The organism is Thiomicrorhabdus sediminis (assembly GCF_005885815.1).
In the GTDB taxonomy this organism is placed as follows: domain Bacteria; phylum Pseudomonadota; class Gammaproteobacteria; order Thiomicrospirales; family Thiomicrospiraceae; genus Thiomicrorhabdus; species Thiomicrorhabdus sediminis.
Map to the genome: position 1 here is coordinate 1,095,760 of NZ_CP040602.1, position 115,343 is coordinate 1,211,102.

Annotated in this window: 113 protein-coding genes and 4 tRNA genes (2 of these 117 only partly in view); 79 read left to right on the top strand and 38 right to left on the bottom strand. The window is 44.8% G+C overall.

The window, feature by feature from the left end:
- Together FE785_RS04965 and FE785_RS04970 are read right to left on the bottom strand one after the other, a co-directional pair.
- Positions 1 to 442, bottom strand: the 5' portion of a protein-coding gene (locus FE785_RS04965; RefSeq protein WP_138564705.1) for a cache domain-containing protein. Its footprint begins 1,574 nt before the window's first position; the window shows 442 of its 2,016 coding nt (coding positions 1–442); its start codon is at positions 440 to 442; its stop codon lies off the left edge, out of view.
- A 299-nt stretch (positions 443 to 741) separates the two neighbouring features.
- Positions 742 to 957: a uracil-DNA glycosylase gene (locus FE785_RS04970; protein WP_138564706.1), complete on the bottom strand. Its 216-nt coding sequence runs from the start codon at positions 955 to 957 to the stop codon at positions 742 to 744.
- A gap of 250 nt (positions 958 to 1,207) precedes the next feature.
- On the opposite strand from FE785_RS04970, the gene FE785_RS04975 reads away from it, so the two are divergent.
- On the top strand, positions 1,208 to 1,726 hold the full coding sequence (locus FE785_RS04975) for a flavodoxin (RefSeq protein ID WP_138564707.1): 519 nt from the start codon (positions 1,208 to 1,210) through the stop codon (positions 1,724 to 1,726).
- A 75-nt stretch (positions 1,727 to 1,801) separates the two neighbouring features.
- On the opposite strand, the gene FE785_RS04980 is transcribed toward FE785_RS04975, so the two are convergent.
- Positions 1,802 to 2,458 (bottom strand): histidinol-phosphatase, encoded by a 657-nt coding sequence (locus tag FE785_RS04980; RefSeq protein WP_138564708.1) that lies wholly within the window; start codon positions 2,456 to 2,458, stop codon positions 1,802 to 1,804.
- A gap of 345 nt (positions 2,459 to 2,803) precedes the next feature.
- Between FE785_RS04980 and FE785_RS04985 the strand changes: the two genes are divergently transcribed.
- From FE785_RS04985 to lpdA, 4 genes are all read left to right on the top strand, one after another.
- Entirely contained in the window at positions 2,804 to 3,295 is a 492-nt protein-coding gene (locus FE785_RS04985) for an RNA pyrophosphohydrolase (RefSeq protein WP_138564709.1), read from the top strand.
- A 456-nt stretch (positions 3,296 to 3,751) separates the two neighbouring features.
- Entirely contained in the window at positions 3,752 to 6,415 is a 2,664-nt protein-coding gene (gene aceE, locus FE785_RS04990; protein WP_138564710.1) for a pyruvate dehydrogenase (acetyl-transferring), homodimeric type, read from the top strand.
- A gap of 137 nt (positions 6,416 to 6,552) precedes the next feature.
- Positions 6,553 to 7,887 (top strand): dihydrolipoyllysine-residue acetyltransferase, encoded by a 1,335-nt coding sequence (gene aceF / locus FE785_RS04995; protein WP_138564711.1) that lies wholly within the window; start codon positions 6,553 to 6,555, stop codon positions 7,885 to 7,887.
- Between the two features lie 9 nt (positions 7,888 to 7,896).
- The gene (gene lpdA / locus FE785_RS05000; RefSeq protein ID WP_138564712.1) at positions 7,897 to 9,678 is read left to right on the top strand and encodes a dihydrolipoyl dehydrogenase; all 1,782 of its coding nucleotides are present in this window, start codon (positions 7,897 to 7,899) and stop codon (positions 9,676 to 9,678) included.
- Between the two features lie 133 nt (positions 9,679 to 9,811).
- Here lpdA and FE785_RS05005 read toward each other — a convergent pair whose 3' ends face one another.
- The gene (locus FE785_RS05005; protein WP_138564713.1) at positions 9,812 to 11,884 is read right to left on the bottom strand and encodes a P-loop NTPase family protein; all 2,073 of its coding nucleotides are present in this window, start codon (positions 11,882 to 11,884) and stop codon (positions 9,812 to 9,814) included.
- A gap of 346 nt (positions 11,885 to 12,230) precedes the next feature.
- Here FE785_RS05005 and FE785_RS05010 point away from each other — a divergent pair, with 346 nt between their 5' ends.
- Complete coding sequence (locus tag FE785_RS05010) at positions 12,231 to 12,671, top strand: PACE efflux transporter (protein ID WP_202978329.1); 441 nt, start codon at positions 12,231 to 12,233, stop codon at positions 12,669 to 12,671.
- Between the two features lie 42 nt (positions 12,672 to 12,713).
- Complete coding sequence (locus FE785_RS05015; protein ID WP_138564714.1) at positions 12,714 to 12,923, top strand: DUF3820 family protein; 210 nt, start codon at positions 12,714 to 12,716, stop codon at positions 12,921 to 12,923.
- Between the two features lie 344 nt (positions 12,924 to 13,267).
- Here the strand turns inward: FE785_RS05015 and FE785_RS05020 are convergent, their stop codons facing one another.
- Positions 13,268 to 13,828, bottom strand: coding sequence for a DUF2058 domain-containing protein (locus tag FE785_RS05020; protein WP_138564715.1), 561 nt, complete (start codon positions 13,826 to 13,828; stop codon positions 13,268 to 13,270).
- A gap of 155 nt (positions 13,829 to 13,983) precedes the next feature.
- Between FE785_RS05020 and FE785_RS05025 the strand changes: the two genes are divergently transcribed.
- Positions 13,984 to 14,400: a hypothetical protein gene (locus FE785_RS05025; RefSeq protein ID WP_138564716.1), complete on the top strand. Its 417-nt coding sequence runs from the start codon at positions 13,984 to 13,986 to the stop codon at positions 14,398 to 14,400.
- A 45-nt stretch (positions 14,401 to 14,445) separates the two neighbouring features.
- Entirely contained in the window at positions 14,446 to 15,162 is a 717-nt protein-coding gene (locus FE785_RS05030) for a methyltransferase family protein (RefSeq protein ID WP_138564717.1), read from the top strand.
- Between the two features lie 126 nt (positions 15,163 to 15,288).
- Here FE785_RS05030 and FE785_RS05035 read toward each other — a convergent pair whose 3' ends face one another.
- Positions 15,289 to 15,726: a host attachment protein gene (locus FE785_RS05035; protein ID WP_168188915.1), complete on the bottom strand. Its 438-nt coding sequence runs from the start codon at positions 15,724 to 15,726 to the stop codon at positions 15,289 to 15,291.
- Between the two features lie 397 nt (positions 15,727 to 16,123).
- Here FE785_RS05035 and FE785_RS05040 point away from each other — a divergent pair, with 397 nt between their 5' ends.
- The 4 genes from FE785_RS05040 (at position 16,124) to FE785_RS05055 (ending at position 18,256) form a co-directional block, all read left to right on the top strand.
- On the top strand, positions 16,124 to 16,333 hold the full coding sequence (locus tag FE785_RS05040; RefSeq protein WP_138564719.1) for a cold-shock protein: 210 nt from the start codon (positions 16,124 to 16,126) through the stop codon (positions 16,331 to 16,333).
- A 218-nt stretch (positions 16,334 to 16,551) separates the two neighbouring features.
- On the top strand, positions 16,552 to 17,274 hold the full coding sequence (locus FE785_RS05045) for an MBL fold metallo-hydrolase (RefSeq protein WP_138564720.1): 723 nt from the start codon (positions 16,552 to 16,554) through the stop codon (positions 17,272 to 17,274).
- 59 nt (positions 17,275 to 17,333) lie between these two features.
- Entirely contained in the window at positions 17,334 to 18,014 is a 681-nt protein-coding gene (locus FE785_RS05050) for a hypothetical protein (RefSeq protein WP_138564721.1), read from the top strand.
- Between the two features lie 50 nt (positions 18,015 to 18,064).
- Positions 18,065 to 18,256 (top strand): CPXCG motif-containing cysteine-rich protein, encoded by a 192-nt coding sequence (locus FE785_RS05055; RefSeq protein WP_138564722.1) that lies wholly within the window; start codon positions 18,065 to 18,067, stop codon positions 18,254 to 18,256.
- A gap of 71 nt (positions 18,257 to 18,327) precedes the next feature.
- Here the strand turns inward: FE785_RS05055 and FE785_RS05060 are convergent, their stop codons facing one another.
- The gene (locus tag FE785_RS05060) at positions 18,328 to 19,896 is read right to left on the bottom strand and encodes a BCCT family transporter (protein ID WP_202978330.1); all 1,569 of its coding nucleotides are present in this window, start codon (positions 19,894 to 19,896) and stop codon (positions 18,328 to 18,330) included.
- Positions 19,897 to 20,225: 329 nt separating this feature from the next.
- Between FE785_RS05060 and FE785_RS05065 the strand changes: the two genes are divergently transcribed.
- From FE785_RS05065 to FE785_RS05080, 4 genes are all read left to right on the top strand, one after another.
- Complete coding sequence (locus FE785_RS05065; protein ID WP_138564724.1) at positions 20,226 to 21,848, top strand: sensor domain-containing diguanylate cyclase; 1,623 nt, start codon at positions 20,226 to 20,228, stop codon at positions 21,846 to 21,848.
- 182 nt (positions 21,849 to 22,030) lie between these two features.
- Positions 22,031 to 22,690: a rhodanese-like domain-containing protein gene (locus FE785_RS05070; protein WP_138564725.1), complete on the top strand. Its 660-nt coding sequence runs from the start codon at positions 22,031 to 22,033 to the stop codon at positions 22,688 to 22,690.
- 36 nt (positions 22,691 to 22,726) lie between these two features.
- Positions 22,727 to 23,989, top strand: coding sequence for a TlpA family protein disulfide reductase (locus tag FE785_RS05075; protein WP_138564726.1), 1,263 nt, complete (start codon positions 22,727 to 22,729; stop codon positions 23,987 to 23,989).
- Between the two features lie 214 nt (positions 23,990 to 24,203).
- Positions 24,204 to 26,381 (top strand): methyl-accepting chemotaxis protein, encoded by a 2,178-nt coding sequence (locus tag FE785_RS05080; RefSeq protein ID WP_138564727.1) that lies wholly within the window; start codon positions 24,204 to 24,206, stop codon positions 26,379 to 26,381.
- A gap of 116 nt (positions 26,382 to 26,497) precedes the next feature.
- Here the strand turns inward: FE785_RS05080 and FE785_RS05085 are convergent, their stop codons facing one another.
- Positions 26,498 to 27,910: a DEAD/DEAH box helicase gene (locus tag FE785_RS05085; protein ID WP_138564728.1), complete on the bottom strand. Its 1,413-nt coding sequence runs from the start codon at positions 27,908 to 27,910 to the stop codon at positions 26,498 to 26,500.
- Between the two features lie 303 nt (positions 27,911 to 28,213).
- Positions 28,214 to 29,281 carry a GGDEF domain-containing protein gene (locus tag FE785_RS05095; RefSeq protein WP_138564729.1) on the bottom strand — a complete coding sequence of 356 codons (1,068 nt, stop codon included), beginning with the start codon at positions 29,279 to 29,281 and terminating at the stop codon, positions 28,214 to 28,216.
- Positions 29,282 to 29,571: 290 nt separating this feature from the next.
- On the opposite strand from FE785_RS05095, the gene FE785_RS05100 reads away from it, so the two are divergent.
- The 4 genes from FE785_RS05100 to FE785_RS05115 all read left to right on the top strand — a co-directional run bounded on the left by FE785_RS05100 (position 29,572) and on the right by FE785_RS05115 (position 31,364).
- A complete protein-coding gene (locus FE785_RS05100) occupies positions 29,572 to 30,027 on the top strand; it encodes a GNAT family N-acetyltransferase (RefSeq protein ID WP_138564730.1) in 456 nt (151 codons plus the stop codon).
- 31 nt (positions 30,028 to 30,058) lie between these two features.
- Positions 30,059 to 30,382, top strand: coding sequence for a hypothetical protein (locus FE785_RS05105; RefSeq protein ID WP_138564731.1), 324 nt, complete (start codon positions 30,059 to 30,061; stop codon positions 30,380 to 30,382).
- Between the two features lie 5 nt (positions 30,383 to 30,387).
- Complete coding sequence (locus tag FE785_RS05110; protein WP_138564732.1) at positions 30,388 to 30,846, top strand: YaiI/YqxD family protein; 459 nt, start codon at positions 30,388 to 30,390, stop codon at positions 30,844 to 30,846.
- A gap of 182 nt (positions 30,847 to 31,028) precedes the next feature.
- Complete coding sequence (locus tag FE785_RS05115; RefSeq protein WP_138564733.1) at positions 31,029 to 31,364, top strand: hypothetical protein; 336 nt, start codon at positions 31,029 to 31,031, stop codon at positions 31,362 to 31,364.
- Positions 31,365 to 31,441: 77 nt separating this feature from the next.
- Here FE785_RS05115 and FE785_RS05120 read toward each other — a convergent pair whose 3' ends face one another.
- Together FE785_RS05120 and FE785_RS05125 are read right to left on the bottom strand one after the other, a co-directional pair.
- Positions 31,442 to 32,074: a DUF938 domain-containing protein gene (locus tag FE785_RS05120; RefSeq protein ID WP_138564734.1), complete on the bottom strand. Its 633-nt coding sequence runs from the start codon at positions 32,072 to 32,074 to the stop codon at positions 31,442 to 31,444.
- A gap of 2 nt (positions 32,075 to 32,076) precedes the next feature.
- Positions 32,077 to 32,502, bottom strand: coding sequence for a hypothetical protein (locus tag FE785_RS05125; RefSeq protein ID WP_138564735.1), 426 nt, complete (start codon positions 32,500 to 32,502; stop codon positions 32,077 to 32,079).
- Positions 32,503 to 32,989: 487 nt separating this feature from the next.
- On the opposite strand from FE785_RS05125, the gene FE785_RS05130 reads away from it, so the two are divergent.
- The 4 genes from FE785_RS05130 (at position 32,990) to FE785_RS05145 (ending at position 36,840) form a co-directional block, all read left to right on the top strand.
- Positions 32,990 to 33,793: a DODA-type extradiol aromatic ring-opening family dioxygenase gene (locus FE785_RS05130; protein WP_138564736.1), complete on the top strand. Its 804-nt coding sequence runs from the start codon at positions 32,990 to 32,992 to the stop codon at positions 33,791 to 33,793.
- Positions 33,794 to 33,924: 131 nt separating this feature from the next.
- On the top strand, positions 33,925 to 34,626 hold the full coding sequence (locus FE785_RS05135) for a dUTP diphosphatase (protein WP_138564737.1): 702 nt from the start codon (positions 33,925 to 33,927) through the stop codon (positions 34,624 to 34,626).
- Positions 34,627 to 34,762: 136 nt separating this feature from the next.
- A complete protein-coding gene (locus FE785_RS05140) occupies positions 34,763 to 35,938 on the top strand; it encodes a PQQ-dependent sugar dehydrogenase (protein ID WP_138564738.1) in 1,176 nt (391 codons plus the stop codon).
- A gap of 278 nt (positions 35,939 to 36,216) precedes the next feature.
- Entirely contained in the window at positions 36,217 to 36,840 is a 624-nt protein-coding gene (locus tag FE785_RS05145; RefSeq protein WP_138564739.1) for a LysE family translocator, read from the top strand.
- On the opposite strand, the gene FE785_RS05150 is transcribed toward FE785_RS05145, so the two are convergent.
- Positions 36,837 to 37,094: a hypothetical protein gene (locus tag FE785_RS05150; protein WP_138564740.1), complete on the bottom strand. Its 258-nt coding sequence runs from the start codon at positions 37,092 to 37,094 to the stop codon at positions 36,837 to 36,839. The two genes, FE785_RS05145 and FE785_RS05150, sit on opposite strands and share 4 nt — an antisense overlap.
- A gap of 52 nt (positions 37,095 to 37,146) precedes the next feature.
- Here FE785_RS05150 and FE785_RS05155 point away from each other — a divergent pair, with 52 nt between their 5' ends.
- Positions 37,147 to 39,243 carry a sensor domain-containing diguanylate cyclase gene (locus FE785_RS05155; protein ID WP_138564741.1) on the top strand — a complete coding sequence of 699 codons (2,097 nt, stop codon included), beginning with the start codon at positions 37,147 to 37,149 and terminating at the stop codon, positions 39,241 to 39,243.
- 17 nt (positions 39,244 to 39,260) lie between these two features.
- Here the strand turns inward: FE785_RS05155 and tsaA are convergent, their stop codons facing one another.
- On the bottom strand, positions 39,261 to 40,064 hold the full coding sequence (tsaA, locus tag FE785_RS05160) for a tRNA (N6-threonylcarbamoyladenosine(37)-N6)-methyltransferase TrmO (protein ID WP_238696382.1): 804 nt from the start codon (positions 40,062 to 40,064) through the stop codon (positions 39,261 to 39,263).
- Positions 40,018 to 40,503 (bottom strand): protein-tyrosine phosphatase family protein, encoded by a 486-nt coding sequence (locus FE785_RS05165; protein WP_138564743.1) that lies wholly within the window; start codon positions 40,501 to 40,503, stop codon positions 40,018 to 40,020. Before FE785_RS05165 ends, tsaA begins: the two co-directional genes overlap by 47 nt.
- Before the next feature lie 369 nt (positions 40,504 to 40,872).
- Here FE785_RS05165 and FE785_RS05170 point away from each other — a divergent pair, with 369 nt between their 5' ends.
- The 3 genes from FE785_RS05170 to FE785_RS05180 all read left to right on the top strand — a co-directional run bounded on the left by FE785_RS05170 (position 40,873) and on the right by FE785_RS05180 (position 43,472).
- Positions 40,873 to 41,802 (top strand): NAD(P)-dependent alcohol dehydrogenase, encoded by a 930-nt coding sequence (locus FE785_RS05170; RefSeq protein ID WP_138564744.1) that lies wholly within the window; start codon positions 40,873 to 40,875, stop codon positions 41,800 to 41,802.
- Positions 41,803 to 42,033: 231 nt separating this feature from the next.
- Entirely contained in the window at positions 42,034 to 42,900 is an 867-nt protein-coding gene (locus tag FE785_RS05175; protein ID WP_138564745.1) for a hypothetical protein, read from the top strand.
- Between the two features lie 74 nt (positions 42,901 to 42,974).
- A complete protein-coding gene (locus FE785_RS05180) occupies positions 42,975 to 43,472 on the top strand; it encodes a GlcG/HbpS family heme-binding protein (protein WP_138564746.1) in 498 nt (165 codons plus the stop codon).
- A gap of 100 nt (positions 43,473 to 43,572) precedes the next feature.
- On the opposite strand, the gene FE785_RS05185 is transcribed toward FE785_RS05180, so the two are convergent.
- The 3 genes from FE785_RS05185 to FE785_RS05195 all read right to left on the bottom strand — a co-directional run bounded on the left by FE785_RS05185 (position 43,573) and on the right by FE785_RS05195 (position 46,113).
- The gene (locus FE785_RS05185) at positions 43,573 to 44,760 is read right to left on the bottom strand and encodes a GNAT family N-acetyltransferase (protein WP_138564747.1); all 1,188 of its coding nucleotides are present in this window, start codon (positions 44,758 to 44,760) and stop codon (positions 43,573 to 43,575) included.
- Positions 44,761 to 44,851: 91 nt separating this feature from the next.
- Positions 44,852 to 45,691: a pirin family protein gene (locus FE785_RS05190; RefSeq protein WP_138564748.1), complete on the bottom strand. Its 840-nt coding sequence runs from the start codon at positions 45,689 to 45,691 to the stop codon at positions 44,852 to 44,854.
- A 20-nt stretch (positions 45,692 to 45,711) separates the two neighbouring features.
- Positions 45,712 to 46,113, bottom strand: a complete 402-nt coding sequence (locus FE785_RS05195) for a DoxX family protein (protein WP_202978331.1) — start codon at positions 46,111 to 46,113, stop codon at positions 45,712 to 45,714.
- Between the two features lie 166 nt (positions 46,114 to 46,279).
- On the opposite strand from FE785_RS05195, the gene FE785_RS05200 reads away from it, so the two are divergent.
- The gene (locus FE785_RS05200) at positions 46,280 to 47,188 is read left to right on the top strand and encodes a LysR family transcriptional regulator (protein WP_138564749.1); all 909 of its coding nucleotides are present in this window, start codon (positions 46,280 to 46,282) and stop codon (positions 47,186 to 47,188) included.
- Positions 47,189 to 47,316: 128 nt separating this feature from the next.
- Here the strand turns inward: FE785_RS05200 and FE785_RS05205 are convergent, their stop codons facing one another.
- Positions 47,317 to 47,769, bottom strand: coding sequence for a hypothetical protein (locus tag FE785_RS05205; protein WP_238696384.1), 453 nt, complete (start codon positions 47,767 to 47,769; stop codon positions 47,317 to 47,319).
- Positions 47,770 to 48,683: 914 nt separating this feature from the next.
- Here FE785_RS05205 and FE785_RS05210 point away from each other — a divergent pair.
- Together FE785_RS05210 and FE785_RS05215 are read left to right on the top strand one after the other, a co-directional pair.
- Positions 48,684 to 49,373, top strand: coding sequence for a TIGR01621 family pseudouridine synthase (locus tag FE785_RS05210; RefSeq protein ID WP_138564750.1), 690 nt, complete (start codon positions 48,684 to 48,686; stop codon positions 49,371 to 49,373).
- Between the two features lie 26 nt (positions 49,374 to 49,399).
- Positions 49,400 to 49,852, top strand: coding sequence for a YcgN family cysteine cluster protein (locus tag FE785_RS05215; protein ID WP_138564751.1), 453 nt, complete (start codon positions 49,400 to 49,402; stop codon positions 49,850 to 49,852).
- Between the two features lie 81 nt (positions 49,853 to 49,933).
- Here FE785_RS05215 and FE785_RS05220 read toward each other — a convergent pair whose 3' ends face one another.
- Both FE785_RS05220 and FE785_RS05225 read right to left on the bottom strand, forming a co-directional pair.
- A complete protein-coding gene (locus FE785_RS05220) occupies positions 49,934 to 50,413 on the bottom strand; it encodes an FKBP-type peptidyl-prolyl cis-trans isomerase (RefSeq protein ID WP_138564752.1) in 480 nt (159 codons plus the stop codon).
- Between the two features lie 92 nt (positions 50,414 to 50,505).
- Positions 50,506 to 50,988, bottom strand: coding sequence for an FKBP-type peptidyl-prolyl cis-trans isomerase (locus tag FE785_RS05225; RefSeq protein ID WP_138564753.1), 483 nt, complete (start codon positions 50,986 to 50,988; stop codon positions 50,506 to 50,508).
- Between the two features lie 86 nt (positions 50,989 to 51,074).
- On the opposite strand from FE785_RS05225, the gene FE785_RS05230 reads away from it, so the two are divergent.
- Positions 51,075 to 51,497 (top strand): CopD family protein, encoded by a 423-nt coding sequence (locus FE785_RS05230; protein WP_138564754.1) that lies wholly within the window; start codon positions 51,075 to 51,077, stop codon positions 51,495 to 51,497.
- Positions 51,498 to 51,613: 116 nt separating this feature from the next.
- Positions 51,614 to 52,468, top strand: a complete 855-nt coding sequence (locus tag FE785_RS05235) for a hypothetical protein (protein WP_138564755.1) — start codon at positions 51,614 to 51,616, stop codon at positions 52,466 to 52,468.
- A 71-nt stretch (positions 52,469 to 52,539) separates the two neighbouring features.
- Here the strand turns inward: FE785_RS05235 and FE785_RS05240 are convergent, their stop codons facing one another.
- A complete protein-coding gene (locus FE785_RS05240) occupies positions 52,540 to 53,586 on the bottom strand; it encodes an ABC transporter ATP-binding protein (RefSeq protein ID WP_138564756.1) in 1,047 nt (348 codons plus the stop codon).
- On the bottom strand, positions 53,579 to 55,252 hold the full coding sequence (locus FE785_RS05245; RefSeq protein WP_238696391.1) for an ABC transporter permease: 1,674 nt from the start codon (positions 55,250 to 55,252) through the stop codon (positions 53,579 to 53,581). Before FE785_RS05245 ends, FE785_RS05240 begins: the two co-directional genes overlap by 8 nt.
- 305 nt (positions 55,253 to 55,557) lie before the next feature.
- Here FE785_RS05245 and FE785_RS05250 point away from each other — a divergent pair, with 305 nt between their 5' ends.
- From FE785_RS05250 to FE785_RS05260, 3 genes are all read left to right on the top strand, one after another.
- Positions 55,558 to 55,797, top strand: a complete 240-nt coding sequence (locus FE785_RS05250; RefSeq protein ID WP_138564757.1) for a hypothetical protein — start codon at positions 55,558 to 55,560, stop codon at positions 55,795 to 55,797.
- A 94-nt stretch (positions 55,798 to 55,891) separates the two neighbouring features.
- Positions 55,892 to 57,265 (top strand): 30S ribosomal protein S12 methylthiotransferase RimO, encoded by a 1,374-nt coding sequence (rimO, locus tag FE785_RS05255; RefSeq protein ID WP_138564758.1) that lies wholly within the window; start codon positions 55,892 to 55,894, stop codon positions 57,263 to 57,265.
- Positions 57,266 to 57,463: 198 nt separating this feature from the next.
- Positions 57,464 to 58,783 carry an NAD(P)/FAD-dependent oxidoreductase gene (locus FE785_RS05260; RefSeq protein WP_138564759.1) on the top strand — a complete coding sequence of 440 codons (1,320 nt, stop codon included), beginning with the start codon at positions 57,464 to 57,466 and terminating at the stop codon, positions 58,781 to 58,783.
- A gap of 59 nt (positions 58,784 to 58,842) precedes the next feature.
- On the opposite strand, the gene FE785_RS05265 is transcribed toward FE785_RS05260, so the two are convergent.
- Entirely contained in the window at positions 58,843 to 59,253 is a 411-nt protein-coding gene (locus FE785_RS05265; protein WP_138564760.1) for a rhodanese-like domain-containing protein, read from the bottom strand.
- A gap of 45 nt (positions 59,254 to 59,298) precedes the next feature.
- Complete coding sequence (gene ppsA / locus FE785_RS05270) at positions 59,299 to 61,716, bottom strand: phosphoenolpyruvate synthase (protein ID WP_138564761.1); 2,418 nt, start codon at positions 61,714 to 61,716, stop codon at positions 59,299 to 59,301.
- A gap of 225 nt (positions 61,717 to 61,941) precedes the next feature.
- On the opposite strand from ppsA, the gene FE785_RS05275 reads away from it, so the two are divergent.
- From FE785_RS05275 to FE785_RS05295, 5 genes are all read left to right on the top strand, one after another.
- Positions 61,942 to 62,451, top strand: coding sequence for a DNA-deoxyinosine glycosylase (locus FE785_RS05275; protein WP_138564762.1), 510 nt, complete (start codon positions 61,942 to 61,944; stop codon positions 62,449 to 62,451).
- 81 nt (positions 62,452 to 62,532) lie between these two features.
- The gene (trhP, locus tag FE785_RS05280; RefSeq protein WP_138564763.1) at positions 62,533 to 64,089 is read left to right on the top strand and encodes a prephenate-dependent tRNA uridine(34) hydroxylase TrhP; all 1,557 of its coding nucleotides are present in this window, start codon (positions 62,533 to 62,535) and stop codon (positions 64,087 to 64,089) included.
- 6 nt (positions 64,090 to 64,095) lie between these two features.
- Entirely contained in the window at positions 64,096 to 64,353 is a 258-nt protein-coding gene (locus tag FE785_RS05285; protein ID WP_138564764.1) for a YfhL family 4Fe-4S dicluster ferredoxin, read from the top strand.
- 189 nt (positions 64,354 to 64,542) lie between these two features.
- Positions 64,543 to 65,217, top strand: coding sequence for a glutathione S-transferase family protein (locus FE785_RS05290; protein ID WP_138564765.1), 675 nt, complete (start codon positions 64,543 to 64,545; stop codon positions 65,215 to 65,217).
- A gap of 20 nt (positions 65,218 to 65,237) precedes the next feature.
- The gene (locus FE785_RS05295; RefSeq protein ID WP_138564766.1) at positions 65,238 to 66,122 is read left to right on the top strand and encodes a hypothetical protein; all 885 of its coding nucleotides are present in this window, start codon (positions 65,238 to 65,240) and stop codon (positions 66,120 to 66,122) included.
- Between the two features lie 87 nt (positions 66,123 to 66,209).
- Here the strand turns inward: FE785_RS05295 and FE785_RS05300 are convergent, their stop codons facing one another.
- A complete protein-coding gene (locus FE785_RS05300; protein ID WP_138564767.1) occupies positions 66,210 to 66,413 on the bottom strand; it encodes a YgaP family membrane protein in 204 nt (67 codons plus the stop codon).
- Between the two features lie 322 nt (positions 66,414 to 66,735).
- On the opposite strand from FE785_RS05300, the gene tig reads away from it, so the two are divergent.
- The 9 genes from tig to FE785_RS05345 all read left to right on the top strand — a co-directional run bounded on the left by tig (position 66,736) and on the right by FE785_RS05345 (position 73,615).
- The gene (gene tig, locus FE785_RS05305; RefSeq protein ID WP_138564768.1) at positions 66,736 to 68,055 is read left to right on the top strand and encodes a trigger factor; all 1,320 of its coding nucleotides are present in this window, start codon (positions 66,736 to 66,738) and stop codon (positions 68,053 to 68,055) included.
- A 210-nt stretch (positions 68,056 to 68,265) separates the two neighbouring features.
- On the top strand, positions 68,266 to 68,865 hold the full coding sequence (gene clpP / locus FE785_RS05310) for an ATP-dependent Clp endopeptidase proteolytic subunit ClpP (RefSeq protein ID WP_138564769.1): 600 nt from the start codon (positions 68,266 to 68,268) through the stop codon (positions 68,863 to 68,865).
- Positions 68,866 to 68,875: 10 nt separating this feature from the next.
- Complete coding sequence (clpX, locus tag FE785_RS05315; RefSeq protein ID WP_138564770.1) at positions 68,876 to 70,135, top strand: ATP-dependent Clp protease ATP-binding subunit ClpX; 1,260 nt, start codon at positions 68,876 to 68,878, stop codon at positions 70,133 to 70,135.
- Between the two features lie 109 nt (positions 70,136 to 70,244).
- Complete coding sequence (gene lon / locus FE785_RS05320) at positions 70,245 to 72,659, top strand: endopeptidase La (RefSeq protein ID WP_138564771.1); 2,415 nt, start codon at positions 70,245 to 70,247, stop codon at positions 72,657 to 72,659.
- A 109-nt stretch (positions 72,660 to 72,768) separates the two neighbouring features.
- Entirely contained in the window at positions 72,769 to 73,041 is a 273-nt protein-coding gene (locus tag FE785_RS05325) for an HU family DNA-binding protein (RefSeq protein WP_138564772.1), read from the top strand.
- Between the two features lie 146 nt (positions 73,042 to 73,187).
- Positions 73,188 to 73,263: transfer RNA gene (locus FE785_RS05330), tRNA-Val, on the top strand.
- 1 nt (position 73,264) lies between these two features.
- A tRNA-Asp gene (locus FE785_RS05335) sits at positions 73,265 to 73,341 on the top strand.
- Positions 73,342 to 73,454: 113 nt separating this feature from the next.
- A tRNA-Val gene (locus FE785_RS05340) sits at positions 73,455 to 73,530 on the top strand.
- An 8-nt stretch (positions 73,531 to 73,538) separates the two neighbouring features.
- Positions 73,539 to 73,615 (top strand) — tRNA-Asp (locus FE785_RS05345).
- 434 nt (positions 73,616 to 74,049) lie between these two features.
- Here FE785_RS05345 and FE785_RS05350 read toward each other — a convergent pair.
- Positions 74,050 to 74,829 (bottom strand): enoyl-ACP reductase FabI, encoded by a 780-nt coding sequence (locus FE785_RS05350; protein ID WP_138564773.1) that lies wholly within the window; start codon positions 74,827 to 74,829, stop codon positions 74,050 to 74,052.
- 285 nt (positions 74,830 to 75,114) lie between these two features.
- Between FE785_RS05350 and FE785_RS05355 the strand changes: the two genes are divergently transcribed.
- From FE785_RS05355 to FE785_RS05375, 5 genes are read left to right on the top strand one after another with little or no spacing between them, the layout of a single operon-like run.
- Positions 75,115 to 77,382: an ABC transporter substrate-binding protein gene (locus FE785_RS05355; protein WP_338065104.1), complete on the top strand. Its 2,268-nt coding sequence runs from the start codon at positions 75,115 to 75,117 to the stop codon at positions 77,380 to 77,382.
- Positions 77,382 to 78,359, top strand: a complete 978-nt coding sequence (locus FE785_RS05360; RefSeq protein WP_138564774.1) for an ABC transporter permease — start codon at positions 77,382 to 77,384, stop codon at positions 78,357 to 78,359. The genes FE785_RS05355 and FE785_RS05360 overlap by 1 nt, the downstream gene beginning before the upstream one ends.
- Complete coding sequence (locus FE785_RS05365; RefSeq protein ID WP_202978332.1) at positions 78,356 to 79,741, top strand: ABC transporter permease; 1,386 nt, start codon at positions 78,356 to 78,358, stop codon at positions 79,739 to 79,741. Before FE785_RS05360 ends, FE785_RS05365 begins: the two co-directional genes overlap by 4 nt.
- A gap of 2 nt (positions 79,742 to 79,743) precedes the next feature.
- Positions 79,744 to 81,414: an ABC transporter ATP-binding protein gene (locus tag FE785_RS05370; RefSeq protein WP_138564776.1), complete on the top strand. Its 1,671-nt coding sequence runs from the start codon at positions 79,744 to 79,746 to the stop codon at positions 81,412 to 81,414.
- 17 nt (positions 81,415 to 81,431) lie between these two features.
- Entirely contained in the window at positions 81,432 to 81,647 is a 216-nt protein-coding gene (locus FE785_RS05375) for a hypothetical protein (RefSeq protein ID WP_138564777.1), read from the top strand.
- On the opposite strand, the gene FE785_RS05380 is transcribed toward FE785_RS05375, so the two are convergent.
- From FE785_RS05380 to ubiG, 3 genes are all read right to left on the bottom strand, one after another.
- Positions 81,644 to 82,360: an SDR family NAD(P)-dependent oxidoreductase gene (locus FE785_RS05380; protein ID WP_138564778.1), complete on the bottom strand. Its 717-nt coding sequence runs from the start codon at positions 82,358 to 82,360 to the stop codon at positions 81,644 to 81,646. The two genes, FE785_RS05375 and FE785_RS05380, sit on opposite strands and share 4 nt — an antisense overlap.
- Before the next feature lie 69 nt (positions 82,361 to 82,429).
- Positions 82,430 to 83,098 (bottom strand): HAD family hydrolase, encoded by a 669-nt coding sequence (locus tag FE785_RS05385; protein ID WP_138564779.1) that lies wholly within the window; start codon positions 83,096 to 83,098, stop codon positions 82,430 to 82,432.
- An 83-nt stretch (positions 83,099 to 83,181) separates the two neighbouring features.
- Positions 83,182 to 83,922 carry a bifunctional 2-polyprenyl-6-hydroxyphenol methylase/3-demethylubiquinol 3-O-methyltransferase UbiG gene (gene ubiG / locus FE785_RS05390; RefSeq protein ID WP_202978333.1) on the bottom strand — a complete coding sequence of 247 codons (741 nt, stop codon included), beginning with the start codon at positions 83,920 to 83,922 and terminating at the stop codon, positions 83,182 to 83,184.
- A 374-nt stretch (positions 83,923 to 84,296) separates the two neighbouring features.
- Between ubiG and gyrA the strand changes: the two genes are divergently transcribed.
- The 21 genes from gyrA to FE785_RS05495 all read left to right on the top strand — a co-directional run bounded on the left by gyrA (position 84,297) and on the right by FE785_RS05495 (position 104,942).
- Positions 84,297 to 86,942, top strand: a complete 2,646-nt coding sequence (gene gyrA / locus FE785_RS05395) for a DNA gyrase subunit A (protein WP_138564780.1) — start codon at positions 84,297 to 84,299, stop codon at positions 86,940 to 86,942.
- An 86-nt stretch (positions 86,943 to 87,028) separates the two neighbouring features.
- Complete coding sequence (serC, locus tag FE785_RS05400; RefSeq protein WP_138564781.1) at positions 87,029 to 88,123, top strand: 3-phosphoserine/phosphohydroxythreonine transaminase; 1,095 nt, start codon at positions 87,029 to 87,031, stop codon at positions 88,121 to 88,123.
- 49 nt (positions 88,124 to 88,172) lie between these two features.
- Positions 88,173 to 89,264, top strand: coding sequence for a prephenate dehydratase (gene pheA, locus FE785_RS05405; protein ID WP_138564782.1), 1,092 nt, complete (start codon positions 88,173 to 88,175; stop codon positions 89,262 to 89,264).
- Between the two features lie 44 nt (positions 89,265 to 89,308).
- Positions 89,309 to 90,430, top strand: coding sequence for a histidinol-phosphate transaminase (gene hisC, locus FE785_RS05410; protein WP_138564783.1), 1,122 nt, complete (start codon positions 89,309 to 89,311; stop codon positions 90,428 to 90,430).
- Positions 90,431 to 90,487: 57 nt separating this feature from the next.
- Positions 90,488 to 91,354, top strand: coding sequence for a prephenate dehydrogenase (locus tag FE785_RS05415; RefSeq protein WP_138564784.1), 867 nt, complete (start codon positions 90,488 to 90,490; stop codon positions 91,352 to 91,354).
- Between the two features lie 123 nt (positions 91,355 to 91,477).
- Positions 91,478 to 92,815, top strand: a complete 1,338-nt coding sequence (aroA, locus tag FE785_RS05420; protein WP_138564785.1) for a 3-phosphoshikimate 1-carboxyvinyltransferase — start codon at positions 91,478 to 91,480, stop codon at positions 92,813 to 92,815.
- A gap of 33 nt (positions 92,816 to 92,848) precedes the next feature.
- Complete coding sequence (gene cmk / locus FE785_RS05425) at positions 92,849 to 93,517, top strand: (d)CMP kinase (RefSeq protein ID WP_138564786.1); 669 nt, start codon at positions 92,849 to 92,851, stop codon at positions 93,515 to 93,517.
- Between the two features lie 213 nt (positions 93,518 to 93,730).
- Complete coding sequence (gene rpsA / locus FE785_RS05430) at positions 93,731 to 95,392, top strand: 30S ribosomal protein S1 (protein ID WP_138564787.1); 1,662 nt, start codon at positions 93,731 to 93,733, stop codon at positions 95,390 to 95,392.
- Between the two features lie 124 nt (positions 95,393 to 95,516).
- Positions 95,517 to 95,822, top strand: a complete 306-nt coding sequence (locus FE785_RS05435; RefSeq protein ID WP_138564788.1) for an integration host factor subunit beta — start codon at positions 95,517 to 95,519, stop codon at positions 95,820 to 95,822.
- Positions 95,823 to 95,929: 107 nt separating this feature from the next.
- On the top strand, positions 95,930 to 96,298 hold the full coding sequence (locus FE785_RS05440; protein ID WP_138564789.1) for a LapA family protein: 369 nt from the start codon (positions 95,930 to 95,932) through the stop codon (positions 96,296 to 96,298).
- A gap of 21 nt (positions 96,299 to 96,319) precedes the next feature.
- The gene (gene pyrF / locus FE785_RS05445) at positions 96,320 to 97,036 is read left to right on the top strand and encodes an orotidine-5'-phosphate decarboxylase (protein WP_138564790.1); all 717 of its coding nucleotides are present in this window, start codon (positions 96,320 to 96,322) and stop codon (positions 97,034 to 97,036) included.
- A 192-nt stretch (positions 97,037 to 97,228) separates the two neighbouring features.
- Positions 97,229 to 97,585: a 30S ribosomal protein S6 gene (gene rpsF / locus FE785_RS05450; protein WP_138564791.1), complete on the top strand. Its 357-nt coding sequence runs from the start codon at positions 97,229 to 97,231 to the stop codon at positions 97,583 to 97,585.
- Between the two features lie 3 nt (positions 97,586 to 97,588).
- Positions 97,589 to 97,816: a 30S ribosomal protein S18 gene (gene rpsR, locus FE785_RS05455; protein WP_029407535.1), complete on the top strand. Its 228-nt coding sequence runs from the start codon at positions 97,589 to 97,591 to the stop codon at positions 97,814 to 97,816.
- A 51-nt stretch (positions 97,817 to 97,867) separates the two neighbouring features.
- Positions 97,868 to 98,740, top strand: coding sequence for a DUF2232 domain-containing protein (locus FE785_RS05460; protein WP_238696211.1), 873 nt, complete (start codon positions 97,868 to 97,870; stop codon positions 98,738 to 98,740).
- An 11-nt stretch (positions 98,741 to 98,751) separates the two neighbouring features.
- Positions 98,752 to 99,204 carry a 50S ribosomal protein L9 gene (rplI, locus tag FE785_RS05465; protein ID WP_138564793.1) on the top strand — a complete coding sequence of 151 codons (453 nt, stop codon included), beginning with the start codon at positions 98,752 to 98,754 and terminating at the stop codon, positions 99,202 to 99,204.
- A 255-nt stretch (positions 99,205 to 99,459) separates the two neighbouring features.
- Positions 99,460 to 100,905, top strand: coding sequence for a replicative DNA helicase (gene dnaB / locus FE785_RS05470; RefSeq protein ID WP_138564794.1), 1,446 nt, complete (start codon positions 99,460 to 99,462; stop codon positions 100,903 to 100,905).
- Positions 100,906 to 100,918: 13 nt separating this feature from the next.
- On the top strand, positions 100,919 to 102,004 hold the full coding sequence (gene alr, locus FE785_RS05475; protein ID WP_138564795.1) for an alanine racemase: 1,086 nt from the start codon (positions 100,919 to 100,921) through the stop codon (positions 102,002 to 102,004).
- Positions 102,005 to 102,027: 23 nt separating this feature from the next.
- On the top strand, positions 102,028 to 102,639 hold the full coding sequence (locus FE785_RS05480; RefSeq protein WP_138564796.1) for an NUDIX domain-containing protein: 612 nt from the start codon (positions 102,028 to 102,030) through the stop codon (positions 102,637 to 102,639).
- A gap of 207 nt (positions 102,640 to 102,846) precedes the next feature.
- Positions 102,847 to 103,161 (top strand): hypothetical protein, encoded by a 315-nt coding sequence (locus tag FE785_RS05485; protein ID WP_238696212.1) that lies wholly within the window; start codon positions 102,847 to 102,849, stop codon positions 103,159 to 103,161.
- A gap of 25 nt (positions 103,162 to 103,186) precedes the next feature.
- Positions 103,187 to 104,554, top strand: coding sequence for an MATE family efflux transporter (locus FE785_RS05490; protein WP_138564798.1), 1,368 nt, complete (start codon positions 103,187 to 103,189; stop codon positions 104,552 to 104,554).
- On the top strand, positions 104,547 to 104,942 hold the full coding sequence (locus FE785_RS05495; RefSeq protein ID WP_138564799.1) for a YchJ family protein: 396 nt from the start codon (positions 104,547 to 104,549) through the stop codon (positions 104,940 to 104,942). The genes FE785_RS05490 and FE785_RS05495 overlap by 8 nt, the downstream gene beginning before the upstream one ends.
- A 46-nt stretch (positions 104,943 to 104,988) precedes the next feature.
- On the opposite strand, the gene FE785_RS10815 is transcribed toward FE785_RS05495, so the two are convergent.
- Positions 104,989 to 105,165, bottom strand: a complete 177-nt coding sequence (locus FE785_RS10815; protein ID WP_168188916.1) for a hypothetical protein — start codon at positions 105,163 to 105,165, stop codon at positions 104,989 to 104,991.
- A gap of 93 nt (positions 105,166 to 105,258) precedes the next feature.
- Here FE785_RS10815 and FE785_RS05500 point away from each other — a divergent pair, with 93 nt between their 5' ends.
- Complete coding sequence (locus FE785_RS05500) at positions 105,259 to 106,491, top strand: SPOR domain-containing protein (protein WP_138564800.1); 1,233 nt, start codon at positions 105,259 to 105,261, stop codon at positions 106,489 to 106,491.
- Between the two features lie 108 nt (positions 106,492 to 106,599).
- Here FE785_RS05500 and FE785_RS05505 read toward each other — a convergent pair whose 3' ends face one another.
- The 4 genes from FE785_RS05505 to FE785_RS05520 form a co-directional block, all read right to left on the bottom strand.
- Positions 106,600 to 108,012: an ATP-binding protein gene (locus FE785_RS05505; protein ID WP_238696213.1), complete on the bottom strand. Its 1,413-nt coding sequence runs from the start codon at positions 108,010 to 108,012 to the stop codon at positions 106,600 to 106,602.
- A 195-nt stretch (positions 108,013 to 108,207) separates the two neighbouring features.
- Positions 108,208 to 108,918 (bottom strand): response regulator transcription factor, encoded by a 711-nt coding sequence (locus FE785_RS05510; RefSeq protein ID WP_138564801.1) that lies wholly within the window; start codon positions 108,916 to 108,918, stop codon positions 108,208 to 108,210.
- 46 nt (positions 108,919 to 108,964) lie between these two features.
- Entirely contained in the window at positions 108,965 to 109,894 is a 930-nt protein-coding gene (locus tag FE785_RS05515) for a cupin domain-containing protein (protein ID WP_238696214.1), read from the bottom strand.
- A 195-nt stretch (positions 109,895 to 110,089) separates the two neighbouring features.
- Positions 110,090 to 111,589: an RNA polymerase factor sigma-54 gene (locus FE785_RS05520; protein ID WP_138564803.1), complete on the bottom strand. Its 1,500-nt coding sequence runs from the start codon at positions 111,587 to 111,589 to the stop codon at positions 110,090 to 110,092.
- 269 nt (positions 111,590 to 111,858) lie between these two features.
- Between FE785_RS05520 and FE785_RS05525 the strand changes: the two genes are divergently transcribed.
- Entirely contained in the window at positions 111,859 to 112,290 is a 432-nt protein-coding gene (locus FE785_RS05525) for a hypothetical protein (protein WP_138564804.1), read from the top strand.
- 570 nt (positions 112,291 to 112,860) lie between these two features.
- On the opposite strand, the gene arsC is transcribed toward FE785_RS05525, so the two are convergent.
- The 4 genes in view from arsC to dusA are tightly spaced (at most 26 nt apart) and all read right to left on the bottom strand, a layout consistent with a single transcriptional unit that may run on beyond the window.
- Entirely contained in the window at positions 112,861 to 113,220 is a 360-nt protein-coding gene (gene arsC, locus FE785_RS05530; protein WP_138564805.1) for an arsenate reductase (glutaredoxin), read from the bottom strand.
- Positions 113,221 to 113,246: 26 nt separating this feature from the next.
- Positions 113,247 to 113,459 (bottom strand): exodeoxyribonuclease VII small subunit, encoded by a 213-nt coding sequence (gene xseB / locus FE785_RS05535; protein ID WP_138564806.1) that lies wholly within the window; start codon positions 113,457 to 113,459, stop codon positions 113,247 to 113,249.
- Positions 113,460 to 113,484: 25 nt separating this feature from the next.
- Complete coding sequence (gene xseA / locus FE785_RS05540; protein ID WP_138564807.1) at positions 113,485 to 115,053, bottom strand: exodeoxyribonuclease VII large subunit; 1,569 nt, start codon at positions 115,051 to 115,053, stop codon at positions 113,485 to 113,487.
- A protein-coding gene (gene dusA / locus FE785_RS05545; RefSeq protein WP_275115334.1) for a tRNA dihydrouridine(20/20a) synthase DusA crosses the window boundary here: on the bottom strand, positions 115,050 to 115,343 show its end. Its footprint extends 789 nt past the window's final position; only the last 294 of its 1,083 coding nucleotides appear in the window; the start codon falls outside the window, past its right edge — the gene reads right to left on this strand; it ends in the stop codon at positions 115,050 to 115,052. Before dusA ends, xseA begins: the two co-directional genes overlap by 4 nt.

Below are 115,343 nucleotides of genomic sequence, written 5' to 3' on the forward strand. Positions count from 1 at the left end.
TGTATACGGTGTATTTTTTGACGTACTCGACAATGCGATTATGGATAAATCGCTGTTCATCCTCGGAATTTTCTTCCTTGGCCATAAAATCGACCAAGTCGTCATCGGTGGCCAAAAAGCCAACATCGGCGGTACGCTCAAATAGGTTGCGGATAACGATATCGATGGTGGTCTGCGCCTTTAAGCTGATTTCACTGTTGGCTTGGTTTAGGTAGCGGCCAATCAGTTCATCAATCATGACTTCACGCAACCCTTGAAACTCTTTTTGGGTTTCGACAATCGAGACCAGCAGTTGCGGGTCGATGTTTTCATTATTGATTTTACCCACCATGCCTACCGTACTCCACCATAGGTCTTGATGATCCAGTTCATCAAGATAGGCTTTAACTTCGGGAAGGTAATCGATGAATTCTTTGTAATCGTTTTGCGCTGTGTGGCTCATATGTGATAACTATTATTTTTTACGTCGTTGTAATTTTCTAAATAAGTTTCGTTGTTTTCAATGAAACGCGGAATGTCCGAAAATTCTTAGCGAGTAACGTGCCAAAAAGTAACTGGTCACGCTAGGACTTAAAAATCATTTGAATTCAGTGGCTTGTGGTTGACTGTTGGTTTTTATCTTATTGGTAAAGATAAGGTGCGCCCTAATATAGTGCGTTAGCATGTGTTTTATGAAGCAAATATTTTAGCCTGGATTAAATCGGGTAAAAACAGGAAAAAACCTGTGTGATCACCGTCTAATCAGGCAATCCAGCCGTCCTTTTTAGGATTTTTGCGCGGCGTAGGGTGTTTCGGCTTGAACATTAAGCACTCTTCACCGGAGCTTTCAAATACCACTTCACTTGGCAAACGGCGGGTTTTGAAGCCAAAGGCTTTGCATCCACGTGGCGCGTTGGCATCCCAGGTGACATAAAAATTCTTGCATTGAAAGCAATCAATCGGTTTCTTGTCTTTCATCAATTTATCTTTTATTCGCGGTTTTTGAGTTTATGGGCTTTATGCTATGATTATCGACAGTTACTAATATTGTGCCACAGACTCGATTTTTAGGCGAAAAAGCTGCGCTTTGAAGTGCCAATTTAGTAAATCTTATTTTGATTGGTGGTTTGTTGGCAATACTGAAAAAACCATCAAGGATATTTGAATGGGTTTTATTGAATGGCGCTGCGAGAATCGAGTGATAAAAAGAAAAACTAAAGGGTGAGAGATGAGCAAGGTAGGTCTGTTTTACGGTACGGATACCGGAAATACTGAACGTGTCGCCGATTTGATCAAGGATAAGATGGGAGCGGATATTGTCGAAGTGCATGATATCGCTACCGCCAAAGCAGATGAGTTTGCCCAGTATCAGAATATTATTCTGGGTCAACCGACTTGGTATTACGGTGAGTTACAAAGCAGTTGGGATGACTTCTGGGAGGATTTTAAAGGTATCGATTTCAGCGGTAAGACCGTCGCCTGTTTTGGTTTGGGTGATCAGGCCGATTATTCCGAGTATTTTTTGGATGCGATGGGCTTTATGCACGATATCGCGGTAGAAAACGGGGCGACTCCTGCCGGTTATACGTCGACGGCTGGTTATGAATTTGATGAATCGAAAGCGGTTACCGAAGACGGCGAGTTTTTTGTCGGTCTTGGTATTGATGAGGATCAGCAGCCTGAAATGACCGACTCGCGAATTGACGAGTGGGTGGCACAGGTTAAAGAAGAGATGGGAATCGCCTAGCGTATTTTTGGTCTTTTAAATCTGAACAGTAAAAAAACCGCTTTTAAGCGGTTTTTTTATGTCTGCCGTCAATGTCTATTGGCGCATATCCATTAAAGGCCAGTCGCGTTGCTTGGCAATTTCCAGCAGTTTGTCGTCGCCATTGACAATCACTGGGTGGCTGACCAGTTCGAGCAGGGGCAGATCGTTATGCGAATCGGAGTAGAAATAACTGCCCTCCAATGTCTCATCGTTTTCTGCCAGCCAGCTGTTCAAGCGGGTCACCTTGCCATGTTGGAAAGTCGGTGTGCCGGCAACCTCTCCGGTATAACGGCCGTCTTTAATTTCGCCTTCGGTGCCGAGCAATTCGGTAATGCCGTAGCGCTCGCCGATAGGGCGTGTAATGAAGGTGTTGGTGGCGGTGATGATCATGACGCGGTCACCATTGTTTTTGTGATGGTCAACCATGGCTTGGGCTTTGGGCAGAATGATCGGCTCAATATATTCCTGCATGAATTGCTTGTGCCATTCATGCAGCGTTTCCATGCTCTGTTGGCTCAAAGGTTTTAAAGCAAAGCGCTGGTAAGCGAAGATATCTAGGTTGCCGCTTTTGTAGTCTTCATAGAATTTGGCGTTTTGTTCACGGAAATGGTCGGCATCGACATAGCCTTTATCGACTAAAAATTCACCCCACAGGTAATCGCTGTCGTTGGCGATCAGGGTGTTGTCCAAATCAAAAATTGCCAGGGCCATAATTGTCTTCTCTTTATATTGCTTTGCTGTATTACTTTTTATATAGATGTTTATTTATCTATGTTTTTATCAACGTTTTTATTTAAGGTTTTGCCGCAAATGCTAAGGGATTTAAGCGCTTGATACAAGTTGCTTGACGGAAAACGATTGGATCAATGTTTTTCATAGGTTTTGTTACGTATTGATGTTGAATCCGGATAAAAAGCAATGAAAGCGCAGAGGCTTTTGGTTTAGCTTTTAGGGGGATTGATAATTAATTGCCGTCATGGCGCTATTTTACATTGAAAAAAACTGATTTTTTCGGCACTATTACCGCATATATAAAGATTTTATTTTAAGGTTCACATGATTGATGAAAACGGATATCGGCCTAATGTCGGTATTATTATTGTTAATAAAGAGGGTAAGCTGTTTTGGGGAAAACGAATACAACAAGATGCTTGGCAATTTCCACAAGGAGGTATTCGTGAAAATGAAACTCCGCAGCAAGCCGTCTTTAGGGAGCTAAAGGAAGAGGTGGGTCTGGAACCGTCCGATGTGCGAGTTTTAGGCAGAACCGATGACTGGATTAGCTACGATTTACCCAAACACCTGATTCGCCATTACAGTCAACCTGTCTGTGTCGGTCAAAAGCAGATCTGGTTTATGTTGGGATTTGAAGGTGATGTCAAAAATATCAACCTGACCCAGCACGAATCACCTGAATTTGAGGATTGGGATTGGGTCGACTATTGGCGCCCGGTTCAAGAGGTGGTCAGTTTTAAACAGGCGGTCTATCATCAGGCGTTGACTGAACTGCTGCCTACCTTGGAAACTTTTTGGCTAAACAGAAAGTAAATTATAAAGACCCGTTAAGTTTGTCGCTGACGGGTTTTTTTATGCGCGAAACGAAATAGCTGAATTTGCCATTTAATTGCTTTGATGGCGGAGCAGGTGACAGTTTTTAGCAAAAAATGTGATTTATCGATAAAAAAACCGATTTATATTGTTTAATTATCATGCGTTTAGTGAATTATATGGCGGTCAGAGGGCGTTTTAGTGATGTTTGAAGCCTGTATTTTTACTTTAAAAATGTTATGATTCACAGAATTTATTTGCGTATTTTGCCAGTTAAAACAATCAATCGACAACCTCTCGTTCGGGGCGTTGAAGAAGCAAAATACGATCTTGGGAAACTAAGTAGCTGGAACCCAAGATAATGTTGGCAGTTCAAGTGATGAACGATTTGAACTGATCCTTTCAGGCCCACCCAGCACCTGAGGAAACCTTCCAACCCATGAGGAAAATTTTAGTATGAGCGAGAATTTTGTCGATCAAGATCCACAAGAAACCCAAGAGTGGATCGATGCTCTAGAAGCCGTTGTATCATTTGAAGGCACGGATAAGGCACAGCACATTATTGCCAGCCTTATCGAAAAAGCCCGTGTTCACGGCATAGATATCCCGTATTCAGCCAACACCCCTTATATCAATACCATCGCTGAAGAAAATCAGGCTAATTATCCAGGTGATCTGACTTTAGAGAAAAAGCTTCGCGCGATTTTGCGTTGGAATGCGATGGCAATCGTATCTGGTGCCAATAAAAACACCAGTGTGGGTGGGCATATCGCCTCATACGCATCGAGTTGTACTCTATATGAAGTAGGGATGAACCACTTCTTTAAGGGGCCTAAGCATCCACAGGGTGCCGATATGGTCTTTTTCCAGGGGCACACTTCACCGGGTATGTACTCGCGCTCTTTCTTGGAAGGTCGTCTAAACGAAGAACAATTGCGTAATTATCGTCAAGAAGTAGACGGTAACGGTCTATCGTCTTACCCGCACCCTTGGTTGATGTCCGATTACTGGCAGTTCCCGACGGTATCGATGGGTCTTGGACCGCTAATGGCGATCTACCAAGCGCGTTTTATGAAATATATGCAAGCGCGTGGTTTGGCCGAAACAACCGGACGTAAGGTCTGGGCATTCCTGGGTGACGGTGAGATGGATGAGCCGGAATCACGTGGTGCGATTCAGCTGGCTAAACGTGAGAAGCTGGACAACCTGGTATTCGTTATCAACTGTAACCTACAGCGCCTAGATGGACCGGTACGTGGTAACGACAGCATTATCCAAGAGCTGGAAGGTGTCTTCCGTGGTGCCGGCTGGAACGTACTGAAAGTGCTTTGGGGGTCTGGTTGGGATCGTCTATTGCAAAAAGACAAAACCGGTAAGCTGGTTGAGCGTATGGGCGAAGTGCCTGACGGTGAATACCAGGCTTATAAAGCCAAAGACGGTGCCTTTGTGCGTCAGCACTTCTTCGGTAAATACCCGGAAACCGCCGAGTTGGTTGCCGATATGACCGATGACGAGATTTTCCGTCTGACCCGTGGCGGTCACTCACCACGTAAGATCTACAACGCCTATAAGCGGGCTACCGAAACCGTTGGTCAACCATCGGTAATCCTTGCCAAGACCGTCAAGGGTTACGGTATGGGTGCTTACGGTGAAGCGGCGAACACCGCTCACCAGCAGAAGAAATTGGATAACGAAGGTTATAAGTATTTCCGTGACCGTTTCGCGATTCCAATCTCCGATGAAGAGATTGATAAAGGCCCGGTTCCTTTCTATCAGCCATCGGAAGATTCAGATGTGATGCAGTATATGCGTGCGCGTCGTGAAGAGTTGGGTGGAGCCTTGCCGTCACGTCAGGACAATGCCGAAGCTTTACCTGTGCCATCATTGGATACTTTCAAAATGCTGACGGAAGGTACTGGTGAGCGTGAAATGTCGACTACGATGGCATTTGTGCGTCTGATCTCAATCCTATTGCGCGATAAGACTTTGGGGCCACGTGTTGTGCCGATCATTCCTGATGAAGCACGTACTTTCGGTATGGAAGGTCTGTTCCGTCAGGTCGGTATCTACGATCCGGCCGGTCAGCTATATCAGCCGATGGATTCGGACCAGTTGATGTGGTACAAGGAATCGGCCAACGGTCAGGTATTTGAAGAAGGTATCAACGAAGCTGGTGCTATGGCGAACTGGGTGGCTGCGGCGACCGCTTATGCCAACTACGGCGTGAGCATGATCCCATTCTATATCTACTACTCAATGTTCGGTTTCCAGCGTATCGGTGACTTGGCATGGGCAGCCGGTGACTCGCGTGCACGCGGTTTCCTGATCGGGGGTACCGCAGGGCGTACCACGCTTGAAGGTGAAGGTCTGCAGCACCAGGACGGTCATAACCTGATTCAGTTTGACCATGTACCGAACTGTATGACATACGACCCAACATTCGCGTTTGAGATGGCGGTGATTATCCGTGACGGTATCAAGCGCATGTTTGCTGAGAAAGAAGACGTGTTCTATTACATCACCGCGATGAACGAGAACTACTCGCATCCTGCTATGCCGGAAGGTGCCGAAGACGGTATCCTGAAAGGGCTTTATAAGTTCAAGGATTCTTCTGCCAAGCATAAGAACAAGGTGCAGTTGATGGGGTCAGGGACAATCTTCCGTGAAGTTATCGCCGCGGCGGAAATGCTTGAATCCGAATGGGATGTGGCAGCCGATATCTGGGGTGTACCAAGTTTCAACTTGCTACGTCGTGACGGTATGGAAGTCACTCGCTGGAATACGTTGCATCCTAAAGAGACTGCGAAAAAACCATATGTTACCGAAACATTGGAAGGTTCAGAAGGACCGTTTATTGTCGCAACCGACTATATCCGTGACTACCCTGAGCGTATCCGTCAATATGTTCCAGGCGAATACTATGTGTTAGGTACCGACGGTTTCGGTCGTTCCGATACTCGTGAGCAACTACGTAAGTTCTTCGAGGTTAACCGTTATTACGTGGTGGTTTCTGCGCTTAAATCGCTTGCCGACGCCGGCACAATCAAGGCCGATGTAGTGGCTAAAGCCATTGAAAAATATGGTATCGATAGCGATAAGCCTTTCCCGACTCACGCTTAATCATGTCAGCCGTAGCAAGCCCGCTACGGCTTTTTTATTGACAATACGGTTAGTGAGCTAATGCCATAACCGTATGGTTCGACAGGTTTTTTTGAGTGTTTATAAGTAGCTTAAACACGAATAAAGGAATTTTAAACATGGCGACACAACAAATTACGATCCCAGATATCGGTGATTTTGACGCAGTAGAAGTAATTGAAATCCTGGTTGCAGCAGGCGACGAGGTAGCGGTAGACGATTCACTGGTAACGCTTGAATCCGACAAGGCCACGATGGAGATCCCATCACCTGTGGCAGGAAAAATCACAAACGTAGCGATTTCGATTGGTGACAGCGTTTCCGAAGGCACCTATATTATGGATGTCGAAGTTTCCGGCGATGCAGCAGCTCCGGCAGAAGAAAAGCCGGCAGCGCCACAAGAACCGGCTCCGGCACCACAGGCACCAGCTCCAGCACAAGCACCGGATTCGGCACAAGAGCCAGCGCCACAGCCGTCTGCGGCTTCACCTGCGGCCATTGCAGCAGCGTCAAAACCGGTCAATGCACAAGAGATGGGCGCGTCTTCACACGCTTCGCCATCGGTACGTGCATTTGCACGTAAGCTAGGTGTTGACCTGACAACCGTTGCCGGTACTGGGCCAAAAGGTCGTATCCAGCAGACTGACGTGGAAGCGGCGATAAAAGCGGTTATGTCCGGTCAAAAAGCGGCTCCGGGCGGCGCAGTTTCTGGTGGAATGGGAATTCCTCCGGTGCCAGAAGTTGATTTCAGCAAGTTTGGTGAAACCACAACCGAAGAGTTAGGCCGAATCAAGAAAATTTCCGGTAAGTTCCTACACGCCAGTTGGTTGAACGTACCGCACGTCACGCAGTTCGATGAGTGTGACATCACCGAGATGGATCAGTTCCGTAAGGATCAGAAAGCTGCCGCCGAGAAGCAGGGCATTAAGCTGACGCCACTGGTGTTTGTGATGAAAGCGGTGGTCAAGGCACTGCAGGACTTCCCAAGTTTCAATGCATCGCTATCGCCTGATGGCCAATCAATCATTAAAAAGCATTACTACAATATCGGTATCGCGGTCGATACGCCAAACGGTTTGGTGGTGCCAGTGGTGAAGGATGTCGATAAAAAAGGCATCTATGAACTATCGCAAGACTTGATGGAAATCTCTGCCAAAGCGCGTGACGGTAAGCTAGGGCCTGCCGATATGGCCGGTGGCACTTTCACCATCTCCAGCCTTGGCGGTATCGGTGGAACTCAGTTCACGCCAATCGTCAATGCGCCGGAAGTGGCGATTATGGGGCTTTCTAAAGCGAAGATGCAGCCGGTTTGGAACGGTAGCGAATTTGCACCACGTCTGGTGATGCCGTTCAGCGTGTCTTACGACCATCGTGCGATTGACGGTGCCGAAGGTGTGCGCTTTACCACAACGGTAGGTAACTACCTGTCTGATCTACGCCAACTGATTCTTTAAGGAAAGACCATGACCAAGATTGTAGATATTGTTATTCCTGATATCGGTGACTTTGCCGAAGTTGATGTGATTGAAGTGCTGGTTAGTGCCGGTGATGAAGTGGCGCAGGACGATTCTCTGGTCACCTTGGAATCGGATAAGGCGACGATGGAAATTCCGGCGCCGTTTGCCGGGAAAATTGTTTCTCTGACCGCGGCGGTAGGTGATAAGGCCTCTGAAGGTTCGATTATCGGAACCATGGAAATCGCCAATACCGAAACCGTGGCGGCGAATGTTGAAGACAGCGTGGCGCACGAAGCTCCTAAGCCTGAAGCAACTCCAGCTCAGCAGGCCGAAGCTCCACAAGCGGTCTCAGCGGCGGATTTACCGCCTGCCGATATGACATGCGAAGTGTTGGTGCTAGGTTCGGGCCCTGGTGGTTATACTGCCGCCTTCCGTGCCGCCGATCTAGGTAAAAAAGTGGTGATGATCGAGCGTTATGAAAACATCGGTGGTGTTTGTCTAAACGTTGGTTGTATTCCGTCTAAAGCGCTATTGCATATGTCGGTCGTACTGAACGAAACCCGCGAAATGGGTGCGCACGGTATCACTTTCGCCGAGCCTGAAATCGACACCAATAAAATGCGAGCTTACAAAGACTCGGTTATCGGTAAGCTAACCGGTGGTTTGGCGGGTCTTGCCAAGGCGCGTAAGGTTGAAGTCGTTCAAGGTTACGGTAAGTTCAGCTCGGCCAATACCGTCACGGTTGATATGGCTGATGGTTCAACCAAGACCATCGCCTTTGAAAAAGCGATTATCGCTGCCGGTTCACGCGTGGTGAAACTGCCGTTTATCCCGCATGACGATCCGCGTGTTATGGATTCAACCGATGCATTGGAACTTGAAGAAGTACCAAAACGTATGCTGGTTATCGGTGGTGGGATTATCGGTCTGGAAATGGCGCAGGTTTATGACTCACTGGGTGCGAGCATCACCGTGGTCGAACTGGGCGATACCATTATTCCGGGTGCCGATAAGGACATTTCCAAGCCGCTATTGAAGAAAATCAAAAAGCAGTACGAAAACGTGTTCCTAAAATCAAAAGTCACCAATGTCGAAGCCAAAGACGAAGGTCTGGTGGTGACATTCGAAGGTAAGGATTGCCCGGAAACCGATACGTTTGATCGTATCTTGGTTGCGGTAGGGCGTACACCAAACGGTAAACTGATCGATGCCGAGAAAGCCGGTGTTGCGGTCAACGATTGGGGCTTTATCGAAGTCGATGAACGCCAGAAAACCAATGTTGATCACATCTATGCGATCGGTGATATCGTTGGTCAGCCAATGCTGGCGCACAAAGCGGTTCACGAAGGCAAGGTCGCTGCCGAAGTGATCTCTGGCATGAACAGTGCCTTTACGCCAATGGGGATTCCATCAGTTGCTTATACCGATCCGGAAGTGGCTTGGGCTGGTAAGACTGAAACTGAACTTAAGGCCGAAGGCGTTGAGTATGAAAAAGGTGCTTTCCCATGGGCGGCATCGGGTCGTAGCTTGAGTCTGGGGCGTGACGAAGGTCTGACCAAAGCGTTGTTCTGCGCCAAGACACATCGTTTGTTGGGTTGTGGTATTGTCGGGCCTAACGCCGGTGAACTGGTTGCCGAAGCGATGCTAGCGATTGAGATGGGGGCTGATATGCAAGATATCGGGCTGACCATCCATCCACATCCGACATTGAGTGAGACGATCTGCTTTGCGGCGGAGATGGCGGAGGGGACAATCACCGACCTAATGCCACCAAAAAAACGTAAATAGGGTCTAAAACGCCCAACTTCTTTGTTGGTGAAATGGTCACTTACTATTCGTAAGCTCACATTTCACCGCCGCGAATTTGAGCGTTTTATCTCCCTATTGGTATGAATAAGAAACCCGCATAAAGCGGGTTTTTTTATTGGTTTAAGTAGGCTAAACCATTACTTGTTAATTTAAAACGTGGCTGATTGCCATCTAATCTTTCTATATATTTATAGTTATTGATTTTGCTTTTTCTTCCTATGCTGTGATTTATGGATTGGTAAGCTCTATCTAGCTCGTCTCCAAGCTCCGAAGCAGTTAAAGAATTTTTATATTTCAATACATTTAATATTTCGTACTCTTTCATTGGTATTTGAATTTTACTTTCAATTGATCGTTTAAGATCGATATCAATAATTGATCTCAGCTCAACATTGCCTTGGCAAGTTGTACATGGAATTTTATGGTCAATGAAAATCTCTTTTTTTGAAAGATCATAGGTTTGACCACATGCAGAACACACTAGCTCTTTAGAGCTTTTCATCCAGTTTACAACGACAGGGTTGAAATCAAATACTCTTTCAATTCTAAATTTTCGATCACTTTTTTCATCAAAAATTAAATTGTTATCAATGCATAATCCATAGTTTAGAGAGAAAACACTAACGGTTTCGGTGTCTTTATTTTTCTGTTGGGAAAATTTTGTAATGAAAAAGTTAAACTCTAAGGTTTTTAAGATTTCTTCTAAATCTTCATGTACATATAAGTAATTAGATGGAGCTGTATTTGTAGTGTATTGTTCAAAGATTTTTGCATTCGAAGTACCAATGTGTTTCTTATTTTCTACTGCTTTTTGGATGAACTGTTTTAAGAGATCAAGTAGGTGAAATTTTTCAAAGGATTCATCATAGCTCTTATATTCAATATATTCGCTTTTAGTTAGAACAAACTCAATGTCATTCTTGTAATGCTGTCTTGCTGATTCTTGAAGTATTTTCTTTGTGATTTTTTTCTCTAAACTATTCGTCTTTTGTAGAGCAATTTCTAAAACTTTTCCAATGATTCTTGGTACATTGGAGCTTATTTGAAAAATAAGTTTGTAGTAATCATCTATTGAACTACCTTGTTTAAGATCAAAAAAAACGCCTAAATCGGTATCATTAAAATAGTAATTAAATCTTCTTTCTAAAAGCCTTTTTGTATATTTGATTGCTGACTCTTCGACTTTATCTGCACTTCCAATAGAATATAGATCGTAGTAATCGAGGCAATAAGTCGTTACTTTTTGTCTATCGATTGAAGGTAAATAATCTCTTCCAGGATAAAGAGATATTTTAAATTTGAAAAATTCATCGGATAGGTTATTTAGGGGCCCAACAATAAAATCTGTGAACACTTCCATTGATTCTTTATCTATTTCAGACATATCATCAAGACAAATAAAAACATGGTTAATCGGTATTCTTCGTAATAACTCTTTTAAATTATTCATGAAACCAATAATGTCAAAAAAACGTCCTAGAGCCCTAGTGAAGTCTTCTGTTTTATATTCTTCTGCGGATGTAATGTGTGACAGTTTACCTCCTATAGAAGGTTGATCTGATAAGTTTATATTTAGCTCTGATTCAGCGGTCTTATTGCTTTTTGATGAAGAGTGTTGGGAAGACTTAGTTTGAGCGGTGATGTCTTTAAATAGTGGTTGCTTTATATTTTGGAAAAGTTCGTTAAGTTCAGTTTCAAATTGTGTTTTCGTTATGCCTTTATTAGAAAAGAAATTTAAAAAACGGTTTTGAAAAACACTTGCTTTGATCTCTTTTTTTAGCTCATCTATTATTTTTTCGATAAAGAAGACATACAAACTTAATTTATCGAGGTTTTCTTTTGAAAGTTTAAGTTCTGTATTATTTATGTTTGTGTATGAAGATTTTTTTGTTTGTTCGAATAAAGCCTTCACGTCTATGTAGAGTGAAAGCTTGTCATTAGTCTTTCTAATTTCGTGTTGAAATCTATTAATAATTGTAGACTTACCTGTTCCTTTTCTACCTAGCAGTAAAGTAGTATTATTTTTTAACATTGATTTTAAGATTAATTCATTCTCTAATGGATCAACGTAAAGATTCTCAATGAGACTATCACCATTCTCGTTTTTTATTTCAGCTCTGCGATATTTGCTTAATGAATCAGATAAGGATAGGAATGTATCCGCAATATTTGTTGAACAGGTCATTTTGTATCCATAAATTTAGTAATAAGTTTAATTATATAAAAGTTTTTACTTATTTTTAGTTTAAGTGAATAATTGAGGGCAGTGTAAAAAAGGTCAGCTTGTGAAAAAGAATCAATGGGGTCAGACTCGATTGATTTTCTATTCAAACCCGCTAAATGCGGGTTTTGTTTTAAAAAAGCCCACCAATGTTCTTGGTTGGCATTGTTATAAACATCGTGTAACATTATTGGCGCAAGCGGAAACCGTCGCTTTGCGGTAGGCTATTCTGATCCTACGTCTTCTTTATCATCCGGGGCGGGCCGGCTCTTTATTCTATTTGAGAGCTTGAGTTGCTCTGTGGAGTTTTGTGTTGATTACCTTAACCCGAATTAAGCGTCGTCTGCTTTACGTTATTGTTTTTGAAATTACCGCGATTATCCTTTCAACCTTTGTGTTGATGCTGTTGAGTAACAGTGATGTTGACGAATCCTTACCTGTTGCGATTCTAATGTCGACAGCGGCGGTGGTTTGGAATTATCTTTTTAATACCGCGTTTGAATTTTGGGAGACGCGTCAGCAAATTAACAAGCGAACCTTGGCGGTGCGAAGCCTTCATGCGCTTGGTTTTGAAGGCGGATTGATTTTGATTTGTGTTCCGTTGTATATGGTTTGGTATGGTGTTGACCTATGGACGGCTTTTGCCATGGAAGCGGCATTGTTGTTGTTTTTCTTGGTTTACACGTTTGTTTTTACGTTTTTGTTTGACCAGGTATTTATTCTGCAACACCAAATGCCAGCCAAGGCCTGAGCCGTGAGGCGCTTTATTTTTCCAAGGAATGTAGTTTAATTTATGAATCCAGAAAACTTAAAAAAGCTTGTTGAAGTCACTATGCCTTATGGCAAATACAAGGGGCGTTTGCTTGCAGATTTGCCCGGTAATTACCTTAATTGGTTTGCAGCTAAGGGGTTTCCAGAGGGTAATTTAGGGCAGTTATTGGCTTTGATGCATGAGTTGGATCACAATGGTTTAAAAAGCCTGCTTGATCCGTTACGAAAATAACAGGGAAAATAACTGGGGAAATAATCGGTGTCAGACTCGATTGATTTGATGCTTTGCTATTTGAGCCCGCTTTATGCGGGTTTTTATTTTGTTGCTAAGGTACTTTTAAGTTTTTGTAGGGTGTTTTTTTGCTCTGATTTCACCAATTCAATGGCTTGAACCAAGCTGACTATCTGGCGGTCGCGGTCGTGCATTTCCGGTCATTCGCCGTAGACTTTATTGACTTCCAAGATATAGACCTTAACGCGCATTTTGCCACCCCATTTTTTATGGTTGTATTCATCGAATAGGGTACGGCTGATAATGCCTTTTACTCCGGCTTCTTCGTGGGCTTCTTAGGCGGTTTACCAAACCAGATCATCTGGAATTTCGAATTTGGCGTAGTAGGCTTTGTCTTCTTCGGATAGGTGGCTGTCGTGATTGTTGTTGTTTCTGATAATCACGGTGGCATCGCGCTGTTCGATTTTTTCCAACACTTCATTTGGCACAACCGTATAACCGTTATTAAAACGCACAATATGCAGCTGTTCATTGGCGAGGCCTTTTTGGGTTTTGCTGTTGATGTTTAATGTTTTCACCGCGCTGTCATCGGCAAAGTTGTAAGCGATATCACCTTGGTAATTTTTCAACTGATTGGCTTCGATAATCTGTTTCAGTTCGGCCTTTTTGGCGTTTTCGGCTTGCTGTTGCTGGCGTTGTTGATTGAGTTCGCGGTCGCGTTGCGCTTTTTCTTCGGCGGCTTTGGCGGCAAGTTGGGCGGCTTCGCTTTGCTGGATTTGACCTTTTTTGGCTTTATTGGCCTTACTTTTTTTGTTTTGCTGCTGTTTTTCGCGTTGCACTTGTTTGGCTTTTTTATCGGTTACCAAACCGGATTTTTTTAATTGATCAAACAAAGAACCTGCCATTGTTGTTGCCCTGTAGTTTATTGATGGGTGGATTTTATCGGCAGGTATTTTACGCGTAAAAAAGGGATGTTTCATTTATAAAAGTGATACGCTAAAACTCGCGTTGAAAAAAGCGGTTTTTTTATTTATTTTCCATTGAAAAAAAAGAGAGTTGAATGGCTTCCGATAAGCAAAACAAAGTTTCTACTGATAATAAGGATTTAAAGGCATTTAAAGCTCTGTTAGGAGCCGGTGGATCTGACGAAGAAATGAGTGGTGAAGAGGTTGAAAGTTTATGGGGTGAGCTCAGAGAAAAGAAAGAGCAACGGCTACGCAAAGAGAAAAGACAAGAATTCTGGATAACCAGTTTTTTTTGGGTCATCCTCGCATTGGCTCTCTACGGTTTATATTTGTTGGGTGCATTCTACAGTGGTTTGTTATTAATCGTTGGAAGTGTTCTGGGCTTTGTTTGGATTTATTATGATGGCAAACAATCCGCTGGTGGTAATTGGGCTACTTGGATATTGATACCGTTTGTGGCTATTCTTTTTTTAATAGGTATGGGGCTTTTGGTTTCTAGTTATATACGCTAGTCGTAAATAGGTGGTAAAACATCCGGTGGGTAGAGGGAGAATAGTATGGCAGTAAAACCGATTGATAAGACCTCTCAATCCGCATCCATCAGACAATGGAGCAGGTTGGCGCTGGTGTATCTGCTTATTCCGTTGATTTTATTTATATGCGCTGGCGATATCGATTGGTGGCAGGCATGGATTTATACTTTATTGATTGTTGTGGTTGGTATGGGCGGCCGCATATTGGCGAATCGTCGGCATCCCGGATTGACCGCTGAACGGCAAGATCTTGAAATTATCCAAAGTGCCAAATCTTGGGATAAAGTGCTAGCCCCTTTAATGGCGCTGAGTATCAGTTACCCGATGATGATTGTGGCGGGGCTGGATCATCGATTTCATTGGTCAGCGGAATTTTCGCTTGAGCTGAATGCGGTTGGATTTACGCTGATTGCATTCGGTTATGTTTTTTCCGCATGGTCATTGTTGGTTAATCGTTTTTTCTACAGTGTAGTGAGCGTTCGAACGGAACGAGGTCATAAGCTGTGTGATTCGGGTCCGTATCGGTTGGTGCGTCATCCGGGGTATGCCGGAAATATTGTGGCTGTATTCGGTATTGTAATGGCTCTGGATTCGCTGTGGGCATTGATACCTGCAATAGTCGCTTTGTTCATCACGGTGATTAGAACAGGGCTAGAGGACCGAACTTTACAGCAAGAACTGCCAGGTTATCGGGAGTATAGCCAGCGAGTGCGTTATCGGTTGATGCCAGGGATTTATTGATAGTTTGAATCAAAAAGACATATCTTGAACTGATTTTAATCGGCGTTTTTGCAAACAAGATGCGTTTGGCGTATTAATTTTTTTGTAAAACCCGCTTAAAGCGGGTTTTTATTTTTTAAATCCAGCTTATAGTGCAAAGGCTTGCATAACCGTATCGACGTTTTGTTTGGTGAGGTCTTTGGTTAGAAAGGCTTTGATTTTTTCTGTGGTGCTGGTTTTGAGTTTCTTTTCCACCTGAGCGTGAATCGGGCTCGAAAGCGAGAGGTAGAGTTTTTCTTTGTTCTGTTCGGCGAATTGGTTGATGAATTCCGCGAGGCCGTCTACCACTCGGTTGGTGCGTTCCAGATCGCTTTTGGTTTCGTAGGAGCTGCTGCCTCCGGCGGTGGAGTTGTTGTAGTCGCCTGATTTGTCGCTGTAGATTTCACTGAGCTTGCCGTGTCCTTCAATGCTTTCAATAGATTGGTAGGCCTGTAGAGAGACGGTTTTTTGTTCTGTTTGTTGGATGGTGAATACTTTGATTTTGCCAAGGTCAGCAAGTAGGACATAACCGATGATTTTGCTCATAATCGTTCCTCCTTTTTGAGTTTGCCTAAATAACATAACAAAAAGACAGACATAAATATATGTTTTTTATAGTGATTGCCATGCAATCTTGTTTTGTCTCAATTTTGTTAAAGCAATGCCGAGCTGCGTTGTTTGGCTTTTGTTTTGAGAAAACGCTGGGTAACTACGCGTTTGATTTGTATGATTAAATTCGTTGTTATTGAAAATAATCCTAGACAAAGTAAAGCGTTCGTTGTATTGTTTGTGTAGCTAGAAATTAGGCCTAATATTTACAATCTACATTTCGCTGTTTTACTCGTAATACCTCGTCCTGCAGTTTTAAGTTCCAAGTCTCCATTTTTAAGCGTTACCGCCTTTGAATAGGCAATCATATTTTTTAAATTACAGGATTATTATTATGTCTAATACAGTTACAGGAACCGTTAAGTGGTTCAACGAAACAAAAGGTTTTGGTTTTATTGCACAAGAGTCTGGTCCAGACGTCTTCGCTCACTTCAGCGCTATCCAGGGCGACGGTTTCAAAACTCTAGCAGAAGGTCAGCAGGTAGAATTTAGCGTGACTCAAGGGCCAAAAGGGCCACAAGCTGAGAACATTGTAGCGGTTTAATCGATACAATCAGTCAGTTGATCATCGGTAAGAATCCGATTGATCTAAAAAACCCGCTTCAGGCGGGTTTTTTTGTACCTGTAATAAAGCATTTGGGCTTTATCGGCTGTTAAATATGGATTTAATCAGTTTATGTTCTGATTAATATTTCCATAGCTTTGTAGTCGCTTATTTGCAGTAGAATGGAGCCACTTTATATTTGCGGTAACGGGCTTTAGATGGCATCACAATTCGAATTGTTGGTTTTAGGTAGTGGGGCGGGAGCTTCAGCGGTTTATGATAATTTAACCAGCAGTAGTTTTATGCTTTGCCATAAGGGTGAGCCTTTTTGCCTGGTCGACTTGGGGTTGGGTGTGGGCCAAGCCGTTCTGCAATATTTCGGCTGTTTTCCCAAGCAAGTCATTATTAGCCATAATCATTCAGATCATGCCGGCGACCTTCCTGTGGTATTGCGTGTAGAGCTGGCGCAGGAAAACAAAATGCGGGTCATCTGTCACGCAAATGTCGCACAAAGATTGAAAAGCTCTCGTATCGCCGAGCATCTAGAGCAGTTGAGCGCAGATGAATTGGCAAGCTGGCAAGCTCTGGACGATAATCAAAGCGTGGCGATCGGTCATGGTTTGTCTATTGAGTTTTTTCCCGGTGTCCATTCGGAAACCAGTTACGGTTTTGTCCTGACCGATGATGTCGGCACAAAGCGGTTGTCCTATAGCGCAGACTCAACCCTATGCCTTTCTTTATATGAAACCTTGTCACAGGCCGAAGTTTTCATTATGGATGCACGTGCGCAAGAAAACCGTTGGCATGCCAGTTTTGCAGAAGTGAAGCCGTGGTTGACCGATAAGCGTTATATTTTAGGTCATGGTTTAACCCCTGAAGAAGCGCAGAGGCAATATCCCGATTTGCCTTTATTGCTTGCGGGGCAACGCATTCAGTTTTGAATACCGTTAAGTTAGTCATTTTAGAACACGAAATATCAAGGTAAAGAGTTGTAAAAATTATGAATATCGCGGCACTGGTTAAGCAAGTGATTAGATGGGTGTATGGGTTGTCACCTTATTTTTGGGTGGACAGATACTACAAACATCAGGAGTTCGCCTTTGCGGCAGAATCAACCGATTGGCAGGTTATTCGTGATAAAAGACTTTTTTTATCCGAGTTTTATATCGTCGGCTGGTTGGTATTGTCGATGTTATTGGTGCTGGTTTTTTCGATAGCGGATGTTACCCGCGCGCTATCGGCAACCTTTATTGCCGGTTTCAGTTTGGCGGATGTTTTGGTGATGCTTTTTCTATTGCGCATTTTAGGGGTGCTTAATAAAGAGCTAGGCGTGATTCTATTCGGTATTTGTAAGATTACCGAAGGCTCAATGGTCTCGGCTACCGGCAGGGTGATTGTCTTGGCTTTGACCAATTTTTTAACGGTGATGTTTTTATATGCAGCAATTTATCAGCTTAAAGGGGCTTTTGTTAAGTTACCGGATTTCTTCAGTGGCATGTCTTCATTAGCCGGGTTGATTCAATCAATCCATTTGCAGTTTACGATGAATACCGCCTTTGATCCAGCCGATGCCTTTACCTGGCTGGTGGGTACTTCCCAGGCCATTTTTTGTTTTGTATTTGGTACGATTGTCATCTCTCTTTTTGTCTCCTTATTGAATGTGAAGCCGTTAAAGGCGTGATCCATTAGCCGACGATTGATGATAGGAAAATACTTAGCGGGTGATTTGTCATGCAAGCCATTACGACCTTAACAGTGCGGTGTCCTTATTGCGGTGAAATCATCGAGGCGGTGATTGATTGTTCGGTGGCCCAGCAAGAGTATATCGAGGATTGTGAAGTCTGTTGTCGACCGATCGTTTTCAAGGTATCGATCAATGAATCCGGTGAGCCTGATGTGGCGGTATTTTCGGAAAACGATTAGCTTTAAAATATTAGAGCAATAAAAAAACCCGCACTAGCGGGTTTTTTATTGATTGGGTCAGTTCTTCATGCTTAAAGGTTATTTTTGACCTCATGGCGCAAGCCGATATAAAGGCTGACACACATTGCCAGTAGCACTATGGTGAAGGGCAGTCCAGTGGTAATGGCTCCAGCTTGCAGGGCGCTTAATGCCTCCTTACCGCCAATAAACAATAAGGCCCCGGCAATGATACCTTCCAAAACCGCCCAAAACACGCGTTGTGTATAAGGCGTTTTGGTTTGTCCTCCGGCAGTAATGCTGTCGATCACCAATGAACCGGAATCGGATGAGGTGATAAAAAACACCAGCACCAGAACAATGGCGACAAATGAGGTGATTTGCGCTAACGGCAATTCATGCAACATTTGGAACATCGCCAATTCAACCTTATCCAAGCCATCTGCCAAAGGTCCGACACCGGCTTGAACCTGCTCCAAGACCGAGCCGCCGAAAACCGACATCCAGATAATCGATACCACGGTTGGGACTAACATTACTGCGATCAGAAACTCACGAATAGTGCGGCCTTTGGAGATACGGGCGATAAAAATCCCGACAAATGGTGACCATGAAATCCACCATGCCCAGTAGAACACGGTCCAGCCGGTGTAGAATTTATCGTCTTCGCGACCAATCCAGTTACTTAGTGACAGAATCTCTGTGGCATAACTGGTCGTGGTGCTGTAAATCGTGCCCAGGATGGCCAGTGTTGGCCCGACAATCAGTACAAACAGAAGCAGCAGTGCCGCCATCGACATATTGATATTGCTCAAAACTCGAACGCCGCCATTGACTCCGCGCATTACAGAAAAGATAGCGATAGCGGTGACCCCGATAATAATGGCGATTTGTACATTGGTGGTGGCGGGAATATCAAACAGATATTCGATACCGCCGGCGGCTTGTTGAGCACCAAAGCCTAGCGAGGTCGCCAGACCGAAAATGGTCGCGAGTACAGCAAGAATATCGATAAAGTCGCCGATCGGTCCCCAGACACGCTCCCCTAAAAGAGGGTAGAAGGTCGAGCGCACGGTAAAGGGTAAATCGTGGTTATAGGCAAAAAAGCCGAGCGCCAAACCGACTATGCCATACATTGCCCAAGGGTGGAGCCCCCAGTGAAACATGGTCGCCCCCATTGCCATATCGGCCGCTTGCGGGGTATTGGGATCGACATTTAATGGCGTTCCCCACCAATCGGTGTAATAGGCCAAGGGTTCGGCAACACTCCAAAACATCAAGCCGATTCCCATGCCGGCGGCAAACAGCATGGAAAACCATGATAGGCGTGAGTATTGTGGTTTTGCTTGCTTGCCACCCAAGCGAATTCTTCCCATTGGGCTAAGAATAATAAACAGGCTGAATAATACAAAAATATTGCCGCCGATCATAAAGAGCCAGTCGAAGTTTTCAATGGACCAGGTTTTGGCGGCGTTGAGTGTGTTATTGGCGGCTTCGGGAACCATCAAGGTGGCGACAACAAAGGTAAGAATCAGTGCTGAAGAAGCGAGGAAAACAGGGTTGTGAATATCAAGGCCAAGTACTTGGACATTGTCTTGGCCGACCTCATAGTCGGTGTCAATTAATGGCTGTTCATCTTGCATGGGTACTCCATATTGTTGAAAACTTGCTTTCATTCTAACAAGTGGAGCTGAAAACTTCAGGAATCCAGGGATTACTCTGTTTATAGCGTAATAAGTTATTTATTATTTGGTTCGCGTTACAATTCAACAGATTCAATAACATAAGCTAACCAGTGTCATAAGCGATTGAGAGTAAAAGGGGGTTGGCGATATGCGGTTGACTGGCCATGTTGCGGCAGGGGTTAACTATAATATAAATAGTAATTGATGCTGATTTTTGCTTAAATTGAACAGGGTTGTTAGGGTTGGATTGATGGTTTTTGTGGTTTAAGTCGTAATAAAGGATTTAGGTGTCTACGTTTTTTTCGTTTGCCCGTTTTAAGACATTGTTGTCGTTGAGCCTGCTGCTGTGGTTGGCATGGTCGACCCATGCCTATGCACAAGTCTCTACAGAGGCGCCAACAATCGACTGGCAGCTTTACAGTATCGATGACAATCAACGCTTTAATGAAGATTACCCTGAAGGCGTTCAATACTTGCCCAAGGCCGATAATATCTCTTTGGTGGGTGGGCACTATCTGTATGCCGGTGACTTCAGTGTCGATAAAGCCGGATACTATGTCATCGACTTTAAAAACACCTCTGCCATCGATTGGTTTGTACTCTATCTTTATGACTCGCAAAACACCTTGATCGCGAAAGCCGAAGGCGGCATAGGTAACGATGCCGACAATCCTTTTTTTATGCGACATGGGCGCAAGTTCGATTTGCCGGCAGGGCAGTATCAGTTGATAGCGGAAGTCAATTCTCCATACTATATCGCCCAACCTGAACCATATATCAATCGTCTCGATGCTTATCAAAAGCAGATTCGCCTGGGCGATGCGATTGTCTTGATCGGCATCGGTATTTTTCTGGCAATGGGCATTTATTATGGCGCTTTGTCTTTTGTCAGCTCACGCAAGACCGAAATTTTTTATGCGTTGTTTATCTTTTCCAATCTGTTATTTAATTCTGGCGCGCATTTGCTTTTGTCCCAGGTTTTCGGCTGGCACAATTTCTACCTGGTGTCGTTTCCCATCCTGATATCCAACCTCATTTATATTCTGTTTGTGATGCGCCTGCTGGAAATCCATCAAGCGAAAAACAAGCGCCTTTATCATTTAGGCAATGGCGCACTGGCCTTATTGGCGCTGTTTGCACTTTACGGCATGCTTAACCCGAACTGGATTAACGAGATGGCGCGTTTCGGTGTTTGGGTGTTTTTATTGTATGGCTTGATTGCCGGGATAGGCCGTTCCATGCAGGGCAGTGTCGTGGCACGTTTATATCTGGTGGCTTTGAGCGCATTTATTGGTCTGGCGAGCATGGCCACCATTCCGACCACTTTGAGTTCGAATAGCATTAATGTCGAACACTATGGTTTAGCCGCCATTGCGGTGGAAATCGTCTTGTTGGCGCTGGTGTTGACCTATCAGGTCGGCGAGTTATATCGCGAGCGCATGAATATATTATTACGTTTGGATCGTAGTAAAAAGATGGCGCATACCGATGCGGCCACACAAATCCCCAACCGTTATGCATTGGAAATCGCTTTGGCGTCATTTGATCAGCACTCGTCGTTGATCTATATCGATATGGATAATCTCAAATATTACAATGACCGTTACGGCCACGCCAAGGGCGATGAAATGCTTGCCATGTTTGCCAAGCTGATGCTTAAAGGCTTGGGCAATAACGGCTGTATTTATCGTGTCGGTGGTGATGAATTCGCCGTGACTTGTCCGGATGGTAATGTAACCCGGGTGGAATTGTTGATCACGAGGGTGATCGAACAGATGCAGGAGGGCGGTTTTAAGGATGCTGGCGCCAGTTATGGGGTCGCCTATATGCATGAGGTCGCCAATACCTCGGATCTAAAGCATCTTGCAGATTTGCGGATGTATGAACGCAAACAGCAGCGCCAGAACTGAAATATCGACTCCTATCGAAAAATTAAATTTTAGCGATTTCTTTTCCCTGTTTATCGTTATAAGATGGTAGCTAACGCTTGCAAAGCGTTTATCAATCAAATACTTGTTAATCACTTGTTAATGGGTTTCGAAGGACCACTTTTGCTTTTTAACAAATTTGTTGTATGCAAAGGAGTTAATGTATGTGCAGTAAATCCAACAAACTTTACCTAGTCATCCTTTCTCTGTTGTTCTCTATTCCTGCTTTTGCTTCAGAAGAACTCGAGGTTAAAATCACCGATAAACTTGCCCAGCTTGAGGTGATCCATAATGGTAAGCCTGTGGTGATTCAGCGTAATCAAGATCAGGGCAATATGATTGACGAGGACTTCGCCTTGACTTCACGCGCCTGTCCGCCATTTTGCTTACAGCCGATGAATTTGCTACCGGGGGTCAAGACCATCGGTGAGTTGGAGCTGCTCGAATTGCTCGAGAAAAAAGCCAAAGGTGATAAATCGATTCTTGTTATCGATTCACGCACTCCAGACTGGGTCGCCAAAGGTACCATACCGAGTGCGATTAATATTCCTTGGACAAAACTGTTTCCTCAGGCGGAGTCCTATGAGCCGTTTGAAGTCGAGGGGATTTTATCACTGCAGTTCGGTGCGACACTGGCGGATAACATCTGGGATTTTTCCAATGCCAAAACACTGGTCATGTTCTGTAACGGTCCATGGTGCGGCCAATCGCCAACCAATATCAAAGCGTTGGTGAATTTGGGTTATCCGGCACATAAAATCTTCTGGTATCGAGGCGGTATGCAGGCATGGCAGGCCGCCGGCTTGACCACTGTGGCTCCGTAAAATAATAAAATAACTGTTGTAGAAGGACATGAACAGGTGAAAAGCTGGATTGGCTTATGTTGGGCTTTCTTGTTTTCGCTGCAGGCAAATGCGGCGGAAAGTCTTGTTTTGCCAATTGAAAGCGGCGAAGAAGTCGCGGTAAATATCTATCCACCGACCTTTTCCGATTCTGAAAAACCTTTACTGATTTGGTTCACCGAGGGGTATGCGCATCGCAAAACCTTTAAAGAGCAACTTACCCGTTTTAATGATGTCGGTTATGAAATCTGGCAGGTCGATCTGTTGGAGTCCTATTTTCTTGAACGTACTCCGGTCAATATCCGAGGCTTGAGTGGTGCCGGGGTCGCTGCGGTTTTGGTATATGCCAATCAAACGGATCGCCCCTTTGTGGTCATCAGTTCGGGGCGCATGAATCTTGCGATGTTCCGCGGGGTGCGTCTATGGCAGCTGGAACATCAGCCGGATAGAGGTATCGGCAAACTTCAACAGGTGCTGAGTTTCTTTCCCAATATCTATGATGTGGCGAAAAAAGCCGGTGATACTCCAGAGTTGTTTCCTATCGTATCGGCCAGCAGTTTACCGATCACCATTATCCAGCCGACAGAAGGTGCCTTTAAATGGAAATTAGCGGAAACCATTACGGCATTGGAAAAACATCACAGTCAAGTCGCTCTGGTGGCGGTTGCCAATGCACGAGATTGGTATTTCGTCAAAAACGACGGTACCGAGCTGGAACGAAAGGCAGCCAATGATATAGCCGATTTACTCGCCATCTGGCTCAAGGCCGGAAAAGTTAGCGAGGATAGGGTCTTTGTACCGGTTGAGAAATTGGCCAGCAAGCAGGCCACTGTCCGAGCCAAAGGCTTGGTTGAAGTGAGAGCAAGGCCATCGCTGGATTTCGCATTGAAAGATATCAATGGCAAGGCGGTGCAGTTCAAAGACAAGCAGGGCAAGGTGATCTTGCTCAATTTCTGGGCGAGTTGGTGCGGCCCCTGTGTCAAAGAGATTCCATCAATGAACCGTTTGGCGCAATCATTTTCGGAAGATAAGTTTGAAATCGTTTCGCTCAATTTCAGAGAAACACCGCAAACCATTAAAGACTTTATGCAACAGGTGCAGGTCGATTTTCCGGTATTGATGGATTTGGATGGCAAGGTATCGGATGCTTATCAAATCTTTGCTTTCCCGAGTTCCTTTTTGCTCGATGCCAAAGGTAATATCCGCTATTCGGTGAATACCGCAATAGAGTGGGATGAAGCCGAGGTGAAGGCGGTCATTGAAGCGTTGATTGAAGATTAAGGCAGGTTTGATTGAGCTTTTAAGAACAAATCAGCGCAACCATTAGCAGAATGAATAGCTTTTAAAAGCCTATAAAAGCCGAGTTAGGCTTTTTGTTGTGACCTTATCGCAGGCGTTTTAAGTCTAAGGACTTAGTTGGTAATAGAAAAACTTTATTTTTTATGCTTGCTTGTCTGGCATATACTTAATCAATGAGTAATTTCGGGTGTACTTTATGTCAAACAATAATAAATTCAACAGTATTCGTTTTAAAAGTTCCATTCCTACCGTCGCGCTGGCAATCACAATGGTGATTGTTTTGATTGTCGCTTATTCGATGCTCAAGATGCAGGAGCAGGCCATCAAACTTCAGGCCGAGAAGTTTTTGCAAGCGGTTTCCTTAACCCTGAATGCGGATAGGGACCTGTATCAAGCCAAGGTAGCCGAACTTAATCTATTGTCCGGCTATGGTTCGGCTGAAAAAAACGAAGCTTCACGTATTGAAAACGCCCAACAGGTTTTTGACCGTTACGCCAAATACGCCGAAAACATGAAAGATTATCCCGATGTGTTGGCGCAAAGCACAAGTTTCAGGGCGGATTTCGATGCCTGGAAAAGTCAGTCCGATAAAGTGGTGGCGGCAATGGCTAACGCCACGCAGAATGACATTATGGCGCTGAGAAAAGATGGTGATAAGAAATTCTCCGCACTGCGTGATAATTTGGATAAAGCCGGAGAGGCGGCGCTGGCAAAATCCGAACAAGTCCAGCAACAACTGAATGCGCAAATTTTATTATTTAAGCAAGTTGCCGTTGTCGTCTTGGGATTGATTCTGATTATTGCGCTAGCGATCGGTTATATCATTCCTCGTAATATTTCCAGACAGTTGCAAAAAACCATTAACACGGCAAATGCGATTGCTAACGGTGACTTATCAAATAAAATTGAAGTCAATTCTAACGATGAAACCGGTCAATTACTGCATTCTATGCAGCGTATGCAAGACAATATCCAGTCGCTATTGCAGGACAGCAACAAGATGTCAGCCAAGCATAATGACGGCGATATTGACGTGCGCATCGATGAAGCTAACTTCCAAGGTGATTTTGCCAAGATGGCCCATGCCATTAACAGTATGGTGGCCGAACATGTCAATATGAACCGAAAGGCGATGGCGGTTTTCAAAGCATTCGGCAGCGGTGATTTCGGTGCTGATATGGAAAAACTGCCCGGCAAAAAAGCCTTTATCAATGACAGTATTGAAACCGTGCGTGACAATTTACAAGCGATTACCGCCGATACCAGTATGCTGGTTGCAGCGGTTGCTAATGGTGAATTGGATAAAACGGCCGATGCGAGCAAGTTTCAAGGTGACTGGAAAGTGATGATTGAAGGCATCAATCAGATTCTGTCCGGTATCGTGCAGCCATTGAATGAGGCCATCAGCGTATTAAAAGAAGTTGAGCAGGGTAATCTTACCCGGACGGTAGAGGGAGATTATCAGGGTGATTTACGCGACTTTAAACAGGCGGTAAACAATACCGTGATTAAGCTGTCATCGGTAATCAGTGAGACCATGGAGGTTTCGCAAACCGTTTCTCAGGGGGCTTATGAAGTGGCGCAAGGTTCGATGGATTTAAGCAAACGTGTTCAGGAGCAGGCTTCAGCATTGGAACAGACCTCGGCAACGATGGAACAGATGTCGGCCAGTGTAAGAAATAATGCCGAGCATGCCAAAGAAGCTTCTCAAGTGGTGCGTGCCGTGCAAGAGAAATCGAATACCGGTTCAACGGTTATGGATCAGACGATTATTGCGATGAACGCGATTCAGGAATCGAGCCATAAGATTTCAGATATTGTCACCTTGATTGACGGCATTGCTTTTCAGACCAACTTGTTAGCGCTCAATGCGGCGGTGGAAGCGGCTCGTGCCGGGGAGCATGGTCGCGGTTTTGCGGTGGTCGCCGGTGAGGTGCGTTCTTTATCTCAAAAATCCGCCGATGCGGCCAAAGAGATTAACAACCTGATTAGCGAAAGTGTTACCCGTATCGATCAGGGAACCAAGTTGGCTTCTGAGTCGAGCGAAGTGTTGAGTGGTATTAAGGATGCGATTGATGAAGTGGTCGAGGTGGTGGAACAGATTGCCCAAGCCTCTTCACAGCAGATGAATGGTATCGGCCAAGTTCATAAGGCGATTAGCCAAATGGATGGCGTGACCCAGCAAAATGCCGCTCAGGTTGAACAGACCGCTGCGGCGGCCGACAGCATGAGCCAGCAAGCGGAAACTCTGGACAGAAATATGGCGTTTTTCCAAATCAATCGCACTTCAGTCGGATCGATGAAACCGGCTGCTTTAATGATTGGAACCAATGCCGTCAGCGATCATAGTGATGAGGATGAAAAAGAGTATTAAATTTTATCGGATTGGTTTTTACGGTAAAACGATTTTTACATTAACCCATTAATTAAATAAAACCCGCTTTAAGCGGGTTTTTTTGTTTGAGCTCTGCCGAGACGGCTGTTATGGGATTATTTACCCTGATCGATATTTGGCTTTTTTCGATTGACAGGCTGGCGTTGGTTTGACGAATTGTTCGGTTTAGTAGCGTTTTTATTTGTCGGTTTGTTGCTACGCGGCTTGCCGGGTTTGACATCAGAGGTTTGAAGGTTACGACTGTTGTTTGCCGGTCTTTTCTTTTTGGGTGACGTTTTCTGCTCATTGGTCGCAGCAGAATCTTGCCACGGTTTTTTCTTTTTTGGCTTTTTCGGTTTTTTCTTTTTTATACCCAGTTTGGATTCGCCCAATGGGTTTTTCGGTTCAAACCCGGCAACGATTTCTCTAGGCAATATCTGGTTAATCAGGTTTTCAATACCGACCAGCTCTTTATGCTCTTCGGCGCAGACAAGCGAGATGGCTTCACCTTTTTCACCGGCGCGACCGGTTCTACCGATACGGTGCACATAATCTTCCGATACATGGGGTAAATCAAAGTTGACCACATGAGGTAACAGGTCGATATCGATGCCGCGCGCGGCGATATCGGTCGCCACCAATACCTGCAGTTGATTGTCTTTGAATTCGTTCAAGGCTCTGATACGGGCATTCTGGCTTTTGTTGCCGTGAATCGCCGCGGCTTTGATTTTGTGTTTGCCCAGTTGTGTAGCGAGACGGTTAGCGCCGTGCTTGGTGCGCGCAAAGACCAAAACCTGATACCAGGCATGGTCTTGAATCAGCTTGATCAATAAGGCTGTTTTCTGTGCCTTATCGACAGGATAGATTTTCTGCTTAACGGTTTCCGCAGTTGAGTTTTCCGGGGTCACGGAAATCTCTACCGGTTGATGCACCAGTGCTTTTGCCAAGGCGCGGATATCATCGGAAAAGGTCGCTGAAAAAAGCAGGTTCTGGCGTTTTTTCGGTAATAGCGCGATTATTTTTTTGATGTCGCGTATAAAGCCCATATCAAGCATTCGGTCAGCTTCATCAAGCACCAGAATTTCCAATTCATCGAAACCGATGGCGTTTTGCTGGTAAAGGTCCAATAAGCGCCCCGGTGTTGCCACAAGGATATCAACACCTTTATGCAAGCGCTGCATTTGCGGATTGATTTTAACGCCTCCATAGACCACGGTTGAGCTAAGAAGCAGTTCTTTGCCGTAGGTTTCGACACTTTCGCTGACTTGCAATGCCAGTTCTCGGGTCGGCGTCAAAATCAAGGCTCTTGCCTGGTTGGATTTGGCTTTACGACCTTGGCTTAACTTTTCCAATAACGGCAGGGTGAACGCGGCGGTTTTTCCGGTTCCGGTCTGTGCCGCCGCCATGACATCCTTACCTTGCAGGACCGCAGGAATCGCCTGCTGCTGAATGGGTGTCGGGGTTGTGTAACCTGCGTTGTCAATCGCTTTGGTAATATGGGCGTTTAAGCCAAGGTCGTTAAATTTCATTGAATCTCGATTATAAATATGGAAGAGCATACTGCCAGGGTGATTTCGGCATAGTGATAAATCAGCCGGTTGGTCTGTGAGTGTATTGGCAATAAAGTTGTGCTGATTATACGTTGATTTAAACCTAAAAGCGCGCATTATCTGTTAAAGCCGTGATGGCTTGGCCGAACTGCTGATGGTGAGCTATTTATGGGGTTTATGAATCGCTTGTAGCCAAGCCCAAATCGGAGTGGCTTGGCTATCAGTTAACCGGTGAGGCATTACAAGAATTTGCCAATCAATAGCGGTTTAGCCGTTGAAGGCTCAGTTAATGATAATGGTATTTTTACCTTGTGCCTTGGCTTGATAGAGCGCCTTGTCAACGCGGTTGATAATGGCGTGAATTGATGGTTGGTTACACATTGAGGTAATACCGAAGCTGGCGGTCACCGGCATGCCGATACCGAAATCGGTATTTTCCAAAGCGGTTCTCACTTTTTCGACCAGATTGGCGGCTTCTTCCGGGTTGCAACTGTCGCAGATAATAATGAATTCCTCGCCACCCCAGCGGCCGATAAAATCGACCTTTCGTAAGGTATTCTTGAGGGTTTGCGCGACCTTAATTAAAACCTGATCACCGGTATGATGACCAAAGGTGTCATTAATCATTTTAAAATTATCAACATCAAGCAGTACCAATGACAGATGACGTTGGTAACGTTTGGCCTTTTCGATATGCAAGGCAAGCTGTTCATCGATATGACGACGGTTATGCAGTTGGGTCAAGGGGTCGGTAATCGACATCTTATGCAGTATCTCGTTTTGCGCTTGCCAGGCTTTTTCATACTGCTCGGTAATCGACTGCATATAGCTGATGAAGATAGTTCCGACCGCAAGAGAAAGCATATGGTAGAAAAGGAATTCTTTGCGATAGGGCAGGCTTTGCGGGTCAAGAAAAATCAAACCGGCGGTTTCGGTGAGAAACATCAAGCCAATCCAGAACATGCCAGGCTTCATACCCAGCAGAAAAACCGAGAAAAGAGGCAGTAAAAAATACCAGACAAAGCCCGAATTGGCGATGCCTCCTTCGAACAATGCCGGAAACAGAATGATATAGATGACAAACAAAGAGGTATGAGCGACCAATTTAAAATGTTGTATACCGCGGCGTAATAGCCAAATGGCGATGCTGCCGACTATCACCACGATGGCACTGCTGATCGGATAGATCGTCTGACCATCGTCCAGGTTCGGTTTGATTAACAATGCATTGATAATCACACTCAAATAGAGAATGAAATTGATGATGCGAATGCGTCTGTAGTTCGGGTCATTGGTATCCAGTGCCAGGCCGGATGTCATGATATTGGTGTAAAGGCTGGAAATCGTCATTAAATGCCTATCGCAAAATCCGGTTTGCAGAAACTGGATCTAATCAAATCCGATCCAGAATAAAGGTAACCGGGTAAAAATCGGGTTAATGGATTTATGATATCTAAAAAAACCACTCGGCGTTAGCGCAAATTGATGATTTTTACGCCTTTGTTTGTTCTGTGATAAACAATTGTTGAGGTTTTTTTAGATGGTCGATGTCGGCTTTGTGTAGAATGACGCGCAAAATCAGCTGTTAATCATGCACTAACCTCATAGCGCTAAAGTAATAAAATAGTGGTCAGACTGCTATGGAAATAAGACAGGGTAATCTCGATGACCAAGCGGTCATCAAGTTAATTGACGAACATATTGCGGAAATGTATGCGGTCACCGATCCGCAAAGTGTCCACTCACTGGATGCGAATCAACTCAAAGCGCCTGGCGTCACTTTCTTTAGCGGTTGGCTTGATAATGAGTTAATGGGGTTTGCGGCGATCAAGCAGTTGGACGCGACCCATGCCGAGTTGAAATCGATGCGAACTGTGTCCAAGGCGCGTAAGCTAGGCATAGGTTCGCAAATGTTGGAGCACTTGTTGGCTTTTGCCAAACAGCAGGGATTTAACCGTATCAGTATTGAAACCGGAGTGGAGGAGCATTTTCTGGCTGCCCGCAAGCTTTATGAAAAGTACGGTTTCGAGTATTGTGCGCCTTTTGCGAACTATGCAGCGGACCCTAATTGTAAATTTATGACACTTGCTATTTAAGCGATTGATTCGCTAATTTTTGGAGACTATTGTGATTCAGACCTTTGACGACCTACATCAATTGATTCAATCTCAAATTGAAAAATATAAAGCCGAAGATGCCGAGGCTTCGATTAAGTTTGAAATCGCCGACAACGGTTCTTGCACCATGTACAACAATAGCAACGGCAGCAAATTCAAGTTTATGCTTGCCAAGTTCGGTGATGAATATAAAGTCGGGTTTGCTATGTTTGATGGTCAGCAGCCCAGTCCGATTTGGATTGATGATGTATTGAGCGGCAATTTCGATGAAAATTTTGCCTACACTTTGATTAAAGATCACTTGATGGCGCCACCAGAGCCGAGCTATTGGTAATCGATATGGCGCAAACCATCTGGGTCGATGCTGACGCCTGTCCGGTCGTGATTAAAGAGATTCTCTTTAAGGCGGCGCAACGCACCAAGGTACCGTTGATTTTGGTTGCCAATCATTTTATGCGCGTGCCGGCTTTGGCAAATATTCAGTTTCGCCAAGTCGAGTCGGGGTTCGATATTGCCGATAACTGGATCGTCCAGCATTGTCAGCCCGATGATCTGGTGATTACCGCCGATATTCCTCTCGCTTCTGAGGTGATCGATAAGAAGGCCTTGGCTTTGAATCCTAGAGGTGAGCTGTACACCACCAGCAATATCAAACAACGTTTGAATATGCGCGATTTTATGGAAACCATGCGTTCCAGTGGCATTCAAACCGGTGGGCCGGATGCGTTTTCGCAAAAAGACCGCCAAGCCTTTGCTAATCAGCTAGATCGTTGGTTGGTGAAAGCCGTGGTGAAATAAATAACCCGGCATTAGCGGGTTGGAAACGGCATCCTTGGGCGTTTCAGGCGAGCGGTTTTTAGTTCCGCTTTATCCAGAATGACAGATTGAGTCTTATCAAACTTCGTGATAGAAAATTTATCTAGGTGCGCCATCGATTTTGGTATGATTCGCATGTTTGACGGTTTTTAGGAGAAATAGCCATGAATGAAGCTGAAGTAGAAAAGGTCGAGATTCCTTTAAGTAAAGAGCAGCTTGATAGCCGTATCGCACAGTTGATGGACTGTTTCGATGTGAATTTGAATCGTTTACAGCAAAAAGATTTTAATGTCGAGATGTGTGAAGAAGAAGGACGTCTGCTTGATCTGTTGGCTGACTATCTCGAAGAAGCCTTGGAGTGCGGTGCGACGATGGAAACGTTGCAGAGCCGTGCACAGCTATTGGCAAAAGCCGCTTTTGACTGCGGCTACAACAAAGAAGACGTTCAAGAGCTGCTGACCTTGCGGCCAAATCCATTTATCTCGGTGCAGCGTAACTAAAGATGCTTTAGAGCTGGTAAAGCCGGTTTTGGAGAATCGCCAAACATCCTATCCAGATAAATGGATAGGGTGTTTTTTTATGTCCGGTTTTTAACCTGTTGATTAGGTTTGCTGTCTTTTTGCCAGACAAGGATACGGTTGTTTTGCGGCATCGTGATATCCTCTAGCATTGATAAACCCGAATTTTCGGCGAGTTGCTGACACCATTCAAAATCCTTAATGCCGCTGAGCGGGTTTCGTTGTTTGAGCCAGTGATCGAAATTAGCGTTGCTGTCACTGGTATAGCGGCCATGGTAATTAAACGGTCCGTAAATCATCAGCAATGCCTTGTCTGTTAATACCTGAGATACCCTGGCAAAAAAATCGGCTACATTGGCTTCACTCATAATATGAAAACTGTTCGCACTGAAAAGGGCGTCATAGTGCGTTTTTGGCCATTGGTTTTGTGAGACATCAAGCGCAATCGGGTCAAGCACGTTGCTAAGGCCACTGTCTTCAATCCATTGTCTGATGCCAGGGTGACAAGCCGGTAATTCCGAGGTTTGCCAAATAAGCTGCGGCAATTGTTGGGCAAAAAACACCGCATGTTGTCCGGTACCGCTGGCGATCTCCAACACCTGTTGTCGTGTCAGCAGATAAGGGCGGATGGCTTCTAAAATGACCTGTTTGTTTTCTTCACTGGAGCTGGCGAACGGTTTGTTGCGGTGCATGGTTAGGCCTTTTGTTCTTGTTTATCGATAATTGGCGGCAGCGGTTTTTTATCGGCCTCGATAAATTGCTGTTTGGCTTGTGCCGAAAAAAGCCGTTCTTCACTATAAAACTGTTTAAGCAGTCCGAGTAAATCGGTCACTAATTCACTATCTTCATCAGTCACTGCAGGCGTTTCATTATTTTCTATTTGTGCCGCCAATAAATACAGGGTCGCGGTACTGATGGTGGCATGGAATTTATCGCTGGCACCTAAGCTGGCGGCATAGGCCTGAATGCCATGCAGTGTTTTTTCGACAGCGCTTGAAAACGGGTATTGCTGTAAATAAAGGCGAGCAATTCTGACGTGTCCTTGATGATCGAAATAGGCTGGGTTCAAGGTTTGATTTTCAAATTGCTTGATAAATTGATCATCGCTTAATGGCTTCATGGCAGGTTCAATTGTGCTGTTGGATTTACTGGGAAAAATAATTGCGCTAAATAACTGTGCCAAACTGTACCAAGGCGGTTATTTGATACTGATTTTTATTTAAAATAGCGCCTTCTGTTTTTCGCGGCCAATACAAAAATTGTTTTTGGCAAGTGTCTTAATATTCTACGAAATTTATCACTAAGTTAATAAAGGATTGATTGAAACGATGGCGTTTGCGTTTTTTTGCTGGTTTTGCCTTGCATCTTTAGTTGGCTTTATTTTTAGAGCAGCCTGCCGCCTTTATTAAGTGCATCTTGCAGCAACGTTGCTTCAACCGCGCCATGGTATTTTTATTGGTGTTGTCGATTATTGCGGTTGTCAGCGAATATTTCTAAGTCAAAATATCTGGTTTGCACAACTCTGTGTTGCCGATAATGAGGTAAATATTATCGCAACCGGCTGTCATAATATGTCTATAGAGGTTTAATCTATTTGGAGGTGGCTGATGTCAAATAAACAGATCTGTTTTATCTCGCATGGCGGTGGACCTTTGCCTTTATTGCAGCCTAAAAACAATCAACAGATGATTGATACCTTGCTGCAAATACGCAAACTCTTAACAAGACCTAAAGCGATACTGGTTATCAGTGCCCACTGGGAAGCAAGTAGGCCGACCATTACCGCAGGCAAAAACCCGCAGTTAATTTATGATTATTCCGGTTTTCCTGATGCGGCTTATCATATTGAGTATCCTTGCCGAGGGGAACCACAGCTGGCTCAAGCGCTCTATAAGGCTTTAAACCGTGCCGGTTTAAACCCGGTTTTGGATGAGGCTCGCGGTTTTGACCATGGCTTATATGTGCCCTTGAAAATACTCTATCCAGATGCCGATATTCCCTGTGTTCAGCTTTCTTTGCTGGATAGCCTCAATGCACAAAAGCATATCGCTTTGGGTGAGGTGTTGGCTGGGCTCGACTTTGAAAATCTGTTGATTATCGGTTCAGGCTTCAGTTTTCATAATATGCGTGCGTTTTTTAGTGATGAAGGCGACAAGGAACGCCAATACAATATCGATTTTGAAAATTGGCTAGTGCAAACCCTTAGTGACATGGCAATTACTGAAGATGAGCGTCGTTTGCGATTGACGGACTGGTTGAAGGTATCGCCGGCTGCACGCTATAACCATCCGCGAGAAGAACATCTATTGCCGTTGCATGTCTGCTATGGCGCGGCACAATCTGCTTGTGACAAGTTTTATCGTTTGCAGATTTTGACCAAACAAACCAGTATGTATGTCTGGTATCAATAGGTTCGAATTTGCCGGTTACTAATAACCGCTTTCGTTATAATGTAAAAATCAATTTTATTGAATCTATCCAATATAACGACTGATGAAACTCCTCAGTCGTTATAACAAGTCAAAAATTACTGGATTTTATTATGCAATCGCCAACAAACAATCAAGCCACTGCCATAGCAGAAATGCTTGCCATGCAAAATGCCTTAAACGAGATGACCAACGGTAAAGACTGGCGTGCCGGGGTGACATCGCTTGGCAAACCGATTGATTGGCAACGCTGTATCTATATGGAAACCGCTGAATTGATCGACAGTTACCCGTGGAAGCACTGGAAAAGTGTCGATGCACAAACCGATATGGAAAATGTACGTGTCGAATTGGTCGATATCTGGCACTTTTTATTGAGCTTGGCAATGGAAAAATTATCGGATGAGCAGGCTTTGCAAGTTTTGCATGACGCTTTAGAAAAAGTGCACAAATCAGCTTTGCCAGAGAATCTGTCCAATCCAGAGCAGGTTGATGTTCACGAGCAGTTGATGCGTTTGGCCTTGTTGCGGGATGCGCGGTCAATCTCTTATATCGGTGATCTGGGCTGTGCATTTTTTGCATCTTGCCAAGCGGTTTCATTGCAGTTTTCCGAGATGTATCGTATCTATATGGCAAAAAATGTACTCAATAAATTCCGTCAGGATCACGGCTATAAAGAGGGCGTTTATATCAAGTTATGGAACGGCAAAGAAGACAATGTCGTCATGTTCGAACTGATGGAAACCCTGCAGGAGTTTTCCGGTGATAATCTCTATAAAGAGTTGAAACAGGCATATAATCAAATGGTTGGTTAGTTTAGTTGGCAATTATTCTAATCGCGACAAGCTTACATTAATGCGAGAGAAAAGCTAAAAGCTTGAGCGTGATCGCAGGATGTTTGTGAGACATTTGCCCGGTATTCGCTGGATATTTGCAACCTAGGAGTGTGCAATGCGTTGTCTTGATTGGTTGGAAAATCATCCGCGTTCGCTACGAAGCAGTGCTAAGTTTTTCTTTATCTGCGTCTTCAGTTTTTACTTTTCGCATAGTTTTGCGCAAAGTCAGCTCAATAATCAAAAGCGCACTAGTGATCCTGCTGGACTGACACAAATCAAATCAGGTCTAGGGATCATCTGGGCAATGGATTTTATCAACGCTGATTATCTTGTCTTTACCGAACGAAATGGCGCAGCCGGGGTTCTCAATATCAATAATGGGCAAGTTGATTGGTTGGATAATTTGCCACAAGTTTATGGCTATGGTCAGGGGGGCTTATTGGATGTTAAAACCGCTCCTGATTTTGCTCAGTCTCGTTGGTTGTATTTCACCTATGCCAAACCCTTTGCCGACAATGCCAGAACCACCTTGGCAAGAGCGCGGCTTGAGTTTGTGGATGAACGTTTTCGACTCGCCGATTGGCAGGATCTGCTGATCAGTGATTCCTTAACCGACAGTGATATTCATTTTGGCAGCCGAATTGCCTTTGATGGTGACGGTCATGTGTTTTTTTCCATCGGTGACAGAGGGCAAAGAGCCAATGCGCAGAATTTGCAAAATCATGCCGGTAAGGTGTTAAGGCTGACGATGGATGGTCGTGTTCCTACCGATAACCCTTTTGCCGGCCTGAATAATGTCAAACCGGAAATATGGAGTTATGGGCATCGTAATCCGCAAGGGCTGTTTTTCGATAGCCGGCGCGTGCGTTTATGGGAAATGGAGCATGGGCCAAGAGGTGGAGATGAAATCAATTTGATTGTCAAAGGCGGCAACTATGGTTGGCCCGTTGTTTCGCAGGGGCGTGAGTACTTTAGTGGTGCGCCGGTTGGCGAGCCTCATAAGGCCGGCATGATAGAGCCGGTTAAGGTTTATATTCCGTCGATAGCGCCGAGTGATTTATTGGTTTATCAGGGCGAGCGGTTTGTCCAATGGCGGGGTAGCCTTTTTAGCGGGGCTTTAAAATTACAACATCTCAATCAGGTTGTGCTAGATGAGCAGCTCAGACCTCTGCTTGAAAAAAGACATTTTGAATCACTCAAACAGCGTATTCGCGCAATTGCCGAAGATGATTCGGGCAGACTCTATATCGCCACAGATAACGGCAATATTTATCAGTGGTCGAATGACTGATTAGGCACTGCGATGCGTTTATTTGAAAGCTCGACTGATAATGTTGATTTAGGAGGAAAACACTTTTAAAACAATCTGTTAGAAAATACTGTAAATAATTTAAAAAGCTATTGCCAGTGATAATATTAGGCTCTATAATCGCCGAGCAACAAAGCCCGCAAACATTGCGGGCTTTTTTAGTTAATTATGGTCGTTATCGCGTTCAAAAGACAGGGATAAAGACTCGTTCGAAACTATTTCAGCTGTATTGGTTTGATTTAATTTAGGATAGATAAGCAATGACAACAGCAACAATCTTGGCAGTATTTACCACTATGTTGATTTTGGCCCTGATCCCGGGACCGGCAACCTTGGTGACCGTATCACGCACCGTAACAGGGGGTGTCAAACATGGAACCGCTACCGTATTTGGCACCGTAGTAGGCGACCTGTTTTATCTGACTTTGGCTTTGTGGGGACTGACCACCTTGTCGCAAGTGCTGGGCAACCTATTTGTGATAATTCAGTATATCGGTGCCGTTTATCTGTTCTATTTAGGTCTGACACTGGTCTACTATAAACAGCGTTTAAGCAAGCATCCGCAAGGTATTGAGCCGGCACCAAAAAGTATCTTTTCAAGTATCGCTACCGGCACCATGATTACCTTGGGTAACCCAAAAGCGATCGTGTTTTATGTCAGCTTCTTTCCGGCTTTGATCGATTTAAACTCGGTGACTTTGAGTGACATGGCGATCTTGTATGTCATCAACCTGTTTTCGATCGGCGGAGTCTTAATGGTATATGTTTTAGTGGCACAAAAAACCAAGAATGCCCTGAAGGAATCTCCTGCCAAGGATATTATCCGTAGCGGTTCCGGCGTACTGTTAATCGTCACCAGCGGTTATATCGGCGCTAACAGTTAAACCCATTTCTTATTACTGTCAATTTCAAGGGCCTGTTTTACAGGCCTTTTTGGTTTTTGACAGATGCCTGATGCCATTTTGGCTGCTAAAAAATTATCGCCTTTGTTGAATCTAATCAAGCCTTGAGGAAAAAGTAGGGTAAAAATCTTTATGTCAGCTATTTTTAATAAGTCTTTATGCTTAGCTGTCTGAAAAAGGACAACATCTGCGTTATTTTCTGGTTTAAGATTAATTGCATATAGCCTTTTCGTCATAGGTCAATAAGCAAAGCCAATTTGCTTAAGTCGTCTCAAGTGGAGCCAAGCGTTGCAAAGTGACTTTTTAAAATACGAAGCCAGTAGCAGTCAATTCAGACATCCGTTGTTTTATATAACCGTTTTAATGACCGTTGGATTTTTCAGTTCCCAGTTTTGGCCTGAGACACCCATATTCGATAACGTTGAAGCGTTTCTACCCTACCACTCCATGCTTGAGATGTTCTCGGTCACGGTCTCCTTAATGGTGTTTGCCATTGTCTGGAACAGTTTCAATAATGACAGGTCGATCAATCTGATATTTATCGCGGTGACCTTTCTTGCTGTTGGCGTAATCGATTTTTTCCACTCTTTCTCTTATTTTGGCATGCCGGATTTTTTTGGTGAGAATTCGACACAGAAAGCGTTGATATTCTGGATTTCTGCACGCTTGATTGCCGCCATCATGTTTCTCATGGTTGCTTTGATGCCGTGGTTCAATAACAGTTATGAAAACAATAAATACCTAGTATTGATTGGCGGGGTATTTGTCACAGGTGGGGTTTTACTGTCAGGAATTCATTATCCTCAATGGTATCCCGTGTTTTTTGTGGACGGTTATGGACTCACAGACTTCAAAATCATTATTGAATACTTCATTGTGGTGCTTCACTTTGCCACGGTGGCGCTGTTATTGACCAAAAAAGATGCCGTTGGCGTCAATTTTATCTGGTTTGCCTGTGCGGTTTGGTTAATGGCTTTGGCAGAGCTGTTTTTCACGCTTTATAGTAGCGTCAGCGATTTATATAACCTGGCCGGACATGTCTATAAAGCGGTCGCCTATATTATGGTTTTCAAGGCGTTGTTTTTGGCGTCCATCACCAGACCTTATAAGGAATTGGAGCAGCGTAGTGTCGAAAAGTTATTGTTGACGCAGTATGCGGTAGATAATAGCGGAGATCTGATTTATTGGCTGGATTATGATGGGCGTATTCTGTCGGTGAATGATGCGGTCAAACAAAAACTCGGTGTTCAGGCTGATGACATGATCAATAGCCATATAGGACGCTTTGAGTCGGCATTAGTGCCTGATAGTTGGAAACAGTTGCGAGAGCAGTTTAGCGAACACCATCAGTTGGTTTTGGATGGTGTGCATTTATGCCGCAACTCGGAAAAGTTCTTTTCTCAAGTACGTATTGTCTTTTTCAAATACCGCTCGCAGAATTATATTTGTCTATTTATTGCAGATATCACCGAACGAAAACTGGCATTGGAAAGCCTCGCTCGCAAACAAGAGCAGTTGGCTCAGGCGCAGCGTATTACCCATATAGGTAGCTGGGAATTCAACCTGGAAAGCAAAGAGACCGTTTGGTCTGAAGAGGTTTACCATATTCTGCAAGCCGATGAGAAGGTGGTCAAAGCCAGTTTCAACAATTTTTTACAGTATGTGCATAGTGACGACCGTCAAAGAGTGATAGACCATTACCAGCGTTGTTTAACCGATTATTCTCCCTACCATTTGGTACATCGTTTACAGTTGTTGGACGGTTCCAGCCGTTATGTTGAGACGCGTGCTGAGATGCAACGCATTAATGGCGAACCGGTTAGTCTGATTGGCACCATTCAAGACATCACCAAAGAACGTGAGCTTGAAGATCAAGCTTATCACGATCCCTTAACCGGCGTTTATAACCGACGTTTCCTTGATGAGAATATCTATAGTCTGATTGATAATTCTGTCATTAAGGAGCAAAACCTTTGCTATGTCATTTTCGATATCGATTTCTTCAAAGAAATTAATGATAACTATGGCCACGATTTTGGTGACAGAGTGTTAAAAGGGGTGGCCGAGTATTTGCAGCGGCAGGTTCGTGATTCAGATTTTGTCTGTCGTTTTGGTGGCGAGGAATTCGTTGTCATTTTCAACGACATCGAAATGCCTTCGGGCATGGAACGAATCGAAAAAATCCGTCATGGGGTTGGCAATCTGCAATTTATCAACCAGATTGATGATATCGTTAAAGTGAACCTTTCCGGAGGTATGGCTTGCACCAAAATACACGGTAATGATGCTAAACAGTTATTTGAATTGGCCGACCAAGCATTGTATTCGGCAAAACGAAGTGGCAGAAACCGTCTGAAGTTATGTGATAAAAGCAGCCTTGATTGATGCGTGGCATATGCCAATCAGATAGGCTTGATTTGGATCACTTGAATGTTGTCGTCTTCCAGTAACCATTCAATCTGGTATTGATAGAGTTGCACGCTAAAATGGCTACGTTTTTCAATATTACCGAAATGAACAGGTCTTGGATTGTGGGTTAAGGTGCTGCGTAGCAAAGCCTCAAACTGCGGATACTGCTGCTTGGCCTTGTTCAGAGCTTGTTGGCTGTTTGGAGAGATGGTGACTTGAATATGGTCACAGGATTGCGGAGCGGACTGGGCAAAACCTCCCGTTGCACCCTCGATCGTATCGGCATAGGGCAGATAGGGTTTGATATCGATAACCGGTGTTTGATCGATAATGTCGATACCGGAAACTTTGATAAATAGTTTTTTGCCTCGTTTTTCCCAGCCATGATATTTCATTACCGACATGCCGATAGGGTTAGGGCGATATGGGGATCGGGTGGCAAACACACCTTGACGTTTGGCGCCTTCACGAGGCGGCCTGACAGTAGGGCGCCATTGTTCAACAGGCTTGATTGCCTGATGGAAAATAAACATTACCCAGATATGACTGAAACCGTCCAGGCCCTGTAAGGCTTCGATTCGATTCCAAGGGGGTAACAGCTCAATCTCTCCTAGGTCACCTTCAATCAAGCCGGGCTGTCTGGGCACGGCAAACTTATCCTTGAACGGGCTGTGCAGATAACCGATGGTATGAATTGAAAATTCATTTAGATGCGTTGTGTCCATATCCGGGTTCACGGCCTCTGCTGTTTTAGGCGGTTTTTCGATAATTGATGACAAACTCGGTTTGCAGCTCATTGACCGGCATTTTATCGCCTCTTGCGGCTTGAGCCAACTGCATGGCCTGTTCGGCTTGATAACCGTGTTCGATCATCAAACATAATGCTAAGGTGCCGGCACGACCGCGTCCACCATGGCAGTGGATGGCCAAATGTGCGCCGTTTTGCAAATCCTCATTCAATTGTTGAATCAGTGTTTTGAGTTTTTCCGGCTCAGGCACATTCATGTCCTGTACCGGAAAATGGGTAAAGTCGATACCGAATTGCTCGCAAGTCTGTGCTTCAGTTTGCAGACTGAACTTTTCGATCTCTTGCGGCAACAGCAAACTGACCACTTTGCTGACACCTTTGGCATGATAAAACTCGATATCTGTCGTTAAGTTTTCTGTACTGGGTTTTGGCATTACCGATAACTGTCCGTTGCCAACGGCAGCGATGAAATAAAGTTGTGTGTTCATATGATTTTTATTTGCTTGTTTGCGACTATTTTAAGTGTTAAAAATGACATTGGGGTTACATTTAAGCGTTAAAAGTCCACTCTATGCACTGATAAAGACTGAATAGGCAGGTAAATATTTTTTGATTTATAACCAACTATAGTTAATTTTAATAACAAATCCATATTGTTAGGCTTTTAAAAGCGGACAAAAAGAGTAGACTGAAATTGTGAGTAATCTATTGTTCACTTAGTTTGGAGGTGTTTCTCTGGCTAGACGGTTATCAATAGGTTCGATTACGTGAACATCAGTGGATTCGATAGCAACAATAACTTAGAGCGGTGGAATTGGAAGTTAGCATGAAATACAAAGTGCGAGGTTAACCAAGCCGTGACCAAGTCAATATTTGAAAAGTCCGAGGCACTTCAACCCGAAGCGCATGAATTACTGGTTCAGGTTCACGCAATGTCAGTCATGCCTGACTATTGCGCACAGCGCAGTAGTCAGGTTTCGCCTCCTTTAAGTTCTCTCGCAAAAAAGACCTATTGCCGCAAGCTTTATAAATTGATGGGCTATGACTTTTCAGGTGTCGTGATAGGTCGCGGTAAACAAGTGACAAATTTCCAAGTAGGTGATCAGGTCTTCGGTATCAGCTATCAGTCCAACTATGATAGGTTGATCAACATTAACGAATTTGACCTGGTACGTCATAAACCTGAAAACTTGAGTTATGCCGAGGCCGCCGCATTGCCGTTTGGTGCCTTGAATGCTTTATATTTCATTAAGGCAGGACAGATTCAAGCCGGGCAAAAAGTGTTGGTTTATGGTGCCGACTCGGCGATAGGCATCAGTGCTCTGCAGTTGGCTCGTGCAATGCAAGCCGAAGTCACCGTGGTTTGCCAATCAAGAAACGCCGCCTTACTGAGTTTCTTAGGGGCAACGGTTGTATTGGATATCGATGAACCGATTGCTCCGATGTTGCATGACAGTTTTGATGTCCTGCTCGATGTGCAATCCAACCATCATTACAGCCGTCTGTGTAAATTGATCAAAGACGATGGTCGCTACATCGTGGCTTTTTATAGCTGGCGAACCTATTTCTGGCATCTTTGGAGTCTGCTCATCAGACAGCGCAGCCTCATCTCGATCAAGCAGCGCGATGCCGTCAATGCCGATGATCTGCTCTGGGTCGCCCATTTGGCAGAACAAGGTAAACTGATTCCGGTGATCGATCGTTTATTTGATTTTAGTGAGCTGTCGATTGCGATGGAATACATTCATCAAGAACCCGATATCGGCAGTGTCGTGCTCCAGTCTTGACTCTATGGTGCTTGTTGGTGCAGCTTGCTGTACCGTTTTAGGGTGTTTTCTGCATTTGGACGGTCTTTGAGCCTTCTTTGATTTACTGATTTTCGATTAAACTGTTGATTCGTTGGTTGAATCTTTTCTTGGTGGAGAAATCGCTTTAATCGATATCAATAGAGACTTGTTTGATGGTGCGTCGCATGGTTTTCACATCACAAAACATATCAAATAAAGAGGAGGTTAGTCATGCAAGAATTTATCAGTATATATAACAATAACAAAGACACGATTGAAAAGTTTGTGTTAGAGACCTTTCGGAACAATGCCCAGTGCATTGTCAATGACACCGATACCTTGCGCCAGTTCTTTCACATTCTGCAAAGCCTGGAACTGATTTATGTCAGTGATGAGAATTTTATCCAAACCTCAGCAAATATCTTCAAACACCGCAAGGTAGCCGCCGCCAAAGGGCGCAACCGTAATTATCTGGCATTACAAATGCAAGAGAAAGAAACCGACTACTTTATCAGCGCACCCTATATGAGTTCGGCAACAGGCGAGTCGTGCATTACCTTGATGGTCAAAGATGACAACCAGTATTTCTTTTTTGATTTTAATTTGAGTAAATTACTGGCGCGTTTCGGTCTGGTCGAGCGCCATCCTACTTTCAACTATGTGACTAAAGCCTTCTACTTGGGTATAGGTTTGTCATTGATGTTTTTCTCGATCATGTCGATCGGTTATGCGTTTTATGACTATATTTTGCAATTGCGTAATCCGGCTGAATACACGCTGGAAAGCGTCTTTAAACCGATTATCGCCTTGACGATGGGCTTGGCGATTTTCGATTTGGCGAAAACCATCCTTGAACGGGAAGTGGTTTATAAGGACTACTCTGATAAGAAAGATGAAGCGCGCCTGTTATCGAAATTTTTAACGGCTATTATTGTCGCCTTGTCGATTGAGGCATTGATGGTGGTGTTCAAGTTCGCTTTGCATGATCCTACCCAGATGCTGTCAGCTCTGTATCTGATTATCGGTATCGCGGTGATTATTGTCTCTTTGGCTTATTTCACATCGGTGAGCAGTCAAAAAGAGCGTGGCTCGAAATAAAAAAGACCATCGTCAAGCGATTGTCTTGGTAAACTTTGAACTTCTGTTTTAAGCCTTGTTGACAAGGGAGTGTAATGATGTTGAAAAAGCGTTTATCCGTTTTGCTTTCATCGCTACTTATGGCGGCCTCTGCGGTGCAGGCAAATGACTTTTATGAAGAGAAAAATATCGGCATGGAGCTCGCCAGAGACCTCGCCAGTGAAGCGATCAATGCCTGTCGTGACAAAGGTTATTCGGTCAGTGCGGTGGTGGTTGATAAACATGGCAATCAGCGTGTCGCCTTACGTGATGATTTTGCCTCGAAATTCACTTTGCAGATTGCCGAAGAAAAAGCCAATGCAACCATTATGTCCGGTCTTAAATCGGGTGAGTTCAGAAAGTTACGTGGTGATATTCGCCCGGAACTGAATCATATTGATGGCCTGATTATTATGGTCGGTGCGATTCCTATTACCAGTGGAGGCAGCCGAATCGGTGCAATCGGTGTCAGTGGTGCGCCGGGCGGTGAAAAAGATGAGGCCTGCGCACAAATTGCATTGGATAAGCTTGAAGACAGATTGGCCGGTTTCTAATCGATATTCAACTAATAATGGATCGATTTTCAGGTTAAAAATATTTCTGTTTAGGCAAAAAAACCACTTGGAGAATAAATCGCCAAGCGGTTTTTTATATTTAAACAGGGCTGTAAGGGCTATGTGTCAGGCAGTCATCTGCATAGTCCGCAATCATGACTTTTTCTTCATAAACAAAACGTTGTAAGGCTTCTTTAAACGGGTTTTCAGTCAAATAATGAAACGACTCGGTAATCACCGGGCTAAAGCCACGGGCGATTTTATGTTCGCCGCCGGCACCGGGTTCAAACACCATCAGCTTGTGTTTGATGGCGTAATCTATGCCTTGATAAAAACAGGTTTCAAAGTGCAGGTTCTTGATCTCTTGTGCCGCACCCCAGTGGCGACCATAAAGATGGGTTTGTGAGCGAAACAGCAAAGCACCGGCGAGCGTTTTGCCGTCTTTCTCGGCCAATAGCAAAACGATATTGTCTGGCATGGTTTGACCAATTTGCTGGAAAAAACCTAAATTCAGTGTCGGAGTGCTCCATTTTTCAATAAAGGTTTTTTGGTAGAAATAATCGAATTCCTGCCAATCTTGTTTGCTTGCTTGATGGCCGGATAATATGCGAAATTGAATATTGGCCTTTGCAATACTGTTTCTTTCTTGGCGGATGTTTTTGCGTTTTTTGGCCTTGAGCTGGCTAAGAAAATCAGCAAAGCTCTGGTAGTTTTGGTTATGCCAATGAAATTGGCAATCACGTCTTTTGATAAAGTCTTCTGCAAATTCGGTTTTTAGCAACACCTGGTCGCTATGTTCGGCAAACAGCAGATGGCTGCCGCTCATATTCAAGCGTTTGGCAAGGGCTTTAAATTCATTGATCAATAACTGTTGCAACTGTTTTTGACTCGTTGAATCCAGTGTCCGATCGACCAATAAACGTGGACCAAGAGCCGGGGTGTAGGGAATGGCGCAAACCAGTTTCGGGTAGTAGTTTAAACCGATATGGTTCCAAGCTTGTTCCCAGGCTTGATCGAAGACAAATTCACCATAATTATTATGTTTTTCATAAACCGGCATTGCCGCAATCAAGGTCTTTTCAGCATTCGCCGACTGGGCAAAGATGGCGATATGATGAGCAATCCAGCCAAAGCGTTTGCCGACACATTGATGATCTTCCAGTGCCTTAAGAAATTGATGCTTGGCAAAAGGGTAGTCGTGTTTGATTAAACGGTTCCACTGATCGGCATCTATTTCAGCGATTTGGTTGTGGATCTCTATCTGAAAGTCTAGCTTGTCTGTATCCATGGATGCGTTATAAATCCTTTGTTTGCCCGCTAAGAGAGATTATTTGAGTGATATCATACCGGGCAAAGCAGGTTTTGATAAAGCGCTTAATTTAGAAAGCTCCGTGACGATAGTCGGAAAATGCCTGTTCGACTTCCTCAGGAGTATTCATGACAAAAGGCCCGCCTCTGGCAATCGGTTCATTGATTGGCAAGGCGCTGACATATAAAAATCGTGCGCCGTCTGCATCGGTGCGGATGTCAATCTGTTCACCATCGGCCAATACCGCCAATTCATTAGCTTGCAACGCTGGGCTGTCTTCGATGAATAGACGACCTTCAATTACATAGATAAAAGCCGATGCATCGCTTTGAATCGGCTCAATAAAGCTTTGATTCGATTCCAATTGCACATCAAACATTTGTGGGTTGATGAAGTTATTAATAACCGGGCCTTGGCTGCCATATTGGGTTTTACCGGTGATCACTCTAACCTCGCCGCTTGCACGGGATTCGGTCACCAGCTGTTGCGGCTTGTATTCCTGATAACCCGGTTCGGTCATTTTGGCGTGGCTGGGTAAATTCACCCAAAGCTGAAAACCGCTCATCAGGCCGTTTTCCTGTTCCGGCATTTCAGAATGGATAATGCCTTTTCCGGCCGTCATCCATTGTACGCCGCCTGGTTCGATAACGCCTTCATGACCATGATTGTCTTTGTGGCGCATCTTGCCGGCAAGCATATAGGTTACCGTTTCGAAGCCCCGGTGTGGATGTGGGGGAAAGCCGGCAATGTAATCATCCGGATTATCCGATTGAAAATGATCCAGCATCAAAAACGGATCGAGAAAATTAAGTTCCGGACTGCCAATCATTCGGGTTAAACGCACCCCCGCACCATCAGAGGCGGGCATGCCACGCGTTTTGAGTTGAATTTTTCGGGTTCGTAAAGACATAGCTGTTCCTAAGGATTTAATTAAGCCATATCGCGTTTGGCATCAATTGACCAAGCGCCAGCGCCCATATGCGCCACCATTAACAGACCACCGGTAATTGCGATGTTTTTCATAAATAGGATGTATTGCATCTGATCGGCCAGATTGAAGTGGAACAAGAAACCGGCCAATAAAGTAAACCCGGCAAGGCTCACTGCAGCTAGTCGTGTGCAAAAACCAACCATTAACATCAAGCCCGCGACAATCTCGACAAAAATAACCGCCGGAAGCAGTTCAGGCATAACCCCCATCGCTGACATATAGCCTTGAGTGCCTTCATAACCTGAAATCTTGTTAAAACCGGCGATGACAAAAATCAGTGCCAGCATAATACGGGCGACAGGGGCAAAAATCGATGCTTGTAACAATTCGTTCAGTTTCATGCTGTGTTCCTCCAATAGGAAATAAGAATAATAAAATTACTGCTTTTAGTGCTTTAGCTTGAATATGGCTATAGATTACTCCTTGCTATATCAACAATAAATAGGCAAAATTCAAACTGAGTGTTCTCTTTTTTAGAACAAATAAAGTGGAAGACAGGATAGGTTAATGGGTCAGTTGGAAGACATTCAGGTTTTTATTCGTGTGGTGGATGCCGGTAGTATCAGTAAGGCAGCTGAACAGCTTAATATCGCCAAGTCGGCGGTAAGTCGCCGTTTATCGGAATTGGAAGAGCGTTTGCAAACAAAACTGATACAGCGTACGACACGTAAATTTCATCTGACCGATGCCGGTAAACTCTATTATGAAAAGGCGTTGCAGGTTGTCGATTCGGTTCAAGAGCTGAATGATGCGGTTAACGATGATAATGAGTCTATCGAAACCAAATTAAGGATTTCGATTCCGTTATCGTTTGGTTTATTGCATATGAGTGATGCGATAGACGGGTTCGTTAAACGATATCCTAAGTTGGAATTGCAGGTTTTGATGTCTGATCAGACAGTGAATCTGGTTGAATCGGGTATTGATATCGCCTTTCGTATCGGGCAGCTAGCCGATTCCAGTATTCAAGCCAGACGTATTGTGCCAATTGATTTTGTGCTTTGCGCTAGCCCGAGTTTTGTGGAGAAAGTAGGTGACATAAACAGTTTGGCGGATTTGGCCGATAAGCCCTATCTACGTTATCAATCTGCCGATTCGCAAGCGCTGGAGATGATTAACCCGCAAGGTCAGTCGGAAATTATCTATCCGCAAGGGCGTTTGCAATCCAATAATGGCGAATTCTTGCATAAGATGGCGGTAAAAGGGCACGGTTATGTATTGATGCCCAGATTTATCAGTTGGCAGGCTCTACAAGCTAATGACTTGATTGAACTGTTGCCCGATTACACCATTCCTGAAACCTATGGTTATGCGGTTTATCCGCAGAATCGTTATCTATCACCGATTGCGCGAAAGTTTATCGATTATCTATTGGATTATTTTGCCGAGTATCGCGTTTGGCAGCAGGGCGAGTGAATTAATGAGAGGGTAGGGAGTGCGGACCTTCAATAACCGTCTGTCAACGGATACTGCGTCCGCTTGGCAATGGTAATCACAAATAATGTGATGATTTCTGATGACAATAACTGCGCGAACCAAAGTTTTTAATGCATGCTGTCATTGTTATCGGGAAACAGGCGTTGCTGACCCATCAATAACTCAATCTCTTCCTGGCTGAGGTATTGATATTGCGCATCGTATTCTCTGGCGACCGGGCTTGGCAATTCAAAATGCAGGTGTTGCATCTGCGTCTGGTTCAGGTTGCTGACAAACTTCTGCAGAGCTTGAATGACTTGACCGCTTAGATCGCGATTGGATTGCTCGAGAATAATATCATGCAGTTGATTGACCCAGTTTAACTGTGTTTGCCTGACTAGCTCGGAATGCTCTTTTAGATTGCCATTACGCATCGCTTGATGATAACCGGCGGTTAAGTTTTTGATATCTTCTATAATAAGCTCGGCAATACGAATGGTTTGCTCGGCTTGATTTTCCAAACGCTGGTCAATAAAGTCCAGACAGGTTTGCACTTTTTCGGTGGTATTCATTCTGGCCATAATTTAGCTCCTGATAAGCAGGTTATTGAACTTTAAAAATTGTATGTAAAAGCTGTAAAGTCATTTTTCTGGTGCCAAAAAAATGACGGTTTGAGCTTGTTTTAGCAAATAAAAAGCTTGTTTATCAGTGATATATCAAAGGGTGTGCCAGCTTTGAGTTTAATGCGCCTAATTGTTTAATGTATGCATTTAGGTTGTTTTTTTAACTTGTTGTAATCTAATGTTTATTTTTTATGTTTTTTTATTTTTTGAATTGTGTTGGTGGTGTTGAAAAATCAGTTAAACCACAAAAAAGTCGAAAAACTGTCACTGCTTTGGGCGCAGTTCATCAAGGCGTTTGATTAGCTCTAATTTGTGCAACAGGTTGCCATTGCGCAATAATTGTTGAAACAGGTGAATGCTTGGTTAAATTCACCTTGTGCAGACGAATAAGACGCACCTTTGAATTGTCAAAGATGCGTTAGCCGTTTATTAAAATAGAGAAATACTAAGGCGCTGTCCATTCTGCTTTCAGTCCTCCAGCCTACACAGAGTGTCAGGGTTTTAGCTTAGTCTGACTGTGCCGTTAGGCAAAAGAGGGTTTGCCAGTTTACCTTAAGGGCAAAACCCGAAGAACAATCCTGTCAATTCGCACAATCCTTGGTTGAATTAAGAGTAGAATACGCGATATGTTTTTTTTGTGTTCAGCGCGTCTTTGCCCTCTTTTCACAAGGCTTTAAAATCGCCGGTTTTGCAAGGTGACGAATGGTCCAAACAATTGCGTTGCCGACATCATTTTAAGCCAATCGCGATCCGCAAGCGTTATGCCGGTGGCAGAGATTGGACGGATCGTCAGAGGAGGAGTGACACTAAAGTCCTCGTGCGTTTTACAATCACTGAATCAGTCGATGGCAGGAGTTTTTAGTTAGCTGTTTATGATAGAGATTATTTACCGACATACGGATTTTTTGGTGATTGATAAGCCCGAATCGATGAGTTTTCATAGTGAGCAGGGTGCTGGTGTGATTGCTCAGTTAGAGGCGCAATTACAAGCAGAGGGTGAGCAAGATGTGCAATTGTTTGCCGTGCATAGACTCGATAAGATGACATCGGGATTATTATTGGTGGCTTTAAATAAAAAAGCGGCCAACTATTTTCAAACCCAGTTTAGCGCACGCCAGATCGATAAACTCTATCTGGCGATGGCCGGAAATAAACCGAAAAAGAAACAGGGCTGGGTCAAAGGTGATATGCAACCTGCACGGCGTGGCAGTTGGAAATTGATTCCGAGCCAGAATAATCCTGCGCTAACTCGTTTTAAATCGTTTGCTTTGAGGCCCGGGGAGCGTCTGTATCTGTTAAAACCCTTGACGGGGCGTACTCATCAATTACGAGTCGCGTTAAAGTCTTTATCGGTACCTATTTTTGGCGATAGGCGCTATGCCAACCTGGAGCAGGCAAGCCTTGATCAGCGCGGTTATCTGCATGCCTACGCCCTGGCGTTTGATTATGCTAATGAGCATTTTGACTTCAGATCCGTACCAAAGCAGGGTGAGCGTTTTTTAACGGCTGAATTTCAACAGTGGTTGACTTCGCAACAGGATGTCTGGTCGTTGTTTGATTAAGATGAATGGAATTTACGGTATTTTTTATGGATGATACAGGTGCTAAACAGCCGTTCTGGCAGACGAAAACCCTTGATGAGATGACCCAGCAAGAATGGGAGTCCTTATGCGACGGTTGCGGTCTGTGTTGCCTGACCAAGTTGCAGGACGAAGAGACCGAAGAGATCGTCTATACTCGCGTTGTCTGCAGTTATTCGGATCCCAAAACCGCACAATGCACCGATTATTCCAACCGTTCCAGCAATGTACCGACTTGTGTGCCTTTAACGCGTGAGCGTGTCGCCGAGTTTGATTGGTTACCCGATACCTGTGCTTATCGTATGATCTATCGTGGTCAAGGTTTGGCCGATTGGCATCCGCTGGTTGCCGGCAATAGCGAGGCGATTGTTAATGCCAATATCAGCTTGAAGGCGATTGCTGTGGTGGTCGATTCAGGCGATCTTGATTATGAAGACTATATTATGGAAAAGCCTTGTTAATTTGGTTTTTAAAATTTTCTTGGCATAAAAAAGCCCGCATCTAGCGGGCTTTTTTGATTGGCAAGATGCCCAAGCCTTTAATTAGTGCTGGACGCCGCCATCACCATGAGCGTGACCGTGAGCCAGCTCATCTTCGGTAGCATCACGTAAACCGATAACTTCGACGTCAAAAGTCAAATCCATGCCGGCAAGCGGGTGATTGCCATCAACGGTTACCTGGTCACCGTCAATAGCCGTGATTTCTACTGAGTGCATGCCTTGTTCAGACTGGGCTTCAAAACGCATACCCACTTCAAGGTTATCAACGCCCTGGAACATTGAGCTTGGTACGGTTTGCACCAACGCATCAACACGATCTCCGTATGCGTCGGCAGCGGCAATAGTCGCTTTGAACTTATCGCTGACGTTTTTGCCTTCCAATTCTGATTCCAAACCTGGAATGAGATTGTTGTGACCGTGCAGGTAAGCCAGCGGATTACCATTGGATGCATCGATTTGCTCGCCGGTTTCATCAGTTAATACATATTCGATTAGCGCCACTTTGTCTTTTTGGATGCTCATTATAGATTCCTAGATTTTAAAATTTAAAATGTCTTGGCTATGATAACGTTTCAAGTTAACTCTTGCAGTGCTTTTGCCATCAACGACACAGATTAATGATGATGACCGCCAACACCGTGAGCATGGCCGTGCTCCAATTCTTCTGCACTGGCTTCACGCACCTCAACCACTTGAATGGCGAAAGTCAGGTCTTTACCGGCAAATTCATGGTTGCCGTCGACGGTGACAGTGTTTTCCTGTACGTCGGTAATGACAACCGAGTGAAACCCTTCTGCGGATTGGGCTTCAAAACGCATACCCACTTCTAAGTTGTCAACGCCTTGAAACATCGCTTTAGGTACATTGTCTTGAATCAGGTTTTCTTGAACCGGACCGTAGGCTTCTTCCGATTCGATTGTGATGGTAAATTCATCACCGGCTTGCTTGCCGTTTAAGGCTTTTTCCAAGCCTGGGATCAAGTTATGGTGACCGTGCAGATAAGCCATAGGCTCGTTATCGGTTTTTTCAATTAAGTCGCCATTTGAATCGCTTAACTCAAAGTGGATTAACGCTACGCTATTGTCTGCAATTTTCATAAGTGTCCGTCTTTTTTATTGGTAAAAACGTTATCATACTTTAATTAAGATTATTTTCAGCACTAAAGCCTAGGAGGGTGGTACGCATGTTGTGGATTAAGACAATTCATATTTTATTTATGATGTCTTGGATGGCGGGAATTTTTTATCTGCCGCGAATTTTTGTCCATTTTGTTGAAGGCAAAGAAGCCGGTCAGGATGTCAGTCGTTTGGCGATAATGGCGCTTAAACTCTATAAGTTTATGACCATTATGATGTGGCTCACTCTAGCAAGTGGTTTATGGCTTTGGTTGGCTTATTTTCCGATTGCAGAGGGTATGGGTTGGTTGCACGTCAAGTTATTGTTTGTGCTGTTGTTGATCGCTTATCATTATTGGGCGAGGGCAAGGATGTTGGAAATGCAGCAGGGGCAACTTGACCACAGTGGCGTTTATTATCGTTGGGCGAATGAGATTCCATTGCTGTTTGCCACGGTTATTCTGATAATGGTGGTGGTTAAACCCATTTGATTTGTAGCGAAATGAATATTGAATGCAAATAATAATAGATATCATTTACATTTGTTTGCGGTGCGGGCATAATAGCGCCTGCAATAAATTATGCTTTTCATAAAAGAGGTGGGTATATGAAATATAAACTAAAGCGTGTTGCCTCAGCCGTGCTGATGGGTGCGATGCTCTCTGCTAATGCTTATGCCATAGAAGATATTCAGGTGAATGGACTGATCGAAGCATCCTTGTCACAAGTTGAAAGCAATGATGCTCAAGGTGCGATTGATACTGTTGAGATCGGTTTTCTTGCCAAGATCAACAACACTTTTGATGCAGAGTTGGTTTTGCTTGATGAATCTTTGGGAACCGATGCGCATACCGGTGTAGGTATTGATCGGGCGGTCATCAACGCCAATCTTGGTGCCGGTGTGTTGAGTCTGGGTAAGATGACTGTGCCATTCACCATGGGTGACAGCTTTATGATTTCTGATCCTGTGACTTTGGAAGAGCCTGTTGGAGTGGGGGCGCAATTCAGTGGATCGCTGAACAATCTGGCTTACAGCATCTATACCACAACACCTGATAACGACTACACGCAAACCGGCGATAATCAATTTGGTGACCTTTATGGCGTGAGCCTTGATTATGTGCCAGCAGATAATGCATTATTTCACGCCAGTTGGGTTTCGGTGGATGGCGAGACGTCTTTTTCAGCAGGTGTAGAAGCTGGAATCTCACAATTTGTGATTATGAGTCAATACACCAATATGGCAGGTGAGGTCGAACCAAGATTGAGTTCTGAAATGGCTTACGACTTCGGTTTTATGACGGCAGCCGCAGGTATTCAACGTGGCGGCGATGCCAAGAGATACCGTCTGTTTGGTCTAAGTCAGCAGTTTAGTGATAATTTTGAAGGTAAGTTCGAATACCTTGATAATGTCGATGATTCTGAAACAACCTATACCATGCAGGTGGCTTATAGCTTTTAACTAGTGGTTGCAGAATTCAGCGATAAAAAAACCGCAGCAGTGCGGTTTTTTTGTTTTAATCAGCCGTTTTTTTATTTGATAATCGGAAAAACGATCGCGTGATCCATTTCCAGTTTAATGCCGATTTTCGAACCGACTTTATGGTCATGGTGGGATTGACTCATGCACAAAGCACGTTCGCCATTCGGTAATTTCAAGGTGAACAAAAAGTGTGAACCGCGAAAAGCGCGGTTAACCACTTCAAGTTTCCATTCGCTGTCATCATCATGCAGAATATCATCCGGTCGCACCAGTACCGCAACCTCATCACCGGTTTTGGCACCGAAAGGCAGGTGTGCATTCAATAAACCGAGTTCGGTATGCACTTGATGACAATCACAGACTAACCCTGAGATTAATACGCCCTGACCGACAAAGTCGGCAATAAACGGATGCGCCGGTTTATGGTACAGGTTGTAAGGTGTATCCCATTGTAATAATTTACCGTCTTTCATTACGCCGACAAAATCGGCCAATGCAAAAGCCTCATTTTGATTATGGGTAACCATTAAAGCAGTGATCTGCTCGGCCTTGAGGATATTGCGCAGTTCATAAGCCAAGGATTCGCGCAATTCGATATCCAGTCCGGAAAACGGCTCATCAAGCAATAAAGCCTTGGGTTTCGGTGCTAAGGCACGAGCCAGGGCGATACGTTGTTGTTGGCCGCCGGAAAGTTCATGCGGATAACGCTCTCCCACATCGGGCAAGCCAATCAGGTTAAGTAGCTCGTTGATGCGTTCATTTTGCAGTTTTTTTGATAGTTTACTGATACCGAATGCGATATTTTGCCTGACCGTGAGGTGAGGAAATAAAGCATAGTCCTGAAACACCATGCCGATATCGCGATACTCCGGATCAAGTTGATAGTGGCTGGTCGCTATACAGGTGTCGCTAAAGCAGATTTCGCCGTCACTGATCGGCTGTAATCCGGCGATACTCATCAATAAGGTGGTTTTGCCGCAACCACTAGGCCCTAGCAAGCAGCCAATCTCTCCGGATTTGAGGTGCAGGCTAATGTCTTTTAAAACCTGTACGCCATCATAGGCACTTTTGATGTTTTTTAAACTGAGTTCAGCCATGTGGTTTTCCAATTAGTTTACTCAATAAAATGACCGGGATAATCCCGGTAGCGACTATCAGTAGTGCCGGTAAACCGGCATCGGCGAGACGTTCATCAGAAGCCATCTCATAAGCTCTTACCGATAATGTATTAAAATTGAAGGGTCTGAGAATCAAGGTTGTCGGCAGTTCTTTCAGTACTTCGACAAATACCAAAATAAAAGCACTGATAAGGCTGGTTTGCAGTAATGGAAAATGAATCTGTCTGATAATTCGCCAACGGCTTGCACCAAGTGTTCGTGCCGAATTTTCCAGCGATGGTTTGACCTGTTTGAGCCCGGCATCAACGCTTTGCAAAGCCACGGATAAGAAACGGAACATATAGGCGAATACCAACGCGAATAAGGTGCCGGATAGAATCAAGCCAACCTGATAATCAAATTGCGCCATAGTCCATTTATTGATCAATTGATCCAAGCCTGCCAACGGAATAATGACCGCAACGGCAATCACCACACCTGGAATCGAGTAACCGAGTGTGGCAAAACGGCTAATACCGGCAACCGCTTTATGATTCGCCAAACGATTGGCATAGGCAAGCATCAAGGCCAGTAACAGAGTTAAGCTTGCGGTGATGAAAGCCAGATAGAAGCTGTTCCAGATTAAACCGATAAACTCACTGTTTAGACCGTATTCTGCGGTAGTAAATGCCCAGTAAAGCAGTTGCAATCCAGGCACGATGAAACCGAACAGAATCGGCATGCTACAGATCAGGATTGCGATAAGAGCCTGGCGTCCGTTAAGGACATTTAAGCTGTTATCATTGCTTTTGCGTCCCTGGCTAAAGTACTGCGCTTTTTTGCGTGACCAGTGTTCAACCAGCATTAAGGTCAAGACAAAACCGAGCAGTAGCAGTGACAGTTGAGCCGTAGTGGTGGTGTCGCCAAATCCGGTCCAAGTCCGGTAGATACCGGTAGTGAAAGTGTCCACCCCAAAATGCTGCACGGTACCGAAATCGGCCAGAGTCTCCATTAATGCCAGAGTTAGGCCGGCAATGATCGCAGGGCGCGCCATCGGCAATGCCACTTTGAAAAAGCTTTGATAAGGTCCGCACCCCAAGGTGCGGCTGGCATTCATAAGTTGTTGCCCGTTGGCGGCAAAGGCGGCACGAGCCAGTAGATAGACATAAGGATAGAGTACTAAAGAGAACATGACAACCGCGCCACCTAATGAGCGCACCTCGGGAAACCAGCTGGTAACGGTCTGCGCGGCAAAAAACTGGCGTAAATAACTTTGCACAGGTCCTTCGAATTCAAGTAGGCCGGTATAGGTATAGGCAATGATATAGGCTGGCATCGCCAGCGGCAATAACAGCGCCCAGTGAAAAACATCTTTACCCGGAAACTGGTACTGACTGATTAACCACGCACTGGGCACACCTAGAAGCAAGGCACCGATGGTCACGCCAAACATCAGCCAGAGCGAGTTGATAATATAATCCGGTAGCAGGGTGTCGGCAAGATGCGCCCAATTGGCATTGGTCGGTTCAAATAAAAAGCTCAACAATACCCATAAAGGTGTGGTTAACAACAGGGTAATCAGCAAGGTCGCCATAAACCAAGGGTTTATCAATAATTTCATCGTCGGCTGCTGTAAAGTTTGTCTAAGCTTTAAAGTCAAAGCCATGTTTGGCAACCTTTGTCTTTTGGTCTGTTATATTTTGCTCGGCTATGGGGGCTATTCATTGAGCAAGCGGCAGCGAAGGCCAACGAAAAAAAGGCTTGTATGGCAAAAATCATAGAATCCTGTCCGGAAAAGGTTTAAACGCAAAGGCTTAGCTAGTCAATTTATATTGTCAATCTGGTTGTTATAAAAACAATGCTATTGTAAATGATAATAATTGTTATTTACAAGTTGATATTATAGAATTTTTGATCAAATCACGAAAATTTAACGCTTTTTCTGAGCTAATTGATAAAAAGGGGCAGGAGATGAAGATAGAGATTGATGACAACTTGTTATTTGAGCTGATGCAAACCGGTCAGATCAATGCGCATCAATTGCAGTGCTTGGATCATGATTCAAAACAACAGGTGCGAAACTTTTGTTTACAGCTTTGTAAACAGGAAAGCTGCCAGCATTGTCAGTGGCGAGAGCACTGCCATTCAAACAAGATTGAGCAGGCCATTCCGATTTCGTTGTTAAAACGGTCTGTAAACACTATTAATTGAAGCGTTTTATTTGTCATCTAATTTTGCGCTTAGGCTGGGTGTTGACAGGTGAATAGGGTAGAATAGCGCCAGCAGAATTTTGGAGTAAATTATTATGTCTATTCGCCAGCCTACCGTTGGAGTTATTAGTCTTGGTTGCCCGAAAGCGACCGTTGATAGTGAGCGTATCTTGACGCAGTTACGTACTGAAGGATACCAGTTGACCAATAGCTATCAGGATGCCGATACCGTTATCGTCAATACCTGTGGTTTTATCGATAGCGCGGTGCAGGAATCTTTGGATACTATCGGTGAGGCTTTGCAGGAAAACGGTAAGGTAATCGTTACCGGTTGTTTAGGTGCCAAAGAACAGCAGATCCTTGATGTGCATCCAAAGGTTCTGGCCGTTTCCGGTCCAGCGGCTTACGAAGAAGTCTTGAGCGCCGTTCATAATGTGGTCGAGCCGCCTAGTCATAACCCTTTTGTTGATTTGGTGCCACCGCAAGGCATTAAGCTGACCCCTAAGCATTTTGCGTATCTGAAAATCTCGGAGGGATGTAATCACCGTTGTACCTTCTGCATTATTCCGTCAATGCGCGGTGATTTGGTAAGTCGTCCGGTCAGTGAGGTGATTTCCGAAGCGAAACGTCTAAAAGAGGCGGGGGTAAAAGAGCTGCTGGTGGTCTCTCAGGATACGGCTGCCTATGGTGTCGATACCCAATATAAAATGGAATTTGCCGAAGGTCGTCCAACCAAAACCTCAATGGTCGGTTTATCCGAAGCCTTGGGCGAGCTAGGTGGCGTTGATGAATTCTGGGTCCGTTTACACTATGTTTATCCTTATCCAAATGTTGAGGAAGTGATTCCTCTAATGGCCGAAGGCAAAATCCTGCCTTATCTGGATATGCCGTTACAGCACGCTAACCCTCGGGTACTCAAAGCGATGAAACGTCCCGGGAATGTCGAAAAGACACTGGAACGCATCAATAAATGGCGTGAGATGGTACCGAACCTGACGATTCGTTCGACCTTTATTGTCGGTTTCCCGGGCGAAACCGAGGAAGAATTCCAAGACTTACTCGATTTTATCGAAGCGGCGCAATTGGATCGTGTCGGTTGCTTCCAGTATTCACCGGTAGAAGGGGCCACTGCTAACGAGATCGCCGAGCAGGTACCGGATGATATCAAGCAAGAGCGTTTTGATCACTTTATGAAGTTGCAGCAGCAGATCAGTGCGGCAAAAATGCAAGCCAAAGTGGGTCAGGTCATGCAGGTTCTGATCGATGAAATTGACGATAAGGGTGCGGTCGCGCGTTCCATGGCCGATGCACCGGAAATCGATGGTATGGTGTTTATTGATGACGCTTTCCATCTGCAGCCAGGGCAGTTCGTCAAGGTTGAGATCATTGGTGCCGATGAATATGACCTTTGGGCGAAAACCATCGAAGAGTTTGAGCCACAGGAAAACTCTTATGTTGAGCTGGGTTAATTGAATTATTAGTCGAACAGGATTGTCGAGCCAGGTTCTCGCAAGCAATAAATTGGTGCTCTTGCACGATGCCTCTCAAAAGGAGCTTTTAAGCTCCTTTTTTTATCTCTTCAAATAACCTTTAAGCCTTTTCATTATGATTAAATCACGGTAGTCTATTAATGTTTCGATGATATTAATCCAAGCTAGGAGATTGATATGCAAAGAATTTTAATAGTCGGTGGTGGTGCCGGCGGTTTGGAGTTGGCGACCAGGCTTGGCAATACTCTAGGCAAACAAAAGCTGGCGCATATTACGCTGCTTGATCAGAACCGGGTGCATGTCTGGAAACCCTTATTGCATGAGGTGGTTGCCGGTTCTTTTGATACCGGCATGGAATCATTGAGTTATCGTGCCCACAGTGCCGACAACCACTACGATTTCCGTCTCGGTCGTTTGGCTTCGATTGATCAGGACAGGCAGAAGGTGGTGCTAGAACCTCAGTTTGACCATCATGGCAAACAGATCCTTGAATCACGCCAGATCTCCTATGATTATCTTGTTATCGCGGTCGGTTCGCAGTGTAATGATTTTGGCATCTCGGGTGTCAAAGAACACTGTTTCCGTCTGGATTCCGCCCCTGAGGCAGAAGACTTACATCTGACGTTTCTTAACCGTTTTCTGCAATTTTCCGAAGCCCAGGCCGGTCAGTTGGGTAGTTCCAATCAGCCGGTGCATATCGCCATTGTCGGCGGCGGAGCCACCGGAGTCGAATTGGCCGCGGAACTCTATAATGCGGTGGATCGTTTTGAGCAGGTAGGTATCCGTAAGATCCATCATCAAAGCCTAAGGGTTACGCTGGTTGAAGCGACCGATCGGATTTTACCGGTGTTGCCTGCAGAAATCGCCCTGAAAGCGCAAAAGACCTTGTTTAAACAGGGGGTTGACGTATTGACCAATGTGCAGGTTAAAGCGATTGAAGAGAACTGCTTAGTGACTCAGCAGGCTGAAGGCGAGCAAAGAATCAATGCCGATATTCTGGTTTGGGCGGCAGGAGTGAAGGCACCGGAATTTCTTAATAAGCTCGGTTTGCCGACGAATCGAATCAATCAACTGGTTTGCCAACAAAGCCTGTTGGTACAAGGATGCAGTAATATTTTCGCGCTAGGCGATTGCGCCTCGATAATGGGGGCAAATGAGCGTCCTGTTCCGGCCACGGCGCAAGCGGCCAGTCAACAGGCTAAGTTGTGTGGCGATAACCTTATTGCCTGTATCGATGAGAATCGCCGTGCATTAAAGCCATTTGTCTATCACGATCACGGCACCCTGGTTTCATTGAGCCGTTTTCAAACTTTGGGCAACTTGCTTGATGACCTGTTTCATAAAAACTGGTTTATCGAAGGCAAAATCGCCCACTGGGCTTATATCAGTCTGTATCGACAGCATCAGCATGCATTGCACGGCGGCTTTAAAACCTTGATTATGATGTTGGCTTCAAGTATTCAAAAGCGCATTAAACCCAAATTAAAGCTTTACTGATTGGCCGCACAAGCCAATTATCAGGCTGCAAGATTTTATTGCGGCGCTTGGAAAATGCCTTATTCGTTAGGCTCGGTCATCATGCCGCGACGTTCTCTTGCTTGATCAATCGTACCGATGCATTCGACATCGGTGTAACCGTTTTCCAGTAAACGATCGGTTGCCCGTTTGGCACGTTTACCAAGCTGGCAATAGACTTTAATCGGTGTGTTTTTATCGCTGATGTAATAGCCGATGTCATCAAGCAGTTGATCAATGGGGATATTCAAATCGCCTTTGATGTGATCAGCGGCATATTCGTCCGCATTGCGTACATCGAGCCAAACCGCTTGTGTGTCATCCATACTCGGTTTTTCGCCAGCGTGGTTATCGGCGATGGCCAATTGCAAAAACAGGCTGAATACTAAAAAGCTTGTGAAGATCAGCGCATTTTTTAAAAACGGGTTTGGTGATAATTGTGTCGTATTCATAACAACCTCCAATTTGAAACAGACGATTTGAAACCTAGGGTAAAATCAGTCGTGACCGGTCATCTTTTCGAACTCTAGCAGCATCTGTTGAGTGGTCAGAATACTGTCCGGGTTGAGGCTTAAAGAATCGACACCTAAGTTGACCAAGAATTTTGCCATTTCCGGGTAGTCGGACGGTGCCTGACCGCAGACGCTGGTATGCAGGTTGTTGCGTTTGGCACCTTCAATTGCCCATTGCAGCATTTTTTTCACGCCGTTATTGCGTTCGTCATAATTTTCCGCCACCAGTTCGGAATCCCTATCCACCCCCAAAACCAGTTGAGTCAAGTCATTGGTGCCGATGGAGATGCCATCAAAGTAAGGGGCGAATTCATCAATCAATAAAACATTATTAGGGATTTCGCACATCATGTAGATTTTTAGGCCGTTTTCGCCACGACGCAGGCCGTTTTGCGCCAAGGTGCTGATCACTTGTTTGGCTTCTTCGACACGGCGCACAAATGGAATCATGATTACTAGGTTGCTAAAGCCCATCTGTTCGCGAACTTGGCGAATCGCTTTGCACTCCAATTCAAATGCTTCGGCAAATTGTTTCGAGATATAACGTGATGCACCGCGAAAACCGATCATTGGATTCTCTTCTTTGGGTTCAAAAAACTGGCCGCCCAATAGGCTGGCGTATTCATTCGATTTGAAATCGGACAAACGAATCACCACCGGTTTTGGATAGAAGGCGGCGCATAAAGTGGCTATTCCCGAAGCGAGGCGTTCGACAAAAAAATCGCCGCCATTGGCATAGCGCTCAGTCAGCTGTTCGATTTGGGCGCGAATCTCGTTGTCGTCTATCTGATACGGTTTTAATAAAGCCATCGGGTGGGCTTTAATAAAGTTATTGATAATAAACTCCATTCTGGCCAGTCCGACACCCTGATTGGGTAAAAAACTGGTTTGAAACGCCAAATCCGGATTGGCGATATTGAGCATCAGCTGGGTTTTAGTCTCTGGCAGGTTGCTTAAGTCGGTTTGCGTCACTTGATAAGGGATCTTACCTGAATAGACCTTGCCAGTTTCCCCTTCGGCACAGGATACGGTGACAAAAGGGTTGTTATGCAGGGTTTCTGTGGCATTACCGCAACCGACAATCGCCGGTATTCCCAGTTCACGGGCAATAATCGCGGCATGACAGGTGCGTCCGCCACGGTTGGTGATGATCGCCGAGGCGATTTTCATAATCGGCTCCCAATCAGGGGTGGTGATGTCCGATACCAACACTTCGCCAGCCTTAAAATCATGAATGTTGTTGGCGCTGGCAATCACATGCGCTTGACCCTGAGCGATTTTTTGGCCAACACTGCGTCCGGTGGTCAGCACTTCGGTTTGTTTAGGCACATCAATCTGATAGCTGTGTAATAGATTGTGTGACTGCTGTGAGGCGACGGTTTCCGGACGAGCCTGGACAATATAGAGTTTGCCGTCAATGCCGTCTTTGGCCCATTCCATATCCATCGGCTTGGGTTTACCGGCTTTGTCGGAGTAATAGTCTTCAATGCGTATCGCATAATCGGCAAGTTGTAAAACCTCATGTTCGGCAAGACAGAATTGCTGTTGCTCCGCGGGTGCGGTGGCGATATTCACAACCGGATTTTTAGTGGTGTCTTTGGAATACACCATTTTGATTTTCTTATTCCCCAGGTGTTTTTTGAATATGGCTCTAAAGCCTTGTTTGAAGGTCGGTTTGTGAATATAGAATTCATCCGGTTCCACTGCGCCTTGGACCACGTTTTCTCCCAGGCCGTAGGCGCCGGTGATAAAGGCGGCGTCTTTAAAACCGCTTTCGGTATCAATCGAGAACATCACCCCGGAACAGGCCAAATCGGAACGTACCATTTTTTGCACACCGATAGACAGGCCTACCGAGAAATGATCAAAGCCGTTATCAAAACGATAGTGGATCGCGCGGTCGGTGAAAAGGCTGGCAAAACAGCGTTTGCAGGCATTGATTAAAGCACTTTCACCCTGCACGTTAAGATAAGTGTCCTGTTGACCGGCGAAACTGGCGGTGGGTAAATCTTCGGCCGTTGCCGAGCTGCGAATCGCCAAGCTGATGTCGCTATCAAACTGTTCGGTTAATTGCTGGTAAGCCTGAATGATTTCCGCTTCCAGCTTGTCCGGTAACCTGGCATTGAAAATTAAATGGCGAATCTCGTTGCCGCTTGCCGCGAGCGCGGTGACGTCATCGGCATCAAGCGGGTCAAGAATGCGATGCAAATCGTCTTCAAGCTGATTTTCTTTGATTAAGGCAAAGTAGGCTTCAGCGGTAATGGCAAAACCATTCGGCACCAATATGCCTTGGGGTGTGAGTGCTTGATACATTTCACCTAAGGAGGCGTTTTTTCCACCCACCAAAGGGATGTCTTCAATACCGATTTCATTGAAAAAACGGATGTATTGCATTTGTGCCATATCAATGCCTCGCTAGCTTGATGATTTAAAATAGGCTCAAAGTAAGTATCGGTAAAACGCCGTAAAACGATTACCGGATAAATCTAGTTTAGCGGTTAATTGGTTGAGCTGTAAAACAAAGTTTCGGTGTTTTTAAATCGTTTTCAATTATCTTGAGTGAAATCAGGTTTTTTCCAATAAAGTAGGGCGCTACAATATGCGGAGATTAAAAAATTAAGTGATAAGATGTCTGACACGAGTTTTTGCCAAGGCTTTGAGCCAATCTGTGCGGAGAATCCTACCTGGATGGTTTTGGGAACCATGCCGAGTGTGGTCTCATTAAAAGAGGCTTTTTATTATGCGCATCCAAGAAATGCGTTCTGGCCGATAATGCATCATTTAACCAATTGTCCGGTGGATTCGATCGAGGATAAGGTTAACTTGGTAAAACAGGCTAAGCTGGTTCTTTGGGATGTGCTCGATCATTGTCAGCGTCAGGGTAGTTTGGACAGTGATATCAAAACACCGCAAGCGAATGATTTCGAGTGGTTGTTCAGACAATATCCGCAGATTAGAACCGTGGTATTCAACGGGCAGAAAGCCGCCCAATTGTTTCAGCGTCATGTCATCAAAAAACAGCATCTTCCCGAAGATTTAGAGCTGATTGTCTTGCCGTCGACCAGTCCGGCCAACGCGGCATTAAAATTTGCAGATAAACAGTTGTTTTGGCAAGAAAAATTATCTGGTTTGGTGTAAAATACCGCGTTTCTTGTTTACGTCATGAAATAAAGTCGGCGTTAACCTGTTCTTACAATTCATTATTTTGGGAGATTTGCCTTGAAAGCAGACAGCCATAATGTCTCAAACGACCCTGCGGTTGTTTCAGAACTTTTATCCCCTGCGGGAACTTTAAAAAATATGGAATACGCCTTTGCCTATGGTGCCGATGCGGTTTACGCCGGTCAGCCACGTTACAGTCTGCGTGTCCGAAATAATGAATTCGATTTAGAGAACTTGGAAAAGGGGATTAACCGCGCTCACGAATTGGGCAAGAAGTTTTATGTGGTATCAAATATCGCCGCGCATAACTCCAAGGTCAATACCTATATGAAAGACATTGCGCCGGTTATCGCGATGAAACCGGATGCGTTGATTATGTCCGATCCGGGGCTGATCGCGATGGTGCACGAACAGTATCCTGAACAGGAAATCCACTTGTCGGTGCAGTCCAATGCGGTGAACTGGGCGACGGTCAAGTTCTGGTACAACAATGGCGTGCGCCGTGTGGTGCTGTCGCGTGAATTGTCGATTGCCGAGATTCGCGAAATCCGCGAAAAAGTACCGGAAATGGAGCTGGAAGTGTTTGTCCACGGGGCGTTATGTATCGCTTATTCAGGGCGTTGCCTGTTATCCGGTTATATCAATAAACGTGACGCCAACCAGGGAACCTGTACCAATGCATGTCGTTGGAACTACAACACCTATGAAGCCAAAGAAGATGTCACCGGTGATGTCGTGGGCACACCAAGAGTGGATGTGGCCAATATTACCGATTTAACCGGTACCACCGATCGCGCCGCACCGGAAGTGGCGAGCAATGTGCCAGAAGCGGCAGAACCTACACTTGGCATTGGTGAAACCACCGATGAAGTCTTGTTGCTGGAAGAAGAAGGTCGTCCGGGTGAATTGATGCCGGCGTTTGAAGACGAGCATGGCACCTATATTATGAACTCGAAAGACCTGCGTGCGGTCGAGTTGATTCCTGAATTGGTTGATATGGGGGTGCACTCGTTGAAGATCGAAGGGCGCACCAAGTCGCATTATTATGTGGCGCGTACCGCACAGGTGTATCGTAAGGCGATTGACGATGCCTTAGCCGGTAAAGAGTTTGACCGCAGTTTGTTGGACGACCTGGAAAGCCTGGCAAGCCGTGGTTACACCGAAGGTTTCTTGCGTCGTCACGTGCATTCCGAGTACCAGAACTACGAATACGGTGTCTCGAAATCAGAGCGTCAGCGTTTTGTCGGTGAGGTGGTTGATATTGTTGAGCGCGATGGCCGTTCGATGCTGGAAATAGATGTGAAAAACAAGTTCTGCGTTGGTGACTCGATTGAAATCATGAGCCCGGCAGGCAATGTCTCCATGGTATTGGATCATATGCAGACCCATCACGATGAAGTGGTTGATTGTGCTAAAGGTTCCGGCTGGTTGGTACGAATCCCGAATCCGTTTAAGGATCTGGATCGCGAGACTTTGATGTTTGGTTTGGTGATGCGTAACGAATCATGGGGCGGAGACGTCAAACGTGATGCGGCGGCACGTAAAGTCAAACAAGAACAAGAAGCCAAAGATGCTGTTAATCGTTCAGCCGCTAAAGAGTCGGCAGCCGGGTAATAACGCATGGCTTTAAAGATTCTAGAAGGTTGCATCAATTGCGACATGTGTGAACCGGAATGCCCGAATACGGCGATTTCAATGGGCGAAAAAGTCTATGAAATCAATCCGGATTTATGCACCGAATGTGTCGGCTTTTATGATAATCCGACCTGTATCAGCGTCTGTCCGATTGACGTCATTATCACCGACCCGGATCGGGTCGAAGATAAGGACACGCTTTACCAGAAGTTTCAAAAGCTGGTCCATGAAGACAAAATTTGATTTGCTTATTACTTGTTAAGTAGAAACCGCCTCAGGGCGGTTTTTTTATAGCCGGGTTTTATCGATTCGCCATGTATCAATAGAGTTTATTGCTAGAAATTACTTATCTTGATGGTGAGGGGCTTTTGTTTATCGTTATTTGGGATAAGATGGAGTTATTACAATTTAGTGCTGTTAGAGGAGTTTGCAATGGCAAAGAAAATGCAATTAATCAGTTTCAAGCTTTGTCCTTTTGTGCAGCGTGCGGTGATTGTGCTGCTTTATAAATCGGTCGAGTTCGATATCAGTTATGTTGATCTTTCCAATCCGCCGGATTGGTTTAAAGAAATCTCACCTTTGGGACAGGTGCCTTTATTGAAGGTTGCCGATGAGGTGTTGTTTGAATCCTCGGTCATTCAAGAGTATGTTGATGAAGTCACGCCACCGAGTCTGCATCCATCGGATCCGTTGCAAAAAGCCAAAAACCGGGCATGGATCAGCTTTGGGGGGGAACTGTTTATGTTGCAGTATGGCTGGAGTCATGCCAAGTCGGAGAAGGTGTTCCAAGAAAAGGCCGATCAGCTGCGCGCCAAGTTTATGCAATTGGAAAATGCTCACAGCGGGCAGAGTTATTTTAACGGTAAAGACTTCGCGCTGATTGATGCGGCCTATGCGCCTTTATTTATGCGTTATAGATATATCTCCGAATTATCCGGTATGGAGCTGCTGCAGGATTGTCCGAACCTGAGCCGTTGGGTGGATAATTTATTGGCTTTGGATTGCGTGCAGCAGTCGGTGGTGGAAGAGTTCGAGCAGATATTTAAAGACTCTATTGTCAAAGCCGATGGTTATATCGCTAAGTTGCTTGATGATAATACCCTTTAGTCAATCAATACTGGATATTAATGAGACCGATAAAAAACCTGTCAATTGGCTATCTCAATAAACAAAACCTGGTCATGCTGTGCGCTGCTTTGTTAGCAGCAGGCTGTTTCAATGCAGCCAAAGCGCAACCGCCGGCAAATTCTGCAATAAAACCGCTTACACTTGCGCCCTTAAGTGAGAGTGAGCAGCAGTGGGTTGCGGATAGGGTTTATCAGAATGAATGTGCTTCAAACCCGAAGTACCTGACCTATTGGAGCCAGGCGGAGGAGTTTCCCTCTTTTGGTATTGGGCATTTTATCTGGTATAGACAGGGGCAGGAGCAGATTTACCAACAGACTTTTCCGCAAATGGTAGCCTATGTGAGCCAGTATCAGGCGCCACCAAAGTGGCTTGCCGAATTGAAGCCTTTTGTTGCCCCTTGGCGTAACAAAGCCGAATTTGATCAGCAGTCGGATTCGCTGCAGATGCGACAGCTTAGGGATTGGTTGTTAGCAAGCCGACGTTGGCAGGGGGCGTTTATTGTCGATCAGTTTACCCAGCGTGTCGCTAGCGGTTTACAAAGGCCGTCGCTGCGGCCTCGGCAACGATTGCGTTATAACGCGATTATCGAGCGAATGCTGAGTTTCAAGCAAGGGCGTTTTGCGTTGATTGACTATGTCAATTTCAAAGGTATCGGCAATAGCCAAGAACAGTATCAAGGGGAGCAGTGGGGCTTGTTTTCGGTCTTGGAACAGATGACGTCGATAGATATTGATGGCTTAAGCAACCGCGTGCTTTTGCAAAAATTTATCGATGCGGCCAAGGCGCGTCTGCAACGGCGGGTTGAATTGGCGCCGAAACATAGAGCTGAGCAGCGATGGTTGACCGGTTGGTTCAAGCGTCTCGATGCTTATGGTAAAGATTAGTTTATTGCGAAGTTTTACGCTAAAAATAAAAAAAACGCCTGCGAGCATAGGCCTGCAGGCGTTTTTTGGCGTTATCGGTTTTGCTGTTTAGCGAAAAGCGGCGCCGTGTTTGAAGCCGAATTTACGCAAGAAAATAACCATTGGGCAGAAACCAGTCATTGCTGAAAACATCAGGTTCACACCAACGAAACCAGTCAGGTATAACCATTCCGGCGCGTGGTATACGCTTAATAGCGCGCTTGCCAAAACCATAAAACCTGCAACCAACATTACAATTCTTTCAATTGCCATAATAAACATCCTTGTTAATTAACCGTGTCGTTTTAATGTATTCAAAATGACGTTTCTTAGCCAAATATAAGAAAACATTAATATTTTGACTGTGGATTCTAGCACTTTTATATAATTAAACAAGTTTTTAAAATCGATAGTTAGATAGCGTTTTTTGTAGAAAAGAGGTTATTTGTTATTGTTTTTATTCAAAAATATAGGTTTTACTTTAAATATTCCGTTGAAATCCGTATAATCCTGACTCTAATTTTTAGCGATTGAGTCGCGTAACTGAACGCCGACTTGATTGACCCTTTCAATAATCGAACTTTGAGATTTGAACATGCAAGTAACTGTAGAAAAACCAGAACAAGGTCTTGAACATAAAATGACCGTATCGTTCCCATCAGACAATATGACAGCTGATGTAAACAAGCGTTTGAACGAAATTCGTCGTACTGTAAAAATGGATGGTTTCCGTCCTGGTAAAGTACCACTTAATGTCGTAAAACAACGTCACGGAGCTCAGGTTCAGCAAGAAATCATGGGTCAGGCGCTACAAAAAGCGTTTTATGATGCAACAGAACAAGAAGGTATTCAGGTAGCGGGTTACCCAGTATTTGAAAACCTAGACGACAAAGACGGTGAAGTAACTTTCACAGCACGTTTTGAAGTTTACCCTCAGATTACTTTGCCTGAATTCAGCGGTGTGAAGATGGAAACCATCACTGCAGAAGTAACTGATGCCGATGTCACCAAAATGATTGATCGTCTACGCGAACAGCGTATGGCTTGGAAACCGTCTAAGAGTGCGGCGAAAAAAGCTAAGAAAGGTGAGCAGGTCATTATCGACTTCCTAGGTAAGATCGACGGTGAAGCGTTTGACGGCGGTTCGGCTGAAAACGTTCCTCTAGAACTAGGTTCTGGTCGTATGATTCCTGGTTTCGAAGATGGAATCATTGGTATGAAAAAAGGTGAAGAGAAAGTTATCGAAGTATCTTTCCCGGAAGATTACCATGCTGAAAACCTAAAAGGTAAAGCGGCAACTTTCGATGTAACGGTTCACTCTATCTCTACTAAGGTTCTTCCTGAAATTGATGAAGAGTTTGTTCAGTCATTCGGTATCGAAGCAGGTACTGAAGAAGCACTTAAAACAGAAATCAAAGACAGTATGGAAAAAGAGCTTAAGCGTGCCGTAGATGCTCATAACCGTAATGCAGCGATGGAAGCAGTTCAGACTGTTGTTGATGTTGAATTGCCAAAAGCCTTAGTTGATCAGGAAGTTAAGAGCTTGATGGATCGCACTGTGCAGAACCTTCAGCAGCAAGGAATGAAAGCGGAAGACGTTAATATCGAATCAAGCCATTTTGAAGACGAAGCGCGTCAGCGTGTTAAGCTTGGTTTGATTATCGGAGATATCATCAAGGCGAATAATCTTGAAGCGTCTAACGAAGATGTTGAAGCGTTTATTTCTGAACAGGCTTCTTCTTATGAAGATCCTAAAGAAGTGATCGACTGGTATGCGAAAAACCCAGGTGCACGATCTGAAATCCGTGCGGTATTGGTAGAAAACAAAGTGGCTGAAAAAATCATCTCTGAAGCGAAAGTGAAAGAAGTGAAGAAGTCATTTGATGATGTCATCAATACTCAACAAGGAGCATAAGCCTTAATTTAAAGTGCTTTTGCCTGCTAATGACCCGGCTTTGAAAGTCAGTCATTCCGCAAATAAACTTAGCCCCGAGGATAAAATTCAAACTTGTCCTCGGGGTTAAGTTTTTTTTTGCCTCGGAAAAGGCTAATATACCCCTATAGAGACTTTGCCAGTGAAGTCCGAATTATGAAAAAATAAATAAAATAGGAAACCCAGCAGGATATGGATAGCATGATTGAAAACGCACTTGTACCAATGGTAATCGAACAGACCAGCCGTGGTGAACGCTCTTATGACATATATTCCAGACTTTTAAAAGAGCGCGTGATTTTTATGGTGGGACCTGTTGAGGATCATATGGCCAACCTGATTGTTGCGCAAATGCTGTTTTTAGAGTCAGAGAACCCGGAAAAAGATATACATCTGTATATCAACTCTCCAGGTGGTAGTGTAACAGCGGGTATGGCGATTTATGACACCATGCGTTTTATCAAGCCTGATGTGAGCACCATGTGTATTGGTCAAGCGGCAAGCATGGGATCTTTCCTACTGTCTGCCGGTGCCAAAGGCAAGCGTTTCGCGTTACCGAATTCACGTGTGATGATTCACCAGCCATTAGGTGGTTTCCAAGGGCAGGCGAGTGATATTCAGATTCATGCGCAGGAAATTTTACAGATTAAAGAGAAATTGAATCAGGCGTTAGCCGATCATACTGGTCAGGATATTGAAACCATCGAACGTGATACCGACCGAGATAACTTTATGAGCGCGCAACAGGCGTGTGATTATGGTTTAATTGATAAAGTGTTAACCAATCGTTAAGGCAGTACGAATGAGTGAAGATAAAAACCTATATTGTTCGTTTTGCGGTAAGGAGCAAGACGAAGTAAGAAAGCTGATCGCCGGGCCATCGGTCTATATCTGCGATGAGTGTGTCGAACTGTGTAACGATATTTTGCATGAAGAGTTTGGTGAAGAGGACATTGGTCAGTTCGAGTTGGAGAACTTACCGACTCCGCATGAAATTAGTGCGATTCTCGATGACTATGTCATCGGCCAGTTCAATGCCAAAAAAGTATTGTCTGTTGCGGTATACAACCATTATAAGCGTTTGCAGCAAGCACACGTCAAAGATGATGTTGAGTTGACCAAAAGTAACATTCTGTTAATCGGGCCGACCGGTTCCGGGAAGACATTGTTGGCACAGACCCTAGCACGTCTATTGGATGTGCCTTTTGCGATTGCCGATGCGACGACATTGACCGAAGCCGGTTATGTCGGTGAAGACGTCGAGAGCATTGTGTTAAAGTTGTTACAGCGTTGTGATAATGATCCGGAAAAAGCCGAACGCGGTATTATCTATATCGATGAGATCGATAAGATCACCCGTAAGTCGGAAAACCCATCGATCACTCGTGATGTTTCCGGTGAAGGTGTGCAGCAAGCGCTGTTGAAGCTGATTGAAGGCACCATGGCATCGGTTCCGCCACAAGGTGGACGCAAGCATCCTAATCAGGACATGATTCAGGTCGATACCTCAAAGATCCTGTTTATCGTCGGTGGTGCTTTTGAAGGTCTGGACAAGATTATCGACCAGCGTACCGAGACCAATATCGGTATCGGTTTCTCAGCCGAGGTGAAAACCAAGGACGAGAAGGCGACTATTACCGAGAAATTCCAGAAGATTGAGCCGGAAGATTTGATCAAGTTTGGTCTTATTCCGGAATTTGTCGGGCGTTTGCCGATGATTGCCGCTTTGGAAGAACTGGATGAAGCCGCTTTGATTCAGATTTTGACCGAGCCGAAAAATGCCTTGGTCAAGCAGTTCCAGAAAATGTTTGAGTTGGAAGGCGCTGAATTACAGTTCCGCAAAGATGCTTTGGAAGAAATCGCTCATATGGCAATCGAGCGTAAAACAGGGGCTCGTGGACTGCGTTCAATCTTGGAGCAGTTGTTGCTTGATACGATGTATGATCTGCCAAGCTTGAAAAATGTCGATAAGGTCGTTATTAATAAAGCAGTGATTCAAGGTAAAAAGTCGCCATTGTTTGTTTATGAAGATGAACAGAGCAAAATGGCGTCAAGCGAATAGCTAGCGTTTAAGTAAAAAAACAAAATTCTGTTTTTAAACCCAGCTATATGCTGGGTTTTTTTGCGGTTTAATATGTATAAATACCGCTATGGAGCAATAAGGGACAAAAATGGATATCGATCAAGTAGCAATGAAAATGAATGTATTGGTGTTACCGCTAAGAGATGTGGTGGTATTCCCGGGAAATGTCATGCCCTTATTTGTTGGCAGAGAGCGCTCCATTCATGCGTTAAATGAAGCGATGCAGGGTGACAAACAGATCTTTTTGGTGACCCAAAAAAGTGCCGAATTGGATGTGCCGAGTCTGGAAGACCTTTATTCGGTCGGTACCATGGCAAACATCTTGCAGCTTTTAAAATTGCCCGACGGCACCGTTAAGGTGTTGGTAGAAGGAGCGCAGCGTTTTAATCTGGATTCATTGCATATTGAAGACAATGTGCTGCTTGGTGACATTACCGAGATTGCCCAGCCGATAGAAAGTGAAACCGAAAAAACCGTATTGATGCGTGCATTAAGTGATCGCTTCAGTGCTTATGCCGAATTGCAGAAAAAAATTCCGTCGGAAATCAAAACGTCGGTACAAAAAGAAGACAATCCGGACCGTATGGTCGATTTGATTTCTGCCAATCTTAAATTGTCGGTCGAAGATAAGCAGCAATTGCTTGAGCTTGCCTCTGTGGTTGAGCGTCTCGAACAAGTGTTGACAAAGGTCGAAACCGAGCTTGAGTTGCTTGAGTCGGAAAGACGTATCGCCAGTCGAGTTAAGAAGCAGATGGATAAGACGCAACGTGAATACTACCTGAATGAAAAGATCAAAGCGATTCACAGTGAGCTATCCGGTGATGAAGAAGCGGTGAATGAGTTTGAAGACATCAATAAGCGTATTGATGAAGCCGGTTTGACCGATGAAGCGCAGCGAAAAGCGAAAAGCGAATTGAAAAAACTGAAAATGATGCCGTCACAATCGTCCGAAGCGACGGTGGTGCGCAATTATTTGGATTGGTTGCTAGATATTCCGTGGAAAAAGCGCAGCCGTGTCTCTAAAGACCTGAATAAGGCCGAAGAAGTGCTTGATGCGCAGCATTATGGTCTGGAAAGGGTCAAAGAACGTATTGTCGAGTATCTGGCGGTACAAAAGCGTGTACGCAAAATGAAAGGGCCTATTTTATGTCTGGTTGGACCTCCTGGTGTCGGTAAAACCTCGTTGGCGAAATCGATTGCCGAAGCGACCAACCGTAAGTATGTGCGTATGGCTTTGGGTGGTGTGCGTGATGAAGCGGAGATCCGTGGTCACCGTAAAACTTATATCGGTGCCTTGCCGGGAAAAATTATCCAGAAGATGCATAGTGCCGGAACACGAAACCCGCTGTTCTTATTGGATGAAATCGACAAGATGAGCAGTGATATGCGTGGTGATCCGGCTTCTGCCTTATTGGAAGTGCTCGATCCGGAACAGAACAGTACCTTTAACGATCACTACCTGGAAGTCGATTATGATCTGTCTGATGTGATGTTCATCGCGACATCAAACTCAATGGACATTCCTGAGGCGCTATTGGATCGTATGGAAGTGATCAATCTTTCCGGTTATACCGAGCCTGAGAAGCTAAATATCGCGCAAAGACACCTATTGCCGCGCGCGATGAAAGATCATGGCTTTAAAAAAGGTGAGCTGGAAGTCACGGAGCAGGCGATTATGGCGATTATCCAAACCTATACCCGTGAAGCCGGGGTGCGTTTATTGGCGCGTGAGTTGGCGAAAATCTGCCGTAAGGCGATCAAAAAGATCGTTACCGATGATTCCATTCAATCACTTAAAGTCGATGCTGCCGATCTCGAAGAGTATCTTGGAGTGGCGCGTTATCGGGTTGGTTTGGCGGATTCTGAAAACCGCATCGGTCAGGTAGCCGGTCTGGCATGGACACGTGTTGGTGGTGATCTGCTGCGTATCGAGGCGACGGCAATGCCAGGTAAAGGCAAGTTGTCGACCACAGGACAGCTAGGTAGTGTGATGCAGGAGTCGGTGCAGGCGGCGATGAGCGTGATTCGCAGCCGTTCGGAAATGCTTGGTTTGGCCGAGGATTTCTATGAAACCAATGATCTGCATTTGCACTTCCCGGAAGGTGCAATCAAAAAGGATGGTCCTAGTGCCGGTATTGCCATTTGTACTGCGATTACCTCGGTATTTACCAAAATCCCTGTAAAGGCCGATGTGGCGATGACAGGGGAGATTACGTTACGTGGTGAAGTGTTGCCGATTGGTGGCCTTAAGGAGAAGCTTTTGGCGGCCTTAAGAGGGGGGATTAAAACCGTATTGATTCCCAAGGATAATGTGCGTGATTTAGCGGATGTGCCGGAAGAGGTCAAAAACCAGCTTGATATCCATCCGGTGCAATGGGTAGACGAGGTGCTTGAATTGGCTTTGCTCGAGCAGCCAAAGCCATTAATAAAAGGGGCTGAGGCTATTACTTATACTGATGAGAATGTCGCAAAAACGGCACAAAAGCCGTCAAATCAGCATTAATTGGGAAAATTTGGTTTTTTTTCTTGACACGATTTGGTCAGGATTGCTATAAATGCAGAAGCCTTAGGTGGTGGATACAACAAAATACTTAAAACTCATGGAGAAAGTAATGAACAAATCTGAATTAGTAAGTGCAATCGCAGAAGAAGCTGGTCTAACAAAAGCAGATGCAACTAAAGCACTAGACGCAACTGTTTCGGCAATCACTAAAGCAATGGCTTCAGGTGACTCTGTTGCTATCATCGGCTTTGGTACTTTTAAAGTAGGTGAGCGTTCTGCACGTACTGGTCGCAACCCTCAAACCGGTGCTACGATGGAAATCCCGGCAGCTAAAGTTCCTAAGTTTACAGCCGGTAAAGCTCTAAAAGAAGCTGTAAATTAATAACTTATAAAAAGGCGATCAAAAAAGTCAAAAAAAAACGACAAATTTGATTGACATGCTCTCTCAGAACTCTATAATACGCCACATCAATTAAGCACTGAGACCAAGAGCCACAGCGGCTTCCAGAGGTTTTAGACAGTTTGATTGGGTGATTAGCTCAGTTGGGAGAGCATCGCCCTTACAAGGCGAGGGTCACTGGTTCGAGCCCAGTATCACCCACCACGGAGCGGTAGTTCAGCTGGTTAGAATACCTGCCTGTCACGCAGGGGGTCGCGGGTTCGAATCCCGTCCGCTCCGCCAGTTTTTAAAGCTAGTTTTTAACTAGCTTTTTTATTGCGAATTTCAGGAGTTTGCAATAAGTAAAAAATAGACAAAGTATCACTTAACTGAGTAAAACTTTGTTTATCTATCCTGGGTGATTAGCTCAGTTGGGAGAGCATCGCCCTTACAAGGCGAGGGTCACTGGTTCGAGCCCAGTATCACCCACCATACAATTAGGAGCGGTAGTTCAGCTGGTTAGAATACCTGCCTGTCACGCAGGGGGTCGCGGGTTCGAATCCCGTCCGCTCCGCCAGTATTCGAAAGGCGATTAATCTTTATGGTTAATCGCCTTTTTTATTGCCTGAATTTTTTGTAACGACGTTTTTTTAGTTTCCGACAAAAAAACGACTTCATAAAATGGGCTCTGAGCCGTTTTTAGCAAGTGACGCTTGCTTTGGTATTAAAATCGAATTCTTTATCGCTAGCCGATCTTAAATTTGTTCTCGTTAGCCAATTGGCTATTTACTGTTTTCATTTTCAGTTTTAAGAGATGGTTATTTTGATGCTTCAACCATAATTGTAAATATTTCTTTTTTTAATGGATAAAAAAATACCCGCATTTGGCGGGTATCTTTATAATCTCAAATGAGATAAAAGCTTTTAAATCAAGGCGCTATAAGCGAAGTTTAGTAAAACTAAACGAGCGACTAAGCAACAAAGAGTTAGCGGTTTTTAGACGTTTTAAGCTTAGTTAGAAGCTGTGATGTTGTAGCCACCATCCACATAGGTAATTTCACCGGTGATACCCGATGCCAACTCCGAACATAGGAACGCACAAGTATTACCGACTTCTTCAATCGTTACATTACGACGAAGAGGCGTTGAGGCTGCTGCTTTATCCAGCATAGAACGGAAGTCTTTGATACCGGCTGCCGCTAAAGTGCGGATAGGGCCGGCTGAAACGGCGTTGACACGGATGCCGTCTTGACCAAGATCTGCTGCCAAATAGCGTACAGTCGCTTCTAGTGATGCTTTTGCGATCCCCATAACGTTATAGTTCGGTACAGCGCGCTCGGCACCTAAATAAGAGATGGTCATCACCGAACCGTTTTTAGCTTTCAACATTTCGTGCGCGGCCTTGGTGCAAGCCGTTAAGCTATAGGCGCTGATGTCATGAGCGATACTGAAGCCTTCACGGGTAGAGGCATCAATCATACGGCCTTCAAGTTCTTCACGCGGTGCGAAAGCGACTGAGTGAACCAAGATGTCCAGACCGTCATTCCACTGCTTGCCTAGTTCGGCAAAGGTCTCATCAATTTGCGCATCGCTGGCTACATCAAGCGGCAGAACGATTTTAGAACCCAATTCATCAGCAATTTTCTCAACACGACCTTTTAGTTTTTCGTTTTGGTAAGTCAGGGCGATTTCCGCGCCTTGTTCATGCATCTGTTTTGCGATTCCGTATGCAATAGATTTATTGTTAGCGACACCGATAATCAGCGCTTTTTTTCCAGAAAGGAATCCCATAGTATTCTCCAGTTTATCGTCTTTAGAATATGAACGAGGTTGTTTGTTTTTCTAATCAGCTTAAATCTAGGCCGACCATTATGGTTTGTCGATATTATAACGGCAAATACTTATTATTTATGGCTAAATTAGTGGCCGCAATTTGCATGTTTTTAAGCGGCGCCGTTTGCTTGATTATTTAGTGATAGGCTCTTTTTTAGGCTAGCGATGGCAATTTCAAGAGGAATGCAATATTATCAACGCTTGAAGTGTTTTGATTGAAATGAATGAATTTGAGACGGTGAAGTGAAAGCAGGATTAATCATCAATAAATGGATTATGCCTTTAGCTGTGCTGGCGCTGAGTATGCAGACGGTTTCGGCCGCTGTAGAGAACCCTTCGCAAACAATGCAATCGGCAGCGAGCTGGAATTCGCCTTATCCGGAAGATGTTATCGCTGAACAAACCCTGTTTTCCGCATTCGGCTCACCGCCAAAACATTTAGATCCGGTGGTTTCCTATAACTCGAATGAGTGGGCGATTCTCAGTCAGATTTACGAGCCGCCCCTGCAGTATCATTATTTAAAGCGTCCGTATCAATTGGAACCTTTGACATTAAAGGCAATGCCAACTGTTTCCTATTTGGATAAAAACCTACAGTCGGTCAAAGTCAATTCGAAAAAAATGGTTTACAGTGAATATCTATTCGAGCTCGAGCCCGATGTTTTTTACAAATCGCATCCGGCGTTTGCCAAAAAAGCCGACCAATACCTTTATCACGATTTAACAGACACACGGCTTGAACAATTCTCGAAGCCGTGGCAATCAATCAAAAGCGTCTATGATTTTGATCAGTTGCAAAGTCGAGAGCTGATCGCCGCAGATTATGTTTATGCCATTAAACGTATGGCGTTAAGACAAAACCATTCACCGGTGTTGGATTCTATGTTGCCTTATATTGTCGGTTTGCAAGAGTTTTCCGAGACCCAGACCAAGCTTTATCAGCAGCAGTTAAAAGCCAGTGGTAAAAACTCTAAATCACTTTATTATGATTTAACAAATGTTCAAATAAGTGGTGTTAAAGTTATTGATAAATATCGTTTTTCTATCCGGGTTAATGGCGTTTATCCGCAGTTTTTATATTGGCTGACCATGAACTTCTTTGCGCCGATTCCTTGGGAAGCGGATAAGTTTTATAAGCAGCAATTGCTGGTTGAGAAAAACCTGACGCTTGATACCTCTCCGGTTGGTACCGGGCCTTATTATCTGGCTGAGAACAATCCCAATCAACGTATGCGTTTATTGAAGAACCCGCAATTTCATCAAGAGTTTTATCCGAGCGATGGCCTTGCAGACGATGCCGATCAGGCATTGTTGGATGATGCGGGTAAAAAACTGCCGTTTATCAATGAAGTGATTTACAGTCTTGAAAAAGAAAATGTGCCGTTGTGGAATAAGTTTTTGCAGGGCTATTATGATGCCTCCGGTGTCAGTTCTGACAGTTTTGACCAAGCGGTTAAGGTTTCTGCCGGAGGCAATATGCGTTTGACCGAGGTGATGCAGCAAAAAGGCATTCAGTTTTTAAGCCAGGTGCAGCCGACCATCTATTACTTTGGCTTTAATATGGCAGACCCGGTTGTCGGCGGCTATTCAGTCAAACAACAAAAATTGCGTCAAGCCATCTCTATCGCGTTAAATTTCGAAGAGTATATTTCCATTTTTATGAATGGCCGAGGGGTTGCCGCACAAGGACCAATCCCACCGGGTATTACCGGTTATAGGGATGGCAAAGAGGGAGTTAACCCTTATGTTTATGAGTGGAAAGAAAACCGTCAACAGCGCCGTAGTATCGAGCAGGCCAAACAGCTGCTGAAAGACGCCGGTTATGAAAACGGGCTCAATGCCGATGGTGAAGCGCTTACGCTTTATTATGATACTGCAGCCACCGGACCGGACAGTCAGGCGCAACTGAGCTGGTATCGTAAACAGTTGGCCAAGCTTGGCATCAATCTGGTGATTCGTGCCACCGATTACAATCGTTTTCAGGATAAGGTGCGTGGTGCCAAGGTGCAACTGTTCTCCTGGGGCTGGAATGCCGATTATCCGGATCCGGAAAACTTTCTGTTTTTGCTGTATGGTGCCAATGCCACTATCAATACCAATGGAAGCGGTATCAATAGCGCCAATTATGACAACCCTGAGTTCAATAAGTTGTTTAAGCGTATGAAAAACATGGCAAACGGAGCCGAGCGTGAAGAGGTCATTAAAAAGATGATCGCCATAGTGCAAAAGGACGCGCCTTGGGCTTGGGGGATCAATCCTAAGTCCTTAACGCTTTATCATGGTTGGTTGAAAAACGTCTGGCCGAATGCGCTGGCGAACAATACCATCAAATATCGTCGTATCGATACAGAGCAGCGGTTACTAGCGCAGCAGCAATGGAATAAGCCGGTTGTTTGGCCGCTTTGGCTCTTGTTGGCATTGCTGCTGATCAGCATCTGGCCGCTTTTCAGGGCTTACCAAAAACGCCAGGCTGAAGTGATTAAGCCGCAAACAGATCAGGGGGGCTATTGATGTTTGCCTATATTGTCAGACGCCTGTTATTCGCCGTTCCGATTCTGATTGGTGTGAATCTGATTACTTTTGCACTGTTTTTCATGGTCAATACGCCGGATGATATGGCGCGCGCGCAGCTCGGTGCAAAACAGACAACGCCGCAAATGATAGCCGCTTGGAAGGCTGACCGAGGTTATGATAAGCCGCTGTTTTTCAATAGCGAACAAGGCGGTATTGAAACCATTACAGATACCTTGTTTGTCCAGGAATCGGTAAAGCTATTTCAGTTTGATTTCGGTCAATCCGATTCCGGTAGACAGATTTCCGCTGATGTTTATGAACGCATGTGGCCGAGTCTTGCCATTGCGTTGCCGACTTTTATTATCGGTCTGACCACCAATATTGCCTTGGCGCTGTTAATCGTGCTGTTTCGTGGCACCACTCTCGATCGGACGGCGATGGCGGTCGCTGTGGCGATCATGTCTATTTCCGGGCTGTTCTACATCATTGCCGGGCAGGTGCTGTTCAGTAAGATGCTGAATTGGGTACCTATTTCCGGCTATTCGGACGGTACCGACTTCTGGAAATTTTTGATTCTGCCTGTGTTGATTGGTGTGTTTGCCGGTATAGGTGCCGGAGTACGTTGGTATCGCAGTATCTTCCTCGAAGAGATTCACAGGGACTATGTGCGAACCGCCAGGGCCAAAGGACTTTCAGAGGTCAGGGTGCTGTTTGGCCATGTCATGCAAAATGGGCTTTTACCGATTTTGACCGGTGTGGTAGTGGTGATTCCAACCCTTTTTATGGGTAGTCTGATAATGGAGTCCTTCTTCGGTATTCCAGGGTTGGGTAGCTATACCATCGAGGCGATTCAGGCGCAGGATTTTGCCATTGTCAAAGCGATGGTATTTTTAGGTTCGGTGCTGTATATCATCGGGCTGATTCTGACCGACATCTCCTATACTTATTTCGATCCAAGGGTGAAATTGTCATGATGCCGTCTTTCTACTGGACAGATATTATGCTTTGGGCATTGTTTGGCCTATTGCTGGTGGCGATCAAACAGATTTTGGCAGATAAGCAGAAACGCCAACAATGGCGTCAGGTTTTCAGTTCGAAAACTGCGATGGCAGCCGCTATTGTCTTGGTGGTGTATTTTATGGTGGCGCTTGCGGACTCGATTCATTTCAATGTGGAAACACAGAGCTCAGCGCAAAACGCAGCACAAACGACCATACAGATGACGCCATTGGATATGGTGTTCAGTCATTTGATTGTTAAAACCGAACGTACCTATTCGGCACCGTTTGCCAGTCATGAATACAGTCGCAGTATTGTTTATGATGAACAAGGGCAGGTGAGCCAGCAGTTTTTGCCGTTACAACACGTTGCCGATTATTTCAGCAATGATGATAAATCAGCGAGTTGGTATCTGGTGAAACAAGCGAGCTGGGCATTTATGGCAGCAGTGTTATTGCTTTTTGTGTTCGCTTCCATTCATGCTTACGGCAAATTTGTCGCATTCGCTCAGCTGCACGCTGGCGAGCATCCGATAAAGTTGCCGTGGCAAACCGCTTATGTCACCGTTTTTATTTTGGTTTTTACCGCGGTCTTTTTGTATCTGTTAAGTTTCGATTACCATGTTTTAGGAACCAGTAAAGTCGGTGACGATGTCTTTTACCAATCCCTAAAAAGTGTGCGTACCGGTATTTTGATTGGCGCGTTGACGACGGTGGTGATGTTGCCACTGGCATTGGTTTTGGGCATTAGCGCAGGCTACTTCAAAGGTTGGATCGATGATATCATCCAATATCTGTATACCACTTTAAACTCCATTCCGGGGGTACTGTTGATTGCCGCGGCGGTATTGGTGATGCAGTCGATTATGGCCAATAACGCCGACTGGTTCGGTTCTTCCGAAGAGCGTGCCGATTTACGTTTGCTGTTTTTGATTCTGATTCTGGGAATCACCAGCTGGACCGGGTTATGCCGTCTATTGCGTGCGGAAACCTTGAAAATCAGTCAAATCGAATATGTCACCGCCGCAAAAGCTTTCGGAATGGGGCCTTTTACCATTATTCGCCGTCATATCATGCCGAATCTGATGCACTTGGTATTGATCGCTCTGGTGTTGGATTTTAGTGGTTTGGTGTTGGCGGAGGCAGTGCTCTCTTATGTTGGCGTCGGGGTTGATCCGACCACGCCAAGCTGGGGTAATATGATTAACCAGGCGCGTTTGGAAATGGCGCGCGAGCCGATGGTCTGGTGGTCGCTGTTATCCGCGTTTTGCTTTATGTTCGCTTTGGTTTTGGCGGCGAATCTGTTTGCCGATCGAGTTCAATGGGTGTTGAACCCCAGAAATAATACTGAGAAATAACTATGTCTTCTGTGAATGAGCCTATACAAACTGTCACCAATCAAAATCAGTTACCTGCAAAGGTGCTCGATGTCAAAGGCTTGAGTCTGCATGTTGGTGATAAGTGCCTGATCGATAATATCAGTTTTGATATCAATCAGGCAGAGATATTCGCATTGGTCGGGGAATCCGGTAGTGGTAAATCATTGACCTCGTTGGCAGTGATGCGTTTGCTGCCAGAAGCGATTCAAGTGAGTTCAGGCGATGTGGTTTTAGATCGGATCGATGTGTTTTCGCAGACCGAATCACAAATGCAGACTATTCGCGGTAAGCGTGTGGCGATGATTTTTCAGGAGCCGATGACTTCACTTAATCCGGTGATGAAAGTGGGGGATCAGGTCGCTGAAGTGTTGCGCCGTCATTTGGGTTTGAAAAGCAAAGCCGCACGCTTGAGCGTGGTGGAACTGTTTGAAGAGGTGGGTATTCCCGATGCCGATGCCCGTTATGACTGGTATCCGCATCAACTCTCCGGTGGTCAAAAACAACGAGTGATGATCGCCATGGCTTTGGCCTGTGAACCGGACCTGTTGATTGCCGATGAACCGACTACCGCTTTGGATGTGACCATTCAGGCGCAAGTATTGGATTTATTAAAGTCGATTCGAGATGCGCGTGGTCTATCGATTTTGTTTATCACCCACGATATGGGAGTGGTGTATGAAATGGCAGACCGTGTTGCGGTGATGAAACAAGGTAAAATCATCGAGATGGCGGATAAAAATCAGTTTTTTAGTGCCGCCAGCCAGCCTTATACCCAGCAACTGTTAAGTGATGCCATTCCCGCCCAAGAGTTGAAATCTGTGGAAGACAAGGCGCCATTATTGACCTTGAACGAGCTTAAGGTGCATTTTCCGGTGAAAAAAGGCATTTTCCAGCGCACGGTTGGTCATGTTAAGGCGGTGGATGGCGTGAGCCTTAGTATTGCCAAGGGGCAGACGCTAGCATTGGTGGGAGAGTCGGGTTCCGGTAAAAGCACTATCGGGCAGGCGATTCTTAAATTGGTCAATCAAACGGATGGCGCCGTCACTTTTATCGATAATGAGAATGTCATCAATCTATCCGATTTGTCGGAAAGACAGATGAAACCTTTGCGTAAAAAGATTCAGGTCATTTTCCAAGACCCGTTTTCCGCCCTTAACCCGCGAATGACCATTAGCGAGATTATTCGCGAGGGTATGGTGAGCCTGAAAGTCGGTGAGCCAACTAAGGTGTGGCAAGACCAGCGTATTGATGAGCTGTTGAGCCAGGTTGGTTTGGATATTGAAGCCAAATACCGTTATCCGCACGAGTTTTCCGGAGGACAGCGCCAGCGTATCGGTATTGCTCGCGCCTTGGCGGTAGAGCCTGAATTGATTATCTGCGATGAGCCAACCAGCGCCTTGGATGTCTCGGTGCGCGCACAGGTATTAAAGCTGCTCGATGAATTGCAGCAGAAATATCAATTGTCGTATCTATTCATTACCCATGATCTATCGATTATCCCGTCTATCGCACATCAGGTCGCGGTAATGCAAAAAGGTAAGATTGTCGAACAGGGTACGGTGGCTGAGGTCATGCATAATCCGCAGCATGACTACACCAAGCAACTATTGGCATCGGCTCCGGAACTGATTCGTAAAGCGATTTCGGCTTAAATTGACAAAGGGTTGCTATGGGAAAAAATGAATTTTCCCATTTATCAGATCATGAGCTACATCTTTCTTATGATCCGATAGTCATTGAGATGATAAAGCTAGAGCAGCAAAGAAGGGAAAATCATAGAAAATACAAGACTGATAAGTTTTCTAATAGAATTTCAGTCATATCTCTCGTTATCGCTATTTTTAGTTTGATGATTGCCTTGCTTACGCTTATGTATAAAGATTAAAGCTTTTCAATTACACCAAAATCAACAGTTTCAGTTGTTTCCTGTTTTTCCAAAATGGTACCTAAAATAAATTCAGCGATATCTTCAACCTGATTCAAGTCATTCGGGTTTTCACCCGGAAATAAACGACCGCGCGCTTCGGTGGCGAAGCTTTCCAGTTCGGCGAAATAACAGTTAATTCCGCTATTACGGTTTTCATAGGCGGTGCTGGTCATGAGTTGTTTCAAGCCGGCTTTGGCAACACCGTAGGCACCGTAGTAAGCCGGGTGTTTATTGATATTGTTATCACCAATCGCCACCAATGCGCCATTTTCAGCGTTTCTTAGCAAGGGTAGGGTTTGTTGAATCAAATGGAAGTTGGCATTTAGATTGGTGTGCAGGACTTCATACCATTGCGTGTAGTCAAAATGCTCGATTGGTGTGAAAGCCGGCAAAATCGCCGCATTCAAAAAGACACCGTCAAGTTGACCGTATTCCTGCTTAAGAATATTGTGAAATTCCTTGTAGTTTTCGATATTGGCACCGAGCAGATCCATAGGATACAAAGCAACCAAGTCGATATTCATATCTGAAGCGGCTATCTCATCATAAAAGGCATTCAGGCGTTTCAGTTCCTTATCCAATAGAATAACTTGGTGGTTAGCTTGGATTAACGCGTTTGCTAAAGCTTTACCCAGTCCTTGTGCGGCACCGGTGATGAGATAGGTTTTCATAATTTTTCTCGTTGTTTTTTAATTCGGGTATTTAACCCAATTCGGTTTTGTCGGTGTTGTTGGTCTTGTCTATGCAATATTCAGCTTTGTGATAATGAATTCACTGATTTCCGCCGGGGTATGGAAAAAAACGTCCGCCGGCCAGTCTTTTTCACTCGCTTCTTCCGGTAGGTAACCGAACAGTGCGGCGCCGGTCAGCATTTTGGCATTAATGCCAGCCTCGATATCGCGTGGGTGGTCGCCAATATAAATACACTCTTCCGGTTTTACCCCGCACTGCTCGGCAGCCAAAAACATCGGTGCCGGATCGGGTTTGCGAACCGATAGGGTATCGCCGGCAACAATGCTTTTTGGCTGACTAGGAAAGTTAAATGACTGCAATAACTGTTTTGTCAGGTGCTGTGGCTTGTTGGTGACAATACCCCAAGCGATATTATTATCAGCCAGATGCTGTAAACCTTTAAGTAGACCAGGGAATAACTGAGTATGGGTATCGATATCAGTCAGATAATGTTGCAGAAAACGCTGGCGCTTTTCTTCAAGGGCGTCGCCTTCAAGGTGTGGAAAAGCCAGTTTGGTCATCGCCAAACCACCCTTGGAAACCGAGTTGCGGACGTGCTGATAATTTAAAACCGGCTGATTGAATTCCATGCAGGTTTTTTTCAAAGCTTGGGTGAAATCCATAGAGGTATCCAGAAGGGTACCGTCTAAATCAAAAAGAACGCATTTAATGCTCATGAATATTGATCTGCTGTAATAGTTAAATTTGAAAGCCGAACACCAGGTTCAGCCTTTTGTCCTAGCCTAATTTTTTCGTGTTTTTATTTTGCTTTTTGATACGCGAGAATATAGTTCACATCCAAATCATTATTTAGACCGTAACGATTGATTAGCGGATTGAACTCGATTCCGGCGGAATCTCTTAGGTATAAGTCCGCTTTGCGCGCCATTGTATCAAGTTCGGACGGCTTAATGAATTTGTCATGAGTATGGGTGCCTTTAGGAACCAAGTTGAGAATGTTCTCTGCGGCGACGATGCCCAATAAGTAGGACTTGATATTACGGTTAAGAGTCGAGAAAAACACCCAGCCACCCGGTTTGACGCAATCTGCGGCGGCTTGGATAATGGCTTGTGGATCGGGTACATGCTCCAGCATCTCCATGCAGGTGACAATATCGTGTTGCGCTCGGTTCTGTTGGGCGTAATCCTCGGCTGCAACCAGCTCATAACGTACCGATTGCACTTCTTTATCTAAAGCGTGCAGTTTGGCAACCGTCAGAACCTCTTTAGCCAGATCGATTCCGGTGACCTGTGCGCCAAGTTGCGCCAGGGATTCACTCAGAATGCCACCGCCACAGCCGATATCGACAATTTTCTGACCAGCTAGGTGGCTATGTCGTTGAATGAATTCCAGACGTAACGGATTGATTTTATGGAGTGCGGCAAACTCACCTTCTGGATCCCACCAGGTACTGGACAGTCGATTGAAATTATCCAGTTCCTGTTGATCAAAGTTCATCTGGACTTCAGACGGGTTGGCATTTTCTGTCTGTTGACTCATAAAAACATCCATTTTCAAATCGGTGTTAAATAAATAACGTATATAAAACAATGTAATAGGGCGGTTCTTTGTTGCTGTTGTTGGTTGAACCAGCAACGGACTCTGTATCGAGCGCGAAAATACCCTGAAAAAGCTTTTATGAGATTATACGAAATTCGAGTGCAATTAAGCGGTTTTTACTGAGATTAGCGTTTAATAATTTGCTAAATTTAGCTTTAAATTGAAAATAAGCGCCTCTGAGAGGTTTTTAATAAATTCTCGATAGGGTGTCGAGAATGAAAAATATTGCTTATGAAGCCCTTTATTTGCTTTTCACATGCTATATAATGGGATTTTATTAAAGTTTCTTAATTCATTTAATAAGTGGATGGTCAATGTCAGAATTTGCACGTGAAATTATTCCGATTTCCTTAGAAGACGAAATGGAGCAATCCTACCTGAGTTACGCGATGAGCGTAATTGTAGGTCGAGCGCTACCGGATGTTAGAGATGGTTTGAAGCCGGTTCACCGTCGTGTGTTATACGCGATGAATGAACTGAGCAATGATTTTAACAAGCCCTATAAGAAATCGGCACGTATTGTCGGTGATGTTATCGGTAAATACCACCCGCACGGGGATACCGCGGTTTACGATACGATAGTTCGTATGGCGCAGCCGTTCTCGTTACGTTATATGTTGGTAGATGGGCAAGGTAACTTCGGTTCTGTCGATGGTGATTCACCAGCGGCGATGCGTTATACCGAAATCCGTATGGCGAAGATTTCACATCAGTTGTTGGCTGACCTTGATAAAGAAACGGTTAACTTCTCGGAAAACTATGACGGTTCCGAATCGGAACCGGATGTTTTGCCGACACGTATTCCTAACTTGCTGGTCAACGGTTCTTCGGGTATCGCGGTTGGTATGGCGACCAATATTCCGCCACATAACCTGACGGAAACGGTTAACGCCTGTTTGGCCTATATTGATAATCCGGCAATCGACATTGCCGGTTTGATGGAGCACATTCCCGGACCAGATTTCCCGACCCACGGTTTGATCAACGGTACTTCCGGTATTCGTGAGGCTTATGAAACCGGTCGTGGTCGCGTTAAAATCCGTTCAAAAACCAGTGTTGAAACCGATAAATCGGGCAAGGCGCAGATTATCGTTCATGAGTTGCCTTATCAGGTGAACAAGGCGAAGTTGATTGAACGTATTGCTGAGCTGGTTAAAGAGAAAAAGATCGAAGGTATTACTGGTCTGCGTGATGAGTCCGATAAGGACGGTATGCGTATTGTTATTGAGATTCGCCGTGGTGAAGTGCCTGAGGTGATTATCAATAACCTATACAAGCAGACTGCGATGCAGACGGTGTTTGGTGTCAATATGGTCGCATTGATCGATGGCCAGCCGAAACTATTGAACCTTAAAGAGGTGATTGAAGCCTTTGTGAAGCACCGTCGTGAAGTGGTGACACGTCGTACCATTTACGACCTGCGCAAAGCACGTGAAAAAGCCCATGTGCTGGAAGGTTTAGCGGTCGCTCTGACCAATATCGATGAAATGATCGAATTGATCAAGGCATCACCAAGTCCGGCGGTCGCTAAAGAGCGGATGCTGGAACGTGATTGGGCAATCGGTTCGGTTGTCGATATGCTGGAACGCGTTGAAATGAAAGATGTGCGTCCTGAAGATCTACCGGAAGGTTTTGGTGCCGATGGCGCTATCTACAAACTTTCACCGGTTCAGGCGCAAGCGATTCTAGAAATGCGTTTACACCGCTTGACCGGCTTAGAGCAGGACAAGATTCTTGAAGAATATCGTAATCTTTTGGAGAAAATCGCCGAGTTCCTGGAGATTTTAAGAAACCCGGATCGTTTGACCGAAGTGGTTAAAGAAGAATTGGCTGAAGTGGTTGAGAACTTTGGTGATGCACGTCGCACCGAGATTGATTATGCGTATCAAGACCTTGATGCGGAAGACTTGATTGCGGTTGAGGACCGTATTGTGACGCTATCTCAGGATGGCTATATCAAGACGCAACCATTAAGCGATTATCGAGCGCAAAAACGTGGTGGTCGAGGTAAATCGGCTACGGCGATGAAAGAGGAAGATGAAGTTGGTCAACTGTTTGTTGCCAGTACGCACGATATGCTGCTGTGCTTCTCTAACCGCGGTAAGTTGTATTGGCAGAAAACATGGCAATTACCGTTGGCGAGCCGTGGTAGCCGTGGTAAGCCGATTGTTAATGTCTTGCCTCTGGAAGAGGGGGAGCACATTACTTCGGTATTGCCGGTTGACGAATTTGATGATCGCGTTGTCTTTATGGCAACTCGTAACTCGGTGGTCAAGCGTGTTGCCTTGAAGGATTTCTCACGTCCTCGTGTCAACGGGATTATCGCGGTTGACCTGCTGGATGACGACCAGCTGGTTGGTACTGCGTTAACCGATGGTGAGCAGGAAGTCATGTTGTTTACCGATATCGGTAAGGCGATTCGCTTTAAAGAAAGTGATGTTCGCGTTATGGGTCGTACCGCTCGAGGGGTGCGCGGCATGAAGTTGGCTGGTGATGCCAAGGTCATCAGTATGCAGATCGCTAAGTCTGACGCATTGATTTTGACCGCGACCGAAAACGGTTTTGGTAAGTGTACGCCAGCCAGTGATTACTCAACGATCAATCGTGGTGGTCAAGGGGTTATTTCGATTAAGACCACAGACCGTAACGGCAATGTGGTTTCTGCGGTTTCGGTATCGCCTGAACAAGAGGTGGTGTTAATCACCAATAAGGCGACTTTGGTTCGTACTCGCGTTTCGGAAATATCCGTAGTGGGTCGTAACACCCAGGGGGTTAAGTTAATTAACGTCGGTAAGGGTGAGCAGGTTGTTGGTGTCGCGGTAGTCGATATCAATGAGGAAGAAGAGCTGCTTGAAGCTGAAGTGCTTGATGCCGATTCGACAGAAGACGCAGAAGCGAATGCCATTGAGCCGGGTGCTGACAATTCGGCCGAGCCATCAGAGCCTGATAGCAAAGCCTAGTTAAACCCATTAATTTGTAGTTTTCAAAATAGATAAAACGCCTTTAACTAGGTGTTTTATCTTTTTGATATTTAAGGAAATGATAAATGTCTAGAACATTTAATTTTAGTGCTGGCCCGGCCATGCTGCCAGAGGCGGTAATGCAAAAAGCACAAGCTGAATTTTTAAACTGGCACGACACTGGTATGTCAGTTATGGAGATGAGTCATCGTTCAAAAGAGTATATGTCGGTGGCGCATCAGGTTGAGGCGGATTTGCGTGAGATTATGCAAATCCCGGACAACTATAAAGTGCTGCTGACTCATGGCGGTGCGTCTTTACAGTTCTCAGCGATCCCAATGAATTTGACCAATGAAGGCGATACCGTCGATTATTTCAAGACCGGTGTTTGGTCAACCAAAGCGATCAAGGAAGCTTCGCGTTACTGTAATGTCAACATCGTTGCCGGTTCGGATGAAATGAACCCAACCGAAATTCCGCCCCAGTCGGAATGGAAGTTCTCCGCGGATGCCAAATATATCCATATTTGCTCGAATGAAACCATTACCGGTGTCGAGTTCCAGGAAGATCAATTGGAAGCTGTTTTTGCCCAAGGTAAGCCGGTAATTGCCGATATGTCTTCCAATATCATGTGTCGTGAAATTGATGTCAGTAAATACGCCATGATTTATGCCGGGGCGCAGAAAAATATCGGCCCAGCCGGTTTGGCGATTTTGATTGTTCGTGAAGATTTGATTGGTCAAGCACGTAAAATGACACCGACGTTGATGAATTGGCAGACTTATGCGGACAACGAATCGATGTTCAATACACCGGCAACCTTTGCTTGGTATTTGGCGGGCTTGGTATTCCAATGGATTAAATCAGCCGGTGGTGTGGCAGCGATTGCTGCGGTGAATCAGCGCAAAGCCCAAAAGCTTTACGATTATATCGATCAGTCTGGTTTTTATAGTAACGATATTAACAAGTCTCAGCGTTCGTGGATGAATGTGACCTTCAACTTGCCGACCTCTGGGTTGGATGCGGTTTTTCTTGAAGAGTCAAAAGCAGCCGGTTTATTGAGTCTTAAAGGCCATAAGGCTTTTGGCGGTATGCGTGCCAGTATCTATAACGCTATGCCGGAAGAAGGTGTAGATGCATTGATTGACTTTATGCAGCAGTTTGCCGCGAAACATGGCTAATTGGCGAGCTTAATGGCTTTAATAACTCGGATTGATAACAGGGTATTAGATGACAACAGAACAACAGCAATTGACTGATATTCGTAACCAGATCGATGAAATCGATCGTCAGATTCAGGTTTTGATTGGCGAACGTGCCAAATGCGCACAAAAGGTTGCCGATATCAAAACTCAGGGCGGCAAGGTGGATGCCGTTTTTTACCGCCCGGAGCGTGAAGCGCAGGTATTGCGTGCGGTAAAAGAGCGTAATGACAGCGTTTTACCTGACGAGTCAATGGCTAAATTGTTTAGAGAGATTATGTCGGCTTGCTTGGCGCTTGAGCAGCCGGTAACGGTCGCTTATCTGGGGCCGGAAGGCAGTTATTCCCACGCCAGTGTGTTGAAACAATTCGGTTCGTCAGTTGTCGCACACCCTGTTAGCACCATTGAAGCGGTTTTTGAAGCGGTTGAAAAAGGCGAGGCCAACTACGGTCTGGTGCCAGTAGAGAATTCATCCGAAGGTGTGGTCAAGTCATCTCAAAACGAGTTGATGCGAACACGCCTGAAGGTTTCCGGTGAAGTCGAGATGGAGATCCATCACTGCTTGATGTCGCAATCCCTTGAGCATGCCCAGATCAAAAAGGTGGTTGCCCATCAGCAGGCGCTAGGCCAATGCGAGCAATGGATTAAAAACCATTTGCCGGGGGCTGAAGTCGAAGCGGTTGAATCGAATGCGCTGGCTGCAAAAATGGCGCAGGCGGATGCCACGCTGGCAGCGATCGCTTCGGAAGAGGCCGCTCAGCTTTATCAATTGAATATTCTTGATAGACATATCGAAGATTATCATGACAACAACACCAAGTTCTGGGTGGTGGGTAAGGATATTACTCAGCCAAGCGGCTTGGATAAAACTTCATTGATTATCTCCATTCACAATAAAGCCGGTGCCTTATTGGATGTTCTGGAGTGTTTCAGTAAACGCAATATTAATATGACACGTATTATTTCGCGTCCTTCTACCGAAAAGACTTGGGATTATGTGTTTTTTATCGATGTGATCGGTCATAAAGACGACGCCAACCTCAAAGAAGCCTTGGATGAGGTGGAAACCAAATCCGCTTTTTATAAGTTGTTGGGATCTTTTCCGGTTTCTCCTCTGTAACAATCTTTGGTCTGTTTCAAGACCTGTTTCGAGCGATTATATTTATGAGTCAAAAAACAACCGATTTCAGCCAACGGTTACAGCCACAAATTGCCGCTATCCATCCTTATGTTCCGGGTAAACCGGTCAGCGAGTTACAGCGTGAATTGGGGTTGCAGAGCGTGGTCAAATTGGCGTCCAATGAGAACCCGCTGGGTTGCAGTGAGCAGGTTAAGCAATCGATCAGTGCGCAGTTAACCGAAGTGGCGCGCTACCCAGATGGTGGTTGTTATCAGTTGAAGGCGGCCTTGGCTGAGTTTTTACAGCTAAAGTCGTCACAGATCGCTATTGGTAATGGTTCCAATGAGCTGCTGGAGTTGGTGGCGCGTGTTTTTGCCGGGCCGGGTGATGAGATTGTTTTCTCGCAATACGGTTTTGCCGTCTATCCGATTTCGGCGCAGGTGGTCGGTGCCAAAGGTATTGAGGTGGCTGCTCAGGATTATGGGCATGATCTGGATGCTGTTTTGGCGGCGATCAGTGATAAAACCAAGGTGATTTATCTGGCCAATGCCAATAATCCGACTGGTACCTATTTTGACAAACAGACTTGGCAGCGATTCATTGCACAAGTGCCAAGTCATATCATTGTCGTGCTTGATGAAGCCTATATCGAGTATGCACGTAGTTTTGTTGAGCAAGATCGTTTCTTTGATGGCACCGATTATCTGAGTGACTATGCCAATTTATTGGTTTCGCGTACTTTTTCCAAGGCTTATGGTTTGGCGGCATTACGCGTAGGTTATATGGCGGGTTGTGAAGAAATTATCGGTTATATCAATCAGGTACGTGAGCCTTTTAATGTCAATCAGATGGCACAGGTTGCCGCGCTTGCTGCATTGAACGATCAAACATTCGTTGCCGAATCGGTGAAACAGAACTTTTTAGGTATGCGCCAATTGACTCAGGCGTTTGCTGACTTGGGGCTTGATTACATTCCATCGGTGGGGAACTTTATTTGTGTCAATGTCGGAGATGATGCCGCCAAATTGAATCAGCAGTTATTACAGCAGGGCGTAATTGTGCGTCCGGTTGCCAATTACGGCATGGCAGGATATCTGCGCATTTCTGTCGGCTCGCAGATTGAAAATGACTTTTTTATTGATGTGCTTAAGGGGTTGCTGAATTAACTTGCGTGTTAGTACGCGTTGGCATACCGAAAAACAAACAAATAGCTTGGATTGAAATTGAAAAAACTGAACAAAATCACTGTAATCGGGGTTGGCTTGATTGGCGGCTCATTTGCCAAAGGCTTGAAAGAGGCGAATCTGGTTGAACAGATCGTCGGCTATGGCAAAACTGAATCTACTCTTAAGCAGGCTGTCGAGCTTGGTGTGGTCGATAGTTACAGCACCGATTTGGCTGAGGCGGTTGCGAACAGTGATTTGGTATTTATTGCCACGCCTTTAGGTGCGATGGGCCAAGTGATGATGGATATGCAGCCGCATATCAATGAAAACACCGTTATTACCGATGGCGGCAGTGCCAAGAGTGAAGTGATCGCTTTGGCTGAGCAAGCATTTGGCAGGTTGCCGGATAATTTTGTACCGGGGCATCCTATCGCCGGTAAAGAAAAAAGCGGGGTAACTGCTGCTGATGGCAAACTTTATATTAACCATCGTGTGATTTTGACGCCTTTGGCAACGACCAATCAGGCCGCAATAGCTTTGGTTACCGAGTTATGGCAGGCATTGGGCGCCAATGTGGAAACTATGACTGCGCAACAGCATGATGAGATTTTTGCGGCAACCAGTCATCTCCCTCATTTATTGGCGTTTGCTCTGGTGGATATGCTTAATGAGCACCCAGAGTTGGGTGATGTATTTAAATATACCGCGGGCGGTTTTCGTGACTTTACCCGTATTGCTTCGAGCGATGCCACCATGTGGCGCGATATCAGCACGCAAAACTCGATAGCGATCGTTAAGTGGTTGCAAGCCTATCAGGATGAATTGAGTAATATTATCAAGCTGGTCGAAAATAAAGACGGCGATGCGCTATTCGATATTTTCACCAGTGCAAAAAATGCCCGTGATACCCATATCGTTAAATAATATTTATCTCTGCTTAGCCGCAACAATTGATTGTGAAATGCGTATAATAGGCGCCATTCAAAATTAACCACTTGGTATTGGGTCTAAAAAGATCGGCTAAGTATTCATTTTTAAAGAGTTTCTATGGCAAACGTTAAATTCAAGGTTCAGGCCGGCGGCACAGTAAAAGGTCGTGTTCGTGTTCCTGGCGATAAATCCATTTCTCACCGCAGTATTATGCTTGGCGCTTTGGCTGAAGGCACGACAACCGTTACCGGTTTTCTTGAAGGGGCCGATGCTTTAGCCACCTTGCAGGCATTTCGCGATATGGGTGTGCAGATCGAAGGCCCTGAGAATGGAAATGTGACCATTCATGGTGTGGGATTGCGCGGTTTAAAAAAACCTGAAAAACCTATGGATATGGGGAATTCGGGTACTTCAACACGTCTGTTGGCCGGTATTTTGGCCGGTCAGGATTTTGACTGTACCTTAATTGGTGATGCTTCTTTATCGAAACGTCCGATGAAGCGTGTCACGGATCCGCTTGCCTTGATGGGCGCGCAACTGGAAACCTCGGAAGGCGGTACCTTGCCAATGGTGATCAAAGGTCAAGGTCAGCCTCTAAAAGCGATTGATTACACTTTGCCGATGGCAAGTGCTCAGGTCAAGTCTTGTGTGTTGCTGGCTGGGTTGTTTGCCGATGGTCAAACTTGCGCCACCGAGCCCGCCCCGACGCGTGACCATACCGAGCGTATGTTGAATGGTTTCGGTTATCAGGTAAATAGTGAAAAACTGGATAATCAACGCATGAAAGCCTGTCTGCAGGGCGGCGGCAAATTAACCGCTTGTCATATCGATGTGCCTTCGGATATTTCATCGGCGGCATTCTTTATGGCGGCGGCGGCGATTGCCAAGGATTCTGATCTGGTTATCGAACACGTTGGTATGAACCCAACACGTATCGGTGTGATTGAAATTCTTAAGTTGATGGGTGCGGATATCACTCTGGAAAACCCTCATGAAGTGGGTGGAGAGCCGGTTGCCGATGTGCATATCCGCTATGCGCCATTGAAAGGTATTGAAATTCCAGAGGAGTTGGTTGCACTGGCGATTGACGAGTTCCCTGTGTTGTTTGTGGTGGCGGCAAGTGCTGAAGGTAAAACGGTGTTAACCGGTGCTGAAGAGTTGCGTGTTAAAGAGTCTGACCGTATTCAGGTTATGGCCGATGCGCTGCAGGCGGTGGGTATTGATGCGCAGCCGACATCGGATGGAATGATTATTAACGGTGGCAAACAGTCTAAGCAGAATGCGGTGATTGAAAGCCATCATGATCACCGTATCTCTATGGCAATGACTGTTGCCGGTTTGTTTGCCAGTGATGAGATCGTGATTGATGATTGCGCAAACGTGAATACTTCATTTCCGATATTTGTGGATTTGATGAATCAGGTCGGTCTGCAGGTTGAAGTAATCAGCGAATAATAAAGCCAATAATTAAAAGAGAGTGAGTTGAGTATGTCAGAGTTTCCGGTAATAACCATTGATGGGCCAAGCGGCGTCGGTAAAGGAACCCTGGCACAATACCTGACCTGTAAGACCGGTTTTCATTTACTGGATAGTGGGGCGATTTATCGCTCTTTGGCTTATGGTGTAACTGCCAATCAGATTGCAATTGATGATGTTGCGTCATTGGTGGCGCTGGCGGAAACTTTACCGGTTGAATTTAAAGCAACCAGTATTATCTATGATGGTACTGATGTGACTGCAAAGGTGCGCACCGAAGAGGTAGCCGCGGTTGCCTCTACTGTAGCTGCGATTCCGGAGGTGCGGAGTGCTTTGCTCAACCGCCAAAAGGCTTTTGCGCAGTCACCTGGTTTGATTGCTGATGGTCGTGATATGGGAACTGTGGTGTTTCCCGGTTCACCGTTGAAGCTGTATTTGACGGCAAGCGCAGCGGTACGCGCAGAAAGGCGTGTTAAACAGTTGAAAAACCAAGGTATTGATGCTAACATTGCTCAGATAACCAAAGACATCGAAGAAAGGGACTTACGCGACTCGAGTCGCAAGACAGCTCCTTTAAAGCCTGCAGACGATGCAATTATCATTGATACCTCCGATTTGGATATCAATGAAGTCTGTCAAAAGGCGATGGCTTTGTTATGGGATAGGAACTTAATGAAGTAAACTTCTATCTCAAATGGTTAATTTACAAGTTAATAAAAGTTTTTAACTGATTGAATTAAAAAGAATTTATCGAATCCCTGGTGCCAAGAGGTCCCGGGGATTTGTATTTTTTGTCGGTGATTGGGAAGCTGACTATTGTTAACTGACCCGTTTTCCCTCCAATACTCCCATAAGAGGTTGGTAAGCGGCTATGAAAAATTGGTAATACTATCCATGAGTGAATTATCTTTCGCTGAATTATTTGAAGAGTCTTTACAGCAAGACAAATTTAACACTGGTTCTCTAATCATCGGTACTGTTGTTGGTATCGACAAAGAAACAGTTCTTGTAGACGCAGGTATGAAATCTGAGTCTGCCATTCCTAAGTCTCAGTTTTTAAACGCTAACGGTGAACTAGAAGTTGCTGTTGGTGATGAAGTTGAAGTTTACCTAGAGACACTGGAAGATGGTCTTGGTGAAACTCGCTTGTCACGTGAAAAAGCTAAGCGTGCGAAAACTTGGGATCGCCTTGAAGCGGCTATGGAAGAAGGTGAAGTGGTTACCGGTCTTGTTACTGGTAAGGTTAAAGGTGGTCTGACTGTTGACGTTGAAGGCGTTCGTGGTTTCCTACCTGGTTCACTTGTTGATATTCGTCCAATTCGCGACTTTGGTTTCCTCGAAGGTAAAGAAGTTGAATTGAAGCTTGTTAAGCTAGACCGTAAGCGTAACAACGTTGTTGTTTCTCGTCGCGCGGTTATCGAGCAGGAGTCTTCTGCTGAGCGTGAAGCGATTCTTGCTAACATGGAAGAAGGTTCAACTCTTAAAGGTATCGTTAAGAACCTTACTGACTACGGTGCGTTTATCGACCTTGGTGGTGTTGACGGTCTTCTGCATATCACAGATATGGCTTGGCGTCGTGTTAACCACCCATCTGAAATTGTACAGGTTGGTGATGAAATCGAAGTTAAGGTTCTTAAGTTCGATAAAGAGCGTAACCGTGTATCTCTTGGTCTTAAGCAGCTTGAAGAAGATCCGTGGGCAGATATGGTTTCTCGTTACCCAATGGGTGCAGAAGTTGGCGGTAAGGTTGCTAACATCACTGATTACGGTGCTTTCATCGAAATCGAAGATGGTATTGAAGGTCTAGTTCATACTTCTGAGCTTGATTGGACTAACCGTAATATCCACCCATCTAAGGTTGTACACCTAGGTCAAGAAGTTCGCGTTAAGATCCTTGATGTTGATCAAGAGCGTCGTCGTATCTCTCTATCTATCAAGCAGTGTACTGTTAATCCATGGGAAGGTTTCTCAGCGACTCACGCTAAGGGCGATAAGATTTCCGGTTCTATCAAGTCTATCACTGACTTTGGTATCTTTATCGGTCTAGACGGTGGTATCGATGGTCTGGTGCACCTGACAGATATCTCTTGGAACGTTCCTGGTGAAGAAGCTATCCGTGACTTCAAGAAAGGCGATGAGCTGGAAACAGTTATCCTATCTATCGATCCAGAGCGTGAGCGTATCTCTCTAGGTCTTAAGCAGCTAGAACAAGATCCATTTGGTCAGTTCATCGCTGAGAACGGTAAAGGTAGCATTATCGAAGGTACCGTTAAGTCTGTCGACGAGAAAGGTGCTGTTATCGATGTGGCGCCTGAGGTTGAAGGTTACCTACGCGCTTCTGAATTGTTAGAAGATACACGTGATGCATCTTCAGTATTGAAAGAAGGTGATACAGTTTCTGCTAAGATCACTAACGTTGATCGTAAGAACCGCTCTCTATCTTTATCTGTTAAAGCTAAAGAAGCCGCTGAAGAAGCTGAAGCCATCAAAGGTTACTCAGCTGAACAGCAGGTTACTGGTAATACTCTTGGTGACCTACTTAAGGACAAGATGTAATTTAATTGCATTTCACTCCTGAAGAGGGCGGCTGGTTATACTGGCCGTCCATTGGTCTCGCCAATGTGTTTGCATTGGGTTTATTGAAACTCTCCAAAGGAGAGATAAATAAGAGTAATATCAAATGACCAAGTCAGAATTGATCGAACTTATTGCAAGAAAGCAAACTCAGTTTGCTCAAAAAGACGTTGAAATTGCGGTTAATCAAATCGTGGACTCGATGATAGACACCTTGTCAAAAGGTGAGCGTATCGAGATTCGCGGTTTCGGTAGCTTTAGCCTTCATCACAGAAAGGCACGTGTTGGACGTAATCCTAAAACCGGTGAAACGGTAGAGTTGTCTGACAAGCGTGTTCCTCATTTCAAGCCTGGTAAGGCTTTGCGTGAGCGAGTTGATGATTCAAAAGATACAACCGATATTTTGCAGTAAGCTATTGCAATAAAATCGAAAAGGGGTGGAATTTCTCACCCCTTTTTTTATGCTTTTTTCCCTCAATCCTCTATAATCATCAGTAATTTCCGTTAGAGAGTTCTCTTATGTTTAAGTTACTGTCTCTTGTTCTGACACTTTGCTTTGTTTTTATTGGCGTCAGCCTCGGCGTACTAAACCCATCAGAGGTAATGCTTGATCTGTTTTTCGTGCAGATGCAGTTGCCGTTAAGTGTGGTGATGGCAGTTTTGTTTATTTGTGGCATGTTGCTCGGAGCCCTGTTCATCCTGATGCAGGTTATTCGCTTGAACTGGATGTTACGACGCAAAACCAAAGAGAATCAAAAGCTTTCGGATCAAATCGTCCAACTGAAAAAAGCCCAGGTGCAGCAGTCTGCCGATCGTTTAGCCAAGGATGTGCAGCGTGTTGAAGTCGACCAGGAGCAGCCCAAAGCGCTTAGTTACCAGCAACTTTAAATCTAATAAAACGAGTTTTCCATGAGTCAGAATCAATCTATCAATGATCCTAAAGTATTAATCGCGCTCGACTTTGCCGATGCGCAGCAGGCACTTGAATTTGTTACGCCGCTAGACAGTAGTACCTGTCGATTGAAAGTCGGTAAGGAGTTGTTTGCCGCTGCTGGTCCGGAATTTGTCAGGCAGCTGGTTGATTTGGGTTTTGATGTGTTTTTGGATCTTAAATACCACGATATTCCTAATACGGTTGCCAAAGCCGTTCAGGCGGCAGCCAGAATGGGGGTGTGGATGGTCAATGTACATGCTTTGGGCGGCCGCAAGATGATGCAGGCAGCCAAGGCGGCGTTGGATGAAATGGAACACAAGCCGTTATTGATTGCGGTGACCATCCTGACCAGTATGGAGCAGGAGGATTTAGCGGAAATCGGTCTGGCTGGTTCACCGCGTGACAATGTCATGCGTTTAGCTGCTTTGACTAAGGATTCCGGTCTGGATGGCGTGGTCTGTTCAGCACAGGAAGCGGCGGATATTCGCGAAATGGTTGGTAAGGATTTCTGCTTAGTGACGCCAGGAATTCGTCCGGCTGGTAGCGATATTAATGACCAGAAGCGCATCATGACTCCAGCGCAAGCGATTGAGGCAGGCTCGAGTTATTTGGTGGTAGGGCGTCCAATCACCCAATCAAAGTCACCAGCCAATACTCTGGCGGAAATCAATGCGAGCCTGATTCATTATTAATCGTAAAACATTACCGATATTTCAATCGGTTATGAAAATAAATGGCGTTATAAGTTTAAATGTAAAATATATTGAGCTTTGCGTCATTTTTTTATATAATGCGCGCCTTTCATGCCGTTTGCATGAATTTCCTTGTCTCACCATATCAAGGTTATATGGGAGACTGTTTTATCATCCATAAGGAGAAAATGAATGCGTCATTATGAAGTCGTATTTCTAGTGCACCCTGATCAGAGTGAACAGGTTCCTGCAATGCTAGAGCGTTACCGTGCCCTTATCGAACAGTCTGAAGGTAAGATTCACCGTCTTGAAGACTGGGGACGTCGTCAACTTGCTTATATCATCAACAAAGTACATAAGGCTCACTACATTCTTATGAACATCGAATGTTCACAAGAAACTCTAGATGAGTTAGAAAATGCTTTTTACTACAACGATGCCGTTTTACGTAGCATGGTAGTTAAGCAGAAAGAAGCGATCACTGAACCTTCAGTAATGGCTGGCAATAAAGACGATAAAGCTGACAAGCGTCGTGGTCCAAAGGAGTAAGAGATGGCTAGAGGATTTGGTAGAAAGAAATTCTGTCGTTTCACAGCTGATGGCGTGAAGCAGATTGATTACAAAGACTTAGATACATTGAAAGCGTACATTACTGAAACAGGTAAAATCGTTCCAAGTCGTATCACTGGAACAAGCGCTAAGTATCAGCGTCAGTTAGCCACTGCAATTAAACGTGCTCGTTATATTGCATTATTGCCATACACTGACCAGCACAAATAATTTTTGTGAACTAGAAATAGGAACACAATGCTCGGAATAGCTAATTATGCAATGAAAGGGCCAACGCAGGCCTTGATTGCGATCGTTATATTTGCGGCATTAAGTGTTTTTTTAGCACCGTTTGGAATTATTGTCGGTGCTTTAATCGCCTTGGTTACCTTGAGAGTCTCGGTTAGCGAAGGTTTTAAAACCCTGGTATGGGGTGTTTTGAGTCATGTCGGCCTAACGCTGTTATTGACTGGTAGTATGCTTGGTGGCTTTTTAGCGGTTGCCGAATACATGTTACCGGTCTGGTTGATGGCCGTTGTACTCAGGCAGACCAATTCACTGGCTTCTGCATTGCAATTCGCAATGGTTTTAGTCGGTGTATTGGTGGTAGGTTTCCATTTAATGGTTGCCGATACGTCACAATGGTGGCTATCGTTGTTTAACCAGTATCTGGCACCGGTGCTACAAGCATCGCAGATTGAATATGAAGTGGAGCGCATTGCGCAGATCACTGATCATTTCACCATGCTGGTAGCCGTGTTTATGATTGTTTTATGGTTCTCCATTTTGGTCGTAGGCAGATGGTGGCAGAGCGAGTTGTATTATCCTGGCCGTTTTAAAACGGACTTTTATCAGCTGGCACTTCCGAAATCAACCGCTTATGTAGCCATCGCTTTGGCTGTGTTAGGTCTGTTAAACGCATCGCAAAACAGCATGATCAATGATTTATCATCGGTTCTGATTGCTGGCTTGATGATGCAGGGCATTGCCATTGCCCACCATACCGTTGCCACCAAGGAGATGCGTACTGCTTGGTTGGTCGGGTTATATATACTGTTGTTTCTAGTTCCAGAAAGCATGTTGGTTTTAGCAACCATCGGTTTGGTAGACACTTGGGTGGATTTCCGTAACCGTTGGACGAATAAAGAACTATAGAGGTTTAAGCGATGAATGTTATTCTGCTTGAAAAAGTACAAAATCTAGGGTCTTTGGGTGATCAAGTTTCAGTTAAATCTGGTTACGCTCGTAACTTCTTGATTCCTCAAGGTAAAGCAAAAGCAGCTACTAAAGAAAACCTAGCTGAGTTTGAAGCAATGCGTGCTGAATTAGAAAAAGCCGCTGCTGCTGAACTTGCGGTTGCTCAGGGTATTTATGAGAACCTGAACGGTCAGGTTATCTCAATCGAATCAGTTGCCGGAGATGAAGGTAAGCTATTCGGTTCTGTAGGTACTCAGGATATTTCTGATGCACTTAAAGCAGCAGGTTTTGAAGTTGAGCGTCGTAACGTTCGTATGCCAGAAGGTGCATTGCGCCACACGGGTACTTACGAAATCGACGTTCAGCTGCACACTGATGTTGTTGCATCGATTACTGTAGAAGTTAAGGCTGCTGCTGAGTAATATACTTAACAGCAAGCTTTAAGCTCTTGAAAAAAGCGGGGTTCGACCAGTTCGAACCGCCGCTTTTTTTATGTCTCCAATTTATCAGTTTGTGGTGCGGATTTTTTACCGTTATTATTACGTGTCATGTTAAATCGTGACGTTATAATAGAGTACTTGCTTGATCCTTTTATAAGAGGTTGAAGCACAGGGTTAAGAATCATTTTCCCCGTAACTTTTTTGAGAACCGCTAACGCAAAGAAATTTTATAAAATTATGGCTGCAAAAAATCCCGCTACCAATGTTGATGAAATGTTTAAGGTCCCACCGCACTCTCTAGAGGCCGAACAATCCGTACTCGGTGGTTTGATGTTATCCGATGATGTATTGGATGATGTCGTAGTGGTGGTCAATGTGGAAGATTTTTATACCAAACAGCATCAGGTGATTTTTGAAGCGATCATCAATTTAAGCCGTAACAGCAAACCCTATGATTTGGTTGCGGTGGTAGCGCATTTATCCAGTGTCGGTCAAATTGAAACGGCCGGTGATAAAACCTATTTGGCCGAGCTGGTGAAAAATACACCGGGTGCGGCGAATATTCTCTATTACTCGCAAATCGTACGTGATAAATCGATTCTGCGTAAATTGATTCAAGCCGGTAATGAAATTGCCGAATCCGGTTACTTTCCTAAAGATCGCGATATCCGTCAGGTGCTTGACGGCGCCGAGCAGAAAATCAATAAAATCGCCGAGCATGGAGAAGGTAAAGAGCGTCAATATAAAACCATGGATGTGCTGCTTGAATCGGCTATCAATAAAATCGATGAGCTCTTTAATACCGAGGGAACGATTACCGGTCAGGAAACTCATCTGACCGAGTTTGATGAAATTACCGCCGGTCTTCAGGCAGGGGATTTGATTATCGTCGCCGGGCGACCATCCATGGGTAAAACCACCTTTTCGATGAACTTGGCGGAAAATGTCGCCACCAAAAACGGCACGCCAATTGCCGTGTTCAGTATGGAGATGCCGGGTGAGGCCTTGGCGATGCGAATGATCAGTTCTATCGGGCGTATCGATTCCGGTCGTATGCGAACCGGTAAGTTGACTCAGGAAGATTGGCCAAAACTCAATAAAGCGGTTGGTGTTTTATCCAAGGCGAAAGTCTATATCGATGATACTCCGGCATTAATGATTACCGAGTTGCGCGCCCGTGCCAGACGTATTGATAAGGATGTACGGGATCTACAACGTAAAGAGGCGATCGAGGCCGGCCATGAAAATCCAGATAAGCATGTCACCGGACTAGGTTTGGTGGTCGTCGATTATCTTCAATTGATGCGCGGTTCGGCCAATGCGGAAAACCGAGTCAATGAGATTTCCGAAATCTCGCGTGGTCTGAAAGCCTTGGCCAAAGAGCTCAATATTCCGGTTATTGCTCTATCGCAGCTGAATCGAAGTCTTGAACAGCGTCCGAATAAACGCCCGGTAATGTCCGATTTGCGTGAATCCGGAGCGATTGAGCAGGATGCCGATTTGATTATCTTTATTTATCGTGATGAGGTTTATAACCCAGATACGGAAGATAAAGGTACCGCCGAAATTATCCTCGGTAAACACCGTAACGGTTCCTTGGGTACGGTTCGACTCACCTTTATCGGTGCCTATACCCGATTTGAAAACCATGCGGCATTTGATGTGCCTGATGAAAGCTACTAAGGACGTCAATTGCATGAATTACCGTCCTGCCAAAGCCTATATCAATTTACCGGCATTGCGCCACAATCTCAAAGTTATGCAGCAGGCGGCAGCCGGCAGTAAAATTCTTGCTGTGATCAAGGCAAACGGTTATGGCCATGGAATTATCCGTGTCGCACACCATCTAAGTGGAGCCGATGCATTTGGCGTGGCATCAATTGACGAAGCGATGTTGTTACGCCAAAAAGGTTTTTTACACCGTATCTTATTGCTTGAAGGATTGTTTTGTAAGGAAGAGATTGCGTTGGTAACGCAAAACCGTTTTGATCTGGTTATTCACGCCGACTATCAACTTGATTGGCTTTTGGATTGTCATATCAGCGGTGTGACTAATATTTGGGTTAAAGTCGATACTGGTATGCACCGTTTGGGCTTTGCGCCAAATCAGGTTGAATCAGTAATCAAGCGCCTTGAGGCTTCTGCAAACGAATTCAATATCCACCTTATGTCGCATTTTGCTTCTGCCGATGAAGACAATGAAAGCGGACGAAAATTCAGTCAGCAGCAGCTTGTTGAGTTTGACGCACTTGCCAATATCGACAAGTATTCGAAAAGCTTCGCCAATAGTGCCGGTATTATCAATTATCCGCAAAGCCATTTTCAGTGGGTGAGACCGGGGATCAGCCTATATGGCGGGGTTGAATTTGATAATATCGACCTGAGACCGGTTATGCAGCTGGAATCGGCATTGATTGCCATTAAACAGATAGCCAAAGGGGAAAGTGTCGGTTACGGCAATACCTGGTACGCCGAGCGTGAATCGGTGATTGGCGTGATTGCGATCGGTTATGGCGACGGTTATCCGCGCCATGCCAAAAATGGTACTCCGGTATTGATCAAAGGTCATCAGGTATCCTTGGTCGGTCGGGTTTCCATGGATATGATTACCGTCGACCTGACCGACTTGATCAATGATGGTATTTCCATTCAGATCGGAGATCAGGCAGTCTTATGGGGGCAGGGCTTAAATGTCGATATTGTTGCTCAGCATTCCGATACCATAGGTTATGAACTGTTATGTGGCGTCACTCAGCGCGTTCCCATGATTGAAATCCAATAGCCATCCCATTTCTTGGAGTCAATTTGTCTAACTCGATTAAAAAACTCTCAAATCTTAAGGTCAGTTCGCTGTTCAAAGGGTTTTTCGAGTTTAAAAAACTTCGCTTTAGCCATTCACTCTATCAAGGCGGACAAACCCCTGTTATCGATCGTGAATTGTTTGCCCGCGGCCAAGCGGTTGTGGTCTTGTTGTTTGATAGCGCACAAGAGCAGGTGGTATTGGTTGAGCAATGCCGTGTCGGTGCGGTGCAACACGCTTTAGAGGCGAATTGCCCGGAAAATGCTTGGTTGCAAGAGCCTGTGGCAGGCATGATCGATAAGGGTGAAACGCCAGAGCAGGCGGCGATTAGAGAGGTTTTTGAAGAGACCGGCTATCAAATCCAATCGACAGACAGTCTTGCCTATATCACCCATTTTTACCCGAGCCCGGGTGCTTGCGATGAGATCCTTTGGCTCTATGCCGCCGAGATAGACAGCCTTCAAATCAATGAGTTCAGTGGTTTATCCGAAGAACATGAAGATATTCGTGTGCTGACCCTGTCCTATAAGGATGCCAAGCGGCAGTTGGCTGAAGGGCGCTTGAATGTTTCAAGTACGATTATCGCCTTACAGTGGCTTTTTTATCATAAAGCGTAGTGGTCTTGGCGATAAGTCGTTATAATCCCGTCACATTTTCAAATTTATTTTTTTTCTGACCCGATTCAGACCCAACTACCCAGAGATACTATGTTTTGTTTATTTAGAAACAGCCACATTGTTGCGCAGCTCGACCGCTTTGTTATTTTAATCAGCTGGATAATTGTTCTCTATTGGCTACATTTCGCCTTTATTGAAAAAGCATTGATGAGTAAGTTGTTTGCCGGGCAAGCGCTATTGGTGGATTTAGTGGTTGGTATTCCATTGGTTTTGGCAATGGCGGTAATGGTCTATGCCTCGGTGTATTGGAGCTTCAAACTGCTGATTATCTTTTTGCTGCCTAGGTTTGTTTATCAGGTAGAAGAATCGATTGAACCGGAAGATGAGCTTGATGAACTGCAAAAACAGCATGGTGCCCAGTATTGGCAACAAGACGAGCAGAGTGAAAAAGATTCAACATCCGCAGAGGGCTCCTTGCCGGATAAAAAATCTGATAGTGAAAACTCGACTAAGTCTTTTTGATCGCGTTTAACTTACAAATCACTTTATGAAAGTCTCAATTTCAGATTTAAAGAACGAATCTAACCTATTGATAAAATTGGCTATGCCGATTTTATTTGCCCAGTTAGCCTTAACCGGTTTGGGTGTGGTTGATACCTTGATGTCGGGCCGGGTCGGTACCGATGATTTGGCTGCCGTTGGTCTTGGTACCAATATCTTTTTACCGGTTTTTATCTTTGCCACCGGTATCCTTTTGGCGATCACGCCAATGGTATCCAGAGCAAATGGGCAAAACAGTCCTGCACAGATTGGACATTTTTTGGTTCAAGGGGTCTGGTTGTCGTTGCCGCTTGGTTTATTAAGTATGTTGTTGCTGATGAATCTGCAGCCGCTTTTGGATGTGCTTGAACTTTCCGCTAATGTTTATCAGCTTACCGAAGACTATTTGTTTTATATATCTTTTGGTATGCCTGGTGTTGCGGCGTATCAGGCATTGCGTTTCTTCTGGGAAGGGGTCGGTAAAACACTGCCTACCATGTGGATCAGTTTTGCCGGCCTGCTGATCAATGTTCCGCTGAACTATGTATTCATCTACGGTTACGGTCCGTTTGAGGCAATGGGTGCGGCTGGCTGTGGGGTCGCCAGTGCATTGGTCATGTGGTCGATGTTTGTCGTTGGGGTCATCTATATTTTTAGCTCCAGTTTTTTCAAGACCTATTTAAGACATATCCGCAACATTAAAGTGGTTTGGCATGATGGCGTTAAGTCTTTGTTGAATTTGGGTGTGCCCAACTCCCTGGCGCTATTGTTTGAAGTCGGCCTGTTCAGTTTTATTATTCTTTTTATCGCGCCACTCGGAACTCATATTATCGGTGCACACCAGATTGCCATCAATGTCACCTCGCTCGCCTTTATGGTGCCGTTGAGTTTTGCAATGGCCTTAACTGTGAGGGTGGGTTATGGTTATGGTCAGCAGTCTAAGCAACAGGTTCGCATCAGCTTGGTGAACGGTTTTTTATGGGCATTGTTAATCGGTGCTTTAATGGCGGCAATCAGTTTCTGGCTGCGTTTCGAGATTGTCACGCTCTATACCTTCGATCCGAATGTCATTGCCTTAGCCGCGAGCTTGCTTGTTTTTGCAGCGATGTATCAAATCTGTGATGCTGTTCAAGTCACCGCGGCCGGCGCTTTGCGTGGTTTTCACGACACCAAAGTGACCATGTGGGTGACACTGTTGAGTTACTGGGTAATCGGCCTGGGTCTGGGTAATGTATTTGCCTTTACCGACTGGATGACTCATGAACCTATGGGAGTTAGCGGTTTTTGGCTCGGCATTGTATTAGGTTTGACGCTGGCTGCGATTCTTTTGCCGTTACGCTTACAAAAGGTTTATAAGGAGCGCTTGCATGCTTGATAGTGAAGCCATGTGTCCTTGCACCAGTGACAAACGCTATCAGGATTGTTGTCGGCCCTTCATTGAAGGCGGCAGCTATCCGGAAAAAGCCGAGCAATTAATGCGTTCGCGTTTTTGTGCGTTTGTCCTAAAAAATGAAAGTTATCTGCTGAAAACCTGGTGCACGGCAAACAGACCTGACAATATTGACTTTGATTCGTCCATCAATTGGCAGAAACTGGTTATAAACGGTCGTAAAAAAGGCCGTAGAAAGGACAAAGAGGGCTGGGTCACCTTTATTGCTCATTATCAGGCAGGGGAACAATCAGGTTATCTGCATGAAAAAAGTTATTTTGTACGTGATTCAGAGCAGCACTGGTGTTATCAAGACGGTGAAATTAAAGACTAAATGCGGCAGACTTCGCCAAGACGGCTGAGTTTGCTTTAAAACAGGATTAAAGCTTGTCGTTATCGGCTTGACTATCGGTGCTTTCATCACCGTTTTGCTGTTTGTCGTTATGCTTGAAAAACTTATAAACGCCCCACATTGCCAAGCCAACCACAGTCAAGCTTATTGCTAAGAACATCAATGTGATCAGTAATGCTGAACCTATGCTTTGCATATCAGGCATATTTATGACTCCAACGGTATCTTTGTGTATCTTTTTCGTTGAAAGCATTTTACAATAAAAGCCAATTCCATCTTAGGTAATTCCGATAAAACTATGTCTTTAACGATTTCAGAATTAGAAGCAGAAAGAGCCAAAATACTGGAAGAAATTGAATCCAAAGCCAAAAACCTATCTAATTCCGACGCTGCCGATTCCGCGCAGCCAGCCTCTCTAAACGATTGGTTAAATGCCGCCGAGGAAGTTATGCCTGATAAAGCCAATAACAATCGCAAAAAAACCACTGCCAGTTACACCGATAAAGCCCTACACAGCTCACGCCCCAATAATCGAATGTCATTTTTCGGTGTGGTCGTTTTGCTGTCGCTTTTGCTCACCATTTTAGGCGTGCTTTATATCGCCTATAACACCATTCACAAAGAACTGCAGGCTGTGATGGCAGTTAAAGACGATAATATTGAGCAGATGAAATTACTGCAAGCGGATATGAAAAGCCTGCAGCAGGCGGTTGCCGCTGGTGGAAAATCGGATCTGTTTATCTCTCTTGAAGATAAGGTTTCCTCTTTGCAAGCAGAGGTTAAGAGCTTAAAAGAACAGCTGGCTAAGCAGCCGGTTATCGGCGCCGACAGTGCAGATCAGAAACTGGATTCGGCTTTGCCTGCGAAGAACAGTGATCAAGCCATATCAACTGCTGATAATAATGTGGTGACTGAAGCGATTCTTGATGAGAAGTTAAAAAATTACACCCAGAAGCTGGAAGCAAAAATCGATTCTAAGCTCGAGAAGATCCTGCAGTTCTTGACCAACGGCGAATCGACATTTGATGGCGAAAAACCGGTTTCCTCAGCGAATGAAAAACAGTCGGTTGAGGAAAACTTATCTAGTGAAGCGGTTAAAGAGCTCAAAGATACCGGGGAGATGGCCATCGAAACACCTGAGGTTAAGGATGCCGCAACCCCGGTGGTATCCACACCGCTGGTTAAGCTGGTTGAAGAGGTCAAGTCGCCGAGCATGCCCGCAGCGCCAGCGGCTCCTATCGCCAATGCGACAGAAGATGTTAAGTGGTTATTGGCTCAGCCAAAACCGCACTATGTCTTGCAGCTTGCCAGTATGCCGGATGTAAATTCGCTAAAAAAGATTATTCGCAGTAAGTCGTTAACCGATACCAGAATCCTGCCTCAGACTCGTAACGATTTAACTAATTATATTTTGGTGACCGGTTCCTTCGCATCCAGAGACGATGCAGACCGTCTGGCGAAGAAGATCAAATCTGAAACCGGGATTTCCCCGTGGATTCGAAAAGCCGTGGATTTATCGCAGCGTTTATAAAATTAAACGCTGTTCAGGTAATCATTTAAGGCCCGGGATAACCGGGCTTTTTTATGCGCAAAGCAGGGCGTAACTATAAAAGAAATGCAACCTTGTTGCTGGGTCTGTTCAAGCCTTAAATACCGGTAGTTGAACGGAGAACTTCACCCCTTGAATGGCTCGACCTTGATAGTGGGTAATGTTTTCCGCGCTTGTTTGCCCTTGATGGAAATCGGCAATCAGTTTGACAATATAGAGTCCCAAGCCAAGGTGAGCCTGAGTGTCTTGGTTTAAGGTTCGGATCGAGGTCATACCGTCAAATATCTGTTTTTCATGGCCTTTCGGTAAAAACGGTCCAGAATTTATGACATTGATTACCACCTGGTTATCTTGCTGATAACAGTCGACAAAAACCGGGTGTTTATTGTCGGTAAAGTCGGCGGCATTACTTAAAAGCTTATCCAAAAGCTGCTCGATCATAAAACCGTCACCACAAACCATGGTTTTGCGATCAAGCTGATTGTTATATTCGATGCTCCAGTTTTCGTGCAAAGCCTTGGTATTCTCCAGATAATGCTCCAGCATAATACCAATCGGAAAAGGCTCTGGTGTTTGGCTGTGTAAACTGTCTTCAATACTGGTGGCTTCGGACAAAGAGCTGATAATCTGTTTTAACTGTTCTAAAGCGTGTTGTGCATAGTTAAGTTGCGCATTAGGTTCGTTTTGCTGTTTTTCCAATAACGACAGTGCCATCGATAAACGATTCAAGGGGTTATGGATTTCATGGCGCAGTGTTTTCGGCAGCTGCTTAAGATAGCGTTCATAGGCACCTAGCTGTTTCAACATCTCATAGATATGATGACGAAGATCGGATAATTCATCCCTATAAACTTTGCCGCGACTGTCGGTGAAAATCAAATCGGTCAAGCGCCCCTGAATATTAAAGGTGCGCTTAACGTCATTATCCAAGCGAATAATGCGATTGGAAAGCGATGCCGTATTGATCAAGGCACCGATAATAACAATGAAGAAAATAAGCGCGCCAATACCGATCAAGCGATAGAAGTAATTGAGGTTGTTGCTAAAAAGGGTTTCCATGCGCTGTTCAAGCACTATGGCACCGATGATGCGCCCTTTGATGATCAACGGCGTTGAAGACATTAGCGAATAAGGATCGCCTTGCTGGTCCATACGATATTGCTGGTGAGTTTTACCTTGTAAGGCCTGCGTGATCAGGTTATGTTCCGGAGTTGCGCTTTGCGGGTAGGGATAGGGCAATGTATAGGGCAAAAAGGTGGCTAGGGTTTTGATCAATACTCGACCGGTATCGGTAAAGAAATCGACATCATCGTAAATTTCACTTTCGGGCAGCTGGCCGACAACATAGGTGGTTTGACGATTGGCATTGACCACCCATAAAACCGAATTTTTTAAATTCAAATGTGACAGACGTGTTGGTACACCTGATTGAATCTGCAAAGCCCAAAGGTCGGTACGATTCTCAAGAATCAGTGCCAGGTTCTGTACTGTTTGTTCTTGCACAATGGCTTGGTTATTCAGCAGGATACGGTGCAGGTCTATTGCGAATCTATAGGCAAGAAAGGGGAGTATTGTCAATAATAACAATAAGATGAAGAAACGAGCTCGAATTGATAGTCGCAATGGTTTTTGTAAGATTTTTCTAATCACGCCAGCCATTGCCACCAATCAAATCCTTAAATATATGCTTTAATCAGATTAATCTTCTTTACTCTGCCAGCTATAACCGCGACCGTATTCATTATGAATCAAATCGAATTCAGGCGTCACCTTCTTAAAGGCATTACGGATTCGGCATATATGAGTGTTGATGGTGTTACGCTCAACCACTCCCTGGGTAGAGGCTTGCAGTGCATCATAAGAGATGACTGCATTTTCACCCGCTGTAGCGAACTGCTTAAGCATTTCAAATTCGGTAGCGGTAAGATCCAAAGCCTTGTCATGCCAGTAGGCCTTGAACTGCTCTGGAGCCAGACGAAGCAATGGAATCTTCGATTCTTCGTCATTGCTGTTTTGACTTTTAGGTACGCTGGTAATGCGCAAAAGATTCTTCACCTTGACAATCAATACATTCAAGCTGATCGGTTTTGGCAGATAATCAATCGCACCTAAGGCGTGACCGGTATAGATATCGAATTCAGACTGACGTTCGGATAAAAAGATAATCGGAATAGGCTGGTTGTAACTCAATAGATGTTTCGCCAAATCAAAACCGCCATCGATTTCAGAACCGAGGATGATATCTGAAATTACCAGGTCAGGCAGAGTTTCAGCAAAATAAGCCTCGGCATCTTCACGATTGGTAAAAGGGGTAACCGTAAAGCCTTGTTGCTGGAGAGCATCGACTAGAGAGGTAAGTTGAATTTCATCATCTTCAATAACCGCAATATTGTAGTCTGTATTTTGCATTAGCTGACCTTTTAATAAATCAAAAATAATTGAGTTGAATTCGGGATTAACGAATGTATTGGAAATCCAGAACCTGCATATTCATAATAATACCCGCATCCTGAATCGGCAAGACGATTGCGTCCTGATCAGAATCGTTATGGTGAGAGTGCCACCAGCCCGGAGGGGTGATAAACGCAGAGCCCGGTGTCCACATCGCTTTAATCGGGTTGATGATATTACCGTCTGCATCAATATCCTTACCAATTAAGGTATAGGTTTCAGGGCCTGCGGCAACACAAAAATCGAGTGCAATCGAATTGTGACGGTGCGGCTTTTGCGCAACGCCAGCAGGCAATACATTATAAAGCGCCCACAAGGTATGGGTTAATGTCATGGTAATCGGGAAATTCGGGTTCGACAGTAAGAAACCTGTGCGATTACGTCCTTCGGCAATCTTACGGATATCGGCTAATTCCTGGGTAAGACGCTCTTGCGTATAAAGTACAGGCGTGAACTTTTCTTTTGTCGGCTCGACACCAAGATAATTTAGCAATGGCGCATCATTTACCATATAAATCGCGGTATCTTCAGTGGCGCTGTGTAAGGCGTCCGGTACCGATGGCAAGGTAAACAAGTCGCCTTGTTTCCATTCGATAGTGCCGTGCTTCATCTGAGTACGGCCTTTACCTCGAATCACATAGAACATCTGCGAAGTTGCTTTAGCATCGGTTTTTAACGTATCACCTGCGGAAATCTTTAAAAAGCTTGCCAGTAAGTTGGGCGAGGTGGCTGGATAGCCCGTTTGCAACTCTTCAGATAAATCAAAAGGAATGACGCGGGTTAAGCCGCCTTCGTGCAAGGCGCTTGGGTAATCGATAACATCGATTTTAGGCATCGGCGGATTGACCGCAGACATATATTCTTTAACTTCGGCTTGTGCTTCCCATTGCTGCTGAGCAACTTGCTGAATCTGTTCAACATTCATTCTGTTCATAATTGTTTGGCATCCATAAGATTGGGCGTGGATTAATTTGATCTATTATAAAATTTGTTAGGGAAAATTACTATGATTGAGTCAAATTAAGCGGATAAATAGAATGGTTTGACAGATAGGGCTTACTTGAGATGAATAGTTAATAAAAAAACCGCCATAATAAAGCGGTTTTGACTGTGCTTAGTGACTCGCCGCTTAAAGCTTGAACTGGTTCAGTTTTTTTCGCTCGCTTGAGGAAGGAATCTTCAAGGCTTCACGGTATTTGGCGATAGTGCGTCTGGCAACAACAATCTCCTTTTCCTCTAGTAGCTTCATTAGCTTGCTATCGCTTAACGGCTTCTTAGGATCTTCGGCATCAATCAACTCTTTAATATGAGCCTTGATGGCGATTGCCGATTGATCGGCACTGCCATATTGGCTAACACCGGTTGAGAAAAAGTATTTCAATTCAAAGGTACCACGAGGGGTTTGAATATATTTCTGATTAGTGGCACGTGAGATGGTCGATTCATGCAGGTCAAGATGCTCGGCCACTTCACGTAATACTAGTGGCTGCATGGCGTGTTCGCCTTCCTCAAAAAAACGTTCCTGCTTTTCAACAATAAAACGGCCAACTCGCAGCAGTGTTTCACCACGGCTATGAATACTTTTGATTAGACCCTTAGCCTCAATCAACTGTTCTTTAATCTTTTTCGATTGCTCATCGTCTTTCAAGGTGTTGGCCAAATCAATATAGGCTGAATTCACGTTTAATCGCGGAAAAGCATTGCTGTTTAATTCAACCAGCCAGCCGTTTTTCATTCTGCGTAAACGAAGATCCGGAATAATGACTTGTGATTCGGTATTGGAAAAATCGCGTCCCGGTCTGGGATTTAGTGACTGGATCAATTTCAATAGATGTACAAGTTGTTCATCATCAAGCCCGTACATTTTTTTAATGCGTTTGGAGTCATGAAAAGAAAGCCAGTCAAAGTGCTCGCGAATCAATTGCATGGCAGTCATGACATAAGGTGTTTTTTGCATATTACTTAGTTGCAAAAGCAAGCTTTCCTGTATGCTGCGAGCGGCCACACCGGCGGGTTCAAACTGTTGAATGGTTGATAAAACCGACTCTAGCGCGCTTAGATTGATATCCAGGTTTGGCTCATTGGTTTTGATAGATTCAAGCAAGGCCTCTAAAGAACTGTCTAGATAACCCTCCTCATTGATGTCATCAATGATATAAGAGGCGATGACCGACTCTTCATCAGACCACGGATAAATATCCGATTGCCAATATAAATGATCGTGCAAGGTTTCTTCTGCAGCGGTGTAAGTATCTACACTGGCATATTCTTCACTGCTTGACTGAGATGAGGTAGGGGAGTGGTCGCTATAGACTTCATCCCACTCACAATCAATCTGCATGTTCTCATCCAGATTGCCTTGTGCTTCCAGATCGATGTCTTTTTCTTCGGCACTGTCGTTTTGATCATTCAGATCATCATTTGAATCGTTGGTCTCAAGAGATTGTTCCAGTTCCTCTTGATCAAGGTCTTCAGCAACCTCAAGCATGAAGTTGGTTTCAAGAGTCGTTTGAATGGTTTGCTGTACTTCAAGGGCTGAATATTGAAGAATTTTAATGGATTGTTGCAGCTGAGGCGTTAGCTTCAACTGTTGTCCCATATTAATTTGTAAGCCGGGCATCAATGCCATAACTAATTAAAACTCCTCAAGCAAAATAGATGTATATCGCAGCATGCATAGGGTTCAGCGTGTGCAATTGAATATGTTTTATCTAACCTTATTATAAATAGAATCAAAAAAAAACCCACAATTAGTTTTAAAGATGGCTTAAATACTGCTTATTTTTGCCAATCTTATTAATTTAAAACAATTTTTTCTATTTTTTGCCAAACTGCAATTGTTTAATTTCTTGGTTAGCTATTACAATCAAAAGTGAAAACCAATACGGAGATACCTATATGAGCGCAAAAACTGAAGCTATGAAGATTATTGAGCAGTTAGATGATAAAGCTTCTTGGAACGATATTATTAAGGCTTTCTATCTTGAGCGTAAACTGACCATAGGCTTATCGAAAGATGAAATTAATCGTGAGCAATTAACGGAATCCGAGGTCAACGGTATTCTTGCCAGACTTGAGTCGGCTTCAGATATGCCTAGTGATATGCTCAATACCAAAGAATACAATCCGGGCAACGCCACTACATTAGGTATGGTCTCAGGGGTGATCGCCATCTTGTTTGCATTTATTTTTCCGCCGATTACCTGGGTCGCGGCCGCAGTAGCTTTGGTCTCAGGGCTGGTTGGTTTAAAGCGTAAAGAGGAAAAATACTGGGTGGGTATTTTATTGGCATTGATTTCAATTTTACCAATGTTGAGTTTATGGGTGTAAGCCAATAAACCAATACAAAGAGTTAACCCAATAAAATTACAGAATTTTTTTAATCTGTATTCTTAAAATTGCTAAAAGCTCCAGTAGGAGCTTTTTTTATAATTACGTTTTATGTGCAGGGGTTTAATGCATATAAAACAATAAACCCATATTAATCATTGCCTTACCTGTTTCTTACTCTTATATGAAAAACGTATAATATATATTATGTTAAATTGAATAATGCGTGAAAAAGTATAATAACCACTCTTTCCCCTGTTTATTAAAAATGAGACCAATAAGGCTTAATGGGATAAATCTGCTTTTAACGAAATCGGGATAAACTAAATGAGAATGCAATCATTCGATGAATTTGGATGATCTGTGCGCTCTACCAAATCACGGTTAAATTTTTGGATGTCGGCTGATTCATGGTGCAAAGACTCGACTTCAATTGAAATTGAGTCCATTGGTATTTTTGAATGCTGCGCACAAATAGCTGAGCCACCATCTACTTTTCTCAGCAATATCGGGTAAATGACAATTGATACGCCTTGAATATCGTGTTGCTTGAATAAGAAAACTACAGTTTTACTGTAAAAGCTGCAATACATTTTCCGGCGGTCGACCCATTACGGCCTTGTCGCCTATTTTTACAATGGGTCTTTCGATTAATATCGGATTGGCAATCAGAATATCAAGCCACTCATCATCTGTGAGTTGCGCTTCGGCCAAGTCCAACTCTTTAAATACGGTTTCACCACGGCGGACAATTTGTGCTGGCTTTAACCCCATCAGCCTACAAAGCTCTGCCAGCTCTTGTTTGCTTGGCGGAGTTTGCAAATAACGCACTTCATCAGTCGCCACATTATGCTCATTGAGAATTTGCAGGCTGCTGCGGCTTTTAGAGCAACGGGGATTGTGATAAATGGTCGCTTTTAAATCGCTCATAATATTATCCTTGTACCTATTATCTTTTATTCGGCTTCGGAATCATCGTTATCCAGACGTGTATTCAAAGCTTTTTCGACGGCTTCGATACGTGATTTGCAGACCTGATAAGCATGAGTGGCATCGTCAACCATAGGCACCAACTCATCAATATCGATCTCTGAACTATTGGCCAGCTTTTGCGCAATTTCTTGTAATTTCTGATAGTTTTCCTTAAAGCTTTCCGGGCTTTTAGACATGATATTTTCCTCTCTTGAAATCTATTTATTCTTTTACATCAACCTTAACGCTGCCATCGCTAAACTCAAGCTCTAAATGTTTACTTAGGCGCGCTTTTTCGGCACTGGTTACCGGCTTACCTTGACTGTCTTTAGCAATGTTAAAACCTCTGTTTAACTGGGTTTTGGGCCCTGAACTGAGAATAAAGGCGATCGATTGAATGATTTGCTGTTTGTAATTATCAATCGCCCTCAGCGCATCGATTTGCACGCGTTCATTAGCCTGTTCGACGTTCATTTTCAGCACCGCGACTTTCTGGTCAAGCTGGCTGTGGATGCCCTGCTGCAACGTTTCCAGCTTTTGCGATGCTCCGCTAATATGTTGCTGACTCAAGCGTGAAGTTTGATAGTAGAGCGGTTCAAGCAGATTTTGCCAGCGATAAACGCTATCGCGACTGTTTCGCTGGACGGTGTGATGCAACGTTTGCAATCGATGCTGCAAACTCTTGATTTGAATATGGCTGGATTTCTCAATCTGCAGCCAATGGGTTTGCGCCGCCTTAGCCTGATTGGTAATTTGGCTGCGAATATAGCCAATAACTTTACTCGGGGTATCGAAACGGCTATGGCTAACCTCATCAAGAATGGTATTGTCACGTTCGTGACCAATACCGCTCATAACCGGTAATTCAGCCAGACACAGTTGTTCGGCGATGGTTTCGATATTAAGCTGATTCAAATCCAGTTTTGCGCCGCCGCCACGAATAATCACCAGTGCATCAAACGGCTTGGTTTTATGGATGGCATGCACGGCATCCAGAGCCGAAAGCATTTCGGTTTCGACATTTAAGCCTTGAAAGCTGCTGTAAAAATAGGTGAACTCACATAACTTGAGTTTTTGCAACAGGTCGGCGTCGGCTCGAAAATCTCCTAGACCGGCCGCTTCAGGCGGAGCGATCACGGCAATGCGAAAGAAGTCTGTGGGTAAAACAAAGCGCTTGTTGTTTTGATAGACGCCCTTCTTTACCAGATTTTGGCGAATTTTCGCCAGATTTTGTTCCAACTCTCCCAAGGTGAAGCTTGGATCCATATCCTGTACAACTAGAGAGAAACCGTACTGCTCATGAAAACTTACTTCGACCAACAGCAGTACTTTTTGACCAATGGCTAACTCGCTACCGGTTGCTTGCAAAAAGCGCTGCAATAAATGCCCTGCCTGACTTTGCCAGATCATAGCGCGGCAATTAGCCATAATTTGGCCGTTATCGCTGGTTTCGGTCAGCTCCAGATAAATGTGACCACGACGTTGATTGATATTGGCGATCTCAGCGATGACCCAGCGTCCACCGGCAAATTCTTTGCGCAGCGCCAATTGAACCTGATTCATTAATGCCGATAGCCTGATACCTTTGTCATTGGGTTTGCTGGAGACATCTTCGAGGATATCTGCCTGAGGGTGGTTGCTGGCATTTTCGTTCGGTAGCCATTTACTAAAAAGCTGCATGTCGCCATCGAAGCTTTCGGGAATATACCAGCGCTTGCTGACGGCGTCCCACCGGGCACCAAGGGATTTGGCGGCATCTTTTTCTCTAAAGGGCACGTCCAAAAAGATCATAGGGAGTAGCCTCTATCGCGCATACGCTGAATCTCGTTTTCCACCATTTTCAATGCATCCTCGACCACATTGATCCCGGCACCGGCTTGAAAAGCGTTTTCAGAAAGGTGTCGACGCCAAATGCGTCCGCCTGGCAAGCCGTGAAACAGGCCTAACATATGTCGGGTGATTTGAATTAGTTTGCCACCGTCACTCAGGTGATTATCGATATAAGGCAACATCTTGGCGACAATGGTTTCACGACTAAGCATTTCGGTGTCCTGTTGATAGTATAGCTTATCTACCTCGGC

Bases quoted from the DNA above. Each gene is read 5' to 3' on its own strand.
- FE785_RS05045 (WP_138564720.1), top strand. From the start codon at position 16,552: ATGGCATCACAATTCGAATTGTTGGTTTTAGGTAGTGGGGCGGGAGCT.
- FE785_RS05385 (WP_138564779.1), bottom strand. From the start codon at position 83,098: ATGAGCATTAAATGCGTTCTTTTTGATTTAGACGGTACCCTTCTGGAT.
- FE785_RS05485 (WP_238696212.1), top strand. From the start codon at position 102,847: ATGAGTAAGTTGTTTGCCGGGCAAGCGCTATTGGTGGATTTAGTGGTT.
- FE785_RS05295 (WP_138564766.1), top strand. From the start codon at position 65,238: ATGAGACCGATAAAAAACCTGTCAATTGGCTATCTCAATAAACAAAAC.
- FE785_RS05215 (WP_138564751.1), top strand. From the start codon at position 49,400: ATGGATGATACAGGTGCTAAACAGCCGTTCTGGCAGACGAAAACCCTT.
- FE785_RS05180 (WP_138564746.1), top strand. From the start codon at position 42,975: ATGATGTTGAAAAAGCGTTTATCCGTTTTGCTTTCATCGCTACTTATG.
- FE785_RS05175 (WP_138564745.1), top strand. From the start codon at position 42,034: ATGCAAGAATTTATCAGTATATATAACAATAACAAAGACACGATTGAA.
- FE785_RS05015 (WP_138564714.1), top strand. From the start codon at position 12,714: ATGAATCCAGAAAACTTAAAAAAGCTTGTTGAAGTCACTATGCCTTAT.
- FE785_RS05375 (WP_138564777.1), top strand. From the start codon at position 81,432: ATGGGAAAAAATGAATTTTCCCATTTATCAGATCATGAGCTACATCTT.
- FE785_RS05525 (WP_138564804.1), top strand. From the start codon at position 111,859: ATGAGCGCAAAAACTGAAGCTATGAAGATTATTGAGCAGTTAGATGAT.
- FE785_RS10815 (WP_168188916.1), bottom strand. From the start codon at position 105,165: ATGCCTGATATGCAAAGCATAGGTTCAGCATTACTGATCACATTGATG.
- FE785_RS05275 (WP_138564762.1), top strand. From the start codon at position 61,942: ATGTCTGACACGAGTTTTTGCCAAGGCTTTGAGCCAATCTGTGCGGAG.
- FE785_RS05030 (WP_138564717.1), top strand. From the start codon at position 14,446: ATGGCAGTAAAACCGATTGATAAGACCTCTCAATCCGCATCCATCAGA.
- hisC (WP_138564783.1), top strand. From the start codon at position 89,309: ATGAGTCAAAAAACAACCGATTTCAGCCAACGGTTACAGCCACAAATT.
- FE785_RS05440 (WP_138564789.1), top strand. From the start codon at position 95,930: ATGTTTAAGTTACTGTCTCTTGTTCTGACACTTTGCTTTGTTTTTATT.
- tsaA (WP_238696382.1), bottom strand. From the start codon at position 40,064: ATGAGCTGCAAACCGAGTTTGTCATCAATTATCGAAAAACCGCCTAAA.
- FE785_RS05205 (WP_238696384.1), bottom strand. From the start codon at position 47,769: ATGGCCAGAATGAATACCACCGAAAAAGTGCAAACCTGTCTGGACTTT.
- FE785_RS04975 (WP_138564707.1), top strand. From the start codon at position 1,208: ATGAGCAAGGTAGGTCTGTTTTACGGTACGGATACCGGAAATACTGAA.
- FE785_RS05040 (WP_138564719.1), top strand. From the start codon at position 16,124: ATGTCTAATACAGTTACAGGAACCGTTAAGTGGTTCAACGAAACAAAA.
- FE785_RS05055 (WP_138564722.1), top strand. From the start codon at position 18,065: ATGCAAGCCATTACGACCTTAACAGTGCGGTGTCCTTATTGCGGTGAA.
- FE785_RS05460 (WP_238696211.1), top strand. From the start codon at position 97,868: ATGAAAGGGCCAACGCAGGCCTTGATTGCGATCGTTATATTTGCGGCA.
- FE785_RS05510 (WP_138564801.1), bottom strand. From the start codon at position 108,918: ATGCAAAATACAGACTACAATATTGCGGTTATTGAAGATGATGAAATT.
- aceE (WP_138564710.1), top strand. From the start codon at position 3,752: ATGAGCGAGAATTTTGTCGATCAAGATCCACAAGAAACCCAAGAGTGG.
- rpsR (WP_029407535.1), top strand. From the start codon at position 97,589: ATGGCTAGAGGATTTGGTAGAAAGAAATTCTGTCGTTTCACAGCTGAT.
- FE785_RS05380 (WP_138564778.1), bottom strand. From the start codon at position 82,360: ATGAAAACCTATCTCATCACCGGTGCCGCACAAGGACTGGGTAAAGCT.
- aceF (WP_138564711.1), top strand. From the start codon at position 6,553: ATGGCGACACAACAAATTACGATCCCAGATATCGGTGATTTTGACGCA.
- cmk (WP_138564786.1), top strand. From the start codon at position 92,849: ATGTCAGAGTTTCCGGTAATAACCATTGATGGGCCAAGCGGCGTCGGT.
- aroA (WP_138564785.1), top strand. From the start codon at position 91,478: ATGGCAAACGTTAAATTCAAGGTTCAGGCCGGCGGCACAGTAAAAGGT.
- pheA (WP_138564782.1), top strand. From the start codon at position 88,173: ATGACAACAGAACAACAGCAATTGACTGATATTCGTAACCAGATCGAT.
- arsC (WP_138564805.1), bottom strand. From the start codon at position 113,220: ATGAGCGATTTAAAAGCGACCATTTATCACAATCCCCGTTGCTCTAAA.
- FE785_RS05165 (WP_138564743.1), bottom strand. From the start codon at position 40,503: ATGAACACACAACTTTATTTCATCGCTGCCGTTGGCAACGGACAGTTA.
- FE785_RS05210 (WP_138564750.1), top strand. From the start codon at position 48,684: ATGATAGAGATTATTTACCGACATACGGATTTTTTGGTGATTGATAAG.
- FE785_RS04980 (WP_138564708.1), bottom strand. From the start codon at position 2,458: ATGGCCCTGGCAATTTTTGATTTGGACAACACCCTGATCGCCAACGAC.
- rplI (WP_138564793.1), top strand. From the start codon at position 98,752: ATGAATGTTATTCTGCTTGAAAAAGTACAAAATCTAGGGTCTTTGGGT.
- rimO (WP_138564758.1), top strand. From the start codon at position 55,892: ATGTCTATTCGCCAGCCTACCGTTGGAGTTATTAGTCTTGGTTGCCCG.
- lpdA (WP_138564712.1), top strand. From the start codon at position 7,897: ATGACCAAGATTGTAGATATTGTTATTCCTGATATCGGTGACTTTGCC.
- FE785_RS05035 (WP_168188915.1), bottom strand. From the start codon at position 15,726: ATGAGCAAAATCATCGGTTATGTCCTACTTGCTGACCTTGGCAAAATC.
- dnaB (WP_138564794.1), top strand. From the start codon at position 99,460: ATGGCTGCAAAAAATCCCGCTACCAATGTTGATGAAATGTTTAAGGTC.
- ubiG (WP_202978333.1), bottom strand. From the start codon at position 83,922: ATGAGTCAACAGACAGAAAATGCCAACCCGTCTGAAGTCCAGATGAAC.
- FE785_RS05235 (WP_138564755.1), top strand. From the start codon at position 51,614: ATGAAATATAAACTAAAGCGTGTTGCCTCAGCCGTGCTGATGGGTGCG.
- FE785_RS05435 (WP_138564788.1), top strand. From the start codon at position 95,517: ATGACCAAGTCAGAATTGATCGAACTTATTGCAAGAAAGCAAACTCAG.
- FE785_RS05245 (WP_238696391.1), bottom strand. From the start codon at position 55,252: ATGGCTTTGACTTTAAAGCTTAGACAAACTTTACAGCAGCCGACGATG.
- FE785_RS05140 (WP_138564738.1), top strand. From the start codon at position 34,763: ATGCGTTGTCTTGATTGGTTGGAAAATCATCCGCGTTCGCTACGAAGC.
- pyrF (WP_138564790.1), top strand. From the start codon at position 96,320: ATGAGTCAGAATCAATCTATCAATGATCCTAAAGTATTAATCGCGCTC.
- FE785_RS05025 (WP_138564716.1), top strand. From the start codon at position 13,984: ATGGCTTCCGATAAGCAAAACAAAGTTTCTACTGATAATAAGGATTTA.
- FE785_RS05250 (WP_138564757.1), top strand. From the start codon at position 55,558: ATGAAGATAGAGATTGATGACAACTTGTTATTTGAGCTGATGCAAACC.
- rpsF (WP_138564791.1), top strand. From the start codon at position 97,229: ATGCGTCATTATGAAGTCGTATTTCTAGTGCACCCTGATCAGAGTGAA.
- FE785_RS05125 (WP_138564735.1), bottom strand. From the start codon at position 32,502: ATGAAGCCATTAAGCGATGATCAATTTATCAAGCAATTTGAAAATCAA.
- FE785_RS05285 (WP_138564764.1), top strand. From the start codon at position 64,096: ATGGCTTTAAAGATTCTAGAAGGTTGCATCAATTGCGACATGTGTGAA.
- FE785_RS05145 (WP_138564739.1), top strand. From the start codon at position 36,217: ATGACAACAGCAACAATCTTGGCAGTATTTACCACTATGTTGATTTTG.
- clpP (WP_138564769.1), top strand. From the start codon at position 68,266: ATGGATAGCATGATTGAAAACGCACTTGTACCAATGGTAATCGAACAG.
- FE785_RS05190 (WP_138564748.1), bottom strand. From the start codon at position 45,691: ATGTCTTTACGAACCCGAAAAATTCAACTCAAAACGCGTGGCATGCCC.
- FE785_RS05185 (WP_138564747.1), bottom strand. From the start codon at position 44,760: ATGGATACAGACAAGCTAGACTTTCAGATAGAGATCCACAACCAAATC.
- clpX (WP_138564770.1), top strand. From the start codon at position 68,876: ATGAGTGAAGATAAAAACCTATATTGTTCGTTTTGCGGTAAGGAGCAA.
- FE785_RS05085 (WP_138564728.1), bottom strand. From the start codon at position 27,910: ATGAAATTTAACGACCTTGGCTTAAACGCCCATATTACCAAAGCGATT.
- lon (WP_138564771.1), top strand. From the start codon at position 70,245: ATGGATATCGATCAAGTAGCAATGAAAATGAATGTATTGGTGTTACCG.
- xseB (WP_138564806.1), bottom strand. From the start codon at position 113,459: ATGTCTAAAAGCCCGGAAAGCTTTAAGGAAAACTATCAGAAATTACAA.
- FE785_RS05290 (WP_138564765.1), top strand. From the start codon at position 64,543: ATGGCAAAGAAAATGCAATTAATCAGTTTCAAGCTTTGTCCTTTTGTG.
- FE785_RS05490 (WP_138564798.1), top strand. From the start codon at position 103,187: ATGAAAGTCTCAATTTCAGATTTAAAGAACGAATCTAACCTATTGATA.
- FE785_RS05240 (WP_138564756.1), bottom strand. From the start codon at position 53,586: ATGGCTGAACTCAGTTTAAAAAACATCAAAAGTGCCTATGATGGCGTA.
- FE785_RS05230 (WP_138564754.1), top strand. From the start codon at position 51,075: ATGTTGTGGATTAAGACAATTCATATTTTATTTATGATGTCTTGGATG.
- FE785_RS05500 (WP_138564800.1), top strand. From the start codon at position 105,259: ATGTCTTTAACGATTTCAGAATTAGAAGCAGAAAGAGCCAAAATACTG.
- rpsA (WP_138564787.1), top strand. From the start codon at position 93,731: ATGAGTGAATTATCTTTCGCTGAATTATTTGAAGAGTCTTTACAGCAA.
- FE785_RS05520 (WP_138564803.1), bottom strand. From the start codon at position 111,589: ATGGCATTGATGCCCGGCTTACAAATTAATATGGGACAACAGTTGAAG.
- FE785_RS05115 (WP_138564733.1), top strand. From the start codon at position 31,029: ATGAATGAAGCTGAAGTAGAAAAGGTCGAGATTCCTTTAAGTAAAGAG.
- FE785_RS05195 (WP_202978331.1), bottom strand. From the start codon at position 46,113: ATGAAACTGAACGAATTGTTACAAGCATCGATTTTTGCCCCTGTCGCC.
- FE785_RS05020 (WP_138564715.1), bottom strand. From the start codon at position 13,828: ATGGCAGGTTCTTTGTTTGATCAATTAAAAAAATCCGGTTTGGTAACC.
- FE785_RS04985 (WP_138564709.1), top strand. From the start codon at position 2,804: ATGATTGATGAAAACGGATATCGGCCTAATGTCGGTATTATTATTGTT.
- FE785_RS05150 (WP_138564740.1), bottom strand. From the start codon at position 37,094: ATGACGAAAAGGCTATATGCAATTAATCTTAAACCAGAAAATAACGCA.
- FE785_RS05265 (WP_138564760.1), bottom strand. From the start codon at position 59,253: ATGAATACGACACAATTATCACCAAACCCGTTTTTAAAAAATGCGCTG.
- FE785_RS05515 (WP_238696214.1), bottom strand. From the start codon at position 109,894: ATGAACAGAATGAATGTTGAACAGATTCAGCAAGTTGCTCAGCAGCAA.
- FE785_RS05130 (WP_138564736.1), top strand. From the start codon at position 32,990: ATGTCAAATAAACAGATCTGTTTTATCTCGCATGGCGGTGGACCTTTG.
- FE785_RS05370 (WP_138564776.1), top strand. From the start codon at position 79,744: ATGTCTTCTGTGAATGAGCCTATACAAACTGTCACCAATCAAAATCAG.
- FE785_RS05495 (WP_138564799.1), top strand. From the start codon at position 104,547: ATGCTTGATAGTGAAGCCATGTGTCCTTGCACCAGTGACAAACGCTAT.
- FE785_RS05070 (WP_138564725.1), top strand. From the start codon at position 22,031: ATGTGCAGTAAATCCAACAAACTTTACCTAGTCATCCTTTCTCTGTTG.
- FE785_RS05220 (WP_138564752.1), bottom strand. From the start codon at position 50,413: ATGAGCATCCAAAAAGACAAAGTGGCGCTAATCGAATATGTATTAACT.
- FE785_RS05300 (WP_138564767.1), bottom strand. From the start codon at position 66,413: ATGGCAATTGAAAGAATTGTAATGTTGGTTGCAGGTTTTATGGTTTTG.
- tig (WP_138564768.1), top strand. From the start codon at position 66,736: ATGCAAGTAACTGTAGAAAAACCAGAACAAGGTCTTGAACATAAAATG.
- FE785_RS05095 (WP_138564729.1), bottom strand. From the start codon at position 29,281: ATGACGATTTCCAGCCTTTACACCAATATCATGACATCCGGCCTGGCA.
- FE785_RS04970 (WP_138564706.1), bottom strand. From the start codon at position 957: ATGAAAGACAAGAAACCGATTGATTGCTTTCAATGCAAGAATTTTTAT.
- FE785_RS05260 (WP_138564759.1), top strand. From the start codon at position 57,464: ATGCAAAGAATTTTAATAGTCGGTGGTGGTGCCGGCGGTTTGGAGTTG.
- xseA (WP_138564807.1), bottom strand. From the start codon at position 115,053: ATGATCTTTTTGGACGTGCCCTTTAGAGAAAAAGATGCCGCCAAATCC.
- FE785_RS05225 (WP_138564753.1), bottom strand. From the start codon at position 50,988: ATGAAAATTGCAGACAATAGCGTAGCGTTAATCCACTTTGAGTTAAGC.
- alr (WP_138564795.1), top strand. From the start codon at position 100,919: ATGAATTACCGTCCTGCCAAAGCCTATATCAATTTACCGGCATTGCGC.
- FE785_RS05050 (WP_138564721.1), top strand. From the start codon at position 17,334: ATGAATATCGCGGCACTGGTTAAGCAAGTGATTAGATGGGTGTATGGG.
- FE785_RS05005 (WP_138564713.1), bottom strand. From the start codon at position 11,884: ATGACCTGTTCAACAAATATTGCGGATACATTCCTATCCTTATCTGAT.
- gyrA (WP_138564780.1), top strand. From the start codon at position 84,297: ATGTCAGAATTTGCACGTGAAATTATTCCGATTTCCTTAGAAGACGAA.
- FE785_RS05200 (WP_138564749.1), top strand. From the start codon at position 46,280: ATGGGTCAGTTGGAAGACATTCAGGTTTTTATTCGTGTGGTGGATGCC.
- FE785_RS05100 (WP_138564730.1), top strand. From the start codon at position 29,572: ATGGAAATAAGACAGGGTAATCTCGATGACCAAGCGGTCATCAAGTTA.
- ppsA (WP_138564761.1), bottom strand. From the start codon at position 61,716: ATGGCACAAATGCAATACATCCGTTTTTTCAATGAAATCGGTATTGAA.
- FE785_RS05135 (WP_138564737.1), top strand. From the start codon at position 33,925: ATGCAATCGCCAACAAACAATCAAGCCACTGCCATAGCAGAAATGCTT.
- FE785_RS05365 (WP_202978332.1), top strand. From the start codon at position 78,356: ATGATGCCGTCTTTCTACTGGACAGATATTATGCTTTGGGCATTGTTT.
- FE785_RS05110 (WP_138564732.1), top strand. From the start codon at position 30,388: ATGGCGCAAACCATCTGGGTCGATGCTGACGCCTGTCCGGTCGTGATT.
- FE785_RS05350 (WP_138564773.1), bottom strand. From the start codon at position 74,829: ATGGGATTCCTTTCTGGAAAAAAAGCGCTGATTATCGGTGTCGCTAAC.
- FE785_RS05120 (WP_138564734.1), bottom strand. From the start codon at position 32,074: ATGCACCGCAACAAACCGTTCGCCAGCTCCAGTGAAGAAAACAAACAG.
- FE785_RS05080 (WP_138564727.1), top strand. From the start codon at position 24,204: ATGTCAAACAATAATAAATTCAACAGTATTCGTTTTAAAAGTTCCATT.
- FE785_RS05360 (WP_138564774.1), top strand. From the start codon at position 77,382: ATGTTTGCCTATATTGTCAGACGCCTGTTATTCGCCGTTCCGATTCTG.
- FE785_RS05060 (WP_202978330.1), bottom strand. From the start codon at position 19,896: ATGCAAGATGAACAGCCATTAATTGACACCGACTATGAGGTCGGCCAA.
- serC (WP_138564781.1), top strand. From the start codon at position 87,029: ATGTCTAGAACATTTAATTTTAGTGCTGGCCCGGCCATGCTGCCAGAG.
- FE785_RS05325 (WP_138564772.1), top strand. From the start codon at position 72,769: ATGAACAAATCTGAATTAGTAAGTGCAATCGCAGAAGAAGCTGGTCTA.